The 110454-nt window shown below is 56.2% G+C and carries 123 protein-coding genes, 1 tRNA gene and 3 rRNA genes (1 of these 127 only partly in view); 31 read left to right on the top strand and 96 right to left on the bottom strand.

All coding sequences use genetic code 11. The features are described 5' to 3' along the window. Window positions 1-987 carry the 3' portion of an EF-P beta-lysylation protein EpmB gene (gene epmB / locus ACN28Q_RS13645; RefSeq protein WP_095846825.1) on the top strand. It extends 45 nt beyond the left edge of the window, so only the last 987 of its 1032 coding nucleotides appear in the window; its start codon lies off the left edge, out of view; it ends in the stop codon at window positions 985-987. Between the two features lie 152 nt (window positions 988-1139). On the opposite strand, the gene rrf is transcribed toward epmB, so the two are convergent. The 4 genes from rrf to ACN28Q_RS13625 all read right to left on the bottom strand — a co-directional run bounded on the left by rrf (window position 1140) and on the right by ACN28Q_RS13625 (window position 6261). Further along, window positions 1140-1255, bottom strand: a 5S ribosomal RNA gene (gene rrf / locus ACN28Q_RS13640). Window positions 1256-1363: 108 nt separating this feature from the next. Then, window positions 1364-4273, bottom strand: a 23S ribosomal RNA gene (locus tag ACN28Q_RS13635). 184 nt (window positions 4274-4457) lie between these two features. Next, window positions 4458-4533: transfer RNA gene (locus tag ACN28Q_RS13630), tRNA-Glu, on the bottom strand. Window positions 4534-4719: 186 nt separating this feature from the next. Then, window positions 4720-6261 (bottom strand): 16S ribosomal RNA (locus ACN28Q_RS13625). The 16S, 23S and 5S rRNA genes sit together here with 1 tRNA gene alongside, the layout of an rRNA operon. A gap of 496 nt (window positions 6262-6757) precedes the next feature. On the opposite strand from ACN28Q_RS13625, the gene ACN28Q_RS13620 reads away from it, so the two are divergent. Continuing rightward, complete coding sequence (locus ACN28Q_RS13620; RefSeq protein ID WP_095846823.1) at window positions 6758-7300, top strand: gamma carbonic anhydrase family protein; 543 nt, start codon at window positions 6758-6760, stop codon at window positions 7298-7300. A gap of 35 nt (window positions 7301-7335) precedes the next feature. Here ACN28Q_RS13620 and aroE read toward each other — a convergent pair whose 3' ends face one another. Genes aroE through dprA form a run of 5 tightly spaced genes read right to left on the bottom strand, consistent with a single transcriptional unit; the run spans window position 7336 to window position 10873 of the window. Then, complete coding sequence (aroE, locus tag ACN28Q_RS13615) at window positions 7336-8154, bottom strand: shikimate dehydrogenase (RefSeq protein WP_095849030.1); 819 nt, start codon at window positions 8152-8154, stop codon at window positions 7336-7338. Between the two features lie 15 nt (window positions 8155-8169). Further along, window positions 8170-8727, bottom strand: a complete 558-nt coding sequence (tsaC, locus tag ACN28Q_RS13610) for an L-threonylcarbamoyladenylate synthase type 1 TsaC (RefSeq protein WP_095846822.1) — start codon at window positions 8725-8727, stop codon at window positions 8170-8172. A gap of 8 nt (window positions 8728-8735) precedes the next feature. Continuing rightward, entirely contained in the window at window positions 8736-9281 is a 546-nt protein-coding gene (locus ACN28Q_RS13605; RefSeq protein WP_095846821.1) for a DNA topoisomerase family protein, read from the bottom strand. Window positions 9282-9306: 25 nt separating this feature from the next. Beyond that, window positions 9307-9780 (bottom strand): DUF494 family protein Smg, encoded by a 474-nt coding sequence (smg, locus tag ACN28Q_RS13600; RefSeq protein ID WP_095846820.1) that lies wholly within the window; start codon window positions 9778-9780, stop codon window positions 9307-9309. Next, window positions 9752-10873, bottom strand: a complete 1122-nt coding sequence (dprA, locus tag ACN28Q_RS13595) for a DNA-protecting protein DprA (protein WP_095846819.1) — start codon at window positions 10871-10873, stop codon at window positions 9752-9754. The genes smg and dprA overlap by 29 nt, the downstream gene beginning before the upstream one ends. A 133-nt stretch (window positions 10874-11006) precedes the next feature. Between dprA and def the strand changes: the two genes are divergently transcribed. From def to mscL, 5 genes are all read left to right on the top strand, one after another. Continuing rightward, window positions 11007-11516 carry a peptide deformylase gene (gene def, locus ACN28Q_RS13590; RefSeq protein WP_095846818.1) on the top strand — a complete coding sequence of 170 codons (510 nt, stop codon included), beginning with the start codon at window positions 11007-11009 and terminating at the stop codon, window positions 11514-11516. A 16-nt stretch (window positions 11517-11532) separates the two neighbouring features. Next, the gene (gene fmt, locus ACN28Q_RS13585; protein ID WP_095846817.1) at window positions 11533-12477 is read left to right on the top strand and encodes a methionyl-tRNA formyltransferase; all 945 of its coding nucleotides are present in this window, start codon (window positions 11533-11535) and stop codon (window positions 12475-12477) included. Window positions 12478-12551: 74 nt separating this feature from the next. After that, the gene (gene rsmB / locus ACN28Q_RS13580; RefSeq protein ID WP_095846816.1) at window positions 12552-13838 is read left to right on the top strand and encodes a 16S rRNA (cytosine(967)-C(5))-methyltransferase RsmB; all 1287 of its coding nucleotides are present in this window, start codon (window positions 12552-12554) and stop codon (window positions 13836-13838) included. A gap of 57 nt (window positions 13839-13895) precedes the next feature. Beyond that, window positions 13896-15272: a Trk system potassium transporter TrkA gene (gene trkA / locus ACN28Q_RS13575; protein ID WP_095846815.1), complete on the top strand. Its 1377-nt coding sequence runs from the start codon at window positions 13896-13898 to the stop codon at window positions 15270-15272. A 138-nt stretch (window positions 15273-15410) separates the two neighbouring features. Then, window positions 15411-15827 carry a large-conductance mechanosensitive channel protein MscL gene (mscL, locus tag ACN28Q_RS13570; RefSeq protein WP_095846814.1) on the top strand — a complete coding sequence of 139 codons (417 nt, stop codon included), beginning with the start codon at window positions 15411-15413 and terminating at the stop codon, window positions 15825-15827. A 52-nt stretch (window positions 15828-15879) separates the two neighbouring features. On the opposite strand, the gene ACN28Q_RS13565 is transcribed toward mscL, so the two are convergent. The 43 genes from ACN28Q_RS13565 to ACN28Q_RS13355 form a co-directional block, all read right to left on the bottom strand. After that, entirely contained in the window at window positions 15880-16086 is a 207-nt protein-coding gene (locus tag ACN28Q_RS13565; RefSeq protein WP_095846813.1) for an alternative ribosome-rescue factor A, read from the bottom strand. An 89-nt stretch (window positions 16087-16175) separates the two neighbouring features. Continuing rightward, window positions 16176-16598: a Zn(2+)-responsive transcriptional regulator gene (gene zntR, locus ACN28Q_RS13560; protein WP_095846812.1), complete on the bottom strand. Its 423-nt coding sequence runs from the start codon at window positions 16596-16598 to the stop codon at window positions 16176-16178. Continuing rightward, on the bottom strand, window positions 16598-16972 hold the full coding sequence (locus tag ACN28Q_RS13555) for a DnaJ family domain-containing protein (RefSeq protein ID WP_095846811.1): 375 nt from the start codon (window positions 16970-16972) through the stop codon (window positions 16598-16600). Before ACN28Q_RS13555 ends, zntR begins: the two co-directional genes overlap by 1 nt. Window positions 16973-17120: 148 nt before the next feature. Continuing rightward, entirely contained in the window at window positions 17121-17510 is a 390-nt protein-coding gene (gene rplQ, locus ACN28Q_RS13550) for a 50S ribosomal protein L17 (protein WP_004929726.1), read from the bottom strand. Window positions 17511-17550: 40 nt separating this feature from the next. Further along, a complete protein-coding gene (locus ACN28Q_RS13545; RefSeq protein WP_002919219.1) occupies window positions 17551-18540 on the bottom strand; it encodes a DNA-directed RNA polymerase subunit alpha in 990 nt (329 codons plus the stop codon). A 25-nt stretch (window positions 18541-18565) separates the two neighbouring features. Continuing rightward, window positions 18566-19186, bottom strand: a complete 621-nt coding sequence (rpsD, locus tag ACN28Q_RS13540) for a 30S ribosomal protein S4 (protein WP_095846810.1) — start codon at window positions 19184-19186, stop codon at window positions 18566-18568. 30 nt (window positions 19187-19216) lie between these two features. Then, a complete protein-coding gene (gene rpsK, locus ACN28Q_RS13535) occupies window positions 19217-19606 on the bottom strand; it encodes a 30S ribosomal protein S11 (RefSeq protein WP_004929731.1) in 390 nt (129 codons plus the stop codon). Window positions 19607-19622: 16 nt separating this feature from the next. Continuing rightward, window positions 19623-19979: a 30S ribosomal protein S13 gene (gene rpsM / locus ACN28Q_RS13530; RefSeq protein ID WP_095846809.1), complete on the bottom strand. Its 357-nt coding sequence runs from the start codon at window positions 19977-19979 to the stop codon at window positions 19623-19625. A gap of 147 nt (window positions 19980-20126) precedes the next feature. Then, complete coding sequence (gene rpmJ / locus ACN28Q_RS13525; RefSeq protein ID WP_095846808.1) at window positions 20127-20243, bottom strand: 50S ribosomal protein L36; 117 nt, start codon at window positions 20241-20243, stop codon at window positions 20127-20129. A gap of 34 nt (window positions 20244-20277) precedes the next feature. After that, window positions 20278-21609, bottom strand: coding sequence for a preprotein translocase subunit SecY (secY, locus tag ACN28Q_RS13520; RefSeq protein ID WP_095846807.1), 1332 nt, complete (start codon window positions 21607-21609; stop codon window positions 20278-20280). A 7-nt stretch (window positions 21610-21616) separates the two neighbouring features. Further along, complete coding sequence (gene rplO, locus ACN28Q_RS13515) at window positions 21617-22051, bottom strand: 50S ribosomal protein L15 (protein ID WP_039991315.1); 435 nt, start codon at window positions 22049-22051, stop codon at window positions 21617-21619. 3 nt (window positions 22052-22054) lie between these two features. Then, window positions 22055-22234, bottom strand: coding sequence for a 50S ribosomal protein L30 (gene rpmD / locus ACN28Q_RS13510; protein ID WP_013573701.1), 180 nt, complete (start codon window positions 22232-22234; stop codon window positions 22055-22057). A 6-nt stretch (window positions 22235-22240) separates the two neighbouring features. Next, complete coding sequence (gene rpsE / locus ACN28Q_RS13505) at window positions 22241-22741, bottom strand: 30S ribosomal protein S5 (RefSeq protein ID WP_004956164.1); 501 nt, start codon at window positions 22739-22741, stop codon at window positions 22241-22243. Window positions 22742-22755: 14 nt separating this feature from the next. Next, window positions 22756-23109, bottom strand: a complete 354-nt coding sequence (gene rplR / locus ACN28Q_RS13500) for a 50S ribosomal protein L18 (protein ID WP_095846806.1) — start codon at window positions 23107-23109, stop codon at window positions 22756-22758. 9 nt (window positions 23110-23118) lie between these two features. Continuing rightward, window positions 23119-23652, bottom strand: a complete 534-nt coding sequence (gene rplF / locus ACN28Q_RS13495) for a 50S ribosomal protein L6 (protein WP_095846805.1) — start codon at window positions 23650-23652, stop codon at window positions 23119-23121. A gap of 14 nt (window positions 23653-23666) precedes the next feature. Continuing rightward, window positions 23667-24059, bottom strand: a complete 393-nt coding sequence (gene rpsH / locus ACN28Q_RS13490) for a 30S ribosomal protein S8 (protein ID WP_004846579.1) — start codon at window positions 24057-24059, stop codon at window positions 23667-23669. Window positions 24060-24092: 33 nt separating this feature from the next. Next, window positions 24093-24398, bottom strand: a complete 306-nt coding sequence (gene rpsN / locus ACN28Q_RS13485; RefSeq protein ID WP_026741350.1) for a 30S ribosomal protein S14 — start codon at window positions 24396-24398, stop codon at window positions 24093-24095. Window positions 24399-24411: 13 nt separating this feature from the next. Further along, on the bottom strand, window positions 24412-24951 hold the full coding sequence (gene rplE / locus ACN28Q_RS13480) for a 50S ribosomal protein L5 (RefSeq protein WP_095846804.1): 540 nt from the start codon (window positions 24949-24951) through the stop codon (window positions 24412-24414). A gap of 14 nt (window positions 24952-24965) precedes the next feature. Then, entirely contained in the window at window positions 24966-25280 is a 315-nt protein-coding gene (gene rplX, locus ACN28Q_RS13475) for a 50S ribosomal protein L24 (protein WP_095846803.1), read from the bottom strand. 10 nt (window positions 25281-25290) lie between these two features. Next, complete coding sequence (rplN, locus tag ACN28Q_RS13470) at window positions 25291-25662, bottom strand: 50S ribosomal protein L14 (protein WP_000613954.1); 372 nt, start codon at window positions 25660-25662, stop codon at window positions 25291-25293. Between the two features lie 171 nt (window positions 25663-25833). Beyond that, window positions 25834-26088: a 30S ribosomal protein S17 gene (gene rpsQ, locus ACN28Q_RS13465; RefSeq protein ID WP_095846802.1), complete on the bottom strand. Its 255-nt coding sequence runs from the start codon at window positions 26086-26088 to the stop codon at window positions 25834-25836. After that, window positions 26089-26280: a 50S ribosomal protein L29 gene (rpmC, locus tag ACN28Q_RS13460; protein ID WP_015962144.1), complete on the bottom strand. Its 192-nt coding sequence runs from the start codon at window positions 26278-26280 to the stop codon at window positions 26089-26091. Continuing rightward, on the bottom strand, window positions 26280-26690 hold the full coding sequence (gene rplP, locus ACN28Q_RS13455) for a 50S ribosomal protein L16 (RefSeq protein WP_004956184.1): 411 nt from the start codon (window positions 26688-26690) through the stop codon (window positions 26280-26282). The genes rpmC and rplP overlap by 1 nt, the downstream gene beginning before the upstream one ends. A gap of 12 nt (window positions 26691-26702) precedes the next feature. Continuing rightward, window positions 26703-27401 carry a 30S ribosomal protein S3 gene (gene rpsC, locus ACN28Q_RS13450; protein WP_002919766.1) on the bottom strand — a complete coding sequence of 233 codons (699 nt, stop codon included), beginning with the start codon at window positions 27399-27401 and terminating at the stop codon, window positions 26703-26705. 17 nt (window positions 27402-27418) lie between these two features. Next, window positions 27419-27751 (bottom strand): 50S ribosomal protein L22, encoded by a 333-nt coding sequence (gene rplV, locus ACN28Q_RS13445; protein WP_024912204.1) that lies wholly within the window; start codon window positions 27749-27751, stop codon window positions 27419-27421. 14 nt (window positions 27752-27765) lie between these two features. Next, window positions 27766-28044: a 30S ribosomal protein S19 gene (gene rpsS, locus ACN28Q_RS13440; protein WP_004929772.1), complete on the bottom strand. Its 279-nt coding sequence runs from the start codon at window positions 28042-28044 to the stop codon at window positions 27766-27768. 14 nt (window positions 28045-28058) lie between these two features. After that, complete coding sequence (gene rplB / locus ACN28Q_RS13435; protein WP_095846801.1) at window positions 28059-28883, bottom strand: 50S ribosomal protein L2; 825 nt, start codon at window positions 28881-28883, stop codon at window positions 28059-28061. A gap of 18 nt (window positions 28884-28901) precedes the next feature. Beyond that, window positions 28902-29204, bottom strand: coding sequence for a 50S ribosomal protein L23 (rplW, locus tag ACN28Q_RS13430; RefSeq protein WP_024912206.1), 303 nt, complete (start codon window positions 29202-29204; stop codon window positions 28902-28904). Beyond that, window positions 29201-29806, bottom strand: coding sequence for a 50S ribosomal protein L4 (rplD, locus tag ACN28Q_RS13425; protein ID WP_095846800.1), 606 nt, complete (start codon window positions 29804-29806; stop codon window positions 29201-29203). Before rplD ends, rplW begins: the two co-directional genes overlap by 4 nt. Window positions 29807-29816: 10 nt before the next feature. Next, window positions 29817-30446, bottom strand: coding sequence for a 50S ribosomal protein L3 (gene rplC, locus ACN28Q_RS13420; RefSeq protein WP_095846799.1), 630 nt, complete (start codon window positions 30444-30446; stop codon window positions 29817-29819). A gap of 32 nt (window positions 30447-30478) precedes the next feature. Beyond that, entirely contained in the window at window positions 30479-30790 is a 312-nt protein-coding gene (rpsJ, locus tag ACN28Q_RS13415; RefSeq protein ID WP_001181005.1) for a 30S ribosomal protein S10, read from the bottom strand. Between the two features lie 391 nt (window positions 30791-31181). Then, on the bottom strand, window positions 31182-31661 hold the full coding sequence (gene bfr, locus ACN28Q_RS13410; RefSeq protein ID WP_095846798.1) for a bacterioferritin: 480 nt from the start codon (window positions 31659-31661) through the stop codon (window positions 31182-31184). Between the two features lie 74 nt (window positions 31662-31735). Then, the gene (bfd, locus tag ACN28Q_RS13405) at window positions 31736-31930 is read right to left on the bottom strand and encodes a bacterioferritin-associated ferredoxin (RefSeq protein WP_095846797.1); all 195 of its coding nucleotides are present in this window, start codon (window positions 31928-31930) and stop codon (window positions 31736-31738) included. A gap of 130 nt (window positions 31931-32060) precedes the next feature. After that, window positions 32061-33245, bottom strand: coding sequence for an elongation factor Tu (gene tuf / locus ACN28Q_RS13400; RefSeq protein WP_095846273.1), 1185 nt, complete (start codon window positions 33243-33245; stop codon window positions 32061-32063). Window positions 33246-33324: 79 nt separating this feature from the next. Continuing rightward, window positions 33325-35433 carry an elongation factor G gene (gene fusA / locus ACN28Q_RS13395; protein ID WP_095846796.1) on the bottom strand — a complete coding sequence of 703 codons (2109 nt, stop codon included), beginning with the start codon at window positions 35431-35433 and terminating at the stop codon, window positions 33325-33327. 96 nt (window positions 35434-35529) lie between these two features. Then, the gene (gene rpsG, locus ACN28Q_RS13390) at window positions 35530-36000 is read right to left on the bottom strand and encodes a 30S ribosomal protein S7 (protein WP_095846795.1); all 471 of its coding nucleotides are present in this window, start codon (window positions 35998-36000) and stop codon (window positions 35530-35532) included. 97 nt (window positions 36001-36097) lie between these two features. Then, entirely contained in the window at window positions 36098-36472 is a 375-nt protein-coding gene (gene rpsL, locus ACN28Q_RS13385) for a 30S ribosomal protein S12 (RefSeq protein WP_004930426.1), read from the bottom strand. Between the two features lie 143 nt (window positions 36473-36615). Beyond that, window positions 36616-36903 (bottom strand): sulfurtransferase complex subunit TusB, encoded by a 288-nt coding sequence (gene tusB, locus ACN28Q_RS13380; RefSeq protein WP_095846794.1) that lies wholly within the window; start codon window positions 36901-36903, stop codon window positions 36616-36618. Window positions 36904-36911: 8 nt separating this feature from the next. Further along, window positions 36912-37271 (bottom strand): sulfurtransferase complex subunit TusC, encoded by a 360-nt coding sequence (gene tusC / locus ACN28Q_RS13375; RefSeq protein ID WP_165907088.1) that lies wholly within the window; start codon window positions 37269-37271, stop codon window positions 36912-36914. Window positions 37272-37279: 8 nt separating this feature from the next. Beyond that, window positions 37280-37651, bottom strand: a complete 372-nt coding sequence (gene tusD, locus ACN28Q_RS13370) for a sulfurtransferase complex subunit TusD (RefSeq protein WP_095849029.1) — start codon at window positions 37649-37651, stop codon at window positions 37280-37282. Between the two features lie 29 nt (window positions 37652-37680). Continuing rightward, on the bottom strand, window positions 37681-38394 hold the full coding sequence (locus ACN28Q_RS13365) for a helix-turn-helix transcriptional regulator (RefSeq protein ID WP_165907087.1): 714 nt from the start codon (window positions 38392-38394) through the stop codon (window positions 37681-37683). 412 nt (window positions 38395-38806) lie between these two features. Next, the gene (gene fkpA / locus ACN28Q_RS13360) at window positions 38807-39628 is read right to left on the bottom strand and encodes an FKBP-type peptidyl-prolyl cis-trans isomerase (RefSeq protein ID WP_095846792.1); all 822 of its coding nucleotides are present in this window, start codon (window positions 39626-39628) and stop codon (window positions 38807-38809) included. Between the two features lie 204 nt (window positions 39629-39832). After that, window positions 39833-39979 (bottom strand): hypothetical protein, encoded by a 147-nt coding sequence (locus ACN28Q_RS13355; RefSeq protein WP_165907086.1) that lies wholly within the window; start codon window positions 39977-39979, stop codon window positions 39833-39835. A 38-nt stretch (window positions 39980-40017) separates the two neighbouring features. Between ACN28Q_RS13355 and ACN28Q_RS13350 the strand changes: the two genes are divergently transcribed. After that, window positions 40018-40245: a protein SlyX gene (locus ACN28Q_RS13350; protein ID WP_095846791.1), complete on the top strand. Its 228-nt coding sequence runs from the start codon at window positions 40018-40020 to the stop codon at window positions 40243-40245. Between the two features lie 54 nt (window positions 40246-40299). Here the strand turns inward: ACN28Q_RS13350 and slyD are convergent, their stop codons facing one another. The 4 genes from slyD to kefG form a co-directional block, all read right to left on the bottom strand. Then, entirely contained in the window at window positions 40300-40869 is a 570-nt protein-coding gene (gene slyD, locus ACN28Q_RS13345; protein WP_095846790.1) for a peptidylprolyl isomerase, read from the bottom strand. Between the two features lie 93 nt (window positions 40870-40962). Then, window positions 40963-41166: a YheV family putative zinc ribbon protein gene (locus tag ACN28Q_RS13340; protein ID WP_095846789.1), complete on the bottom strand. Its 204-nt coding sequence runs from the start codon at window positions 41164-41166 to the stop codon at window positions 40963-40965. Window positions 41167-41180: 14 nt separating this feature from the next. Continuing rightward, window positions 41181-42986, bottom strand: coding sequence for a glutathione-regulated potassium-efflux system protein KefB (kefB, locus tag ACN28Q_RS13335; protein WP_095846788.1), 1806 nt, complete (start codon window positions 42984-42986; stop codon window positions 41181-41183). Further along, window positions 42986-43540, bottom strand: coding sequence for a glutathione-regulated potassium-efflux system ancillary protein KefG (gene kefG / locus ACN28Q_RS13330; RefSeq protein ID WP_165907091.1), 555 nt, complete (start codon window positions 43538-43540; stop codon window positions 42986-42988). The genes kefB and kefG overlap by 1 nt, the downstream gene beginning before the upstream one ends. A gap of 135 nt (window positions 43541-43675) precedes the next feature. Here kefG and ACN28Q_RS13325 point away from each other — a divergent pair, with 135 nt between their 5' ends. Further along, a complete protein-coding gene (locus ACN28Q_RS13325; protein ID WP_095846786.1) occupies window positions 43676-45595 on the top strand; it encodes an ABC transporter ATP-binding protein in 1920 nt (639 codons plus the stop codon). A 31-nt stretch (window positions 45596-45626) separates the two neighbouring features. Here the strand turns inward: ACN28Q_RS13325 and ACN28Q_RS13320 are convergent, their stop codons facing one another. Next, window positions 45627-47117, bottom strand: a complete 1491-nt coding sequence (locus ACN28Q_RS13320; RefSeq protein WP_095846785.1) for a nicotinate phosphoribosyltransferase — start codon at window positions 47115-47117, stop codon at window positions 45627-45629. Between the two features lie 10 nt (window positions 47118-47127). Then, complete coding sequence (prs, locus tag ACN28Q_RS13315) at window positions 47128-47988, bottom strand: ribose-phosphate diphosphokinase (protein WP_095846784.1); 861 nt, start codon at window positions 47986-47988, stop codon at window positions 47128-47130. A gap of 207 nt (window positions 47989-48195) precedes the next feature. On the opposite strand from prs, the gene ACN28Q_RS13310 reads away from it, so the two are divergent. Further along, window positions 48196-48915, top strand: coding sequence for an NUDIX hydrolase (locus tag ACN28Q_RS13310; protein WP_095846783.1), 720 nt, complete (start codon window positions 48196-48198; stop codon window positions 48913-48915). 3 nt (window positions 48916-48918) lie between these two features. Here the strand turns inward: ACN28Q_RS13310 and tauD are convergent, their stop codons facing one another. The 6 genes from tauD to ACN28Q_RS13280 all read right to left on the bottom strand — a co-directional run bounded on the left by tauD (window position 48919) and on the right by ACN28Q_RS13280 (window position 53914). Next, the gene (gene tauD, locus ACN28Q_RS13305; protein WP_095846782.1) at window positions 48919-49767 is read right to left on the bottom strand and encodes a taurine dioxygenase; all 849 of its coding nucleotides are present in this window, start codon (window positions 49765-49767) and stop codon (window positions 48919-48921) included. Next, window positions 49764-50600 (bottom strand): taurine ABC transporter permease TauC, encoded by an 837-nt coding sequence (gene tauC / locus ACN28Q_RS13300; RefSeq protein WP_165907085.1) that lies wholly within the window; start codon window positions 50598-50600, stop codon window positions 49764-49766. The genes tauD and tauC overlap by 4 nt, the downstream gene beginning before the upstream one ends. Beyond that, window positions 50597-51364: a taurine ABC transporter ATP-binding subunit gene (gene tauB / locus ACN28Q_RS13295; RefSeq protein ID WP_095846781.1), complete on the bottom strand. Its 768-nt coding sequence runs from the start codon at window positions 51362-51364 to the stop codon at window positions 50597-50599. Before tauB ends, tauC begins: the two co-directional genes overlap by 4 nt. 8 nt (window positions 51365-51372) lie before the next feature. Further along, on the bottom strand, window positions 51373-52368 hold the full coding sequence (tauA, locus tag ACN28Q_RS13290; RefSeq protein ID WP_165907084.1) for a taurine ABC transporter substrate-binding protein: 996 nt from the start codon (window positions 52366-52368) through the stop codon (window positions 51373-51375). A 149-nt stretch (window positions 52369-52517) separates the two neighbouring features. Further along, on the bottom strand, window positions 52518-53300 hold the full coding sequence (locus tag ACN28Q_RS13285; RefSeq protein ID WP_095846780.1) for a PhzF family phenazine biosynthesis protein: 783 nt from the start codon (window positions 53298-53300) through the stop codon (window positions 52518-52520). Window positions 53301-53311: 11 nt separating this feature from the next. Then, entirely contained in the window at window positions 53312-53914 is a 603-nt protein-coding gene (locus ACN28Q_RS13280) for a LysE family translocator (RefSeq protein WP_095846779.1), read from the bottom strand. Window positions 53915-54146: 232 nt separating this feature from the next. On the opposite strand from ACN28Q_RS13280, the gene ACN28Q_RS13275 reads away from it, so the two are divergent. Beyond that, the gene (locus ACN28Q_RS13275) at window positions 54147-55127 is read left to right on the top strand and encodes a hydrolase (protein WP_095846778.1); all 981 of its coding nucleotides are present in this window, start codon (window positions 54147-54149) and stop codon (window positions 55125-55127) included. Further along, window positions 55124-55342 carry a YheU family protein gene (locus ACN28Q_RS13270; RefSeq protein ID WP_095846777.1) on the top strand — a complete coding sequence of 73 codons (219 nt, stop codon included), beginning with the start codon at window positions 55124-55126 and terminating at the stop codon, window positions 55340-55342. Before ACN28Q_RS13275 ends, ACN28Q_RS13270 begins: the two co-directional genes overlap by 4 nt. Here the strand turns inward: ACN28Q_RS13270 and ACN28Q_RS13265 are convergent. From ACN28Q_RS13265 to ACN28Q_RS13235, 7 genes are read right to left on the bottom strand one after another with little or no spacing between them, the layout of a single operon-like run. Next, window positions 55339-56724: an amidohydrolase family protein gene (locus ACN28Q_RS13265; protein WP_095846776.1), complete on the bottom strand. Its 1386-nt coding sequence runs from the start codon at window positions 56722-56724 to the stop codon at window positions 55339-55341. The genes ACN28Q_RS13270 and ACN28Q_RS13265 overlap by 4 nt on opposite strands. A gap of 9 nt (window positions 56725-56733) precedes the next feature. Beyond that, the gene (locus ACN28Q_RS13260) at window positions 56734-57495 is read right to left on the bottom strand and encodes a cysteine hydrolase family protein (RefSeq protein ID WP_095846775.1); all 762 of its coding nucleotides are present in this window, start codon (window positions 57493-57495) and stop codon (window positions 56734-56736) included. Between the two features lies 1 nt (window position 57496). After that, complete coding sequence (locus ACN28Q_RS13255; protein ID WP_095846774.1) at window positions 57497-57919, bottom strand: cupin domain-containing protein; 423 nt, start codon at window positions 57917-57919, stop codon at window positions 57497-57499. 3 nt (window positions 57920-57922) lie between these two features. Continuing rightward, on the bottom strand, window positions 57923-58861 hold the full coding sequence (locus tag ACN28Q_RS13250) for an ABC transporter permease (protein ID WP_095846773.1): 939 nt from the start codon (window positions 58859-58861) through the stop codon (window positions 57923-57925). Further along, window positions 58858-59973 (bottom strand): ABC transporter permease, encoded by a 1116-nt coding sequence (locus ACN28Q_RS13245; protein WP_095846772.1) that lies wholly within the window; start codon window positions 59971-59973, stop codon window positions 58858-58860. The genes ACN28Q_RS13250 and ACN28Q_RS13245 overlap by 4 nt, the downstream gene beginning before the upstream one ends. Then, window positions 59957-61504 carry an ABC transporter ATP-binding protein gene (locus tag ACN28Q_RS13240; RefSeq protein ID WP_095849025.1) on the bottom strand — a complete coding sequence of 516 codons (1548 nt, stop codon included), beginning with the start codon at window positions 61502-61504 and terminating at the stop codon, window positions 59957-59959. The genes ACN28Q_RS13245 and ACN28Q_RS13240 overlap by 17 nt, the downstream gene beginning before the upstream one ends. A 22-nt stretch (window positions 61505-61526) precedes the next feature. Further along, window positions 61527-62534, bottom strand: coding sequence for a BMP family protein (locus ACN28Q_RS13235; RefSeq protein WP_095846771.1), 1008 nt, complete (start codon window positions 62532-62534; stop codon window positions 61527-61529). A 110-nt stretch (window positions 62535-62644) separates the two neighbouring features. Here ACN28Q_RS13235 and ACN28Q_RS13230 point away from each other — a divergent pair, with 110 nt between their 5' ends. Then, on the top strand, window positions 62645-63544 hold the full coding sequence (locus ACN28Q_RS13230) for a LysR family transcriptional regulator (protein WP_095846770.1): 900 nt from the start codon (window positions 62645-62647) through the stop codon (window positions 63542-63544). A gap of 37 nt (window positions 63545-63581) precedes the next feature. On the opposite strand, the gene ACN28Q_RS13225 is transcribed toward ACN28Q_RS13230, so the two are convergent. Next, entirely contained in the window at window positions 63582-64379 is a 798-nt protein-coding gene (locus ACN28Q_RS13225; protein ID WP_095846769.1) for a creatininase family protein, read from the bottom strand. A 205-nt stretch (window positions 64380-64584) separates the two neighbouring features. Here ACN28Q_RS13225 and ACN28Q_RS13220 point away from each other — a divergent pair, with 205 nt between their 5' ends. Beyond that, window positions 64585-65454 (top strand): phosphoribulokinase, encoded by an 870-nt coding sequence (locus ACN28Q_RS13220; RefSeq protein ID WP_095846768.1) that lies wholly within the window; start codon window positions 64585-64587, stop codon window positions 65452-65454. An 11-nt stretch (window positions 65455-65465) separates the two neighbouring features. Here ACN28Q_RS13220 and ACN28Q_RS13215 read toward each other — a convergent pair whose 3' ends face one another. Beyond that, window positions 65466-65873 carry an OsmC family protein gene (locus tag ACN28Q_RS13215; RefSeq protein WP_095846767.1) on the bottom strand — a complete coding sequence of 136 codons (408 nt, stop codon included), beginning with the start codon at window positions 65871-65873 and terminating at the stop codon, window positions 65466-65468. A gap of 480 nt (window positions 65874-66353) precedes the next feature. Here ACN28Q_RS13215 and crp point away from each other — a divergent pair, with 480 nt between their 5' ends. Continuing rightward, the gene (gene crp, locus ACN28Q_RS13210; protein WP_004090925.1) at window positions 66354-66986 is read left to right on the top strand and encodes a cAMP-activated global transcriptional regulator CRP; all 633 of its coding nucleotides are present in this window, start codon (window positions 66354-66356) and stop codon (window positions 66984-66986) included. 94 nt (window positions 66987-67080) lie between these two features. Here the strand turns inward: crp and argD are convergent, their stop codons facing one another. The 6 genes from argD to ppiA all read right to left on the bottom strand — a co-directional run bounded on the left by argD (window position 67081) and on the right by ppiA (window position 73909). Further along, window positions 67081-68298 (bottom strand): bifunctional acetylornithine/succinyldiaminopimelate transaminase, encoded by a 1218-nt coding sequence (gene argD / locus ACN28Q_RS13205; RefSeq protein ID WP_095846766.1) that lies wholly within the window; start codon window positions 68296-68298, stop codon window positions 67081-67083. Between the two features lie 133 nt (window positions 68299-68431). After that, window positions 68432-69007 carry an aminodeoxychorismate synthase component II gene (locus ACN28Q_RS13200; RefSeq protein ID WP_095846765.1) on the bottom strand — a complete coding sequence of 192 codons (576 nt, stop codon included), beginning with the start codon at window positions 69005-69007 and terminating at the stop codon, window positions 68432-68434. 58 nt (window positions 69008-69065) lie between these two features. Then, window positions 69066-70589 carry a helicase HerA-like C-terminal domain-containing protein gene (locus tag ACN28Q_RS13195; RefSeq protein ID WP_095846764.1) on the bottom strand — a complete coding sequence of 508 codons (1524 nt, stop codon included), beginning with the start codon at window positions 70587-70589 and terminating at the stop codon, window positions 69066-69068. A 111-nt stretch (window positions 70590-70700) separates the two neighbouring features. Continuing rightward, window positions 70701-71429 (bottom strand): two-component system response regulator BtsR, encoded by a 729-nt coding sequence (btsR, locus tag ACN28Q_RS13190; RefSeq protein WP_095846763.1) that lies wholly within the window; start codon window positions 71427-71429, stop codon window positions 70701-70703. Then, window positions 71426-73123, bottom strand: a complete 1698-nt coding sequence (locus ACN28Q_RS13185) for a sensor histidine kinase (protein ID WP_095846762.1) — start codon at window positions 73121-73123, stop codon at window positions 71426-71428. The genes btsR and ACN28Q_RS13185 overlap by 4 nt, the downstream gene beginning before the upstream one ends. 216 nt (window positions 73124-73339) lie before the next feature. Continuing rightward, window positions 73340-73909, bottom strand: a complete 570-nt coding sequence (ppiA, locus tag ACN28Q_RS13180) for a peptidylprolyl isomerase A (RefSeq protein ID WP_095846761.1) — start codon at window positions 73907-73909, stop codon at window positions 73340-73342. Between the two features lie 517 nt (window positions 73910-74426). Between ppiA and tsgA the strand changes: the two genes are divergently transcribed. Next, complete coding sequence (gene tsgA, locus ACN28Q_RS13175) at window positions 74427-75611, top strand: MFS transporter TsgA (RefSeq protein WP_095846760.1); 1185 nt, start codon at window positions 74427-74429, stop codon at window positions 75609-75611. Between the two features lie 86 nt (window positions 75612-75697). Here tsgA and ACN28Q_RS13170 read toward each other — a convergent pair whose 3' ends face one another. Next, window positions 75698-76966 carry a cytosine deaminase gene (locus ACN28Q_RS13170; RefSeq protein WP_269467123.1) on the bottom strand — a complete coding sequence of 423 codons (1269 nt, stop codon included), beginning with the start codon at window positions 76964-76966 and terminating at the stop codon, window positions 75698-75700. Between the two features lie 302 nt (window positions 76967-77268). On the opposite strand from ACN28Q_RS13170, the gene nirB reads away from it, so the two are divergent. The 4 genes from nirB to cysG are packed head-to-tail and all read left to right on the top strand — an operon-like array spanning window position 77269 to window position 82434. Then, window positions 77269-79818, top strand: coding sequence for a nitrite reductase large subunit NirB (gene nirB / locus ACN28Q_RS13165; protein WP_095849024.1), 2550 nt, complete (start codon window positions 77269-77271; stop codon window positions 79816-79818). Continuing rightward, window positions 79815-80141 (top strand): nitrite reductase small subunit NirD, encoded by a 327-nt coding sequence (gene nirD, locus ACN28Q_RS13160; protein ID WP_095846758.1) that lies wholly within the window; start codon window positions 79815-79817, stop codon window positions 80139-80141. Before nirB ends, nirD begins: the two co-directional genes overlap by 4 nt. Window positions 80142-80171: 30 nt before the next feature. Further along, entirely contained in the window at window positions 80172-80972 is an 801-nt protein-coding gene (gene nirC / locus ACN28Q_RS13155; RefSeq protein ID WP_095846757.1) for a nitrite transporter NirC, read from the top strand. A gap of 31 nt (window positions 80973-81003) precedes the next feature. Further along, window positions 81004-82434, top strand: a complete 1431-nt coding sequence (gene cysG, locus ACN28Q_RS13150) for a siroheme synthase CysG (RefSeq protein ID WP_095846756.1) — start codon at window positions 81004-81006, stop codon at window positions 82432-82434. 69 nt (window positions 82435-82503) lie between these two features. On the opposite strand, the gene trpS is transcribed toward cysG, so the two are convergent. The 12 genes from trpS to pilM all read right to left on the bottom strand — a co-directional run bounded on the left by trpS (window position 82504) and on the right by pilM (window position 92561). Beyond that, window positions 82504-83508: a tryptophan--tRNA ligase gene (gene trpS / locus ACN28Q_RS13145; protein WP_095846755.1), complete on the bottom strand. Its 1005-nt coding sequence runs from the start codon at window positions 83506-83508 to the stop codon at window positions 82504-82506. A 2-nt stretch (window positions 83509-83510) separates the two neighbouring features. Then, entirely contained in the window at window positions 83511-84209 is a 699-nt protein-coding gene (locus ACN28Q_RS13140) for a phosphoglycolate phosphatase (protein ID WP_095846754.1), read from the bottom strand. Next, the gene (gene rpe, locus ACN28Q_RS13135; protein WP_095846753.1) at window positions 84202-84879 is read right to left on the bottom strand and encodes a ribulose-phosphate 3-epimerase; all 678 of its coding nucleotides are present in this window, start codon (window positions 84877-84879) and stop codon (window positions 84202-84204) included. The genes ACN28Q_RS13140 and rpe overlap by 8 nt, the downstream gene beginning before the upstream one ends. 80 nt (window positions 84880-84959) lie before the next feature. Then, window positions 84960-85772 carry an adenine-specific DNA-methyltransferase gene (gene dam / locus ACN28Q_RS13130; protein ID WP_095846752.1) on the bottom strand — a complete coding sequence of 271 codons (813 nt, stop codon included), beginning with the start codon at window positions 85770-85772 and terminating at the stop codon, window positions 84960-84962. 83 nt (window positions 85773-85855) lie between these two features. Beyond that, window positions 85856-86851: an SPOR domain-containing protein gene (locus ACN28Q_RS13125; RefSeq protein WP_095846751.1), complete on the bottom strand. Its 996-nt coding sequence runs from the start codon at window positions 86849-86851 to the stop codon at window positions 85856-85858. 165 nt (window positions 86852-87016) lie between these two features. Beyond that, window positions 87017-88105 carry a 3-dehydroquinate synthase gene (gene aroB, locus ACN28Q_RS13120; RefSeq protein ID WP_095846750.1) on the bottom strand — a complete coding sequence of 363 codons (1089 nt, stop codon included), beginning with the start codon at window positions 88103-88105 and terminating at the stop codon, window positions 87017-87019. A gap of 90 nt (window positions 88106-88195) precedes the next feature. After that, window positions 88196-88717, bottom strand: a complete 522-nt coding sequence (aroK, locus tag ACN28Q_RS13115; protein WP_095846749.1) for a shikimate kinase AroK — start codon at window positions 88715-88717, stop codon at window positions 88196-88198. Between the two features lie 325 nt (window positions 88718-89042). Next, a complete protein-coding gene (gene hofQ, locus ACN28Q_RS13110) occupies window positions 89043-90290 on the bottom strand; it encodes a DNA uptake porin HofQ (RefSeq protein ID WP_095846748.1) in 1248 nt (415 codons plus the stop codon). 17 nt (window positions 90291-90307) lie between these two features. After that, a complete protein-coding gene (locus ACN28Q_RS13105; RefSeq protein WP_095846747.1) occupies window positions 90308-90658 on the bottom strand; it encodes a DNA utilization family protein in 351 nt (116 codons plus the stop codon). After that, the gene (locus tag ACN28Q_RS13100) at window positions 90651-91148 is read right to left on the bottom strand and encodes a hypothetical protein (protein ID WP_095846746.1); all 498 of its coding nucleotides are present in this window, start codon (window positions 91146-91148) and stop codon (window positions 90651-90653) included. The genes ACN28Q_RS13105 and ACN28Q_RS13100 overlap by 8 nt, the downstream gene beginning before the upstream one ends. Next, window positions 91141-91677, bottom strand: coding sequence for a PilN domain-containing protein (locus ACN28Q_RS13095; protein WP_095846745.1), 537 nt, complete (start codon window positions 91675-91677; stop codon window positions 91141-91143). The genes ACN28Q_RS13100 and ACN28Q_RS13095 overlap by 8 nt, the downstream gene beginning before the upstream one ends. Next, window positions 91677-92561 carry a type IV pilus biogenesis protein PilM gene (gene pilM / locus ACN28Q_RS13090; protein WP_230469479.1) on the bottom strand — a complete coding sequence of 295 codons (885 nt, stop codon included), beginning with the start codon at window positions 92559-92561 and terminating at the stop codon, window positions 91677-91679. Before pilM ends, ACN28Q_RS13095 begins: the two co-directional genes overlap by 1 nt. An 80-nt stretch (window positions 92562-92641) precedes the next feature. On the opposite strand from pilM, the gene mrcA reads away from it, so the two are divergent. Beyond that, the gene (mrcA, locus tag ACN28Q_RS13085; RefSeq protein ID WP_095846743.1) at window positions 92642-95197 is read left to right on the top strand and encodes a peptidoglycan glycosyltransferase/peptidoglycan DD-transpeptidase MrcA; all 2556 of its coding nucleotides are present in this window, start codon (window positions 92642-92644) and stop codon (window positions 95195-95197) included. A gap of 67 nt (window positions 95198-95264) precedes the next feature. Here mrcA and nudE read toward each other — a convergent pair whose 3' ends face one another. Then, window positions 95265-95819, bottom strand: a complete 555-nt coding sequence (gene nudE, locus ACN28Q_RS13080; protein ID WP_095846742.1) for an ADP compounds hydrolase NudE — start codon at window positions 95817-95819, stop codon at window positions 95265-95267. A 464-nt stretch (window positions 95820-96283) separates the two neighbouring features. Here nudE and ACN28Q_RS13075 point away from each other — a divergent pair, with 464 nt between their 5' ends. The 7 genes from ACN28Q_RS13075 to ACN28Q_RS13045 all read left to right on the top strand — a co-directional run bounded on the left by ACN28Q_RS13075 (window position 96284) and on the right by ACN28Q_RS13045 (window position 103258). Beyond that, the gene (locus ACN28Q_RS13075; RefSeq protein ID WP_095846741.1) at window positions 96284-98413 is read left to right on the top strand and encodes an intracellular growth attenuator family protein; all 2130 of its coding nucleotides are present in this window, start codon (window positions 96284-96286) and stop codon (window positions 98411-98413) included. Between the two features lie 89 nt (window positions 98414-98502). Next, window positions 98503-99183 carry a GMP/IMP nucleotidase gene (yrfG, locus tag ACN28Q_RS13070; protein ID WP_095846740.1) on the top strand — a complete coding sequence of 227 codons (681 nt, stop codon included), beginning with the start codon at window positions 98503-98505 and terminating at the stop codon, window positions 99181-99183. Continuing rightward, window positions 99180-99587, top strand: coding sequence for a ribosome-associated heat shock protein Hsp15 (gene hslR, locus ACN28Q_RS13065; RefSeq protein ID WP_095846739.1), 408 nt, complete (start codon window positions 99180-99182; stop codon window positions 99585-99587). The genes yrfG and hslR overlap by 4 nt, the downstream gene beginning before the upstream one ends. Before the next feature lie 25 nt (window positions 99588-99612). Next, a complete protein-coding gene (gene hslO / locus ACN28Q_RS13060; RefSeq protein WP_095846738.1) occupies window positions 99613-100494 on the top strand; it encodes an Hsp33 family molecular chaperone HslO in 882 nt (293 codons plus the stop codon). A gap of 317 nt (window positions 100495-100811) precedes the next feature. Beyond that, a complete protein-coding gene (pckA, locus tag ACN28Q_RS13055; protein ID WP_095846737.1) occupies window positions 100812-102431 on the top strand; it encodes a phosphoenolpyruvate carboxykinase (ATP) in 1620 nt (539 codons plus the stop codon). Window positions 102432-102554: 123 nt separating this feature from the next. After that, window positions 102555-102782 carry a FitA-like ribbon-helix-helix domain-containing protein gene (locus ACN28Q_RS13050; protein WP_095846736.1) on the top strand — a complete coding sequence of 76 codons (228 nt, stop codon included), beginning with the start codon at window positions 102555-102557 and terminating at the stop codon, window positions 102780-102782. Further along, window positions 102779-103258, top strand: a complete 480-nt coding sequence (locus ACN28Q_RS13045) for a type II toxin-antitoxin system VapC family toxin (RefSeq protein WP_095846735.1) — start codon at window positions 102779-102781, stop codon at window positions 103256-103258. Before ACN28Q_RS13050 ends, ACN28Q_RS13045 begins: the two co-directional genes overlap by 4 nt. A gap of 27 nt (window positions 103259-103285) precedes the next feature. On the opposite strand, the gene envZ is transcribed toward ACN28Q_RS13045, so the two are convergent. Then, window positions 103286-104653, bottom strand: coding sequence for a two-component system sensor histidine kinase EnvZ (gene envZ, locus ACN28Q_RS13040; protein ID WP_095846734.1), 1368 nt, complete (start codon window positions 104651-104653; stop codon window positions 103286-103288). Continuing rightward, the gene (ompR, locus tag ACN28Q_RS13035; RefSeq protein ID WP_004709363.1) at window positions 104650-105369 is read right to left on the bottom strand and encodes an osmolarity response regulator transcription factor OmpR; all 720 of its coding nucleotides are present in this window, start codon (window positions 105367-105369) and stop codon (window positions 104650-104652) included. The genes envZ and ompR overlap by 4 nt, the downstream gene beginning before the upstream one ends. A 509-nt stretch (window positions 105370-105878) precedes the next feature. On the opposite strand from ompR, the gene greB reads away from it, so the two are divergent. Both greB and ACN28Q_RS13025 read left to right on the top strand, forming a co-directional pair. After that, window positions 105879-106352, top strand: coding sequence for a transcription elongation factor GreB (gene greB / locus ACN28Q_RS13030; RefSeq protein ID WP_095846733.1), 474 nt, complete (start codon window positions 105879-105881; stop codon window positions 106350-106352). A gap of 179 nt (window positions 106353-106531) precedes the next feature. Next, window positions 106532-108862 carry a Tex family protein gene (locus ACN28Q_RS13025; protein WP_095846732.1) on the top strand — a complete coding sequence of 777 codons (2331 nt, stop codon included), beginning with the start codon at window positions 106532-106534 and terminating at the stop codon, window positions 108860-108862. Window positions 108863-108941: 79 nt separating this feature from the next. Here ACN28Q_RS13025 and bioH read toward each other — a convergent pair whose 3' ends face one another. Continuing rightward, window positions 108942-109712: a pimeloyl-ACP methyl ester esterase BioH gene (gene bioH, locus ACN28Q_RS13020; RefSeq protein ID WP_095846731.1), complete on the bottom strand. Its 771-nt coding sequence runs from the start codon at window positions 109710-109712 to the stop codon at window positions 108942-108944. 38 nt (window positions 109713-109750) lie between these two features. Between bioH and gntX the strand changes: the two genes are divergently transcribed. After that, entirely contained in the window at window positions 109751-110431 is a 681-nt protein-coding gene (gene gntX / locus ACN28Q_RS13015) for a DNA utilization protein GntX (protein WP_095846730.1), read from the top strand. The last annotated feature ends 23 nt before the right edge of the window (window positions 110432-110454 follow it).

Genomic DNA, 110454 nt, shown 5'->3' with positions numbered 1-110454 from the left:
TTGCAGCAACTCGCCGATGTTATTACCGATCCCGACGAACTGCTACAACTGCTGTCTCTGGAAAACCATCCGGAGCTGCCGTTAGGGCGCGATGCCCGTCGCCTGTTCCCACTGCGTGTGCCGAGAGCGTTTGCCGCCAGAATACAACCGGGCAATGCCAACGATCCTTTGCTGCGCCAGGTGCTCACCGCCAGAGAGGAGTTTATCAGCGCCCCCGGGTTCAGTAACGATCCGCTAGATGAACAACGCAGCGCAGTGCCGGGCCTGCTGCATAAATATGGTAACCGCGCGCTGCTGTTGGTCAAGGGCGGCTGTGCGATTAACTGCCGCTACTGCTTCCGCCGTCATTTCCCTTACCAGGATAACCAGGGCAATAAAAACAACTGGCGCCAGGCACTGGCCTATATTCGCCAGCACACCGAGCTGGATGAGATCATTTTCTCCGGTGGCGATCCGCTGATGGCCAAGGATCATGAAATTAGCTGGCTGATTAGCGAATTGGAAAGCATCAGTCACCTGAAACGGCTGCGCATCCATAGCCGCCTGCCGATAGTGATCCCGGCACGGATCACCGCCGATTTATGCCAGCGCCTGGCGAGCACCCACCTGCAGGTGGTGATGGTCACGCATATCAACCACGCCAACGAAATCGATCGCGCGGTGCGCAGCAGCATGGCGCGGCTGCGGCAGGCCCGGGTAACGTTGCTGAATCAGAGCGTTCTGCTGCGGGGCATCAACGATAATGCCGATACGCTGGCGGCATTAAGCAATGCCCTGTTCGATGCCGGCATTCTGCCTTATTACCTTCACGTATTGGATAAAGTGCAAGGCGCGGCACACTTTATGGTGAGCGATGATGAAGCCAGGGCGATTATGCATGCGCTACTGCGCAAGGTTTCTGGTTATCTGGTGCCCCGCCTGACGCGCGAGATTGGCGGTGAACCCAGCAAAACGCCGCTGGACTTACGCCTGGCGCAGGATAAGTAGCCGTACTCTCTACCCATACCCCCTCAACGTCCTACTCTGTCCTTCTCTGCTTTGGTAGAGAAGATCTCGGGAATTCTATAGGCCGCGCCGAAGCGTGGCCCACAACGCAAAAAGCCCCGCGCTGATGCACGGGGCTTTCTACTGGATTTGATGCCTGGCAGTGTCCTACTCTCGCATGGGGAGACCCCACACTACCATCGGCGCTACGGCGTTTCACTTCTGAGTTCGGCATGGGGTCAGGTGGGACCACCGCGCTATTGCCGCCAGGCAAATTCTGTTTCATTTCAGCCGTTGTGCACTTTCACACAACCACCAAAACCAATCTGCAAACAAGCTAAAAATCTCTGTCAAGTCTCTAAAACACCTTCGGTGTTGTAAGGTTAAGCCTCACGGTTCATTAGTACTGGTTAGCTCAATGCATCGCTGCACTTACACACCCAGCCTATCAACGTCTTAGTCTTAAACGTTCCTTTAGTGGACTCAAGGTCCAAGGGAAGACTCATCTCGAGGCAAGTTTCGCGCTTAGATGCTTTCAGCGCTTATCTCTTCCGCACTTAGCTACCGGGCAATGCCATTGGCATGACAACCCGAACACCAGCGGTGCGTTCACTCCGGTCCTCTCGTACTAGGAGCAACCCCTCTCAATCTTCCAACGCCCACGGCAGATAGGGACCGAACTGTCTCACGACGTTCTAAACCCAGCTCGCGTACCACTTTAAATGGCGAACAGCCATACCCTTGGGACCTACTTCAGCCCCAGGATGTGATGAGCCGACATCGAGGTGCCAAACACCGCCGTCGATATGAACTCTTGGGCGGTATCAGCCTGTTATCCCCGGAGTACCTTTTATCCGTTGAGCGATGGCCCTTCCATTCAGAACCACCGGATCACTAAGACCTGCTTTCGCACCTGCTCGAGCCGTCACTCTCGCAGTCAAGCTAGCTTATGCCTTTGCACTAACCTCCTGATGTCCGACCAGGATTAGCTAACCTTCGTGCTCCTCCGTTACTCTTTGGGAGGAGACCGCCCCAGTCAAACTACCCACCAGACACTGTCCTCACCCCCGCTCAGGGGGCCGAGTTAGAACATCAAACATTAAAGGGTGGTATTTCAAGGTTGGCTCCATGCAGACTGGCGTCCACACTTCTAAGCCTCCCACCTATCCTACACATCAAGGCTCAATGTTCAGTGTCAAGCTATAGTAAAGGTTCACGGGGTCTTTCCGTCTTGCCGCGGGTACACTGCATCTTCACAGCGAGTTCAATTTCACTGAGTCTCGGGTGGAGACAGCCTGGCCATCATTACGCCATTCGTGCAGGTCGGAACTTACCCGACAAGGAATTTCGCTACCTTAGGACCGTTATAGTTACGGCCGCCGTTTACCGGGGCTTCGATCAAGAGCTTCGCCTTGCGGCTGACCCCATCAATTAACCTTCCGGCACCGGGCAGGCGTCACACCGTATACGTCCACTTTCGTGTTTGCACAGTGCTGTGTTTTTATTAAACAGTTGCAGCCAGCTGGTATCTGCGACTGGCTTCAGCTCCATCCGCAAGGGACTTCACCTACATGCCAGCGTGCCTTCTCCCGAAGTTACGGCACCATTTTGCCTAGTTCCTTCACCCGAGTTCTCTCAAGCGCCTGAGTATTCTCTACCTGACCACCTGTGTCGGTTTGGGGTACGATTTGATGTTACCTGATGCTTAGAGGCTTTTCCTGGAAGCTGGGCATCAACTGCTTCGCCACCGTAGTGACTCGTCATCACGCCTCAGGGTTAAAGCAGTCCGGATTTACCAGGACTACCCCCCTACACGCTTAAACCGGGACAACCGTCGCCCGGCCAGCCTAGCCTTCTCCGTCCCCCCTTCGCAGTAACACCAAGTACAGGAATATTAACCTGTTTCCCATCGACTACGCTTTTCAGCCTCGCCTTAGGAGTCGACTCACCCTGCCCCGATTAACGTTGGACAGGAACCCTTGGTCTTCCGGCGTGCGGGTTTTTCACCCGCATTATCGTTACTTATGTCAGCATTCGCACTTCTGATACCTCCAGCAACCCTCACAGGCCACCTTCAACGGCTTACAGAACGCTCCCCTACCCAACAACGCCTAAGCGTCGCTGCCGCAGCTTCGGTGCATGGTTTAGCCCCGTTACATCTTCCGCGCAGGCCGACTCGACCAGTGAGCTATTACGCTTTCTTTAAATGATGGCTGCTTCTAAGCCAACATCCTGGCTGTCTATGCCTTCCCACATCGTTTCCCACTTAACCATGACTTTGGGACCTTAGCTGGCGGTCTGGGTTGTTTCCCTCTTCACGACGGACGTTAGCACCCGCCGTGTGTCTCCCGTGATAACATTCTTCGGTATTCGCAGTTTGCATCGGTTTGGTAAGCCGGGGTGGCCCCCTAGCCGAAACAGTGCTCTACCCCCGAAGATGAGTTCACGAGGCGCTACCTAAATAGCTTTCGGGGAGAACCAGCTATCTCCCGGTTTGATTGGCCTTTCACCCCCAGCCACAAGTCATCCGCTAATTTTTCAACATTAGTCGGTTCGGTCCTCCAGTTAGTGTTACCCAACCTTCAACCTGCCCATGGCTAGATCACCGGGTTTCGGGTCTATACCTTGCAACTTGACGCCCAGTTAAGACTCGGTTTCCCTACGGCTCCCCTATGCGGTTAACCTTGCTACAAAATATAAGTCGCTGACCCATTATACAAAAGGTACGCAGTCACCCTGATAAATCAAGGCTCCCACTGCTTGTACGTACACGGTTTCAGGTTCTATTTCACTCCCCTCGCCGGGGTTCTTTTCGCCTTTCCCTCACGGTACTGGTTCACTATCGGTCAGTCAGGAGTATTTAGCCTTGGAGGATGGTCCCCCCATATTCAGACAGGATAACACGTGTCCCGCCCTACTCATCGAACTCACAATCCATGCCTTTTGGTGTACGGGGCTATCACCCTTTGCTGCGCGACTTTCCAGACGCTTCCACTAAGACACAAACTGATTCAGGTTCTGGGCTCTTCCCCGTTCGCTCGCCGCTACTGGGGGAATCTCGGTTGATTTCTTTTCCTCGGGGTACTTAGATGTTTCAGTTCCCCCGGTTCGCCTTGCATGGCTATGGATTCACCATGCAATAGTGTGTCGAAACACACTGGGTTTCCCCATTCGGGTATCGCCGGTTGTTACGCTTCATATCAGCTTACCGACGCTTATCGCAGATTAGCACGCCCTTCATCGCCTCTGACTGCCTAGGCATCCACCGTGTACGCTTAGTCACTTAACCTCACAACCCGAAGATGTTTCCATCATCGGCTGTGCGCTTTTGAGAGACTCGTGAATAATCTTCCGATTATTCATCATTTCAATTTTCAGCTTGTTCCAGATTGTTAAAGAGCAATATCTTAAACACGACTCGTTAAAGTCATCTTTAAGATATTCGTGATAATGTCTTTCACGCATTATCGGAATGGCGTCCCCAAGGGGATTCGAACCCCTGTTACAGCCGTGAAAGGGCAGTGTCCTAGGCCTCTAGACGATGGGGACACGGAAATTGCTTAGCAAATCACTGATTTGCTATTTCCGTGTAAAGGCGCGAATTTGCTGGCAAATTCAAGCGGCCGATGTGTTAACGACTCATCAGCCCGTCCGCCTTTCAACGAAAGGGTTTTCTTGCTCATTATTTTTCATCAGACAATCTGTGTGGACACTGCACATTTCAATATCGTTCGGTAAGGAGGTGATCCAACCGCAGGTTCCCCTACGGTTACCTTGTTACGACTTCACCCCAGTCATGAATCACAAAGTGGTAAGCGCCCTCCCGAAGGTTAAGCTACCTACTTCTTTTGCAACCCACTCCCATGGTGTGACGGGCGGTGTGTACAAGGCCCGGGAACGTATTCACCGTAGCATTCTGATCTACGATTACTAGCGATTCCGACTTCATGGAGTCGAGTTGCAGACTCCAATCCGGACTACGACATACTTTATGAGGTCCGCTTGCTCTCGCGAGATCGCTTCTCTTTGTATATGCCATTGTAGCACGTGTGTAGCCCTACTCGTAAGGGCCATGATGACTTGACGTCATCCCCACCTTCCTCCAGTTTATCACTGGCAGTCTCCTTTGAGTTCCCGGCCGAACCGCTGGCAACAAAGGATAAGGGTTGCGCTCGTTGCGGGACTTAACCCAACATTTCACAACACGAGCTGACGACAGCCATGCAGCACCTGTCTCACGGTTCCCGAAGGCACCAAGCCATCTCTGGCTAGTTCCGTGGATGTCAAGAGTAGGTAAGGTTCTTCGCGTTGCATCGAATTAAACCACATGCTCCACCGCTTGTGCGGGCCCCCGTCAATTCATTTGAGTTTTAACCTTGCGGCCGTACTCCCCAGGCGGTCGATTTAACGCGTTAGCTCCGGAAGCCACGGCTCAAGGCCACAACCTCCAAATCGACATCGTTTACAGCGTGGACTACCAGGGTATCTAATCCTGTTTGCTCCCCACGCTTTCGCACCTGAGCGTCAGTCTTCGTCCAGGGGGCCGCCTTCGCCACCGGTATTCCTCCAGATCTCTACGCATTTCACCGCTACACCTGGAATTCTACCCCCCTCTACGAGACTCTAGCCTGCCAGTTTCAAATGCAGTTCCCAGGTTAAGCCCGGGGATTTCACATCTGACTTAACAGACCGCCTGCGTGCGCTTTACGCCCAGTAATTCCGATTAACGCTTGCACCCTCCGTATTACCGCGGCTGCTGGCACGGAGTTAGCCGGTGCTTCTTCTGCGAGTAACGTCAATCGCTGCAGTTATTAACTACAACGCCTTCCTCCTCGCTGAAAGTGCTTTACAACCCGAAGGCCTTCTTCACACACGCGGCATGGCTGCATCAGGCTTGCGCCCATTGTGCAATATTCCCCACTGCTGCCTCCCGTAGGAGTCTGGACCGTGTCTCAGTTCCAGTGTGGCTGGTCATCCTCTCAGACCAGCTAGGGATCGTCGCCTAGGTGAGCCATTACCCCACCTACTAGCTAATCCCATCTGGGCACATCCGATGGTGTGAGGCCCGAAGGTCCCCCACTTTGGTCTTGCGACGTTATGCGGTATTAGCTACCGTTTCCAGTAGTTATCCCCCTCCATCGGGCAGTTTCCCAGACATTACTCACCCGTCCGCCGCTCGCCGGCGAGGAAGCAAGCTTCCTCCCGCTGCCGCTCGACTTGCATGTGTTAGGCCTGCCGCCAGCGTTCAATCTGAGCCATGATCAAACTCTTCAATTAAAAGCTTGATTTGCTAAGTTAATAGCGTGCTCGAAGATTTACTGCATGAATTTTACTTCAGTTAGTCACTCTTCAAGACTTGATATTTTTTTGCACCCAAAGGTGCTGGATATCGTCTTGTGAGTGCCCACACAGATTGTCTGATAAATTGTTAAAGAGCAATGAGTTACGAGACTTGGCTCGTTCACTCGAGGTGGCGTATATTACGCTTTCCTCTTTCAGAGTCAACCCCAAATTTCAGGATTTTCTCTTTTCTTCCCGGCCGCTTCGTGAAGTGAATCACTTGCGCCGTGTCGATGGAGGCGCATTATAGGGATCCGAATTTTTTGCACAACCCTTTTTTGATCTTTTCTTTCTGTTTGAACATTTCTGCACCTCTTCGGATGGATCTTATGCGATCCGTCCCGCACAGCGGTGGATCCGCCCGCACTATTGGTTGTAATTCCAACAGTAGTGGCTAGTATTTGCCGATAGCATATTTCTTTTGGGGCTGACCATGTCTGAAGCAATACGTCCTTATCTTCATTATTTGCCCAAGATCGGGCAACGCGTCATGATCGATCCTTCCAGCGTTGTGATCGGTAATGTCGAATTGGCGGATGACGTCAGTGTCTGGCCGCTGGTTGCGATCCGCGGCGACGTTAACGCCGTTAGGATTGGCGCCCGCAGTAATATTCAGGACGGCAGCATACTCCATGTCACCCATCAATCTGCTCACAACCCGGATGGGTTTCCGTTACTGATTGGCGAGAACGTCACCATCGGGCACAAAGCAATGCTGCATGGCTGCACCATCGGCAACCGCGTATTAGTGGGAATGGGTTCTATTCTGCTGGACGGCGCCATTATAGAAGACGATGTCATGATTGGCGCCGGTAGCCTGGTAACTCCGGGCAAGCGGCTGGCTTCAGGCTATCTGTATCTCGGCAGCCCAGCCCGGCAGGTGCGGCCGTTAACCCCGGAAGAGCTTGAAGGGTTGATTTACTCCGCCAATAACTATGTGCGTTGGAAAGACGACTATCTATCGCAGGATATCTAAGCGCTACCCGTTCCTGGGGGGAACGGGCAACAATGTTATACAGCCAATTCGTTGTGCAACTGCTGTAATACCGGTTCAATCTGCGGCATAACGCCATGCCAAATATGGAAAGAATGCGCCGCCTGGCCCACCAGCATACCCAGGCCATCCGCAAAATGCATGACCCCCTGCTGCTGCACCCATGCCAGAAAGGGCGTTAGCCCCGGCTGATAGAACATGTCATAACAGCGGCTTTGTGCGTTAACCACGTTGGTCGGTAATTCCGGCACCTCACCATGAATGCCGGAAGCCGTTGCATTGATCACCAGATCAAAATCCCGCTGCGCCAGTTGGCTCATTGGCACCGCGCTGATTTCCCCTACGTGCAGGAAAACCTGCGCCAATTCCTGGGCACGGCTAAAGGTACGGTTGGTAATAGTAATGACACAGCCAAAGGATAACAGCGGGAGTATCACGCCGCGGGCGGCACCGCCGGCGCCAATCAACAGGATACGATCGCCAGGCTGAATCAACCGCTGGTTTTGCAGATCGGTGAGCAGGCCCACGCCATCCGTATTGTCTCCCAGTAAACGCCCATCAGCCAAAACCTTGATAGTATTTACCGCACCGGCCAACGCTGCACGTTCACTCAATTCATCCGCCATGGCATAAGCACGTTCTTTAAAGGGAACGGTGATATTCGCCCCTTTTCCGCCCGCACCGACAAATGCCCGCAGTGACGCTTCAAAGTTGTCTAATGGCGCCAACACCGTGCCGTAATGATGTTCAATCCCGGTTTGCGCAGCAAACAGCGCATGAATACGCGGCGATTTACTGTGGCCGACAGGATTACCGAATACTGCAAACGTCGCCATACTCATTGATTACCCCTACCCCTGTCGGATTTGCTGCCCCGTTAGGGCATCGCGTATTTCTGAAGGATTCAGCCGGCCTCCCACGCTACCGGCCAATACCGGAAACGCTTGACCAAACTGCAGCAAGACGTCTTCAGACGTGCGGCAAGGATCCTGACCACTGAGATTGGCACTGGTTGAAACCAGTGGCTTGTCATACTGGCGGCAAAGTTGCCGGACCAAAGGATGATCGCTAACGCGCACGGCCAGTGAATTAAAACGCCCGGTAAGGAAACGTGGCGTTTCTGGCCGGGCTGGAATCACCCAAGTCACCGGCCCAGGCCAGGTGGCAAAAATCCGGGCCCGTTGCTGGTCATTCAGCGCACTGTCGTCAATATAAGGCAACAGCTGCGCATAATCTGCAGCGATCAGGATCAGCCCCTTTTCCCAAGGGCGCTGCTTCAGCGCCAACAAGGCATTAACCGCTTTTTCACTGTCAGGATCGCAACCCAGCCCGAATACGGCTTCTGTCGGGTAAGCAATAACCTGCTGATTACGCAGCATATCAATAATAGTGGTGAAGTCTGGGCTCATGGGGTCTTTTATTCTTGGGTCGCGACGGGTTTACCACACAGTTTACTGGCGCAATAGAGCACCATCCCCTTTGCAGTCCGCTTTTCCATCAGCAGTGGATAATGGCAATAAGCACATTCACCGGCAACCGGTTTAAAATTAAGCGCAAACTGGCACTCGGGGTAGCGATCGCAGGAATGAAAAACTTTCCCGTAACGCGATTTGCGCTGTAACAATTTCCCCTGGCCGCATTGCGGGCAGGTGATGCTGGTTTCGTCAGGTTTGTCTATCACTTCGGTATGATCGCACTGCGGGTAATTACTGCATCCAATAAACATACCATAACGCCCCTGGCGCAACAGCAACGTGGCTTGGCACTTCGGACATTGCTGGCCATCCAGCACTTTCACAATATGGCCATCCGCCTGCGCCTTCAGCGGACGAATATATTGACATGCTGGGTATTGAGAACAACCGAGAAAAGGGCCGTGGCGACCACTGCGGATCACCAGTTCGGCCCCGCATTCCGGACATGGTTCATTTTGCCTGGCGGCAAAAATCGCTGTTTTTGTCATAACATCTTCTATGCGCGCTATCCGCTCAGTGCAGATAACCTTCGTTTACTTCAAACAACAGTTCTTCCATTTGCTGATATGCGCTTTCATATCCGGGGATATTAAACAACACCATCAACACAACCCATTTCAGATCTTCGAGATCGAATTCCGTATTATCCAAGGCCATAACACGGTCAATGACCATTTCACGGGTCTCAAGGTTCAATACCTGAATCTGTTCAAGGAACAGGAGGAAACCACGGCAGCTGGCATCCAGACGCACGCTTTCTTCTTCCGTGTAGATCCGCATTGCCAACGGATCGGCACCCATAAAATACGGTGCATTTTCGCCTTCCTGCAGATCTGCAAGTTTCTCAAGCCAATTCAACGCGTTGTAGATATCATCCCGATGAAACCCCGCCTCGGCGAGATCATCGGTCAGTTTATCCTGATCGACGCGCATCTCTGGTTCATTGTGGATATAAGTTTCAAATAAGTACATGAGTACGTCGAACATGGCTTGCCCTCCTTATCCGGACATAGCCGCCGGGTACAGCTGCGATCCATCCTGCTAACTCCAGATCGAGTAATTTGATTACCACCTCTGGCACAGGTTGGCCGGCACGTTCAGCGACGACGTCAACAGGTGTCACCTCATCTCCTACGTTAGCCAACACATCGGCAAATGGCAATTCAACTTCGGCTTCTGGCGAAGAAATAGTTGTTTTTTCGCTGACTGACAGCCAATTCAGCCCACTCCCCAGTTGTTCGGCGATATCTTTCGGCTCGGTAATCAAGCTGGCGCCCTGTTGGATTAACCAATGCGTTCCCCCGCTCATCGGGTTGCCAAGCGGCCCCGGCAGCGCGAAAACCTCCCGCCCCTGCTCCAACGCGCAGCGGGCGGTAATCAGCGAGCCGCTGCGTAGCGAGGCTTCCACCACCAGCACGCCCAGACTTAAGCCGCTGATAATACGATTACGCCGCGGAAAATGATCCGCCAGCGGCAGATCGCTGACCAGGTGCTCAGAGATAACCGCCCCGCCTTGCGCCACAATGTGTTCAGCAAGGCGGCGATGACGGCGTGGATAGACATTCTCAAGACCGCTGCCCAGCACGGCGATGGTCTGCCCTTCCGCTTCCAACACGGCACGATGGCAGATACCGTCGATCCCCAAAGCAAGGCCACTGGTCACGGTAAAACCGCAATGCACCAACCCCGCGGCGAAGTAGCGCCCCCACTGTTCACCGTAATGGCTGTGATGACGGCTCCCGACCATAGCCACCTGCGGCTGTTGTAGCACCTGGCGATCGCCATTGACCAACAGCAGTAACGGGGCATCATCGATTGCAGATAAACACTCGGGGTAAGCCGCATCCCCATAGATCAGCAGGTGGTGGCCAGGGGATTCAAGCCAGCGCAGCGTGGCGGAAAGATAAGCCGGCGGGATCTGGCGAAACTGGGCACACTGCTGCGCATTCATCCCCAGCGCCGGCAGCAAACGGTAGGGATCGCCGCCATCCGCAAGCAGCTGGTTTAATATGCGGTATGACTGCACAACATCCATACCCCTTACGCAGTGCATTCTCAGGCTGATTTCTTCCGGCAGCATCGGCAATCCCTCGCTGATATTGTTGGTATTATCAATTCGTACAATTGGCTAACGATGCTGTCAATCAAGGCGGGAAATGTCTAGAATAGTGACTAAACTCTACTCTATCACTTGGATATAGATCTAAAGATATATGTCAGTATTGCAGGTATTACATTTCCCAGACGAGCGGCTGCGCAAAGTTGCGGCTCCGGTAAAAGAAGTTAATGCAGATATCCAGCGCATCGTGGACGATATGTTCGAAACCATGTACGCAGAGGAAGGCATTGGCCTGGCAGCAACGCAGGTGGATATTCATCAGCGGATTATCGTCATTGATGTTTCTGAAAACCGCGATACTCCCCTGGTTCTGATTAACCCTGAACTGCTGGAAAAAAGCGGCGAAACCGGGATTGAAGAAGGCTGCCTGTCTATTCCTGAGCAGCGAGCTTTAGTGCCGCGTGCCGAAACCGTGAAAATCCGCGCGCTGGATCGCGAAGGCAAACAGTATGAGTTGGAAACCGACGGTCTGCTGGCCATCTGTATTCAGCATGAAATGGATCACCTGTTGGGGAAACTGTTTATTGACTACCTGTCGCCGCTAAAACGCCAGCGGATCCGCCAGAAACTGGAGAAGATGGCCAGGTTGCAAGCACGCGCTTAACGAACAGGGAATCAACGTGTCTGACTCATTACGGATTATTTTCGCCGGCACCCCAGACTTTGCAGCGCGTCATCTTGACGCGCTGTTGTCGTCTGGACATCAGGTTGTCGGTATCTTCACCCAGCCCGATCGCCCTGCGGGTCGTGGCAACAAATTAACGCCCAGCCCGGTTAAAGTCCTGGCGGAACAGCACCAACTTCCGGTGTTCCAGCCGAAATCGCTGCGCCCGGAAGAAAACCAACAGTTGGTGGCCAATCTTCATGCGGATGTCATGGTCGTGGTGGCCTATGGCCTAATCCTGCCCAAGGCGGTGCTGGATATGCCTCGCCTGGGTTGCATCAACGTCCATGGTTCGTTGCTCCCCCGTTGGCGTGGCGCAGCCCCTATCCAACGTTCCCTATGGGCCGGTGACAGTGAAACCGGGGTGACCATCATGCACATGGACGTCGGGCTTGATACCGGCGATATGATGCATAAGATCCCTTGCCCAATCGAAGCCACGGATACCAGTGCCACGCTATATGTCAAACTGGCCGAGCTGGGCCCGCAAGGCTTGCTGACAACGCTGCAGCAATTGGCGGCGGGTACCGCGCAGCGTGAAGCGCAGGATGAAGCGCTGGCCACCTATGCAGAAAAGTTGAGCAAAGAAGAGGCCCACCTGGACTGGAGCCTCTCCGCCGCGCAGTTGGAACGCTGCATCCGCGCGTTCAACCCGTGGCCGGTGAGCTACTTCACTATTGATGAGCAACCGGTAAAAGTGTGGAAAGCGGCCGTCATTGCCGGGCACAGCGATGCTGAGCCCGGCACGATAGTGCATGTAGATAAACACGGCATCCAGGTGGCGACCGCAGACGGTATCCTTAACCTGTTGCAACTCCAGCCCGCGGGTAAAAAACCCATGTCGGCGCAAGATCTACTGAATTCACGCCGCGAGTGGTTCACGCCCGGTAACCGGTTGTAGCCAACCAACTCTTCTCGCCCGGCCCTTTTTGCCGGGCGGTTTGTTTCTTCAATGCCGACGATCAGCTTTAGCCTATGAAAAACAATTACAACCTCCGCAGCATAGCGGCCAAAGCCATCGGCCAGGTGCTGGATCAGGGGCAGTCCCTGAGTGCGATCCTGCCCACATTGCAAAAAAACATTGCCGACAAAGACCGCGCATTGCTGCAGGAATTATGCTTTGGCACCCTGCGGGTGCTGCCGCAGTTGGAATGGTGCATTCAGCAACTGATGGCCAAACCCATGACCGGCAAGCAGCGCCCGCTGCACTATCTATTGATGGTCGGCATGTATCAATTGCTGTATACCCGGATACCCGCGCATGCGGTACTGGCAGAAACGGTCGAAGGCGCGGTAGCGTTAAAGCGCCCTCAGCTCAAAGGCCTGATTAACGGCGTCTTGCGCCAGTTCCAGCGCCAGCAGGAAGCGTTACTGGCGCGTGCGGCCAACAGCGATAGCCGCTACCTGCACCCAAGCTGGCTGCTTAAGCGCATCCAACAGGCCTATCCGGAACAATGGCAGCAGATCATCGATGCCAATAACCAAAAACCGCCTATGTGGCTGCGCGTAAACCGCCTGCACCATACCCGTGATGCTTATCTGGCGCTGCTGGAACAGAACGGCATTGCCGCACTGCCGCATCCGCAATACCCAGATGCAATGCGTTTAGTCGCACCTTGTGCCGTGAACGATCTGCCAGGCTTCGCCGACGGCTGGATCACCGTGCAGGATGCCTCCGCACAGCACTGCGTCGATCTGCTGGATCCGCAAGACGGCGAGCAGATCCTCGATCTTTGCGCCGCCCCCGGCGGCAAAACTACCCATATTCTGGAAGCGGCCAAGGCCCACGTCATGGCCGTTGATATTGATAAACAGCGCCTGAGCCGGGTAAAAGAAAATCTACAGCGGTTACGCCTTAACGCTGAGGTGAAACAGGGCGATGGCTGCACGCCTGGCGCCTGGTGCGGTGAAAAACAATTTGACCGCATCCTGCTGGACGCGCCTTGCTCGGCCACCGGCGTCATCCGGCGCCATCCGGATATAAAATGGCTACGGCGTGACGGCGATATCGCCGAACTAGCCAGCCTGCAGGCGAAAATACTGGATGCCATTTGGCCGCACCTGAAGCGCCAAGGCGTGATGGTATATGCCACCTGTTCGATCCTGCCGCAGGAAAACAGTGAGCAAATTGCTGCTTTCCTGCAGCGCCATAGCGATGCCAAACTGATTGAAACTGGCGACAACACCCGGCCAGGGCGACAGAATTTGCCACACCCGGAGCATGGGGATGGCTTCTTTTACGCTAAGCTCATTAAAATATAACCCTTCCGGGTGCAGAGCCATGCATGCTTACCGTTGCAGTGTGAAACAGAGAACACGATGAAAATAATTATTCTTGGCGCGGGTCAGGTCGGTGGAACACTAGCAGAAAACCTGGTTGGCGAAAATAACGATATCACCGTGGTAGATACCGATTCCGACCGTTTGCGCCAGCTACAAGACAAATTCGATCTGCGCGTGGTGCCAGGGCATGGCTCCCACCCCAGGGTGCTGCGGGAAGCCGGCGCAGAAGACGCAGATATGCTGGTCGCGGTGACCAATTCGGACGAAACCAATATGGTGGCCTGCCAGATTGCCTATTCGTTGTTTAATACGCCGAATCGTATCGCCCGTATTCGCGCATCCGAATATATTCGCGAAGCAGATAAGCTGTTCCAGCCGGAGGCCGTGCCGATTGACCACCTCATTTCGCCGGAACAGCTGGTTATCGATTATATTTATAAGCTGATCGAATACCCAGGGACGCTGCAGGTGGTTAACTTCGCCGAAGGCAAAGTCAGCATCGCAGCGGTAAAAGCTTATTACGGCGGCCCGCTGGTAGGCAATGCGCTTTCATCTCTGCGTGAACATATGCCGCACATCGATACCCGCGTGGCGGCTATTTTCCGCCAGGATCGGCCTATCCGCCCGCAGGGCTCGACCATTATTGAAGCCGGTGATGAAGTGTTCTTTGTCGCCGCATCCCAGCATATTCGGGCGGTAATGAGTGAACTGCAACGCCTGGAGAAACCCTACAAACGCATCATGATTGTCGGCGGCGGCAACGTGGGGGCAGGCCTGGCCGCCAGGCTGGAGAAAGCCTATAACGTGAAGCTGATTGAGCGTAATCAGCAACGGGCCGCAGAACTGGCGGAACAGTTGCACGACACTACTGTGTTTTATGGCGATGCTTCAGATCAGGAGTTGCTGGCAGAAGAGCATGTCGAACAGGTTGATGTGTTTATCGCCATTACCAACGATGACGAAGCCAATATCATGTCGGCGATGCTGGCCAAACGCATGGGGGCCAAAAAGGTAATGGTGTTGATCCAACGCCGCGCCTACGTCGACCTGGTGCAAGGCAGCGTGATTGATATCGCAATCTCGCCGCAGCAGGCGACCATCTCCGCATTATTAGGCCATGTGCGCAAAGCCGATATTGTCAGCGTCTCCTCGTTGCGTCGGGGTGTTGCTGAAGCCATCGAAGCCATCGCGCACGGTGACGAAACCACCTCAAAAGTGGTTGGCCGCATCGTTGAAGAGATCAAGCTGCCGCCGGGCACCACCATTGGCGCCATAGTTCGCGGTGACGATGTCATCATCGCCAACGGGAATAGCCGCATAGAACAAGGCGACCATGTCATTATGTTTATTACCGATAAAAAATTTGTGCCGGATGTTGAACGCTTATTCCAGCCAAGTCCGTTTTTTCTTTAACAGCGGAAAAAGGACAGATATGTTTTTGCCGGCAACCTGTCTGCCATAGGAAAAGATAATAACTTTTCTGGCATGACGTATGGCAAAGGGACATTGCTTTGTTAAACTTGTGTTGTTAATTTTGCAAGGAGAGTGTTTATGAGTATGTTGAAAGAGTTCCGCGAATTTGCCATGCGTGGCAACGTAGTTGATTTGGCTGTCGGTGTGATTATCGGCGCCGCGTTCGGTAAAATCGTTTCCTCGCTTGTTGCTGATATCATCATGCCACCGTTAGGTTTACTGATTGGCGGCGTTGATTTTAAACAGTTCCATTTGGTATTGCGCGAAGCACAAGGCAGCGTACCCGCTGTCGTCATGAACTATGGCGTATTTATCCAAACCATTTTCGATTTTGTTATCGTCGCCTTTGCCATCTTTATGGCGATTAAATTAATGAATAAACTGCGCCGTAAGCAGGAAGATGAGCCAGCGCCAGCAGCACCACCTAAACCTTCCGCGGAAGAGAAACTGCTGACGGAAATCCGTGATTTGCTGAGCCAACAACAGTCCAAATAATCAGTAAAATCATTATGTAGAGGCCATCTTCGCGGGATGGCTTTTTTTATGCTTAAAACCAGAAAGGCAGTGGCAAATCATCGCCTGATCGTTTGCCACTGCCCTCCCAGTTCCCCCGTTTGCTGTGCTTCTCTTTACGGCGGTAGCTGCCTTTCCCTTTCGCGTTTGTTTCTACCCGCTGATGAAATAAAGGATCGTGCAACAGAGCCTGAATGGCGTTATCCCGTATTTGGCCCCGGGTATGGCGATATTTTGTCATAGTAATACTCCAGTAAATAATCAGATGATATACCCCAGCGATTGTCCCGCTAATACAATAAAGCATCGGTGAGTGAGGCTTAAACATAATTAGCGGTTTATTTTATCACTGGCGCCCTGTTCCAGAGCCTCCAGGATTGAACAATACTTGCTGGTATGTGCGCTGCCACAGCAGGCATCGCTCAAACGCTTGAGTGATTCACGCATGCGCGCCAGCTCGGATAGCTTCGTTTCAACCTCCTGCAAACGGGCATCAACAATCGACTTTGATTCCTGGCAGGTATGGTGCTCTGGATCCACGCGGATCGACAACAGCTCTGCGATGGTTTCCAGAGTAAACCCCAATTGCTTAGCATAGCGTATAAAACGCAGGCGTTGTAAATCCTGTTCGCTGTACAGCCGGTATCCACCTTCAGAGCGGCTGCCATGCAGCATCATACCCTGCTTTTCATAATAGCGAACCGTATCCGGCGTGACGTCAGCAAGCTTTGCCAATTGGCCTATCTTAAACATTACCTGTCCTCCGGGGTGAATTTCCCACTCAACGCCTGCTGATAGTCGCCATGCAGAAAATCGGTGCTCATGCCGGCTTGCCGCAGGCGCAGTTCTAACAGCGACATGCGTTTACTCAGCGCGGCATAGTCTGGGTGGGTGCTGTCTATTGTCTGCAGCAGATCGGCAACGGTTAATGCCTCTCTGCGATCTTCTAACTCCGGGGGTAAATAGCCAGCGTTTTTCAGCAGCCGATAGCCGGCGCGCAATTCTTCGGGCACCGCACTGTCGTCATCAAGCTCAAGAGGTTTCCCCACGCCCGGCAAGTTATCAAACTCGCCTTTGGCCTGAGCGTCACGAATATGGCGCTCTGCCCATTCGTCTAGCAATCCCACAATATCATTCCTCAGCAGGCTGGATAGATAACGTTAGCATAGTAGATAGCAACAGGGATCTTAATCCGCTCAATAGGAAGAATGAATATTTACCAGACGATAGACGTAAAAAAACCGGGCAAGCCCGGTTTTTTTACGCGACTACAAATTACTCTGCAGTTGCTACTTCTGCTTGAGACTCAGCACGATCAACCAGCTCGATGTATGCCATCGGCGCGTTGTCGCCTGCGCGGAAGCCACACTTCAGAATGCGAGTGTAACCACCGGCACGGCTCGCGAAACGCGGGCCCAGCTCGTTAAACAGTTTTGCCACGATCTCGTTATCACGAGTACGTGCGAATGCCAGACGACGATTAGCTACGCTGTCGGTCTTGGCAAGAGTAATCAGCGGCTCAACAACGCGACGCAGCTCTTTCGCTTTTGGCAGGGTCGTCTTGATGATTTCATGACGAACCAAAGAGCCGGCCATGTTACGGAACATAGCCTGGCGGTGGCTGCTGTTACGGTTCAGTTGACGACCACTCTTACGATGGCGCATGACCTTATCCTTCTCAGTAAAACCTTAACCTGTGATCCGGTTACTCGTCAGCAATGCTTGCCGGCGGCCAGTTTTCCAGGCGCATGCCCAGAGACAGACCACGGGAGGCCAGCACGTCTTTAATCTCGGTAAGAGATTTTTTACCCAGGTTAGGCGTTTTAAGCAGCTCAACCTCGGTACGCTGTACCAGATCACCGATGTAGTGGATAGCTTCTGCCTTAAGGCAGTTAGCAGAGCGGACAGTCAATTCCAGATCGTCAACAGGGCGCAGCAGGATCGGATCGAATTCTGGTTTCTCTTCTTTTACTTCCGGCTGACGAACATCACGTAAGTCAACGAAAGCTTCCAGTTGTTCGGCCAGAATGGTTGCCGCACGGCGGATCGCCTCTTCAGGATCGATCGTGCCATTGGTTTCCATTTCGATTACCAGCTTGTCCAGGTCGGTACGCTGTTCTACACGCGCTGCTTCAACATTGTAGGCAATACGCTCTACAGGGCTGTAACAGGCGTCAACCAACAGACGACCGATTGGGCGCTCATCTTCTTCCGAATGAATTCGGGCAGAAGCCGGCACATAGCCACGACCGCGCTGAACTTTGATACGCATGCTAATAGCAGCGTTCTCATCGGTCAGGTGGCAGATGACGTGTTGCGGCTTGACGATTTCGACATCACCATCATGGGTGATGTCGGCAGCGGTCACAGGGCCAATGCCAGATTTATTCAGGGTAAGAATAACTTCATCTTTGCCTTGAACTCTCACCGCCAGCCCTTTCAGGTTGAGCAGGATCTCCAGGATATCTTCCTGTACGCCTTCTTTGGTGCTGTACTCATGCAGTACACCATCAATCTCAACCTCGGTCACCGCGCAACCCGGCATAGATGAAAGCAGAATACGGCGCAGTGCGTTGCCAAGAGTATGGCCAAAGCCACGCTCTAAAGGCTCAAGGGTCACCTTGGCGTGCGTCGAACTGACTTGCTCGATATCTACCAGGCGCGGTTTTAGAAACTCTGTCACAGAACCCTGCATTGTGTCCTCTCTTTGGTACTAAGCTTTACTTGGAGTAAAGCTCGACGATCAGGTGTTCGTTAATGTCCGCAGACAGATCGGTACGTTCAGGAATACGTTTGAACACACCTTCCATCTTAGCAGCATCAACTTCCAGCCAAGTCGGCTTTTCACGCTGCTCAGCCAGCTCCAGAGAAGCCTTAACACGAGACTGCTTTTTAGCTTTCTCGCGGATGCTGACTACGTCATTCGGAGATACCTGATAAGAAGCGATGTTAACAACGCGACCATTTACCATGATAGCTTTGTGGCTAACCAGCTGACGTGCTTCTGCACGCGTGGCGCCGAAGCCCATACGGTAAACAACGTTGTCCAGACGGCCTTCCAGCAGTTGCAACAGGTTTGCACCGGTGTTGCCTTTCAGGCGGGCTGCTTCTTTGTAATAGTTACGGAACTGGCGCTCCAGAACACCGTACATACGGCGAACTTTTTGCTTTTCACGCAACTGGACACCGTAATCAGACAGACGCGGTTTACGCGCACCGTGCTGACCAGGTGCTTGTTCAATCTTACACTTGGAATCGATCGCGCGAACGCCAGACTTAAGGAACAGGTCTGTGCCCTCACGACGGCTCAGCTTGAGCTTAGGACCCAAATATCTTGCCATTTTCTTTCTCCAACAATCCTAAAAGCAGCGTTATACGCGGCGCTTTTTCGGCGGACGACAACCGTTATGAGGGATCGGAGTCACATCAGTAATGTTAGTGATGCGGAAACCAGCCGCGTTCAGAGCGCGGATAGTAGACTCACGACCAGGACCAGGTCCTTTAACCATAACTTCCAGGTTCTTGATACCGTATTCTTTTACAGCGTCAGCACAACGTTCAGCGGCAACCTGTGCTGCAAACGGAGTAGACTTACGAGAACCACGGAAACCGGAACCACCGGCAGTTGCCCAACCCAATGCATTACCCTGACGATCAGTGATGGTAACGATGGTGTTGTTAAAAGAAGCATGGATATGAGCCACGCCGTCAGAGACTTGCTTTCTTACACGCTTACGTGTACGAACAGGTGCCTTTGCCATTATTCAATCACCCCGATTATTTCTTGATCGGCTTGCGCGGACCCTTACGGGTACGAGCGTTGGTCTTAGTACGCTGACCGCGAACTGGAAGACCACGACGATGACGCAAACCACGGTAGCAACCAAGATCCATCAGACGCTTGATGCTCAGGGTAACTTCACGACGCAAATCACCTTCAACGGTGAATTTAGCAACTTCGTCACGCAGCTTTTCGATTTGCTCTTCAGACAGCTCACTGATCTTAACATTTTCAGCAATACCCGCTGCAGCGCAAATGGCCTGAGAACGAGTTTTACCGATGCCGAAGATCGCTGTTAATGCGATTACGGTATGTTTTTGATCAGGAATGTTAATGCCTGCTATACGGGCCACTATGCACTCCTACTATTTTATACGGCAACACCATTCTGAAAAGCCCGTTTTCAGGATACTCAAACAGCGTTGCAGTGACATAACAAAAGATTGGCTGGCTAATCTAGCCAGCTCAACCCAACTTTGCAAGAAAAATATGCGAGATAATCAGCCTTGACGCTGTTTATGCTTCGGTTCGACGCTGCAAATGACACGAACAACACCGTTACGACGAACGATTTTGCAGCCACGACATAATTTCTTGACGGAAGCACGAACTTTCATTTTTACTCTCCGTAACTTCTCAAACAAAACCCTGCTAGCGGTTATAGCCTTTCAGGTTTGCTTTCTTCAATGCAGACTCGTACTGACTTGACATCATCAGAGTTTGCACTTGAGCCATAAAGTCCATGATGACGACAACCACGATCAGTAGCGAGGTACCACCAAAGTAGAATGGTACTTTCATTGCATCACGCATGAACTCCGGGATCAGGCAGATGAAAGTAATGTACATCGCGCCCACCAGGGTTAAACGCGTCATTACTTTATCGATGTACTTCGCCGTTTGTTCTCCCGGACGAATTCCTGGTACGAAGGCACCGGACTTCTTCAGGTTATCTGCCGTTTCACGCGGGTTGAAAACCAACGCCGTGTAGAAGAAACAGAAGAAGATGATTGCAGACGCATAGAGTAACACATAAAGCGGTTGCCCTGGCTGCAAATACAGCGAAATCGTTGTCAGCCAGTTCCAACCGGTACCGCCCCCAAACCAGGATGCAATCGTGGCCGGGAACAGAATAATGCTGGAAGCAAAGATCGCAGGAATTACGCCTGCCATGTTCACTTTCAACGGTAAGTGCGTGCTCTGTGCAGCATAAACGCGACGACCTTGTTGACGTTTCGCATAGTTAACGACGATACGACGTTGACCACGTTCGATGAAAACAACGAAGAAGGTTACTGCAAACACCAATACTGCAACCAACAGCAACAGAAGGAAGTGCAGGTCGCCTTGCCGGGCTTGCTCAATAGTATGGCCAATTGCCGGCGGTAGCCCCGCCACAATACCTGCGAAGATAATGATCGAGATACCGTTGCCGATACCGCGTTCAGTAATCTGTTCACCCAACCACATCAGGAACATTGTCCCGGTAACCAGGCTCACAACCGCAGTAAAGTAGAATGCAAAGCCTGGGTTTAACACCAGGCCCTGCATACCAGGCATATTCGGTAAACCGGTAGCAATACCGATCGACTGGAATATGGCCAATACCAGCGTACCGTAGCGGGTATACTGGCTAATCTTGCGACGGCCAGCCTCCCCTTCTTTCTTTATTTCCGCCAACGCAGGATGAACCACCGTTAGCAGCTGGATGATTATCGATGCCGAAATATACGGCATGATCCCCAACGCAAAGATAGAAGCACGGCTAAGGGCACCACCAGAGAACATGTTAAACATTTCAATGATAGTGCCTCTTTGCTGATCGAGCAATTTGGCAAGCACAGTGGCATCGATACCAGGAATCGGAATAAAAGAGCCGATACGGAAGACAATCAACGCGCCAATAACAAACAACAGTCTGCGCTTCAGCTCGCCGAGTCCGCCTTTAGCACTTTGAAAATCTAATCCTGGTTGCTTAGCCATCTGCTACTTATTCCTCAATTTTACCGCCAGCAGCTTCGATAGCAGCACGAGCGCCTTTGGTGACACGCAGACCACGCAGGGTAACCGGACGAGTGATTTCGCCAGAAAGCATAACTTTCGCGAATTCAATCTGGGTACCAACAACGTTAGCGGCTTTCAGCGTGTTCAGGTCGATTACGTCGCCTTCAATCAGAGCCAGTTCAGACAGACGAACTTCTGCCGTGATCATAGCTTTGCGAGAGGTGAAGCCGAATTTCGGCAAACGACGGTATAAAGGCATCTGACCACCTTCAAACCCGCGACGTACGCCACCGCCAGAACGAGACTTCTGACCTTTGTGACCACGGCCGCCGGTTTTACCCAGGCCAGAACCAATACCACGACCTACACGCTTCGGCGCATGCTTGGCACCTTCAGCCGGAGACAGAGTATTTAAACGCATCTGTTACTCCTCAACTTTAACCATGTAGGAAACCAGGTTGATCATACCGCGTACAGCAGGAGTATCCTCACGCTCTACGGTGTGACCAATGCGACGCAGACCCAGGCCGAGCAGAGTAGCTTTATGCTTCGGCAGACGGCCAATGGAACTGCGAGTTTGTGTTACTTTAATAGTCTTAGCCATGGTCAATTACCCCAGAATGTCTGCAACGGATTTACCACGCTTGGCAGCGACCATTTCAGGGGACTTCATATTTGCCAAAGCATCAATAGTTGCACGAACCACGTTGATCGGGTTGGTGGAACCATAAGCCTTAGCCAATACGTTATGAACCCCAGCGACTTCCAAAACGGCGCGCATTGCACCACCGGCGATGATACCGGTACCTTCGGAAGCCGGCTGCATGAACACACGAGAACCCGTGTGAGCACCTTTAACCGGGTGCTGCAGGGTGCCGCTGTTCAGCGCGACATTCATCATGTTGCGACGGGCTTTTTCCATCGCTTTCTGGATCGCTGCCGGAACTTCGCGTGCTTTGCCGTAGCCAAAACCAACGCGACCGTTACCATCACCAACAACAGTCAGTGCGGTAAAGCTGAAAATACGGCCACCTTTTACAGTTTTAGATACGCGGTTTACCGCGATCAGCTTTTCCTGCAGTTCGCCAGCTTGTTTTTCGATGTGAGCCATCTTAAACCTCTTCCTTAGAACTGAAGGCCAGCTTCACGGGCAGCATCTGCCAGTGCCTGGACTCGACCATGATATTGGAAACCGGAACGGTCAAAGGAAACATCTTTGATGCCCTTTTCCAACGCGCGTTCAGCGATAGCTTTACCTACTGCTGCTGCTGCGTCTTTGTTGCCGGAGTACTTCAATTGCTCAGTGATAGCTTTTTCTACAGTAGAAGCGGCTACCAGTACTTCAGAACCGTTGGAAGCAATAACCTGTGCGTAAATATGACGCGGGGTACGATGTACCACCAGGCGGGTTGCACCCAGTTCTTTGAGCTTGCGGCGTGCGCGGGTCGCACGACGGATACGAGCAGATTTCTTATCCATAGTGTTACCTTACTTCTTCTTAGCCTCTTTGGTACGCACGACTTCGTCGGCGTAACGGACACCTTTGCCTTTGTAAGGCTCAGGACGACGGTAGGCACGTATTTCCGCAGCAACCTGACCAACAGCCTGTTTATCAGCGCCTTTCAGCACGATTTCAGTCTGGCTTGGGCATTCAGCAGTAATACCTGCTGGCAGTTGGTGATCGATTGGATGAGAGAAGCCCAGGGCTAAATTCACCACGTTGCCTTTAACGGCAGCACGATAACCAACACCTACCAGTTGAAGCTTCCTGGAGAAGCCTTCGGTAACACCAACAACCATTGCGTTCAGCAGAGCGCGCGTGGTGCCCGCGAGGGCCCAAGCGTTTGCAAAACCTTCGCGCGGTGCGAAAGTCAGTGCATTAGCTTCTTGCTTCACTTCAACGGCATCATGGACAGTACGAGTCAACTCGCCGTTTTTACCCTTAATCGAAATAACCTGACCGTTGAGTTTTACCTCTACGCCGGCAGGAATGACGACGGGTGCTTTTGCAACACGAGACATTCTTTCCTCCCGAATTAAGCTACGTAGCAGATAATCTCGCCACCAAGACCAGCCTGGCGAGCTGCACGATCGGTCATAACACCTTTAGAGGTAGAAACGACAGCGATACCCAAACCGGCCATAACTTTTGGCAGCTCATCTTTTTTCTTATAGATGCGCAGACCTGGGCGGCTGATACGCTGAATGCTTTCTACCACAGCTTTGCCCTGGAAGTACTTCAGTACCAGTTCCAGCACAGGCTTGGTGTCGCCTTCGATTTTGAAATCTTCAATGAAACCTTCTTCCTTCAGCACGTTGGCAATTGCCACTTTCAGCTTGGAGGAAGGCATGGTGACCGCAACTTTGTTCGCGGCCTGACCGTTACGGATACGGGTCAGCATATCCGCGATCGGATCTTGCATGCTCATCTGTCTTTACTCCCGTGATTCAATTGGTGACAATTACCAGCTAGCCTTTTTCAAGCCCGGAATTTCACCGCGCATAGCGGCTTCACGGACCTTGATACGGCTCAACCCGAACTTACGCAGGAAAGCGTGCGGACGGCCAGTTTGGCGGCAGCGATTACGCTGACGGGACGGGCTGGAATCACGCGGCAGAGTCTGCAGCTTGAGAACAGCATTCCAACGATCTTCATCGGAAGCGTTCACATCAGAGATAATAGCTTTCAGTTCAACGCGTTTTGCAAAGAACTTATCAGCTAACTTCACGCGTTTAACTTCGCGTGCTTTCATTGATTGCTTAGCCATCAGTAACCCTGCCTTACTTGCGGAACGGGAAGTTAAAAGCAGCCAACAATGCGCGGCCTTCATCATCAGATTTCGCAGTAGTGGTAATGGTAATATCCAAACCACGGACGCGATCGACTTTATCGTAGTCGATTTCTGGGAAGATGATTTGCTCACGCACACCCATGCTGTAGTTACCACGACCGTCGAAAGACTTGGTGGACAGGCCACGGAAGTCACGGATACGTGGAACAGCAATGGAAATCAGACGCTCAAAGAACTCCCACATGCGTTCGCCACGCAGAGTTACTTTACAGCCGATCGGATAGCCCTGGCGGATTTTGAAGCCTGCAACAGATTTGCGTGCTTTGGTGATCAGCGGTTTTTGACCGGAGATTGCTGCCAAATCAGCTGCTGCGTTATCCAGCAGTTTTTTGTCAGCGATTGCTTCACCAACACCCATATTCAGGGTGATCTTCTCGACCCGAGGGACTTGCATGACAGAATTGTAGTTAAACTGAGACATCAGTTGTTTAACTACCTCGTCTTTGTAGTAATCATGCAGTTTCGCCATCGTATTACTCCAAATTACTTGATAGTTTCGCTGTTAGACTTGAAGAAACGGACTTTTTTGCCGTCTTCGAATCTAAAGCCTACACGGTCAGCCTTACCGGTTGCCGTGTTGAAGATAGCAACGTTAGAAACCTGAATTGCAGTTTCTTTTTCAACGATGCCGCCTGGTTGGTTCAGGGCCGGAACAGGCTTCTGATGTTTTTTAACCAGGTTGATACCTTCAACAATGACCTTACCAGAAGACAGGACATTTTTTACTTTACCGCGTTTACCTTTATCTTTCCCGGTAAGCACGATAACTTCGTCATCACGACGGATTTTCGCTGCCATGGTTCGCTCCTTAGAGTACTTCTGGTGCCAGAGAGATAATTTTCATGAACTTCTCATTACGCAGTTCACGAGTTACCGGCCCAAAAATACGCGTACCGATGGGTTGCTCACTGTTATTGTTCAAAATAACGCATGCATTACCATCGAAGCGAATGACAGAACCGTCCGGGCGACGTACACCCTTCTTGGTGCGCACCACTACCGCCTTCAGCACATCGCCTTTCTTCACCTTACCGCGAGGAATTGCTTCCTTGATGGTAATTTTGATGATGTCGCCGACGCCTGCGTAGCGACGGTGCGAGCCACCTAGAACCTTGATACACATTACGCGACGTGCACCGGAGTTGTCGGCGACGTTCAGCATAGTCTGTTCTTGGATCATTTTAGTGCTCCGCTAATGTCAACTACTACTTTAAAGACCCAAGTAATTTAGGCCGTTGAAAAGCCCCATAACCAAGGGCGCAGCATTATAACACCACATCCCCGGCATGGGTAGAAAAAATAAACGGCTCATGGGTTGAGCCGTTTATTAAGTTAGAGAGAGCTCACTCTATTACAGAATTGCTTTCTCTACAACGCGAACCAACGTCCAGGATTTGCTCTTGGACAGTGGGCGGCATTCGCGGATTTCCACCACGTCGCCGATACCACATTCGTTGTTCTCGTCATGTACGTGCAATTTAGTCGTACGTTTGATGAATTTCCCGTAGATCGGGTGCTTCACCGTACGTTCGATAGCAACAACAATGGATTTCTCCATTTTGTCGCTAACAACACGACCTTGCAGAGTACGGATAATATCAGTCATTTACGCACCCGCCTTTTCAGTCAGTAAAGTCTTAACGCGTGCGACATCACGACGCACTTGTTTCAACAGGTGAGTTTGTTGCAGCTGGCCACTCGCCGCCTGCATGCGCAAGTTGAATTGCTCACGCAGCAGGTTGAGCAGCTCAGTGTTCAGCTCTTCAACGCTTTTTTCACGCAGCTCTTGTGCTTTCATTACATCACCGTCTTAGTTACAAAGGTGGTTTTGATCGGCAGTTTCGCTGCTGCCAGCTTGAATGCCTCACGGGCCAGCTCTTCCGGCACACCGTCCATTTCGTACAGGACTTTACCAGGCTGGATCAGGGCAACCCAATACTCTACGTTACCCTTACCTTTACCCATACGCACTTCGAGCGGCTTCTCGGTGATCGGTTTGTCCGGGAATACACGGATCCAGATCTTACCTTGACGCTTAACTGCACGAGTCATTGCACGACGAGCTGCTTCGATTTGACGAGCAGTCAGACGGCCACGGCCAACAGCTTTCAGACCGAAAGTGCCGAAGCTAACATCCGTACCCTGCGCCAGACCACGGTTGCGGCCTTTATGCATCTTACGGAATTTTGTACGCTTTGGTTGTAACATCAGCGACTCTCCTTACTTGCGGCCTTTACGCTGCTGCTTTTTAGGTTGAGCAGCCGGTTCCGGTTGTTCAACTGCAGCCATACCACCCAGGATCTCACCTTTGAAGATCCATACCTTAACGCCGATTACACCATAAGTGGTGTGTGCTTCAGACGTGTTGTAATCGATATCCGCACGCAGAGTATGCAACGGAACACGACCTTCACGGTACCATTCGGTACGCGCGATTTCAGCACCGCCAAGACGGCCGCTTACTTCAACTTTGATGCCTTTAGCGCCAAGACGCATGGCGTTCTGTACAGCACGTTTCATAGCACGACGGAACATAACGCGACGTTCCAGCTGTGAAGTGATGCTGTCAGCAACCAATTTTGCGTCCAGTTCCGGTTTACGGACTTCGGCGATGTTGATCTGTGCAGGAACGCCAGCGATATCCGCTACGACCTTACGCAGTTTTTCGACGTCTTCACCTTTCTTGCCGATAACGATGCCTGGACGAGCGGTGTGAATGGTCACACGGATGCTCTTCGCAGGACGTTCGATAACGATGCGAGAAACGGAAGCCTTCGCCAGTTCCTTAGTCAGGAATTGACGAACTTTAAAGTCGCTGTCCAGGTTGTCAGCGAATTCTTTGGTATTCGCGAACCAGGTAGAGTTCCAAGGTTTGACAATACCCAGGCGAATACCATTAGGATGTACTTTCTGACCCATTGCTAGTCTCCAGAGTCTCAGCGATCGGACACAACCACAGTGATGTGGCTGGTGCGCTTCAGAATGCGATCTGCACGACCTTTTGCACGCGGCATAATGCGCTTCATGCTAGGGCCTTCGTCTACGAAGATTTTCGCGACTTTCAGATCATCGATGTCAGCGCCATCGTTGTGTTCTGCGTTAGCAATGGCAGACTCCAGCACTTTCTTAACCAGACCAGCAGCTTTCTTGTTGGTGTAGGTCAGAGTTTCCAGAGCTTGCGACACTTTCTTACCGCGGATCAGGTCAGCAACAAGGCGAACCTTCTGAGCAGAAGAACGAGCGTGGCGATGTTTAGCGATAGTTTCCATCTCTTCCTCCTACCTTAGCGCTTTTTAGCTTTTTTATCAGCCGCATGGCCGCGATAAGTACGAGTCGGCGCGAATTCACCCAGTTTGTGACCGACCATTTCATCGGAAACAAAGACTGGTACGTGCTGACGACCATTATGGACAGCGATGGTCAAACCGATCATGTTAGGAAAGATCGTTGAACGACGGGACCAAGTGCGCAAAGGCTTCTTGTCACCGCTTTCCACCGCTTTCTCTACCTTCTTCAGCAAGTGCAGGTCAATAAAAGGACCTTTCTTGAGAGAACGTGGCATGGCTTATCCTCTAATTATTTTTTACTACGGCGACGTACGATGAACTTGTCAGTACGCTTGTTGCTACGGGTCTTCTTACCTTTGGTCTGAACGCCCCACGGAGAAACCGGGTGCTTACCAAAGTTACGACCTTCACCACCACCGTGCGGGTGATCGACTGGGTTCATCGCCGTACCGCGAACGGTAGGACGAACACCACGCCAACGTGCAGCACCTGCTTTACCCAGGACGCGCAGCATGTGCTCAGCATTACCGACTTCACCCAAGGTGGCGCGGCAATCAGCTTGCACTTTACGCATTTCGCCGGAGCGCAGACGCAGAGTTACGTAGGAACCATCACGAGCAACGATCTGAACGTATGCACCGGCAGAACGCGCCAACTGGCCGCCTTTACCTGGTTTCATTTCTACGTTATGAACCGTTGAACCTACTGGGATGTTGCGCATTGGCAGGGTGTTACCTGCTTTAATAGCAGCATCAACGCCAGATTGAATCTGGTCACCAGCTTTCAGGCCTTTCGGCGCCAGGATGTAACGGCGTTCGCCGTCTTTGTACAGAACCAGCGCGATGTTCGCGGAACGGTTCGGATCGTACTCCAGGCGTTCAACCACAGCCGGGATACCGTCTTTGTTGCGTTTAAAGTCAACAATACGATAAGCCTGCTTGTGACCACCACCGATATGACGGGTAGTGATACGGCCATTGTTGTTACGACCACCGCTTTTGCTCAGTTTTTCCAGCAGCGGGGCATAAGGTTTACCCTTGTGCAGCTCAGGGTTAACCACTTTAACAACGTGGCGACGACCCGGAGATGTAGGTTTACATTTAACAATTGCCATTGTTCTTACTCCTCCGACTTACTCTGCGCCGCCGATGAAGTCCAGATTCTGGCCTTCTTTCAGGGTGACGTAAGCTTTTTTCCAGTCGCTACGACGACCAACACGCTGACCGTGACGTTTCACTTTCCCTTTAACTACCAGGGTGTTCACGTCTTCGACTTCGACTTCAAACAGTTTCTGCACTGCAGCTTTAATTTCTGCTTTGGTCGCGTCTTTGGCAACTTTGAGAACGATGGTGTTGCTTTTTTCCATCGCAGTGGATGCTTTTTCAGATACGTGCGGTGCACGCAGCACTTTCAGCAAACGTTCTTCACGAATCATGCCAGCATCTCCTCAACTTGCTTCACAGCATCAGCAGTCATAACCACTTTGTCGAAGGCGATCAGGCTAACTGGATCGATACCTGCTACATCGCGCACATCAACCTTGTACAGGTTACGCGCGGCCAGGAACAGATTCTCGTCGACTTCGCCGGTTACAATCAGCACGTCTTCCAGGGCCATATCTTTCAGTTTCTGTGCCAGCAGCTTGGTTTTAGGTGCTTCAACAGAGAACTTCTCGACAACGATCAGACGATCTTGACGTACCAGTTCGGACAGGATGCTTTTCAGCGCGCCGCGGTACATCTTTTTGTTTACTTTCTGACTGTGGTCCTGTGGCTTAGCAGCGAAGGTTACGCCACCGGAACGCCAGATCGGGCTCTTGATAGAACCTGAACGCGCACGGCCGGTACCTTTCTGACGCCATGGTTTCTTACCGGAACCAGTCACTTCAGCACGGGTCTTCTGAGCACGAGTACCTTGACGGGCACCTGCTGCGTAAGCAACAACAACCTGATGTACCAGCGCTTCGTTGAAATCACGACCGAAGGTAGTTTCGGAAACAGTCAGCGCGCTCTGCGCGTCTTTCAATACTAATTCCATTGCTATCCCCTTACGCCTTCACAGCTGGTTTAACGATCAGGTTGCTACCGGTTGCACCCGGGACAGCACCTTTAACCAGCAGCAGGTTGCGCTCAGCGTCAACACGTACTACGTCCAGGCTCTGAACGGTTACACGTTCGTTACCCAGCTGACCTGCCATTTTCTTGCCTTTGAACACTTTGCCCGGAGTCTGGTTCTGACCGATAGAACCCGGAACGCGGTGAGACAAGGAGTTACCGTGGGTAGCGTCCTGGGTACGGAAGTTCCAGCGCTTAACGGTACCTGCGAAACCTTTACCTTTAGAGGTGCCAGTTACGTCAACTTTTTTAACTTCAGCAAACAGTTCAACGCTAATGTCTTGACCTACGGTGAACTCTTCGCCTTCTGCAAGACGGAATTCCCACAGACCACGGCCAGCTTCAACGCCAGCTTTAGCGAAGTGACCCGCTTCAGGCTTGGTTACACGGTTAGCTTTTTTAGCACCAGTGGTAACCTGAACTGCACGGTAGCCATCGTTAGCCAGATCTTTAACCTGAGTAACGCGGTTTGCTTCAACTTCGATTACGGTTACTGGGATAGAAACGCCATCTTCAGTGAAGATACGGGTCATACCCACTTTTTTACCGACTAAACCAATCATTGTTTCAACCTCTCAATCGCTCAATGACCTGATTAACCCAGGCTGATCTGCACGTCTACACCGGCAGCCAGATCCAGACGCATCAGAGCATCAACGGTTTTCTCGGTTGGCTCAACGATGTCAACCAGACGCTTGTGAGTGCGGATTTCGTACTGATCGCGCGCATCTTTGTTGACGTGCGGAGAGATCAGAACGGTAAAGCGCTCTTTGCGGGTCGGCAGCGGGATCGGACCACGGACTTGCGCACCAGTGCGCTTAGCAGTCTCGACGATTTCCGCAGTTGATTGATCGATCAGACGATGATCAAACGCTTTCAGGCGGATACGGATTCTTTGGTTCTGCATGAGACCAGAGCTCCAATTATTTTATAAACGTAAATAATTACTCCTCACACCCATTTCGATTGATGGGGGAGTGTAATCGTCAACATATAACCCCCATATCGGGAGTATTGTTCGAAAAGCAGAAAGTGCCTGCCAATCGACTGATTCGCTAAAATCAGGCTTACCAAGATTAGGTAAGCCCGCGCATTATACGCAAAATGAGCGTGGAAGCAAGCCGCAGTTGAAAATATGCGCAAAATATCGCTAAGTTAACGGTTATCCCCTCTTCTCCCTGGCCGGCACGGCCTGGCAGAAAGCAGAGAGGGAATTGAAGGCGGCGAGTTGGCGTAGTGCGGAGATAGGCATAGCCCCCTTCCTGATAAAAGCGGCGGGGGCTCAAAGCGGGTGAAAACTAATCTTTGCGTTCCAGTACTTGGGCTTGTGCATAGTTTTGGATACCCAAGCGCTGGATCAAATCCAACTCGGTTTCCAGCCAGTCGATGTGCTCTTCTTCATCGGCCAGAATATCCAGCATCAAATCGCGGCTAACGTAGTCATGAATGGAATCAGCATAGGCGATACCTTCGCGCAGAGCCTTCGCACCATCCAATTCCAGCAACAGATCAGACTTCAGCATTTCCTCGACATCTTCACCAATATTTAACTTGCCAAGATCCTGCAGGTTCGGCAGCCCTTCCAGAAACAGAATGCGTTCAATATAGCGATCGGCGTGCTTCATCTCGTCGATGGACTCGTGATATTCCTTATCGTTTAAGCGCAAAAGCCCCCAGTTTTTAAACATTCGGGCATGCAGGAAATATTGATTGATGGCAACCAGCTCGTTACCGAGCAGTTTATTGAGGTGTGCAATGAGTTTTTTATCGCCTTTCATAGGTTATCCCTCCTGACACAGTTCTAAAAGTGTAGAAGCTGTAAGCCAAGAGTCAAAAAATAACCTTACTTTTGTTAGGCAACTTTATGCATATGAATAACGGTGGCGTTTTCCTCCATCATAATCTGTCTTGCCTGGCGAATGCATTTCCCACAATCGGTGCCAATCGGCACAAGGTCACGCAACTGTTTCATGGTGTGGGGATTGTGCTGACGAACGGCCTTACGGATGGCATTATCAGTCACGGCATTGCACAAACATACGTACATAGATAACTCACTTTTTAACCAATTAGCTAATTCTAAATAAGAATGCTTTTTATTTCAATTAAGATTTAACGGATTTCCCATAAAAAAAGGGCACCGAAGTGCCCTTTTTATGAAGCTGTATTATTCGCGATTAAGCGATAACTTTAGCAACAACGCCCGCGCCTACGGTACGGCCGCCTTCACGGATGGCGAAACGCAAACCGTCGTCCATCGCGATTGGGTGGATCAGGGTAACAACCATTTTGATGTTGTCGCCTGGCATTACCATTTCCACGCCTTCTGGCAGTTCGATGGTACCGGTCACGTCAGTCGTACGGAAGTAGAACTGTGGACGGTAGCCTTTGAAGAACGGAGTATGACGGCCGCCTTCATCTTTGCTCAGAATGTACACTTCAGATTCGAACTGGGTGTGTGGTTTGATTGAGCCTGGTTTCGCCAGTACCTGACCACGTTCGATTTCTTCACGTTTGATACCACGCAGCAGAACACCAACGTTCTCACCAGCACGGCCTTCGTCCAGCAGTTTGCGGAACATTTCAACGCCGGTACAAGTTGATTTCTGGGTGTCTTTGATACCCACGATTTCAACTTCTTCACCCACTTTGATCACGCCGCGTTCTACACGACCGGTAACCACGGTACCACGGCCGGAGATGGAGAATACGTCTTCGATTGGCAGCAGGAACGGCTTGTCAATCGCACGCTCTGGTTCTGGGATGTAGCTGTCCAGCGCTTCTGCCAGTTCGATAACCTTCGCTTCCCACTCTGCTTCGCCTTCCAGCGCTTTCAGTGCGGAACCACGGATTACCGGGGTGTCGTCGCCAGGGAAATCGTATTGAGACAGCAGCTCGCGCACTTCCATCTCTACCAGTTCCAGCAGCTCTTCGTCATCAACCATGTCGCATTTGTTCAGGAACACGATGATGTAAGGAACGCCAACCTGGCGACCCAGCAGGATGTGCTCACGGGTCTGCGGCATTGGGCCGTCAGTCGCAGCAACTACCAGGATCGCGCCGTCCATCTGTGCAGCACCGGTGATCATGTTTTTCACGTAGTCGGCGTGCCCTGGGCAGTCAACGTGCGCGTAGTGGCGAGTTGGGGTATCGTATTCAACGTGAGAGGTGTTGATGGTGATACCACGCGCTTTTTCTTCTGGTGCGTTATCGATCTGATCGAAAGCACGAGCAGCACCGCCGTAGGTTTTAGCCAGTACGGAGGTGATAGCAGCGGTCAGCGTGGTTTTACCGTGGTCAACGTGACCGATAGTACCAACGTTAACGTGGGGTTTTGTACGTTCAAATTTTTCTTTAGACACGGCTTTATTCCTTACTTTTGTGCTCCCTCCTGCTGGGGGGAGCACTGGATCATTGTGTTAAACCCGAAAGCTTGAAAGCTTATTTACCACGGGCTTCGATAACGGCCTGAGCGACGTTGTTCGGCGCTTCAGCATACTTCAGGAACTCCATGGAGTATGAAGCACGGCCCTGGGTCTGAGAACGCAGGTCAGTTGCATAACCAAACATTTCAGACAAAGGTACCTGAGCGCGAACGGTTTTACCGGTGGCGGTATCATCCATACCTTCGATAATGCCGCGGCGGCGGTTCAGGTCACCAATTACGTCACCCATATAGTCTTCTGGGGTTTCAACTTCAACCTTCATGACCGGCTCGAGCAGCACTGGTTTCGCTTTCTTAAAGCCATCTTTGAAGGCGATAGATGCGGCCAGTTTAAACGCCAGCTCAGAGGAGTCAACATCATGGTATGAACCAAAGTGCAGACGAACACCAAGGTCAACAACTGGGTAGCCAGCCAGAGGGCCGGACTTCAGCTGTTCCTGAATGCCTTTGTCAACCGCAGGGATGTATTCACCAGGGATTACACCGCCTTTGATGTCGTTGGTGAAGGTATAGCCTGGGCCACCTGGTTCCAGCGGGAACATGTCGATCACAACGTGACCGTACTGACCGCGACCACCAGACTGCTTGGCGTGTTTACCTTCGATATCTTTAACGGTGTCGCGGATGGTTTCGCGATAAGCAACCTGTGGTTTACCCACGTTTGCTTCAACGTTAAATTCACGACGCATACGGTCAACCAGGATTTCCAGGTGAAGTTCACCCATACCTGCGATGATGGTCTGGCCAGATTCTTCGTCGGTCCATACGCGGAATGACGGGTCTTCTTTTGCCAGACGCCCCAGAGCCAGACCCATTTTTTCTTGGTCAGCTTTGGTTTTCGGTTCAACCGCAACAGAGATTACCGGCTCAGGGAACTCCATACGCTCCAGGATGATCGGCGAGCTCTGATCGCACAGGGTATCACCCGTGGTCACGTCTTTCAGGCCGATAGCCGCAGCGATGTCGCCTGCGCGAACTTCTTTGATCTCTTCACGTTTGTTGGCGTGCATCTGAACGATACGGCCGAAACGCTCGCGCTGAGATTTCACAGAGTTCAGTACGGTGTCGCCGGAGTTAACAACGCCGGAGTACACGCGGAAGAACGTCAGGTTACCCACAAACGGGTCGGTAGCGATTTTGAACGCCAGAGCAGCAAACGGCTCTTTGTCATCAGAGTGACGCACAGCCGGCGTGTCTTTACCGTCGTCCAGGATACCGTTGATTGCAGGAACGTCAGTTGGCGCCGGCAGGTATTCGATAACCGCATCCAGCATCGCCTGTACGCCCTTGTTCTTAAATGCAGAACCACAGGTAACCAGGATGATTTCGTTGTTCAGCACACGCTGACGCAACGCTTTCTTGATTTCTTCTTCGGTCAGCTCTTCGCCGCCCAGGTATTTATCCATCAGCTCTTCAGAAGCTTCTGCTGCGGACTCAACCAGGTTCTGGTGCCATTCGTCAGCCAGATCTTGCAGTTCAGCAGGAATTTCTTCATAAGTGAAGGTAACGCCAGCGTCAGCTTCACTCCAGTTGATGGCTTTCATTTTCACCAGGTCGACAACACCGGTGAAATGCTCTTCTGCGCCGATAGCCAACTGCAGAGGAACAGGGTTAGCACCCAGGCGAGATTTGATCTGGCCTACAACTTTCAGGAAGTTCGCACCCATACGGTCCATTTTGTTAACGAACGCAATACGTGGAACTTTATATTTGTTAGCCTGACGCCATACGGTTTCAGACTGTGGCTGAACACCACCGACTGCACAGTAAACCATTACCGCGCCATCAAGAACACGCATGGAACGTTCTACTTCGATAGTGAAGTCAACGTGCCCCGGGGTGTCGATGATGTTGATGCGATGCGGCTCAAACTGCTTAGCCATACCAGACCAGAAAGCAGTCGTTGCTGCAGAAGTGATGGTAATACCACGCTCCTGCTCCTGTTCCATCCAGTCCATGGTAGCTGCGCCGTCATGAACTTCACCGATTTTATGGTTTACACCGGTGTAGAACAGGATACGTTCGGTAGTCGTGGTCTTACCGGCGTCGATGTGCGCACTGATACCGATATTACGGTAGCGTGCAATGGGTGTTGTACGAGCCATTTGATTCCTCTATTCCTAGGGCGTTCAAGTTCAGTTAACCCAAGCGGGCTGGCTTCTTGAAGCGCCCGCTTGGTTAGCATAACTACTGCGTGGTTATTACCAGCGGTAGTGGGCGAACGCCTTGTTGGCTTCTGCCATACGGTGAACGTCTTCACGCTTCTTAACAGCAGAACCTTTGTTCTCTGCTGCGTCAGACAGCTCGTTCGCCAGGCGCAGAGCCATGGATTTATCACCGCGTTTACGAGCAGCATCAACGATCCAACGCATTGCCAGGGCATTACGACGAACCGGACGGACTTCAACTGGTACCTGATAAGTAGAACCACCAACGCGGCGAGACTTGACTTCGACAGTCGGGCGCACGTTGTCCAGGGCTACTTCGAAAGCTTCCAGTTCGGCTTTACCAGAACGCTGAGCCAGGGTCTCCAGCGCGGTATAGACGATTGCTTCAGCAGTAGATTTTTTACCATCTACCATCAGGATATTTACAAATTTGGCCAGCAGCTCAGATCCGAACTTAGGATCCGGCAGAATTTTACGTTGACCAATGACGCGACGACGTGGCATGGAAATACTCCGTTGTTAATTCAGGATTGTCCAAAACTCTACGAGTTTATTTTGACATTAAAGTTAAAAATGTTTGGCCTTACTTAACGGAGAACCATTAAGCCTTTGGCTTCTTCACACCGTACTTGGAACGTGCTTGCTTACGGTCTTTAACACCGGAGCAGTCAAGTGCGCCGCGAACGGTGTGGTAACGCACACCTGGCAGGTCTTTTACACGACCGCCACGGATCAGGATCACGGAGTGCTCCTGCAGGTTGTGACCTTCACCACCAATGTAGGAAGTCACTTCGAAACCGTTAGTCAAACGCACACGGCAAACTTTACGCAGTGCGGAGTTTGGTTTTTTCGGGGTGGTGGTATATACGCGGGTACATACACCACGTTTTTGCGGGCAGGCTTCCAGCGCTGGAACGTTGCTTTTAGCAGCCTTCACAGAGCGTGGTTTGCGAACCAGCTGGTTAATCGTTGCCATTCAAAAAGCTCCTGGTTTTTGCTTCGTATCTTGCTTCGTAAACATGTGATAAATCCCCTCGTATGCACGACTGGCAAAGTACGAGGACGCAGAATTTTATGGCTGACCAGGAAAGGTGTCAAGAAATATACAACATCATGCGCCTACCAGGCCGTTTGAGCCGGGTGTTTTTCGGTCAGCTCAACGAACTCAGTATAACCGATGACCGTCACGCTGTGTGAAATATAACCAGACAAACCGCGTGCTTCCACATCAGCCTGCAGGGCAAACAGCACAACGGGAGCCTGCTGAAACTGCGCCAGATGAACGCTGCCGGCCAGGCCGGCCAACACCCCGTCCTGCAATAGCAGCAGCGCATCGCCCGGCTGCGCCAGGCGCAGCAACGCGGGCAGATCGCATTCGGTAGGGGAATGGCTTAGGGTAAACAGCATCGGGGCTCCTAAAAGGTCATAACCACATCGTAGCCAGCGAGCCGTTGGCGCAATGCCTGCGGCGCCAACACAGTGGCATCCAGCACCCAAGGGGTTTCCTGCGCCAATCCGCGCTCTTGTAAAGAGGCCTCACACAGATAACACTGCTCCACGTCATACAGCGGCAGGACGCCAAAAGTGGCGATGTAATCGCGCGCCAACACCTTTGCCGGTTGCTGACCTGGCAGCAGTTGCAATACGCCATCGCCAATAAAAAATACGCCGATATCTTCGCTTAACGCCGAGGTGGCAAGCAATGCATCCAGCCCTTCCCTGCCGCCGCTGCAACCATGCGGGCCGTGGGTAAACACAAAGGCTACGCGTTTCATCCGGCTCATTAAAACTGCACCATGCGATCGCAGCTGAGCGCGGCTTCCGCCAGCGCCCCCAGCCCGCTAAGGGTAAAGCCCGGCTGCATATTGCACGCCGGCAGCTCCTGGCGCGCGGCTTCTTCGGCATCGACCACGCCGCGGCGCAGCGCCGCCGCCACACAAACGTTCAGCGCGATGCCGTGCTGCTGCGCCAGTTGCTGCCAAGCCCGCACCAGATCAAACTCATCGCTGGCGGGTGATGTCAGTTGGTTGGCATTCAACACCCCTTCCCGATAAAAAAACACGCTGCCAAGGCGATGGCCTTTCGCCAGCAACGCCTGAGCGAACTGGTAGGCGCTGCTGGCCTGCTGCGTGCCGTATGCCGGACCGGTCACCATCAGGCAATAGTCCAGCACGGGGGATGAGCTCACAGCAGATCCCCATTTTTAAACTGGCGGATGTACAGGTACACGGTATGTTTGGAGATATTGAGGCGATCGGCCACCTGGTTGATCGCATCCTTGATATCAAAAATGCCTTTTTCGTACAGGTTGAGCACCACCTGGCGATTTTTAACGTTGTTGGAAACGTTGCGATCGGCATTCACTTCTTCAATGGTGAACTCCAGCGTTTGCGCCACCAGTTCGTCGACCGAAGAGGCAAAGTTAACCGGGGAAGGCACTTCCTCCTGGGTTTGCGGCGGCATGAAGGTTTGCATCACTTGGGAAAACGGTACGTCCAGGTTCATGTTGATACACAACAAACCAATCACGCGCTGCTCGCGGTTGCGGATAGCAATCGTCACCGATTTCATCAGGGCGCCACTCTTGGCGCGCGTGAAATAGGTTTTGGATACGCTGCTGTCATCCCCGGCCATATCGTGCAGCATACGCAGTGCCAAATCGGTAATCGGCGAGCCAATCTTGCGCCCGGTATGTTCGCCATTGGCAATGCGCACCGCAGAACATTTCAAATCCTCAAGCGAGTGCAGCACGATTTCACAGTAGCTGCCGATGAGCATCGCCAAACCATCAACCACGGATTCATACGACTTAAGAATTTCGTGATCCGTTTGGCTAAACGGACGTTCGTCCAGCAAATCCATTTCGCTGGCCTCGCTGGATAAAAGCGAATTAGACATTAAAGATTCCACCCTCATAAATCTAGATCGCCTGTGCCAGGGGGCGCAGCTAAAACTGCTCGTTCAGGCCCCGTTTACACGGCGAATACCGGCTGCGGCATCCCTTTGCGGTAAACAGGCTGACATCAGTATGAAACAGCACGACGAGCGTCCACAGGCCATATCGGCCGGGAACAGTTTTAGATACACGCCCTAAGGGGCAGGCGCCTGGCATGTAATTCCGGACAGCTAGTTTAGCAAAACTGCCGGCATAAATTCCTTGCATTTGCGCATGGTTCTGACGTTAAGCCCACAGGGCCCAGGGCGTCAAGCGATCCGTCAGCATCATGGCTAACGTTGCAGGGGGATACTAGAGCAGCAGAACGCAAACTGCCCCAGGCATTAACCCGGGGCAGCGTTCAGAGGGGCGGGCTTATTGTGCGCTGCTTTCAGCGGCTTCGCCTGCCGGTTTTTCCGCTTTGGCATCGGCTTTCGGCGCGGCCTTCACGTCCAGCAGTTCAACGTCGAACACCAGCGTGGAGTTGGCAGGGATGCCAGGAACGCCAGTTTTACCGTAGGCCAGCGCTGGTGGGATAACCAGTTTGAGCTTGCCGCCTTTCTTGATGTGTTTCAGGCCTTCGGTCCAGCCTGGGATAACACCGTCCAGACGGAAGGAAAGCGGTTCACCGCGGGTGTAGGAGTTATCAAATTCCGTACCGTCGGTCAGCGTACCCTTGTAGTTAACCACCACGGTATCGCTGTCTTTCGGCGCTTCGCCGGCACCCGGTTTTTCTACCTGATACAGCAGGCCAGAGGCGGTTTTCTTCACGCCTTTTTCCTTGGCGAACGCTTCGCGGTATTTCGCACCCTTCGCTTCGTTATCTTTCGCGTCCTGCTCCATCTTCGCCTGGGCAGAAGCCTTCACGCGCGCTTCAAAACCTTGCAGGGTTTTTTCGATATCGGCATCGTTCAGTTTGCTCTTATTGGCGAACGCGTCCTGAACACCGGCAATCAACTGATCCTTATCCAGCTTGATACCCAGTTTTTCCTGTTCTTTCAGGGAATTGTCCATGTAACGGCCCAGGGAAGCGCCCAGTGCGTACGCGGCTTGTTCGTCATCGTTCTTGAAATTACCGGTACTTGGTGAAGCTGAAGTGTCCGCCGGTTTCGCCGCATCGGCCGCCATTGCCTGGGTTGCGTTCAACACAAATGCCATGGTGGTTGCCAGAAGCGTAACTTTAAACAAAGATTTCATCCATTTCTCCCGTATTTGAAGCAAAGCCCCAAAACGTCATTTAGTAAGATAACCAGGCTACTATAGCCGCCCACAAGACAACAAAACAGCCGTACAGGTAACCAATCGAGTCAAAATGTGACCACGCATCCATGAAGAAGTTTCGTCTGATTTTCTACCTATATGATAAATCAGATATTTCTTGATTATTACGCGCAGAAATAATCACCCCCATGGCCATTTATCATGGCGATGGCGGGCGCCGCTGCGGTTTTCCCCGGCGCAACGGCCACCACTGCGCCAGGCCTGACCACGGCGTTGAAACGACAACGTGAAATAGCGCAACGCAAAGCCCGCGCCAGCTGCTAACATAGCGCCTGTTTTCCGCTTTACGACCCAGAGGCCGCATCATGCACAATGCCGACAACCAAAGCCTGCTACAGCGGCTTGAAGAACTGGAGAGCCGCCAGGCCTTTCAGGAAGTCACCATCGAAGAACTGAACAAAACCGTGGTGCAGCAGCAGCTTGAAATATTAAAGCTGCGCGATCATTTGCGCCTGCTGACGGATAAGCTGCGCGCGACGCAACCTTCGATGATTGCACCGCAATCAGAAGAGACGCCGCCGCCGCATTACTAAGCGCGATAAAAAAGGCCGCTTTAAGCGACCTTTTGAAACAACCTGCGTGCCGGATTAATGGCAACCGCACCCGCCGTTGCCGCAACCGCCCTTACCGTGATCATGATCGTGGTCATGACCGCCACAGCAGCCGTCGCCGTGTTCGTGGTGGTGATCATGTTCACCGTGCACATGGCCGTGCTCCAGCTCTTCTTCAGTGGCGGCGCGGATTGCCACGACTTCCACGTTGAAGTTCAGGTTCTGGCCTGCCAGCATATGGTTGCCGTCAACCACCACGTGGTCGCCGTCCAGCTCGGTGATTTCAACCGGAACCGGGCCCTGATCGGTATCAGCCAGGAAGCGCATGCCAACCTGCAGTTCATCAACGCCCATGAAAACGTCTTTCGGTACGCGCTGCACCAGGTTTTCATCGTAGTTGCCGTAGGCTTCGTTAGCGCCGACATGCACGTCAAAGCGATCGCCAACATCGTGGCCTTCAAGCGCTTTTTCCAGACCTGCGATCAGAGAACCATGCCCGTGCAGATAGTCCAACGGTGCACTCACCGGAGACTCATCAACCAAAACACCGTCTTCTGTACGTACTTGGTAAGCCAGGCTGACCACCAAGTCTTTTGCTACTTTCATGATATCTCCTACCGTTGGAATCTAAACCGGACAGATTGTAACGGAAATCTGGACCGCTGTACCCTTCAGCATAAGAAATCACGGCAAATAACGCTACTCTGGATGGAAAATCCCTATCACCTGTTCCTGCGGCCGCACGTGTTTTTCCACCTGCGCTTCAGGCTGGCGCTGATGGTGGCCACACTTAACGCATTCGACAACTTCCACCTGATCCTCGCGCCAGACCGCCAGGGTATCCATCGCGTTACAGGCCGGGCACACGGCACCGGCGATAAACCGCTTACGCGTTGCAGACATTGTTGCGCTCCTGATTATTCATATTCATCCCAACCATTAAATTGCCGCTTTTCCTGCTGCATTTCACGGTAGAACAGCTCATCAAGCTCCCTTCGGGCCTCTTTGACCCGGGAAATCTGCGCGACGTCCCCCTGATGCGGCGGCATCAGCTCACGCAGCATGCGCATATCCAGCCGCCGAAAGTGCTGCTGTGCGCGGTATGCCTGGTGCGGATGCATGCCCAGCGTCATTAGCGCCTTGCGCCCCAGATCCAACGCACTGGAGAAGGTTTCACGGCTGAATAGCTCCACGCCGGCCTGCAACAGCTCATGCGCCTCTACGCGGCCACGCGCGCGCGCCAGGATGGACAAATGGGGAAAGTGCTGCTGGCACAGGTGGACGATTTCCATCGTGTCTTCCGGGCCGTTACTGGTTATCACGATCGATTTGGCCTTTTCCGCACCCGCGGCGCGCAGCAGTTCCAATTCGGTCGCATCGCCGTAATAGACCTTATAACCATAGCGCCGCAGCACGCTAACCGCGCTGACATCACGTTCGAGCACGGTGACGCGCATTTTATTCGCCATCAGCAGGCGCCCGATCACCTGGCCGAAGCGGCCGAAGCCGACGATAATCACCTGCGGATCGTCATCTTCCACATAGGGGATCTCTTCATCTTCACTGGCGGCGTTGTAACGGCGGGCAAGGATACGGTCGATAATCTGCATCAACAGCGGCGTAGTAATCATCGACAGCGTAACCACCACCAGCAGCAATGCCAACTGGTCCGCGTCCAGCAAATGCTGGGTCGCCGCGGCCGAGAACAGCACGAACGCAAACTCCCCGCCCTGGCTCAGCACGCCGGCGAACTGCAGGCGCACCGAGGTACGCAGCCCAAACACCCGCGCCAGCCCGTACAGCACGCAGGATTTAATCGCGATCAGCACCACCACGCCAATCAATACCTCGGCCAGATGGGTATAAAGCACGCCCATGTTGAGCGCCATCCCCACCGAGATAAAAAACAGCCCCAGCAGCAGCCCTTTGAAAGGTTCGATGGCGATTTCCAGCTCGTGGCGGTATTCACTTTCCGCCAGCAGCACGCCGGCGATAAAGGTGCCCAGCGCCATCGAAAGGCCCAGTGCGTCCATAAACAGCGCCGCGCCCAATACCACCAGCAGCGCCCCCGCGGTAAAGATTTCACGCACGCCGGAAGCGGCGATATAACGGAACAGCGGGCGTAGCAGGTAACGGCCGCCGATCAGCATGCCGGCGAAGGCCGCCACTTTTAGCGCGATCTTCTGCCAGTCATCGCTGGTGCCGCCGCCAACCAGGATCGGGATCAGCGCCAGCGCCGGGATCACCGCCATATCCTGGAACAACAGGACGGAAAAGCCGAGCTGGCCGCCTTCATTACGGTTCATCCCCTTTTCGCGCATCAATTGCAGCGCCATGGCGGTTGAGGACATCGCCAGGCCGATGCCGCCGATCACCGCCGCCTGCCAGGAAAAACGGGAAAGGCAAAGCAGCGCAGCCAGCAACGCTGCGGTAATCAACACCTGGCCGGCCCCCACCCCAAAGATAGAACGGCGCAGCGCCCACAGCTTGGCGGGGTTCAGTTCCAGCCCAATAATGAACATCAGGAACACCACGCCCAGCTCGGAGAAATGTAGGATCTCCGCCACGTCGCGAATGAACCCCAGCCCCCACGGACCAATGGCCACCCCGGCGATCAGGTAGCCGAGCACCGCCCCAATGCCCAGCCGCCGCGCTATCGGCACCGTCACGACGGCCGCGAACAGAAACAGCAGGATGGCAGTCAGTAAGGTATTTCCTTCCATTATTGCATTCCTTGCTGCGGTAATGGATTACGCAGCCAGTCGCCATAGGCCTTGGCGTGGCTGGCCAACACGTCCGGCTTCAGCCGGCGCGCCCAGTAAACGATGATTGGCGTCAGCCAATGCATATGGCACATGGCCGCCGTCAGTTCGAACGGGCGCAGAACATCCTCCATGGGATAACGATTATAGCCGCCGCTACGGTACGCCCCTTCCGGCTCACCGGTGGTGATCACCGAGCGCCAGTATTTCCCGGCCAGCGCATCGCCGCCCACGCCGCTGGCAAAGCCGCGGGACAACACGCGATCCAGCCATTCTTTCAGCAGGGCCGGGCAACTGTAGGTATACAAAGGATGTTGGAAAACAATAACCTGATGGTCGCGCAGTAATTGTTGTTCAAAATGGATATCAATAAAAAAATCTGGGTAGTGCGCGTACAAATCGTGCACGGTGACATGCTCTAACTGCTGTGCCGGTTGCAGCAAAACCCGGTTGGCTACCGAGTCCTGGGATTCCGGATGGGCGTACAGCAGCAAAACCTTGGGCGGCTGCGACATCATTCCCCCTCCAAAGCGTCGTCATGATAGCGGTTTTCCGTTACCATGCTGCGCAAAGACTAAAAATAGGGCAGCATCTGCCCTGTCAATGTTTACACCATCTCAATTTAACATACTCTCAACTTACGGCGCTTTATGATTGTTTTCTCCTCGCTACAAATCCGACGCGGCACCCGCGTCTTGCTGGATAACGCCACCGCTACGGTTAATCCGGGCCAGAAAGTTGGGCTGGTGGGCAAAAACGGTTGCGGCAAGTCGACCTTGCTGGCGCTGCTGAAAGGTGAAATCGCCGCGGACGGCGGTAGCTACACCTTTCCCAGCAACTGGGCGCTGGCCTGGGTTAACCAGGAAACGCCCGCGCTCGACGTGCCGGCGCTTGAGTATGTTATCGACGGCGATCGCGAATATCGCCAGCTCGAGGCCGAATTGCAGTTGGCGAATGAGAAAAACGATGGCAACGCCATCGCCACGCTGCACGGCAAACTGGACGCCATTGGCGCCTGGACCATTCAGGCGCGCGCGGCCAGCCTGCTGCACGGCCTCGGTTTTTCCAACGAACAGCTGCAAAGCCCGGTCCGGGCGTTTTCCGGCGGTTGGCGTATGCGCCTCAACCTGGCACAGGCGTTGATCTGCCGTTCCGATCTGCTGCTGCTCGACGAACCGACCAACCACCTGGATCTGGACGCGGTCATCTGGCTTGAGCGCTGGCTGAAAAGCTATTCCGGCACGCTGGTTTTGATCTCGCACGACCGCGATTTTCTTGATCCGATCGTGGATAAAATCCTGCATATCGAGCAGCAAACGCTGAACGAATACACCGGCAACTACTCCTCGTTCGAGCGCCAGCGTGCCACCAAGCTGGCGCAGCAGCAGTCGCTGTATCAGCACCAACAGGAAAAAGTGGCCCACCTGCAACACTACATTGACCGTTTCCGCGCCAAGGCGACCAAGGCCAAGCAGGCCCAGAGCCGCATCAAGATGCTGGAGCGCATGGAGCTGATTGCCCCGGCGCTCATCGATAACCCGTTCAGTTTCAGCTTCCGCGAGCCGGAAAGCCTGCCCAACCCGCTGCTGCGGATGGATAAGGTCAGCGCCGGCTACGGCGACAAGGTCATTCTGCAGTCCATCAAGCTGAACCTGGTGCCGGGTTCGCGCATCGGCCTGCTGGGCCGCAACGGCGCCGGTAAATCGACGCTGATCAAAATGTTGGCCGGCACGCTGGCGCCATTGAGCGGCGAAATTGGCCTGGCGAAAGGCATCAAGCTTGGTTATTTCGCCCAGCATCAGCTGGAGTTTTTGCGTGCGGATGAGTCGCCGCTGCAGCATCTGAGCCGCCTGGCGCCACGCGTGCTGGAGCAGCAACTGCGCGATTATCTCGGCGGCTTCGGCTTCCAGGGCGATAAAGTCACCGAAGCGACGCAGCGTTTTTCCGGCGGCGAGAAAGCCCGCTTGGTGCTGGCGCTGATCGTCTGGCAGCGCCCGAACCTGCTGCTGCTTGATGAACCGACCAACCACCTGGATCTGGACATGCGCCAGGCGCTGACCGAAGCGTTGATCGATTTCGAAGGCGCGCTGGTGGTGGTTTCGCACGATCGTCACCTGATCCGCTCCACCACCGACGATCTCTATTTGGTGCACGACGGCCAGGTCGAGCCTTTTAGCGGCGATCTGGAAGACTACCAGCAATGGCTAAGCGATCTGCAAAAACAGCAGGCGCAGCAGGACGCCGCCCCGAAACAGGATAACGGCAACAGCGCTCAGGCGCGTAAAGACCAGAAACGGCGCGAAGCGGAATTCCGTAGCCAAACCCAGCCGCTGCGCAAACAGATCGCCAGGCTGGAACAGCAGATGGAAAAACTGGGCGCCGATCTGGCAGCGATTGAAGAGAAACTGGCGGATTCCGCGCTGTACGACAACAGCCGTAAGGCCGAGTTGACCGACTGCCTGCAACAACAAAGCCAGGCCAAATCCGCGCTGGAAGAAACGGAGATGACCTGGCTCGACGCGCAGGAACAGTTGGAACAGTTAACCCAGGCGTTTGAGGCAGAAAATTAACGCCGCGCCCTGGGTAGGCGGCGGCGGGTTATCAGCACGGGCGGCCAAGGCGCTGGCGGATCTGCGCCAGCGAATCCTGATGGTAGAGTTTGCCATCGAGGAAACGGGTTTTCAGCTCGCCCTGCTGCTCCTGCTGCCAGTTTTGGTTATCCCGCAGTTGGTATTCGCCTTGCTCGTCACGTATCACCCGCAACAAGCCACGCGCCGATTGTTTTAAACCGCTATCGGTTTTTGGCTGTTTGAAGATGGCGCGCCCCACCCCATTCACTTCACCGTAGGTCGCCTTCATCGCGAAGCCAAACGTATCGCGGGTATTATACTGATAAGTAAAGGAACCTACGCCAAACACCACGTTTGCGCTGGCAAAGCCCTTCGCCGCCAGGCGGCTAAGAATCTCCTGCGCCCGCTCCAGCGTGATCGAATCGCCGTAAATCAACCCCACGTGCGGATCCAACACCTTGTAGCCTTTGCTGTTTACCGTACCGCCAAAGATTTCCCATAACACTTCTACAGACCCTTTTTCCTGCGCGCTGCGCGTCGGGCTACGATCGCGGTCATCACCAGTGCCGCATATAATATCGCAAGGATCGCCGCTGTCTGGGCGGAATACCACGCGGCCATCGCGCGCCATGATCTTGCCGTGTAGCTCCCGGGTAAACTCCGTCAAAACCCGCCAGTAATCCCAGGTATCCGATACGATCGACACCAGGCCGTTCGGGTATAAATCTTCAATCAGCCGGCGAAAAGTCTCGATCTCCGTCGCCTGCTCGCCCATACACATCACGCTGTGTTCCGTCGCGGGAATGCTCCCCGCCACAAAGTAATCGCCTGCGGTGGGGTAATACTGCTGCGCGTACAAAATGGCGGGGATATTGTCGGTGCCTTTAAAGCTCAACAGGTGCCCCACGCCCGACTGCGCCACATCATGCAGGCCCGACATACCGCGGAAGGAAAAATCGTGGCATTGAAAATCAAGGTGCGCCATATCATCACAGGTGAGATCCGCCCACGTCTGGCAAATTTTGCGGTAGTGATGGGCGATGGTGGCATTGGTCGATGCCTTCCACAATTCGGCAGAGATCACCGTTTCCAGATAGTTAACCAGCCAAAAGAACTCATCCCGCGTGTTGGTGATGGTAAGCACCGGCACTTTCATCCTGACCTTGCTGCCTTCATCCAGCGCTTTGATATGCAGCGGCAGATAGCCCAGCCGGTGCAAGGCGCGAATATGCTCGACGGAGACCCGATCCTGGCCAATATAGCTGTCCATCAGCGCCTTATACTCACCCACCACTTTCTCTTCCGGCTGCGCAAAAAACTGTTGGTTGAATAAGTCCACCATGAACCATTGCAGGAAACCCTGCAGGCCGAAGAAGACCAGTTTTCCATCGGCCTGCGGCGAGGCAAAGAACCGATCGCTGCGTGGCGTAAAGTTGGAGTACACCCGCGTGGTGCCCTGCGGATACTGTTCACGGTGGGAAACCTTATAGCCGTCAATCGCCAAAATTGGATTGGTTAACATCATCAACTCCTTAGTGGGCGTAAATACGTTCAATATCAATCAGTTCAACGCGTTCCCCGGCGATATCCGCCGCCGCATAAGAGGTGGTGGTATAGATATGATCAATACCCTGCGCCAGCAGGCGCGCCGTGCCCTGGGAAAACACGCCGTGCGTGACATACAGGCTGACGGCGCGGGCGCCGGCCTGCCGCAATACCTGGGCCGCGCCGATAAACGTGCCGCCGGCATCGCACAGGTCATCAACAATGAGCACGTCTTTTCCTTGCACATCCCCCGTCAGCAGTTCAAAACCGGTGAGTTCACCCGTTAACACATCGCGATGCTTGGTCATGGTGCCGTATTCCGCCAGGCTAAAATGCGCCGCCACCGCGTGGATTTTTTTCATCGCGCCGGCGTCCGGCGCGATGAGCATCAAACGTTGTTGCGCCAATAAACCTGCCAGCCTGGCACTGTGCTGCATGCACTGCTGTTGCGTAATGGCATGCAGCCGGTTGACCGCCGCGGCCGCCACGTCGCTGTGCGGATCCAGCACCGTCACACGATCAAAAGCCAGCGTATTCAACAGTTGGCCGAACACCTTCAGGGCAAAGCTGTCGCCATCGCCCATATGGCGATCCTGGCGGGCATACGGCAGATAAGGCAGTTCAAGCAGGCTTTCTTTAATCAGGAACCGGTGGCGCACGGCGTCCGCCAACTGCGCTAGCAGCATAAAATCATCCATGCTGCGCATTGCCGTGGCGCGAATACGCATCTGCGTGGCCGTGGTTATCGCCGGCTGGTGGAAACGGGCATACACCGCCCCATCGGGAAACCGGCCGGTGATGACCTCCACCGGAACCGAATCCAAAAATAGCTGTAGTTGTGCGCTCATTTGCCGTTCCTCATCTTGCCAACAATTAATGTCCTTAAGACATTTATATAATTGTCCAACGGACATTAATTGGCAAGTAAAAAATAGCCTAATTACGCACAATCAAGATAACCATTTGTTTATACTTGACTTTAACTCTAATCATCGGCTTGCTGCCTTGGCCGGGAATTGTTATCTTGTCTCAAAGACTCTTTTTGCGAATCCCTCATGCCAACAGAAGCCGAATACCTGGAAAACTACGATCCTCGCCGTTTCCCTTCCCCCATCGTCACGGTAGACAGCGTGTTGTTTACAGTGCACGGCGGGCAGCTATGCGTTCTGTTGGCCAAACGGGCCAACCACCCTTTTTTGGGCCGTTGGGGGTTGCCGGGCGGGTTTATCGATCTGCAGCGTGATGATTCCACGCAGGCAACGGCGAAGCGTAAGCTGATGGAAAAAACCGGCGTGGAACCGCCTTATCTGGCGCAGTTGGAGAGTTTTTCCGGCCCGGATCGGGATCCGCGGGGCTGGAGCCTGACGACGGTCTATTTTGCCCTGATTGCCCATGCCGATTGCCAGCCGCACATTGCCGCCGTGGACGATGTGGCCTGGCTGCCGCTTGGCGCACTGCAGGCCGAGCAGTTGGCGTTCGATCATCAACGCATCATCGCGGCGGCGCTGCAACGGCTGCGGCAAAAAACCACCTATTCCATGCTGCCGATCTATTGCCTGCCGGCGGCCTTCACGCTGGCCCAGCTACAGGAAGTGATTGAGATCATTCTGGCGCACCCGGTGCAGCGCAAAAGCCTGATGCGGCGTTTTGAAGCCTCGGAGATGTTTGAAGAAACCGGTGAGATGGCGGCGACAGGCGCCCGCAAGGCACGCCTGTACCGCAAAAAGGCAGGGGTGGATATGATTAACTTCTCCCGTAACCTGATGGTGGACTAACCCTCAGGCGCGGTAGAAAGGCTTATCCCCCAAGATGGTCGCCCGGTGCATAATGCGCCGCTGCGGCAGGTAGTCCGCATTGGCGTAGTGCTGGGTAACCCGGTTATCCCAAATCGCCACGTCATTTTCCTGCCAGCGCCAGCGCACCTGGAACTCCGGTTTGCTGATGTGGGCAAACAAGAAGTTCAGCAACGCATCGCTTTCTTTTGGCGCCAAATCGACAATCCGCGTGGTAAACCCTTCATTGACGAACAACGCTTGCCGGCCGCTCACCGGATGAGTGCGCACCACCGGGTGCAACAGCGGTGGGTTCTTCTCTACCGCCAATCGCCAGCGCTGGTGTTCTTCTGCGCTGCCACGGTGCTTATGTTCCGGGAACGACTTGGTGAAGTCATGCTCCGCCTGCAGCCCGGCCAGCAAGGTTTTGAACGGCGCCGACAGCGCCTCATAGGCGGCGATGCCGCTGGCCCACAGCGTATCGCCGCCGGTGGCCGGTAGCGTTTTAGCGGCCAGAATCGCCCCCTGCGGCGGGGTTTCAATAAAAGTGACGTCGGTATGCCAGTTATCATTGTCCGGCGGGTTATCGTTGTGGGTATCCAGCACGATGATCTCTTCCACCTCGCCGGCATGCGGGTACACCGGGTGGATGTGCAGATCGCCAAAACGCCCAGCCAGATCGCGCTGCTGCAACGGGGTGATCGGCTGGTTGCGGAAAAACAGCACCTGATGTTTGAGCAACGCATGGTAAAGCTGTTCAAACTGGCCGTCGCCCAACGGCCGCGCCAGCGTAATATTCTCTACCAGCGCACCGATGTATGGCCCCAGCGGGGTGATTTTCAAGCGTTCGTTCATTGTTGTACTCCATGCCACGGGGTCAATCGCCGCTGAACGGCGCGCAGCCCCAGTTCCAAACCAAATGCAATAATCGCAATCACACTGATACCCGCGATCACCACGTCAGTCGCCAGGAACTCACCGGCGGATTGCACCATAAAACCCAGGCCGCGCGTGGCGGCGATCAGCTCGGCCGCCACCAGCGTCGACCAACCGACGCCAAGCCCGATACGAATGCCGGTCAGGATTTCCGGCAGAGCGCTGGGCAACACCACAAAGCGCAGCACCTGCCAGCGGCTGGCGCCCAGAGCCAGCGCAGCGCGCACCCGAACCTGCGCGACGCTGCGTACCCCAGCCACGGCGGAAAGCGCTACCGGCGCGAAAATCGCCAGATAAATCAGCAAAATCTTCGATGTTTCACCAATGCCAAACCAGATAACCATCAGCGGTAAATAGGCCAGCGGCGGCACCGGGCGGTAAATCTCAATCAAGGGATCGAGAATGCCGCGCACCGTGTCGTTCAGCCCCATCGCGATGCCTACCGGTATGCCGATAAGCACCGCCGCCAATAGGGCGACCAGAATACGCCCCAGGCTGGCGGCCAGGTGCTGCCACAGGGTGGCGTCCATAAATCCCTGCGGGCTGGCGATGACCATCAGCTGGTGCAACACCTGCTGCGGCGCCGGCAGAAACAGTGGGCTAATCAGCCCCAGCGCGGTCACGCCCCACCATCCCGCCAGCAGCGCCAACAGCGTGGCACCACTTAGCCACAGCGTGCGCGGCAGGTGAAAACGGCGCGCGGCCAGGGCCTTGGGCCGGGCCGCCGCCTTCAGGGGAAAATCCAGGCTCATAGCAACGCCTCACGCTGTTGGAAGACTTTGCCCAGCACATATTCGCGCTGGGCGATAAATTCAGGATCGGATTTGATGGCGCGGCACGCCTCACCGCCGGCATAGCGTTGGCCAAAGTTCAGCGACAAGCGCTCCACGACCTGCCCCGGGCCGGGCGACAGCAGCAACAGCTCACTGGCGAGAAACACCGCCTCTTCAATATCATGGGTGATCAGCAGCACCTGTTTGCCGGTGTCGCGCCAGATGGTCAGCAGCAGTTCCTGCATCTGCTCGCGGGTAAAAGCGTCCAGCGCGCCGAACGGCTCATCCAGCAACAGCAATCGCGGGTCGGCGGCCAGAGCGCGGGCAATCCCTACGCGCTGGCGCATACCGCCGGAAAGCTGCCAGATGAAATGCTGCTCATAGCCACTCAGGCCAACGCGCGCCAACATCTTGCGCGCCACGCGTTGCCGTGCCGGCTTGTCGATGCCCGCCAGTTGCAGGCCAAACTCGACGTTATCCACCACGTTGCGCCACGGCAGTAAACCTTCATGTTGAAACACCACGCCCCGTTCAGCGCCGGGGCCGGTAACCGGGTTGCCATCTAACGTAATGCTGCCGGCAGAAGGCGCGTTAAACCCGGCGATCAGGTTCAGCAACGTGGTTTTGCCGCAGCCCGAAGGCCCCAAAACCACCACCAGTTGCCCTGGGGCAATCTGGAACGACACATCGCGCAGCGCCTGGCGCCCCTGATACTCTGCCGAAAGATGATTAACCTGTAACATTCCGTCCCCTAAGACTGCGGCGCAGCCTGCACCTGTTTCACAAAACGGTCGGTCACATAGGCGCTGTAATCGCTGTCAACCTGTGGGATCTTGCCTTGTTCTTTAAGGAATTCGGCGGTATCCCGAATGGCGTTATCCACTGGTTTAGCAAGCTGCGTGATTTGATCGGCCACCGGCAAATAGCGGTTGCCTTTGACCAGCCCCGGCACCTGCGCTTCCGGCACGCCGCTCAGGCGCGCCAGCGTGCTCAGATGGGTTTTGTCCTGCAACCATTGATCCGGCGCGGCCAAATACGCTTTTTGCGCCGCCAGCGCACTGGCGGCAAAGGCCGTCACCACGTCCGGGTGCTGCTCGGCGAAGTCTTTCCGCACCACCCACACATCCAGCGTCGGCGCGCCCCATTGCCCCACTTGCTCAGAGTCGGTCAGTACCCGCCCCTTTTGCGCCAGTTCGTTGACGGCAGGCGCCCACACATAGGCGCCGTCAATATCACCGCGCTGCCAGGCGGCGACAATCGCCGGGGGCTGCAGGTTGAGAATTTGCACTTGTTCAGGTTTGATGCCCCAGTGCTTCAGCGAAGCCAACAGGCTGTAGTGCGTGGTGGAAATAAACGGCACCGCGATGCGTTTGCCGATCAGGTCTTGTGGAGTTTTAATCTCCGGCTTGACCACCAGCGCTTCGGAACTGCCAAGCTGCGAGGCGATAAGGAACACTTCAATGGGGAGTTTCTGACTGGCGGCCACCGCCAACGGGCTGGAGCCGATATTGCCGATCTGTACGTCGCCGGAAGCCATCGCCCGCAGCACGCTGGAGCCACTGTCAAATTTGCGCCAGTCAACCGACGCGCCTGACGCCTTGGCAAAGCTGTTTTCCGCCTGGGCGACTTTGGCAGGCTCGGCCGACGTTTGATACGCAACGGTCACATCCACAGCCTGTGCGCCGGCGGCCATCAGCGACGCCAACAACAGCGTTACGCCGCGTAATAAAGGGTATTTGCCTGCCATGATCTGCTCCATTGATAGCAACTGTTGAGTGATTCACAGTGTTATCCAAGCAAGACCAATGCATAAAAGAATAAAAAAATATCTTTTATTCTATAAAGAAATATAACGTCCGTGTCTATCCCAGCAAGCGTTATTGCCGCGGCCGGCGATCAGAGGGTAATTTCACCACGCAGGAAAATGTGAGCATATCCGCCAATCAGTGTGCGATCGCCGTGCAGTTCGCAAAACAACTCCCCGCCACGCGCTGAAAGCTGCTGGGCATGCAGCACATGGCGGCCAAGGCGGGCGGCCCAGTAAGGCATCAGCGTACAATGAGCGGAGCCCGTCACCGGGTCTTCGCTGCGATCCAAAGAGAAATAGCGCGAGACAAAATCAACCGTGGCGCCGGGTGCCGTGACGATCACGCCACAGCCCAACTCGTCGATCAGCGCCGGGATATTGGGCTGCAGCACGCGCACCTGCGCCTCGCTTTCCAGTACCACCAGCATCGCCCTGGCTTGCCAAACTTCGGCCGGCACCGCCCCCAGCAAAGCCGGCAGGGGTTTCGGCACGGCGATTTTTTGCGGTGGGCGGGAGGGAAAATCAAGAATCAAACGCTCACCGTCTTCTGCGGCGCGCTTTACATACAGCTCACCGCTGGCCGAGCGAAAACGCATATCGCTCAGCCCAGGGTTCACTTCGCTAAATAGCACGCGCGCCGCAGCCAGCGTCGCGTGTCCACAGAGATCCACTTCCCGCGTTGGCGTGAACCAACGGATGGCATACATATCGCCGTCATCCCAGACAAAGCTGGTTTCCGGCAGGTTCAGTTCATTGGCGATGGCCTGCATCTGTGCACCCGGCAGCGGTTGCTTCAGCAGGCAAACCCCCGCCGGGTTGCCGCGCAGCCCGTCGCCGATAAAAGCATCAACGTGGAAATAGTTCTCTGTCATCGCTCCCCCCTTTAATGCCAAATCAGCAGGACGCAGGCCGCCGTTAATACGCCCATCGAGACGTTAAAGATCACCCAGGCTTTTTTACTGCGCAGCAGGCGACCAATCACGGTGCCAAAGCCCAGCCAAATGACGCCGGCTACTATATTCACCGCAAAAATACCACAGGCTATCGCCACGATAGAGTGATTATAGCGCGCGCCCTCCAGGCTGAAGCTCGCCACGGCGCCCAACGCCATCAGCCAGGCTTTGGGGTTGAGGAACTGCAGCAACCAGCCCTGGTACAGGCGAATCGGTTTGGGCGGCGCGACGTCGGTTTCCAGCTTTTCATACGCCGCCGTCGCCACTTTCCACGCCAACCACAGCAAATACAGGCTGCCGAGGATCTTCAGGATCAGGTGCAGAGACGGATAAACCAGGATCAGGCTGCCAACGCCGAAGGCCACCAGCAGCAAAATGCTCTGCATGCCGAGCATAATGCCGATCATCAGCCATAGCGAACGCATAAAGCCGAAGTTGGCGCCGGAGGTGGTCAGTAGCATATTGTTGGGGCCAGGCGTGATGGCGGCCACCCACAGGAAGCCTAACATTGAAAGAAATAAACTTAATTCCATGAATCGGGTGCTCCTCACCCTAAAGTTTTCTTGCTTGCCGTATTTATAATTCGCTCAAACCCTTGAAGTTATCAGTACGCGATTGATCACACAATAAGTCCTTTATCAATCACGTTAACGCGGTAGGGTTTTCTACCACAGCGGTTTACCAGCACCAAAGGCAGGCTCCGGTTGCCGCCCGCGCGCCGCTTGCATATAGTGGCTCCGATTCCCCAAAAGATATTGATTCGTTATGCATGAAACATTTCACCCGTTGCCCGGCGCCAAAAACCCGCACCTGCAAACCCTGCTGCCAAGACTGGTGCGCCGCCGGGTACTACTGGAACCGTACTGGCAGCGGCTGGAATTACCCGACGGCGATTTTCTCGATCTGGCCTGGAGCGAAGACCCACTACAGGCGCGCGCTAAACCCCGCGTGGTACTGTTTCATGGCCTGGAAGGCAGTTTTTATAGCCCGTATGGTCACGGCCTGCTGAACGCCTGGCGTGAACAAGGCTGGCTTGGGGTGGTGATGCATTTTCGCGGCTGTAGCGGCGTGCCCAACCGCGGAGCGCGTATTTACCATTCCGGCGAAACGGAAGACGCCCGCGTCTTCCTGCGCTGGCTGCGCACCACCTATGGCGATGTGCCAACTGCCGCGGTCGGCATTTCACTCGGCGGCAATATGCTGGCCTGTTATTTGGCTCAACAGGGCCAGAACAGCCTGTTGCACGCCGCGGCGATCGTCTCTGCGCCGCTGATGCTGGAGCCTTGCTCCGCGCGCATGGAGCAAGGGTTTTCCCGCGTTTATCAACGCTATCTGCTGGGGCAACTGAAGCAGAACGCCATGCGTAAGCTGCTGCGCTACCCCAATACTCTGCCGCTGGATTTGCCGCAGTTGCAAAGCCTGCGGCGTATCCGCGACTTCGATGATGCGATCACCGCACGCATCCATGGCTTCAGCGGCGCCGACGATTATTATCGGCGTTGCAGCGCCCTGCCGCTGCTGCCGCAGATCCGTACGCCGCTGTTGATCATTCACGCCAAGGACGATCCGTTCATGACCGATGCAGTGATCCCGGATCTCAACCGCCTGCCGGCCAACGTCGAGTATCAGCTGACGGCGTTTGGCGGCCACGTCGGCTTTGTCGGCGGCACGCTGAAAAAACCGCAAATGTGGCTGGAATCGCGCATTCCCGCCTGGCTTACCCCTTATCTGGAACCCAAACAGTGATTATCCCCTGGCAAGAATTAGCAACGGAAACCCTGAACAATCTGATTGAATCCTTTGTGCTGCGTGAAGGCACCGACTACGGCGAACAGGAACGCACGCTGGAGCAAAAAGTGGAAGACGTGCGCCGCCAACTGAAAAGCGGCGAGGTGCTGCTGGTGTGGTCCGAGCTGCATGAGACAATCAACATTATGCCGCGCACCTCGTTCCACGGCTAACCGGCAAAAGATCGCCATGGCCGCGGGCGGTCATTACCGGTGCGTGCCGCCAGCGCCTGCGCGGCGCGTTGCGAACGCGCCAACACCTCACGCTGGTTAACGGTGGTGATTACGCCGTTACGCATTACCGGCCGGCCATCAATGAAAACGTCGGTCACCTCATGCCCCAGGGCAGAGTAAACCAGCGAAGAAACCGGGTGATGGATTGGCGTCATCGCCGGGTGATCGGTCCCCACCACTACCACATCGGCACATTTCCCGACCTCCAGCGATCCCACCGCGTGTTCCAGGCCAATCGCCCGGGCTCCGTCAATGGTGGCCATTTCCAGCACTTTTTCCGCCGTGATGATGGTGGGATCGCGATGCACGCCTTTTTGCAACAGCGCCGCGGTTTTCATTGCCTGGAACAGGCTATGGTTGTTGCTGCTGGCCGGGCCGTCAGATCCCAGGCCCACGGTGATCCCCGCCGCCAGCATCGCCGGAATAGGCGGCACGCCCGAAGCAAGATAAAGGTTGCTGCACGGATTGTGGGAAACACGCACATCGTGGCGTTGCAGAATGTTAATGTCACCGGCATGGCATTGCACGCAATGCACGGCCAACACATCCGGGCCAAGAAAACCGATATCGCCCAAAAACTCGGTATCGGTACATTGAAAACGCGATTGCGATTGCTGGATCTCAAAATCGGTTTCCGCCACGTGGGTGGTGATGAGCACGCCGGTTTCATCCGCCAGTTGGCGCGTGCCACGCAGTGCCTTTTCATCCAGCGCCCAGATCATGCTGGGCGCCAACCCCACTTTTACCCGCCCTTCCGGCTGGTGGTAACGCGCAATCAGCGCACGGGCATCTGCCAGCGCTTTCTCCGGTGTTTCGATCAGCGCCGGAGGAATGCCGTGCTCTGCACCCGCAGTGAGAAACCCACGGCACACATGGCCGCGTATGCCGCTACACTGGAATGCTTCAATCACCTGGGCCGTTAACCCCAGGCGCGGGTGGGCATACATAAAATCCACTAGCGAGGTGACCCCAGAGCGAATTGACTCAACGCAGCCATGCATAGCCGCGGCAAATACATCCTCTTCCGTTAAGGCCACTGCGCTGGGGCCCGTCATGCAGGTGAACCACTCCTTCAATACCCGATCGTCCCCCAGCCCTTTTAACAGCGTCTGGAACAGATGGGTATGGGTGTTCACCATGCCGGGCATGATAATATTACCGCGGCAATCGATCACTTCTGCCTGCGGATAGGCCGCGCTCAACGTCAGCCGTGTGCCAATCGCCTGAATCCGGTTGCCGTCAATGACCAGGCTGGCCCGTTCCAGAATTTCGCGCCGGGCGTTCATGGTGATCACCCAACCATCGGTAAGCAGATACGCCACATTCTCTCCTTACAGCCGTTGCCGCAACTCCGCGGAGTTCACCACAAAGCCGAAACATTGTTGTACGTTATACAACGTGGCATCCAGGCAGTAAGCCGGGGAGGTCGTGGCGCTGCAGTCTTCCAGCAACAGGCAATCGTAGCCACGGAAATTTGCCTCCTGCAGAGTACAGAGCACGCATTGATCCACGTTTACGCCGGCAAACAGCAGCGTCGTCACGCCGAGATTACGCAATACGCTATCCAGCACCGTATCCTGGAACCCCGACATGCGGTATTTATCGATGTGAATATCGCGTTCATCCGGCACCAACTCATCAACAACGGCCGCGGCCCAACTGCCGGCCTGTAATACCGGCGCGCCGGAAACCGGTAGCGCATCGCCAAGCCCTACCCCATCACCCTGTGGGTTATACACATGCAGCAGCGCCGGGCTAAGATTTAGCCGGTCCGGACGATTGCCCCAGTTTAGCCAAATCACCGGCACGCCAACGGCCCGCAGCGCCGGCAATAGCCTTTGCAACGGCGCAATCGGCGCACGCGCCGGGCTGACGTCTACCCCAATATGGCCAAGCCAGCCATCCCGGTGGCAAAAATCATTCTGCATATCGATAATAATCAGCGCGCTACGCTGGCGATCAAACGTCACTTCACGGCCACGGCTACCGATCGTCAACGGGTGCGGCGTTACCGGCGTTCGCACCATATCCACCTGCGTGGCCGTAACGTGCCATTGATTATGCTGGGCGCTTCCCAGCGGATTCCCGCCCATATCACCCTCCAATCAATACCCGTAAGTCTTCTTCATCAAGCTGCATTGGCTCGCCGCTGCGAATCAGTTCAGCAAAACCTTCGTTCGGCGTCATCACGGTTAAGGTATACAGTTTGCCGCTGCCGGTGTTACGGATCAGGTGTTCATTGCCCGGGTGCAGTAACAGCGCATCCCCCTGGCGAATCGCCACCTCATCACCGTTGCAGCTCGCCACGCCTTCGCCATGCAAAACATAGAAAAACTCGTGCGCATGCGGGTGTTCATTGGGCGGCGTCGCACCGCCAACCGTGAAAATTTCCACCACAAAAATGTTATCAATACCGTCCTGCTGCCGATCGAACAGGACGGCGAAATAGTTGGTGTCGTTCGGGCTGATACGGAATACCTGCGCATCGGCCGCGTTGGTCAGACGGAAGCTATTCATCCATTACTCCTTGCGATAAGGTTGAGTCAATGCGCCCGGTTGCACCGTGCGCCCCACCACGCCGGACATCGCCAGAATGGTGAGCAGATAGGGCAACGCCAGCAGTAACTGTGGCGGTAGCGTGCTTTCAAACAGTTGTAGGGAAAGCTGGAGCGCATCGGCGGCACCAAAGACAAAGGCGGCAATCAGCGCTTTTACCGGGCTCCAGCGGCCAAAAATGACGATTGCGAGTGCGATGAACCCTTGGCCGCTGACAATATTGTCGCGGAACAGGCCAATCTGCGCGGTCACCAGGTAACTCCCCGCCAGCCCGGCGCCCACACATGAGAGCAACACGCCCCAGGTGCGGATCCGCAACACATTGAGCCCCGCCGCATGGGCAGCGCGGGGGTTCTCCCCCACGGCGCGCAGCGATAAACCAAAACGGGTATGAAACAGGCCATAATGGGCGACAGCCACCAGCAACAGCGTGATATACAGCGGCAAAGGCTGGGAAAACAGCACCGGCCCAATTGCTGGAATGGCGGATAACAGTGGAATTTGCAGCGGCTCAAGCATGCTGATGGTGGGTGAAGAGGCGTTGCCCATCACCAGCGAATAGGTCCAGGTCGCGATGCCAGCGGCCAGAATATTAAAAACGATGCCAACGACGATTTGGCTGGCGTGCGCACGCAGATAGAGCATGGCCAGCAACACCCCAACCACCAGGCCGGCTACACCACCGGCGATAAACCCCAGGGCCGTTGAACCGCTGAAGACGGCGACCATATAACTTCCCAGGGCACCCATTAAGATCGTGCCTTCAATGCCGATATTCAGCACCCCGGCGCGCTCGGCATAAATTTCCCCCAGCGCGGCCAACAGCACCGGGCCAGCCAGCCTGACCGCCGCCGCCAGCCAGGTGATTAAAAACGCGGCATCAATATGCGCCAGCTCACTCATGGCCTATCCCCCGATAACTGCGTTGCTGACGGGCGTTGGCCCGGCCACCGCAAGCGGTAATAACGCAACACATCGCCGGCTAGGATCAGCAGCACCACCAGGCTTTGCAGGATCAGCACCACCGAAGTCGGCAGCCCGCTTTGGCGCTGCATGGCGCTGCCGCCAACTTCAAGGCCGCCGTAAAGGATCGCGGTGGGGATGACCAGCACAGGGTTGAGCCGGGCCAATAACGCCACGACCACGCCAATAAAGCCAACGCCGCCGGAAAGCCCCTCCATCAGGCGGTGCTGTACGCCCAATACCGCACACAGCCCCGCCAGCGCGGCCAGGCCGCCCCCCAAAAACACCGCGCTCATCTGCCGTTGGCCAACCTGAATGCCGCCGTAGCGCGCCGCTTTGGGGTTCAATCCGCTGACAATAATTTCATAACCGGCGGGCGTCGCGCGTATCAACCACCACACAAACAGGGTGGCGACTAACGCAATGGCGATGCCCCAATGCGCCCGCATACCTGGCATCAGATAGGCTAGCCAACTATCCACCGGCAAACGCGGCGTTTGCGGCAGATCGCCCGGCGCACGCATCGGCCCGGAAACCAGATACTGCACCAGGAAAATCGCCACATAATTGGCCATCAGTGAAATCAGCACATCGTTGCCGCCAAAGCGCACCCGCAGCGCGCCAACCCACCCGGCCCATAATGCGCCGGCAAGAAAAGCCGAGATCAGTACCAATGGCCAATAGGCCCAAACGGGCAACGCCCAGGGGAGCCCCTGCGGCGTGCCTGCCAACGCCATCCAACTGGCGACCGCCGCCCCCACAAGAAAGCACCCTTCAAAGCCGATGTAACCAAGCCCGGCACGCCAAATAACAATGGTGGCCAGCGCGATCAGGATCAGCGGCGTACTTTGCACCAGCGTCAGGCCAAAGCCGCGCAGCGTGCCGAAGGCTTCACTGAACAAAAAGCCATAGGCGGTTATCGGATTGCCGCCGAAGGGAATAAACAGTAAACCGGCCAGGAAAAATGCCGCCAGAATGGCGCCCAGGCTGGTTGAGGTAATCGCCAGGGCGGAATCGGCTGGGGCAAGGCGTTTTTCAAGCAGCGTTTTCATCTACGGCCTCCTCGCTGAACTTGCCGCCGGCCATCAGCTCACCCAATTTTTCCGCCGTGGCTTCGCGAGCATCCAGTACGCCGGCGATCTGGCCGCCATACATCACCGCAATGCGATCGGAAAGGTTCAGGATCTCTTCCAACTCCGCCGAAATCATCAGAATGGCACAGCCGCTGTCGCGCGCTGCCAATAACCCCTGCCATACAGCCTGTACAGCGCCAACGTCCAGGCCGCGAGTGGGTTGCTCCACCACTAACAAACGTGGGGTTCGCGCCACTTCACGCCCCAGGATCAGTTTCTGCAGATTGCCGCCGGAAAGTTTTCCGGCTTCAAACTCCGCATCGGGCGTGTGCACCTGAAAATGCGCAATAATCGACTGTGCATGCTGCGCCATTTTTTTGCGGTCCAGCAACCAGCCGCGCGCCCGGGTAAAGCTGCGCTGTGCGCCCAACATGGCGTTATCAATGATCGACAACGCAGTCACAGAGCCCACACCACGCCGATCGGCAGGAATAAAGCCAATACCTTTGGCCCGTCGCTGCGCCGGCGACGCCTGGGTAATATCTTCCCCACCCAACCAAATCCGCCCCGCCTCTATGGCGCGCAGATTAAGTAAGGCATCCGCCAATTCCGACTGGCCATTACCATCCACACCGGCGATACCAAGAATTTCCCCGGCGGCGACTTTCAGCGACACCCGCCATATTTTCTGCCGCCCACTCTCATCGCGCAGCGCGATGTTATCGACATGCAAAACGTTCGCCCCGGTTTTACAGGGCGCCTTATCCACCCGTAGCACCACATCGCGCCCAACCATACGCCGCGCCAGATCGGTTTCCGAAGTGGCGCTCACCGCAACCGTCTCTACCATTTTTCCGGCACGCATCACCGATACCCGATCGGCTATCGCCATGATTTCGTAAAGCTTATGCGTAACAATGATCACCGAACGCCCTTCGGCGCGCAGCGAGCGCAGCGTGGCAAACAGCCCGGCTTTTTCCTGCGGGGTCAGCACTGCGGTCGGTTCATCCAGGATCAACACCTGGGCATCGCGGTAGAGCAGCTTGAGTATTTCAACGCGCTGCTGTACCCCAATCGGCAGGTGATGAACTTTCGCCCAGGGATCGACCGCCAAACCGTGCCGCGCAGACAGAGCCTGTAAACGTGCGGCGGCCGCAGACAAATCGAGCCGGCCCCAGGCGCTTTCTTTCAGGCCCAGCACCACATTCTCGACAACGCTCATCGGCTGAACCAGCATGAATTCCTGATGTACCATGCCGATGCCACAGGCTATCGCGTCGCTGGGATCGCGTAATTGCACCGGCTGCCCATCCACAATGATTTCACCGGCATCCGGATGGTATAAGCCGTAGAGAATCTGCATCAGCGTGCTTTTACCCGCGCCGTTCTCGCCCAACAGGGCATGAATCTCGCCAGCCCTGACGGCCATTGACACACCGTCATTGGCCGTCACGCGCGCAAAGCGTTTGGTAATATTGTTCAGCGCGACGCGCACCGCCGCCGTAGCCACCGTCAAGCTGCGCCTCCTCAAGTCAAACTTTTGGCACCAACGTACCTTTGTCCAACTGTTGCCATATCGTCTGGAACTGCTGCCAGGCGCTCGCACTCACTAACCGGCTATCAAACGGCTCGCTGCCGTGCACCACTGACCAGGCCTGGGCGACGCTGGGGCCCCACTCTTTTCCGCCGAGAAAGGCCTTGTTCGCCACCGATTCGCCAACCTGTTCCACCATCCAGTCCAGGTTCTGCTTGAAGCTGCAGGCGATAAAACCGGGGGCAACGTCTTTCTGATCGGCATAACAGCCGATCGCTTTCACTTTTGCCGCCGCCGCGCCCTGCAGCGCGCCCAGGCCGGTAACATCCGCCGCATGCCAGATCACGTCGGCGCCGTTACCGATCATGGTCGTGGCCGCTTCTCGCCCTTTCGCCGCATTGTCGTAATCGCCGGTGACGACCCCCAGCCCTTTAATACCCGGGCGGGTTTTCTCCGCGCCCTGAATAAACGCGCGCATCATGGCCTGCTGCGTCGGGTTATCACCGCCGCCGACAAAACCCACGGCTTTGCCCTTTTCAGAGATCAACGCGGCCAGCGCCCCTGCGCCCCAGGCCGCCTGCAGATAGGCCAGATTGACGTATTCCACGTTGTCTGGCGTGTTTTCCGCCGGCTTAAACGTAGAGGCAAAAAAGTAAGTGTCGGGATAGTCCGGTGCAATCTCGGCAAACGCAGAACCGTATTCAAAACTGTGACCGATAATCAGCGTGTAGCCATCATCGGCATAGCCGCGGATCACTTGATCCATCTGCGCCTGGGAGACGCTTTCGCTGTACGCCACGCCATAGCCGGCTTGTTTCAGCGCCTGCAGCCCCTGATAAGCCAGCATGCTCCAGCCACCGTCGGCAATCGAGCCCGGTAGCAGCAACGCCACCTTGATGTCCTTTTCCGCCGCCTGCGCTCTGGCCGACAGCAGCGGCGCCAGTGTTGGAAGCAACACCGCGCCCGCCAGCATTTTTGCGAATCCCCTGCGACTTAAATCTGCCATTTTGATGCCCCTCCGCGTAAATTTTGTTCAGTTATGACGCGATTTTCGTTACCTTAAAAGCACATATTTTCGTACTTAGCGATGCCTTAAAGGCAACGCATGGAGAAGACATGCTTCAACACCGCCTGCTGGTTTATCTGGATGAGGTTGCGCGTAGTGGTTCGATCCGCAAAGCGGCAGCGCGCCTGCATATTTCCGCTTCGGCGATTAATCGCCAGATACTGGCGCTGGAAGATGAGCTGGGTACGCCGCTATTTCAGCGCTTGCCGCGCAAAATGTTGCTTACGGCGGCCGGGGAGACGTTGATTCACCATGTTCGCCAGAGTTTCAAAGAGCTGGAATGGGCGCAGATTAAAATTGAGGAATTGAAAGGGCTGCGGCGCGGGGAAGTCACCGTAGCCATGATGAGCGGGCTGGCTGCCAATCTGGTGCCGCGCACCGCGGCCGAGTTTCGCCGCGCCAACCCGCGCGTAAAACTGGTGCTGCGGCAAATGACCACCGGTGAAGACATCACCAATGCCGTCGCCTCCGGCGAAGCCGATTTGGGCGTCGGATTTGATTTCGAGCTGCCGCCAACTCTGCGCATCATCGCCAGCGTGGTCAGCCGATTAGGTGCCGTAGTGGCGCCAGGCCACCCGCTGGCGGATAAAAGCAGCCTGCGCTTAAGCGACTGCGTACCGCATCCGCTGGTGATTGCGGATAAAAGTATGGTGATCCGCCCGTATCTCAATGAAGTTTTCGCCCGTGCGATGATCAACGCGCAGCCGGTGATTGAAACCAACTCGATTGAGGTAATGCGCCAGGCCGCGATGGTGGATCAGGCGCTGACCTTCCTCACCCCGTTCGATATTGACGTGGATCTGCGTAGTGGGCGTCTGATTTATATTCCGGTACGGGAATTGGCGCAACAGACACAAACGCTGATGCTGATTGGTCACAACCGCGGCACCAGCGCCATTGGCAGCGTACTGGCAGAAACCATGAAAGGCCTGATGCTGCAAATGGCCTAGCGCCGCCGGCAGCAAGCGGGCGTGGTGGCCTGAATGTTCAGCCAAGGTGGCTGATGTCAAAATCCCGCACTTCCTCGATCAGCTTCACCAACGCCTGGGCGGCCCGTTCGGTTTCCGTTTTGCCGCGCCCGGCATCCGCCGCAGCCGCGTTGCCGGTGGTACCCGCCGGGTGCAAATCTTCAGCCATCCAACCAAAACCCACGCCGCCTTCGGGCGTCAGAATGCCCCCTTTCGCGGCCAACGCGACCGATGCCGAGACAAAGTTTTCCGCATAGGCCATCTGGACCAGATCCGGGTGCAGATGCAACATCACGCTGGTTTCAGACTCCCCACCGTGAATACCATGCTGTAACTCTTCAGCGGCGTAGAGATCGCGGGTATCAATGGTGCGAAACCAACTGGCCCCCACGGCAAACATATTCAGTTCAATACGCAGTTGGCGGCAGACAATCTCCATCAACTGCGGCTGGCCGCCATGTGAATTCCAGAAAATCAGTTTACGGATCCCCGCTCGCCAGGCGCTTTTCGCCACTTCAAACCACACTTTGCCCAAAATCTCGTAAGGCAACGTCAGGGTGCCGGGATAGTGCAAATGCTCATCGGATTTGCCAATCGGCAACATGGGCAAAATCAACGCCGGTAAATCAGCGGGCATCAGTTCCACCGCACGCTGCACTATCCCGGCATTGATCGCCGCATCCACCCGAACGGGCAAATGCGGGCCGTGCTGCTCGACGGCGCCGATCGGCAACACCGCCACCATCTTATCCATTTCCAGTTCACTGAATTCCCGTGTAGATAAATCCCACCACCAGCGCGACGACGGCATGTTCATGGCTTTCCTCCCGTTTTTTTACAGTCTCGCCAATTTCGTGCTGCGGTTGAAGCAGCAAAATTGCGCCGATGCGTTGCTTTTTTCGCATCCCTCTGCCGCAAAGATGACACCGGTGCGCGAAACGTGATAACAATGCTAGGCTGTGGCGCCAGCCTGAATACGGGGCACGGCCACATCGCCAGATTTCTCACGGGGAACGGTATTTATGTCAGCTAAACATCCTGTCATTGCGGTGACCGGCTCCAGCGGCGCCGGCACCACAACCACCAGCGTGGCGTTTCGCAAAATATTCCAGCAGTTGAATATCCGCGCCGCCGAACTGGAAGGCGACAGCTTCCACCGCTATACCCGGCCGGAGATGGACGCCGCGATCCGCAAAGCACGCGATCTTGGCCGCCACATCAGCTATTTCGGCCCGGAAGCCAACGACTTTGGCCTGCTGGAACAAAGCTTTATTGAATACGGCAAACACGGCACCGGCCGTTCGCGCAAATACCTGCACACTTACGACGAAGCGGTGCCCTACAACCAGGTGCCAGGCACCTTCACCCCCTGGGAGCCCCTGCCGGAACCCACCGACGTGCTGTTTTATGAAGGGCTGCACGGTGGCGTTGTCGCCGACCATCATGACGTCGCCAGGTATGTCGACTTGCTGGTGGGGGTGGTGCCGATCGTCAACCTGGAGTGGATCCAGAAACTGATCCGCGATACCGGCGAGCGCGGCCATTCACGCGAAGCGGTGATGGATTCCGTGGTTCGCTCGATGGAAGATTACATTAACTACATCACGCCCCAGTTTTCACGCACCCATATCAACTTCCAGCGGGTGCCGACGGTGGATACTTCCAACCCGTTCGCCGCCAAAGCGATCCCGTCGCTGGATGAAAGCTTTGTGGTGATCCACTTCCGCGGCCTGGAGCAGATCGACTACCCTTATCTGCTGGCGATGCTGCAGGGTTCATTTATTTCGCATATCAATACATTGGTGGTGCCGGGCGGAAAAATGGGGCTAGCAATGGAGTTGATCATGGCGCCGCTGGTGCAGCGCCTGTTGGAAGGGAAAAAAATCAAGTAATACGTTGGGCGTCACTCCACCGCGCGGATTTCAAAGCTGTGGGTGACGCTGGCGGCCTTACCGAGCATCAGCGATACCGAGCAATATTTCTCCGCCGACAGATTCACCGCACGCTCAACAACGTTATCGGTAAGCCCTTTACCGGTAACAATAAAATGCAGGTTGATATGGGTAAATATGCGCGGCGCCTCCGTGCGGCGCTCTGAGGTCAGTTTTACCTCACAATCACGCACATCGTTACGGCCTTTTTGCAGAATCGAGACCACGTCAATCGCGCTGCACCCGCCAACAGACATCAACACCATTTCCATTGGGCTTGGCGCTTTTTCCCCGGCGTTGCCGTCCAGCAACACCTGATGGCCGGAGGCGGATTCGCCCAGGAACGTCAAACCTTCCACCCACTTGATTCTTGCCTGCATACTCGTTACTCCGCTTGGTTTATGCAGCCCAGACTACGCTTTCGCGCTAAAACTGGCAACGGAACCTGACGTGAATCATGCTGAAGCGAGACAACACAAGACACTGGCCTCACTCTGTGCTAAAACCACACTAGACTGTGTCCTGTCATTGCGCGTGAATGCGGCGGCAATCGCGGGCTTTGCGGCAGTATGTTGTCTTTTTGCCGGCTCCACGATTAATGGCAGGGCTCAGTCTGAAAATCCCCTTTCCAATGAGCAGGCTCCAGGGAAACGTTCGAGGAAAGGTGCCTGACGTGGTATGTTAACAGAATGTAGCTTGCAGCATTTCCGGCAAGTCAATATGCTAAAGCAGTAGCATATTTTATGGCACGCCTCAAAACCTGTTGATAGCCACCACGCGCACGTGGGCTAAAACATGTTTTACAGGGAACTCTGATCCCTGTGACACAAGGCAGCGATTACAACAGAGGATAACAGCGAATGGTTCTCGGCAAACCGCAAACAGACCCGACTCTCGAATGGTTCCTGTCTCATTGCCATATCCACAAATATCCATCCAAAAGTACGCTGATTCACCAAGGTGAAAAAGCCGAAACGCTTTACTACATCGTTAAAGGCTCCGTCGCGGTGCTGATTAAAGACGAAGAAGGTAAAGAGATGATCCTGTCCTACCTCAACCAGGGGGACTTTATCGGGGAACTCGGGTTATTTGAAGAAGGCCAGGAGCGCAGCGCCTGGGTAAGGGCGAAAACCGCCTGTGAAGTGGCTGAAATTTCCTATAAGAAATTCCGTCAGTTGATCCAGGTGAACCCGGATATCCTGATGCGCCTGTCTGCGCAGATGGCAAGCCGGCTGCAGGTTACTTCAGAGAAAGTGGGCAACCTTGCTTTCCTTGACGTTACCGGGCGTATCGCACAAACCCTGCTAAACCTGGCAAAACAACCGGATGCCATGACTCACCCGGACGGCATGCAAATCAAAATTACCCGCCAGGAGATCGGCCAGATTGTCGGTTGCTCACGCGAAACCGTCGGCCGTATTCTGAAAATGCTGGAAGATCAAAACCTCATTTCTGCCCACGGCAAAACCATCGTGGTTTACGGCACGCGTTAATCACACGCTGGGCGCCAGGAAATAGCAAACGCCCCGTGGCCAACCGGCCACGGGGCGTTTATTTTGCACGGCGCTAGCTCGCTGTGCCCGCCGCTTAGGCGTTTATCACGTCCTGCACCGCCAGTTCAAACAGCGCCATCCCCGCGTCGATATCTTCCAGTTCCACCACCAGCGAAGGCGCAAAGCGGATCACATCTGGCCCGGCGTTAAGGATCATCAGCCCACGCGCCGCCGCCGCAGTCAGAAACTCACGCGCCTTGCCGTGATAGCCCGGCACCAGTTCCGCGCCGATCAGCAGCCCCATCCCCCGCACTTCGGAGAAAATCGCGTACTTCTCGCCAATCCGTTGCAGCGCCTGCACAAACAGGCCGTGGCGCTGTTCAATGCCGCTCAGCACCTCTGGCGTGTTGATGACGTCCAGCGCCGCTTCAGCGACCGCACAGGCAAGCGGGTTGCCGCCGTAGGTAGTGCCGTGGGTGCCCACGTGCATCACCGAAGCGATTTCCTCGGTGGTCAGCATGGCGCTGACCGGGAAACCGCCGCCCAACGCTTTAGCGGTGGTCAGGATATCCGGCGTTACGCCATAGTGCATATAGGCGAACAGCTTGCCGCTGCGCCCCATGCCGCTTTGCACTTCATCAAACACCAGCAGCGCCTGATGGCGATCGCACAGCTCGCGCACCCCTTTCAGGAACGCGGCGTCCACCGGCATAATGCCGCCCTCGCCCTGGATGGGTTCCATCACCACCGCGCAGGTGTGGTCGTCCATCACCGCCTTCACGGCGGCCAGATCGTTGAACGGCACGTGCACAATGTCGGCAGGCTTCGGCCCGAAGCCGTCGGAGTATTTCGCCTGGCCGCCGACCGAAACGGTAAACAGCGTGCGACCGTGGAAAGCATTATAGAACGCGATGATTTTGGTCTTGTACGGGCTGTGGCGGGTAATTGCGTAATGCCGGGCCAGTTTAAACGCCGCTTCGTTGGCTTCCGCCCCGGAGTTGGCGAAAAATACCCGATCGGCAAACGTCGCCGCAATCAGCTTACTGGCCAGGCGCAGCGCCGGCTCATTGGTAAACACATTGCTGGTATGCCACAGGGTTTCCCCCTGCTCTTTCAACGCCGCGACCAGCGCCGGGTGGCAGTGGCCAAGCGCCGTCACCGCAATACCGCCAGAGAAATCAATATACTCTTTCCCTTGCTGATCCCACACGCGGCTGCCCTGGCCTTTCACCGGCACAAACTGTGCGGGTGCATAAACGGGCAAAATTACCTGATCAAATGTACTACGGCTGACTGTGGATTTTTCGGTCATTCTTGGGCCCCACCCTGTACGCAATAAGAATTTATCGTTGCCATTAAGTGAAAATATAATCACAAAATATGCATAAAAAACCACTCAAGGGCAAACCTAAATCATCAAAAGCAGGTAAAAAAAACCTAACCGATTAACTCTTAAGGAAATTGCCCAAAAGCTGATGCCCCTGCTCGCTAAGAATGCTTTCCGGATGGAATTGTACCCCTTCCAGCGGCAGCGTGCGGTGGCGGATCCCCATTACCTCATCACGTACCCCTGCACGCTCGCTCCAGGCCGTCACCTCAAAGCAATCCGGCAACGTAGCGGCCTCCAGCACCAGTGAGTGATAACGGGTTACGGTCAACGGATTATTCAAGCCGGCAAACACGCCGCGGCCGTCGTGGCGAATGGCGGAGGTTTTGCCATGCATCACATTGCGGGCGCGCACGACGCTGGCGCCAAACGCCTGCCCCAAAGCCTGATGGCCCAGGCAAACGCCGAGGATCGGCAAACGACCGGCAAAATGGCGGATCGCCGCCAGGGAAATGCCGGCCTCATTCGGCGTGCACGGGCCGGGGGATATCACCAGTTGCCGCGGAGCCAGGCGTTCGATGTCGGCCAGTTGCAGTTCGTCGTTGCGTTTGACCAGCACCTCGGCGCCCAGCTCGCAGAAATACTGATAAAGATTATAGGTAAAGGAGTCGTAGTTATCGATCAGCAGCAACATACTCAAATCAACTTATTATAAAAATAACGGTGTTTTCTTGCGTTGACGGGGCTGGCGCTTATTTTTTGCGGCCGCCCATGATTGAACCTAACACACCGCGCAGAATTTGGCGGCCCAGATCGCGCGCCATACTTTTCGCGGCGGTCTGCACGATGCCGTCACGCTTGCCGCCACGCGGGCCGGTTGAACCGAACAAGATCTCGTTCAGCCCCCCCATCAATCCCCCACCGGCCGGTTCCTGCGCCGGTTTGCTCGCCGGCTGGCCGGGCTGCGGTTTACCCACGGTAGTAAAGCCTTCAGCAGAGAGTTTCTCGTAGGCCGACTCACGATCCACCATATCCTCATAGCGGCCGTACAGCGGTGATTTATTGATGGCGCTATTCAACCCCTCGGCGCCCAGCATCCCCATTTTCGATTCCGGCGCGATAACCATGGCGCGCTCCACCACGTTAGGCCGGCCTTTTTCATCCAGGAAAGACACCAGCGCTTCGCCCACGCCCAGCTCGGTAATCGCGGTTTCCGCATCAAACGCCGGGTTGGCGCGCAGGGTTTGCGCCGCCGCCTTCACGGCTTTTTGATCGCGTGGGGTAAAGGCACGCAGCGCGTGCTGCACGCGGTTGCCCAGTTGGCCAAGCACGCTGTCTGGAATATCCAATGGGTTTTGGGTGACGAAGTAAACACCCACGCCTTTGGAGCGGATCAGGCGCACGACCTGTTCAATTTTGCTCAGCAGCGCCTCTGGCGCATCGTTGAATAACAGGTGCGCTTCGTCGAAGAAGAACACCAGCTTCGGCTGTTCCGGATCGCCGACTTCCGGCAGTTGTTCAAACAGCTCCGCCAGCAGCCACAGCAGGAAGATGGCATACAGTTTCGGCTGATTAATCAGCTTATCAGCCGCAAGCAGGTTGATCACGCCGTGGCCGTTGCTGTCGGTACGCATCAGATCGTTGATATCCAGCATCGGCTCGCCGAAGAACTGGTTGGCGCCCTGATCTTCCAGCGCCAGCAGCCCACGCTGGATGGCGCCGATGGAGGCGGTAGAAATATTGCCGTACTGGGTTTGGTACTGTTTGGCGTTATCGCCGACGTACTGCACCATGGCGCGCAAATCTTTCATGTCCAGCAGCAGCAGGCCGTTGTCATCGGCAATGCGGAACACAAGTTGCAATACGCCTTGCTGAATGTCGTTCAAATCCAGCAGCCGCCCCAGCAGTAGAGGGCCAAGATCGGATACCGTGGCGCGGATCGGGTGGCCCTTTTCGCCAAAAATATCCCATGGGATGATGTTGCACGCCTGCGGCTGCCAGTCGGTTACGCCGATCGCCGCAAGCCGCGCCTGCAGCTTTTCCGAAGGCTCGCCCGCGGCGCCGATGCCGGACAGATCGCCCTTCACGTCCGCCAGGAACACCGGGACGCCAATGCGGGAAAACTGCTCGGCCATTCTTTGCAGCGTGACCGTTTTACCGGTGCCGGTGGCGCCGGTGATCAAGCCGTGGCGGTTCGCCAACGCGGGTAAAATAGCCAAGTCCTGCGCCGGCTTCCCGGCGTGCAGCGCTTTGGCGATAATCCGTGCTTCACTCATTTCATGTTCCTTAACGCAGACGGGGCGCAAACGCGCCGGTGAATGCGATAAAGCTATAAGCGCAGCGTAAGCCCGTCAAGCATGGCATACTCGGCAGCGGAAATGGGGCGGCTAACCGCGCAACCCGAGCTCTTCCTTCAACGATTTCAGGTAGCGGCGGCTGACCGGCACCGGTTCCCCCACCGACATGATCATTTCCGCCGCGCCGCTTTCCTCGAAGCGAATCTCCCGCACCTGTTCCAGATTGACCAGGTATTGCCGGTGGCAACGCACCAAAGGCGTGCGGCTTTCCAGGGTGCGCAGCGTCAGTTCGGTGAAACACTCCATGCCGTCGTCGCGCACCACGTAAACGCCGCTTAGGCGCGAGCGAATGGCGATCACTTCATCGAAGCGCAGCAGGTAAATCCGGCTATGACCGGTGCAAGGGATATATTTCAGGTAGCCGGCGCTCTCTTCCAGCGCGGCGATATCCTGCGGGGCACGGCTTTGCTGCAGCCGCTGCAGCGTTTTGTTCAACCGCTGCGGCTCGGCAGGCTTGAGCAGGTAATCAAACGCATGTTCCTCAAAAGCCTGCACCGCGTATTCATCGTACGCGGTGAGGAACACGATATACGGCATACGGTTAGGATCGAGCATGCCGACCATCTCCAGCCCGCTGATGCGCGGCATCTGGATATCGAGAAACACCACGTCCGGCTGCTGGCGGTGGATCACGCTGATCGCCTCAATGGCATTGGCGCATTCTCCAATCACCGTAATGCCCTCATGCTCTTCCAGCAGGTGGCGCAGGTTATCACGGGCGGAAGGTTCGTCATCAACAATCAGGACGTTCAACGTCATGCGGCCCCCATCAACGGCTCGCCGAGCGGCACATTGAGCGTAATACGGGTAAATGCTTCCGGTTCACACACCACCTGCACACCGTAGCCCTCGCCGTAGCGCACGCGGATGCGCTTATCCACCAGGTTCATGCCCAATCCCTGGCTGTGCGGCTGCGGCTGGAACAGCCCAGCGTTATCGGTCACCTGCAGCAACAGGTGCCCCGCTTCGCAGCGCGCGCCGATGTCGATCCGGCCAACCCCCAGCATGTGCGAAGTGCCGTGCTTGATCGCATTCTCGACGATCGGCTGCAGGGAGAATGCCGGCAGACGCACCGCCATCAGCTCTGGCGGCAGCGAAACGGCGATCTCCAGCCGATCGGCAAAGCGCGCCTTTTCAATTTGCAAATAGGCGTTTACATGCTCCAGCTCATCCGCCAGGCTCACCTCATCGTCGGAGCGTTTGAGATTCTTGCGGAAAAACGTGGAAAGGTACTGCACCAGCTCGCAGGCGCGATCGCCGTCGCGCCGAATGACCGCCACCAGCGTATTCAGCGCGTTAAACAGAAAGTGTGGATTGACCTGCGCATGCAGCAATTTGATTTCCGACTGCGCCAGCAGCTGTTTGTGGCGCTCATATTGCCCAGCCATGATCTGCGCCGAAAGCAGGCTGGCGATCCCTTCACCCAGCGTGCGGTTGATAGTGCTGAACAGTTTGCTTTTTGGTTCGTACAGCTTGATGGTGCCGATCACCCGTTGGTTTTCGCCGCGCAGCGGGATCACCAGCGTTGAGCCGAGTTTGCAGTTGGGGTTGATCGAACAGCAGTAGGCCACTTCATTCCCGTCGGCATAGACCACCTGGTTGTGATCGATAGCGTGATGAGAATGCGCCGAAGCGATCGGCGTGCCCGGCAGATGATGATCGTCACCGATGCCAATGAACGCCAACAGCTTTTCGCGATCCGTAATCGCTACCGCGCCGATGCCCAGTTCCTGGTAGATCACCCGCGCCACCTTCATGCTGTTTTCCTGATCGAAGCCCTGGCGCAGGATGCCCTCCGTCAGTTCGGCAATCTTCAACGCCTTGGAAGAAAACGCGCTGGTGTATTTTTCAAACATCGCACGGCGATCGAGCAGAATTTGCATAAACATCGCCGCGCCCAGCGTGTTGGCGATCATCATCGGCAACGCAATGTATTCCACCAGCCGCAGAGCCTCGCCGAATGGGCGGGCGATGGCGAGGATAATCGCCATCTGCAGCATTTCAGCCACCAGCGCCACCCCGGCAACGAAAAGCGGATTGAATAACAGATCGATACGGCGGCGGCGCATGGCGATGCTGTGCACAATGCCGCCCACCAGGCCTTCGGTGATGGTCGAAACCGCACAGGCGACGTCGGTCATCCCGCCGAGCGTATAGCGGTGCAGCCCACCGGTCAGCCCCACCAAAAAGCCAACGGATGGCCCGCCAAGCAAGCCGCCCAATACGGCGCCGATGGCGCGGGTATTGGCGATAGAATCCTGGATATGCAGGCCGAAATAGGTGCCCATAATGCAGAACACCGAAAAGATCACATAGCACAGCAGCTTATGCGGCAGGCGGATAGTGACCTGGGTCAGCGGAATAAACAGGGGTGTTTTACTTAACAAGTAGGCGATAACGAGATACACGCACATCTGCTGCAATAACAGCAACACCTGATTAAATTCATACATCTTTGCAGCTTATCCTGAACGAAGGCCAATGAACGCCGGGTTGCCAGCCACAATGGCCTGCCGCCATAAAGATAATAGCAGCGCCATCAGCAACCTGATTACCCATAGCGCATTAAACCATGCCGTGCAGAAGAAAAAAGTGATGTACGCAATGCTTCGGGAAGGAGGGGAACAACAGGCCGGCCCCCCAGGCGGGGCGCCGGCGCGCGGTAAAACTTATGGCAGCACTTTCGCCGACAGAATGACGACCGGCTTGCTGGGCACATTCTGGTAAGGGCCGACATTGGCGGTCGGCACCTGGGAGATTTTATCCACCACATCCATGCCTTTCACCACTTTACCAAACACCGCATAGCCGAAGTCACGCTGGCCGTGATCCAAAAAGGCGTTATCCGCCACGTTCAGAAAGAACTGGCTGGTAGCGCTGTCTTTATCCGCGGTACGCGCCATTGAGATGGTACCGCGCAGGTTGCGCAGCCCATTGTCCGCCTCGTTTTTAATCGGCGCATTGGGGCTTTTCTGTTGCATGTCCGCGGTAAAACCGCCGCCCTGGATCATAAAGCCGGGGATAACGCGGTGGAACGTGGTGTTGTTATAAAAACCGCTGTTCACGTAGTCGATGAAATTCTTGGTCGACACCGGCGCCTTCTGGCCATCAAGCGCCAGTTCGATATTCCCGGCCGAGGTGGTCAACATCACGTGGGTTTCACCGGCGGCAAGCGCAGCAGGCGCCACGGCAACCAGGGAACACAAGGCGACAAGGGTCACTAAAGTACGTTTGAACATGCACAGATCCTTCTTCTAAGAGACAAACAACGTGAAAGCGCATTGATTCTAAAGTGCCCTTTCCGGGAGTACCAGCCATTTACCTATATTTACGCAGCCATCCAATGCTGATGTACTCACTTTGGCCGGGCTACCGCCGCTGGCGGCATTTTAAGGCCGCATTCGCCGGCGGCCGGCAGCATTGCAATCAAATCAAGATCACAAAAACATTTACCAATTACTGACTTATTGCATCAAAAATAGATAGTAATCACAAAAAAGACGGTTAGCTATGTTAGGATTCCTAGCCTGGGGGCCGTGTGGAGATTTTCCGCCTGTAGGGGAAAATCTGCGGCCTTAATGCCAGTTTGTAAGAGCCTTCCAATAGCCTTGTTTGCTGCGGCAATTTTATTGCGGGCCCCCGTCGGGGCTTTGTGTATGCGCTGTGCATACAGGCGCTAATATTTCCGAGCTGTGGTAATAAAAGGTCTGTTGGGCAGCGCTCTGAACCTCAACAGACATATCGGGCTCATATTCAATGAATAACAGCAACCGCATCCGGCTAACCTGGATCAGTTTTTTTTCTTACGCGCTGACCGGTGCCTTAGTTATCGTCACAGGGATGGTGATGGGAAATATTGCAGAATACTTTAATCTGCCGATTTCCAGCATGAGTAATACCTTTACTTTCCTTAACGCCGGCATCTTGATTGCTATCTTCCTGAACGCCTGGCTGATGGAAATCATCCCGTTGAAACGCCAGCTCATCTTCGGCTTTATTCTGATGGTGTTGGCCGTTGCCGGGCTGATGGTCGGTAAAAGTCTGGCCGTGTTCTCCCTGTGCATGTTTGTGCTCGGCGTGGTCAGCGGTATCACTATGTCGATCGGCACCTTCCTGATTACCCATATGTATGCCGGCCGCCAGCGTGGTTCCCGCCTGCTGTTCACCGACTCCTTCTTCAGTATGGCCGGGATGATTTTCCCGATTGTCGCCGCCATGCTGTTGGCGCGCCATATCGGCTGGTATTGGGTCTACGCCTGTATCGGTCTGCTGTACGTGGCGATCTTTATCCTGACGCTGTATTCTGAATTCCCGGTGTTGGGCAACAAAAGCCCAGCCAGCGGTGAGCCGGTAGTCAAAGAAAAATGGGGTGTTGGCGTGCTGTTCCTGGCGATCGCCGCGCTGTGCTACATTCTGGGCCAACTGGGCTTTATCCAGTGGGTGCCGGAATACGCCACCAAATCTTTCGGTATGGATATTGGCCAGGCCGGCAAGCTGGTCAGCGATTTCTGGACTTCTTACATGGTGGGCATGTGGGTGTTCAGCTTTATCCTGCGCTTTTTCGATCTGCAGCGCATTGTTACCGTGCTGGCAGCCCTGGCGACGGGGGCCATGTACCTGTTTGTCAGCACTGATAACCCGGAACACCTGGGCTACTTCATCATGGGCCTGGGCTTTATCTCCAGCGCGATCTACACCACGCTGATTACCCTGGGTTCGCTGCAAACCAAAGTTTCCTCACCGAAGCTGGTGAACTTTATCCTGACCTGCGGCACCGTCGGCACCATGCTGACCTTTATCGTGACTGGGCCGATCGTGGCACAAGGCGGAGCCCATGCCGCGCTGGTGACCGCCAACGGGCTGTATCTGGCGGTATTCGTGATGTGCCTGCTGCTTGGCTTTGTCACCAAACACCGCAGCCACGGCCACGTAACCCGCTGATTGCGGTTTACCGCCATATGAAACAGGGCGCCTTGGCGCCCTGTTGTTTTATCCCTACCAGCTATTTCCTTTTACACCCTACCGGCTTAGCGGCGGAAATCCACCTGCTCATCCTGCGCCAAGTGCAGCGTGGTTTGCGCCGGCCGGGTTTCGGCAATCACGGCCCCGCGGCGAATCGAATAGCGCACCGGCGTTTGGCGGCGCACCGCATCAAAGCCGCTCTCTGCCGGCAGGATCACCAGGTTGGCGCTGTTGCCCGCCGCCAGCCCGTAATCATCAAGATGCAGCGTACGCGCACTGTGGGTGGTGATAAGCTTCAGGCCATCGTCAATCTGGCCGTAGCCCATCAGTTGGCAAATATGCAGGCCCATGTGCAGCACCTGCAGCATGTTGGCGGTGCCGAGCGGGTACCAGGGATCGAACACATCGTCATGGCCAAAGCAGACGTTAATGCCGGCGTCCAGCATCTCTTTCACCCGGGTAACGCCGCGCCGCTTCGGATAGCTGTCAAAGCGCCCCTGCAGATGAATGTTCACCAGCGGGTTGGCAACAAAGTTGATGCCGGACATTTTCAACAGCCGGAACAGCCGCGAGGTATAGGCGCCGTTATAGGAATGCATCGCGGTGGTATGGCTGGCCGTCACCTTATCGCCCATGCCCAGCTTCAGGGCCAGCGCCGCGACGGTTTCGACAAAACGTGATTGCTCATCGTCGATCTCGTCGCAGTGCACATCCACCAGCCGCTGGTATTTATCGGCCAGCGCAAACGCCTTATGCAGCGACTCCACACCATATTCACGCGTAAATTCAAAGTGCGGGATAGCGCCAACCACATCGGCCCCCAGCCGCAGCGCCTCTTCCAGGAGCGCCTCGCCGTCGGGGTATGACAGTATCCCCTCCTGCGGGAAGGCGACAATCTGCATCGTGACCCAAGGCGCCACCTCCTGTTTCACCTCCAGCATGGCGCGCAGCGCGGTCAACGTGGGATCGGAGACGTCAACGTGGGTGCGTACGTACTGCACGCCGTTGGCAATCTGCCATTTCAGCGTTTGCCAGGCGCGCTGCTTAACGTCTTCATGGGTTAACTGCGCCTTGCGCTCCGCCCAGCGTTCAATGCCTTCAAACAGCGTGCCGGACTGGTTCCACGCCGGCTGCCCGGCGGTCTGGGTGGTATCCAGGTGGATGTGCGGCTCGATAAACGCCGGCAACGCCAGGCCCCCTTCGGCGTCCAGCACGTCGCTGCGCCACTCCTGCCCTTCCGGCTGCGGGATAATGTGGGCAATGCGCCCCTGATCAATCGCCAGTTGCCACAGCCCCTCATGCCCGCTCAGGCGCAGGTTATCGATAAACTTCACGGGATTGTTCGCCACCTTTCACCTCTGATCTGCCACACCGTTTTCTCCATCATACGGGGGCGATAGGCTACTGACAAAGTGGCTTACGCCACACTGGCCTCACTTTTCCGCCAAATGCGTGTTTTTCTCATTAACTGCAACGTTTCAGCTAAAGTTGAATAAAAACCACAACTTATAAAATATCTTTTAAAATCATCCATATAACACCTTGGAGGTATATGGAAGCGTGCTTGATTTGTATCAATAAACCGCTATCGGGGAAGAATAAGGTAAGGCAAGAAAATGAAAAAATTGAGGCAAAAATGAGCAAAGTCAAGCTTGCCGTCATCGGCAATGGCATGGTCGGCCACCGGTTTATCGAAGATCTGTTAGAGAAAGCAGACAAAGACCAGTTTGCGATCACCGTGTTCTGTGAAGAACCGCGCGTCGCTTACGATCGCGTGCACCTTTCTTCCTATTTCTCCCACCATACCGCCGAAGAGCTTTCGCTGGTGCGCGAAGGCTTTTATGAAAAACACGGGGTAACGGTGCTGGTGGGCGAACGCGCCATCACCATTAACCGCACCGAAAAGGTCATACACTCAAACACCGGGCGCACGGTGTTCTACGACAAGCTGATCGTCGCCACCGGCTCTTACCCATGGGTGCCACCGATTAAGGGCTCAGAGGGCCAGGACTGCTTTGTGTACCGCACCATTGAAGATCTGAACGCCATTGAAGCCTGCGCCCGCCGTAGCCAACGCGGCGCGGTGGTCGGCGGCGGCCTGTTGGGGCTGGAAGCCGCCGGCGCGCTAAAAAGCCTGGGGGTGGAAACCCATGTGATTGAATTTGCGCCGGTGTTGATGGCCGAACAGCTCGATCCGATGGGTGGCGATCAGCTGCGCCGCAAGATTGAGCGCATGGGGGTGAAAGTACACACCGGCAAAAATACCCAGGAAATCATCCACCACGGGCAGAACGCGCGCAAAACCATGCAGTTTGCCGACGGCACGGCGCTGGAAGTCGATTTCATCGTCTTCTCCACCGGCATCCGCGCGCAGGACAAGCTGGCGCACCAGTGTGGGCTGGCCACCGCGCGCCGCGGCGGCATCGTGATCGACGATCGGTGCCAAACCTCGGATCCGGACGTCTATGCCATCGGCGAATGCGCCTCGTGGAACGAACGCACCTTCGGCCTGGTGGCGCCGGGCTACAAGATGGCGCAGGTGGTGGCCGATCATCTGCTGGGGCGTGAAAACGCCTTCGAAGGCGCCGACATGAGCGCAAAACTGAAGCTACTGGGCGTAGACGTCGGCGGCATCGGCGACGCCCACGGCCGCACTGAAGGCGCGCGCAGCTATGTCTACCTCGACGAAAGCCAGGAAGTCTACAAGCGGCTGGTGGTCAGCGCCGACAATAAAACCCTGCTCGGCGCGGTGCTGGTCGGCGACACCAGCGACTACGGCAACCTGTTGCAACTGGCGCTGAATGCTATCGAACTGCCGGAACACCCGGACAGCCTGATCCTGCCGGCGCACGCCGGCAGCAAGCCGGCCATCGGCGTGGATTCCCTGCCGGAAACCGCCCAAATCTGTTCCTGCTTTGACGTCAGCAAGGGCGATATCATTAACGCGGTGAACATGGGCTGCCATACCGTGGCCGCCATCAAGGCGCAAACCAAAGCCGGCACCGGCTGCGGCGGCTGCATCCCGCTGATTACCCAAGTGCTGAATGCCGAACTCAGCAAACAGGGCATTGAAGTCAACAACCACCTGTGCGAACACTTCGCCTATTCGCGCCAGGAGTTGTACCACCTGATCCGTGTGGAAGGCATCAAGTCGTTCGAAGAATTGCTGGCCAAATACGGCAGCGGCTACGGCTGCGAAGTGTGCAAACCCACCGTCGGCTCGCTGCTGGCATCCTGCTGGAATGAGTATGTGCTCAACCCGCAGCTCACGCCGTTGCAGGATACCAACGACAATTTCCTCGGCAACATCCAGAAAGACGGTACTTATTCGGTGATCCCACGTTCCGCCGGCGGGGAGATAACCCCGGAAGGGCTGCTGGCTATCGGGCAGATCGCCAAGGAATACGGCCTGTACACCAAGATCACCGGCTCACAGCGTATCGCCATGTTTGGCGCGCAAAAGGACGATCTGCCGGCCATCTGGGAAAAACTGATCGCCGCCGGCTTTGAAACCGGCCATGCCTACGCCAAAGCGTTGCGCATGGCGAAAACCTGCGTCGGCAGCACCTGGTGCCGCTATGGCGTTGGCGACAGCGTTGGCTTTGGCGTGACGCTGGAACACCGTTACAAAGGCATCCGCACGCCGCACAAAATGAAGTTTGGCGTCTCCGGCTGCACCCGCGAATGCGCCGAAGCGCAGGGCAAAGACGTTGGCGTGATCGCGACCGAAAACGGCTGGAACCTCTACGTATGCGGCAACGGCGGCATGAAGCCACGCCATGCCGATCTGCTGGCGGCCGATCTGGATCGCGAAACCCTGGTACGCTATCTGGACCGCTTCATGATGTTTTATATCCGCACCGCCGATAAGCTGCAACGCACCTCCGTCTGGCTGGACAACCTGGAGGGCGGCATCGACTACCTACGCAGCGTCGTCATCGACGATAAGCTGGGTATCAACGCGCAGCTGGAAGCCGATATCACCACCCTGCGCGCCGCCTTCCGCTGCGAGTGGAAAGAAACCGTCGAGCACCCACAGGCGCAGTTGCGTTTCGCCCACTTTATCAACAGCGGCCGACGCGATCCCAACGTGCAGATGGTCGCGGAGCGCGAACAGCACCGCCCGGCGCGCCCGGATGAGCGCATCCCCGTGAAGTGGCTTGCAACCGAGGAGAACAACGCATGAGCCAGTGGATTACCGTTTGCCCGCTCGCCGATATCCTGCCCGGCACCGGCGTCTGCGCCCTGATTGGCAGCCAACAGGTGGCGATATTCCGCCCCACGGCGGAGGAACAAGTGTTCGCCATCAGCAATATCGATCCCTTCGCCCAGGCCAGCGTGCTTTCCCGCGGCCTGATCGCCGAACACCAGGGCGAACTGTGGGTCGCCAGCCCACTGAAAAAACAGCATTTCCGTCTGAATGACGGTTTTTGTCTCGAGGATGAAAGCCGTTCGGTGCCCAGCTTTGCCAGCCGGGTGGCCAACGGCATGGTGCAGATCGCCGCATAACCTTTGTATTATTAACCTTTGGGATCACGTATGTTCACCGACACCATCAATAAATGCGCCGCCAATGCAGCGCGCATCGTTAAGCTGGCCAAAGAAAACCCGTTGGGCTTTTGGATCAGTTCGGCCATGGCCGGGGCCTATGTCGGCCTGGCTATCATCCTGATATTCACCCTCGGCAATCTGCTGGATCCGGCCCTGCGGCCGCTGGTGATGGGAGCCACCTTCGGCATCGCGCTGACGCTGGTGGTGATCGCCGGCTCCGAACTGTTCACCGGCCACACCATGTTCCTGACCTTTGGGGTCAAGACCGGCGCCATCCGCCCCGGCCAGATGTGGGCCGTACTGCCGCAAACCTGGCTCGGCAATCTGATCGGCTCGGTGTTCGTGGCGCTGCTGTATAACTACGGCGGCGGCAGCCTGCTGCCCGTCGATACCAGCCTGCTGCACACTGCGGCGCTGGCGAAAACCACCGCGCCGGCCAGCGTGCTGTTTTTCAAGGGCGCACTGTGCAACTGGCTGGTGTGCCTGGCGCTCTGGATGGCGCTGCGCGTAGAAGGCGCGGCCAAATTCCTGGCCATCTGGTGGTGCCTGTTGGCGTTTATCGCCTCGGGCTACGAGCACTCCGTCGCCAACATGACGCTGTTTGCCCTCTCCTGGTTCGGCCACCACAGCGATGCCTACACGCTCGGCGGCATCGGGCATAACCTGCTCTGGGTAACGCTGGGCAATACGCTGGCCGGCGCCGTGTTTATGGGATTGGGCTACTGGTACGCCACGCCGCGCGCCCAACGCCCACGGGCAGACAAGGCCCCCGCACGCCAAACCGCGTAATAGGGCGGCCGACTAACCCCGAGGATGATCGATGGACTACCTGCCTATTTTCTGCCAACTGCAACACAAGCCCTGCCTGCTGGTGGGCGGCGGTGAGGTTGCCGAACGCAAAGCGCGCCTGTTGCTGGATGCCGGTGCGGCGCTGACGGTCAACGCCTGCGCCTTTAGCCCGCAGTTTCACACATGGGCGGCACAGGGCCGGTTAACGCTGGTCAGCGGCCCCTTCCATGCCGATCTGCTGGCGGATAAGTGGCTGGCGATCGCCGCCACCGATCGGGTTGAAGTCAACGCGCTGGTCTATCAGTGCGCCAACCAACAGCGGATCTTCTGCAACGTGGTGGACGATCCGAAACGCGCCAGCTTTATCATGCCGTCGATTATCGATCGCTCCCCGCTGATGGTGGCCGTTTCTTCCGGCGGCAAAGCGCCGGTGCTGGCGCGCCTGCTGCGCGAAAAACTGGAAGCCATGCTGCCGCAGCATCTGGGCAAGCTGGCTGCACTCGGCGGCGCGCTGCGCCAACGGGTGAAAAGGCATTTTGCCGAACCTGGCGCCCGCCGCCGCTTTTGGGAAAAGTTGTTCGCCCACCACCGGCTGGCACAGGCGCTCGCCAATCAGGACACTGACCAAGTAGAGCAACAGGTTGAGGCGCTGTTCAGCCAGCCGCTGGCGGCCCGTGGGGAAGTTACCTTGGTCGGCGCCGGACCCGGTGATGCGGGGCTGTTGACGCTCAAGGGGTTGCAAGAACTGCAGCAGGCCGACGTGGTGGTCTACGATCGGCTGGTATCAGAAGGCGTCATGGCGCTGATGCGCCGTGACGCCGAGCGTATTTTCGTCGGCAAGCGCGCCGGCCACCACTGCGTGCCGCAGCAGCAAATTAACCAGATCCTGCTCACGCAGGCGCAGGCGGGCAAGCGCGTGGTGCGCCTGAAAGGCGGCGATCCGTTTATCTTCGGCCGCGGCGGGGAGGAGCTGGAAGCGCTGGCGGCGGCCAACATCCCCTTCTCCGTGGTGCCGGGCATTACCGCCGCCTCAGGCTGCTCGGCTTACAGCGGCATCCCGCTGACCCACCGCGATCATGCCCAGAGCGTGCGCCTGATCACCGGGCATGCCAAAACGGGCGGCAGCCTGCCCTGGGGCACGCTCGCCAAAGAGCAGCAGACGCTGGTGTTTTATATGGGGCTGACGCAGGCGGAGGAAATTCAATGCCAGTTGTTGGCGCACGGTATGAGCACCACCATGCCGGTAGCGCTGGTAGAAAACGGCACGTCCTGCCGCCAGCGGGTGATTGAGGGGCAACTTGGCCAATTGGCCATCCTGGCACGCCAGGCGGCCAGCCCCAGCCTGATCGTTGTCGGCAGCGTGGTCAGCCTGCGCAGCAAGCTGAACTGGTTTACTACCCAGGCGCAGCTGCAGCAAACGGTTAACATGGATGCGCTATCGCAACGGCAGGGCGTGCAGTAAACGGGCAAGGCGCCGGGGAAAGAACGGTACGCCGGCAAGCCAATGCCTGCCGGCGCTTACAACGATGAATCAGGGGTGCGCTACAAAGCCCACGGCCTGATAGACCTGCGCCAGCGTTTCCTGCGCGCGGGCGCGGGCTTTAGCGGCGCCGTCGCGCATCACCTGCTGCAGGAAGGCTTCATCGTTGCGGAAGCGGTGATAGCGCTCCTGCAGCTCAGACAGCATGCCGGAAACCGCCTCGGCAACCGCGCCTTTCAGGTGGCCATACATTTGGCCTTCAAACTCGGCTTCCAGTTCAACGATACTTTTGCCGGTTACGCCGGAGAGAATATCCAACAGGTTAGAGACACCCGCTTTGTTCGCCAAATCGTAGCGGATGACCGGCGGCTCGTCGGAGTCGGTCATCGCACGCTTAATTTTCTTGGTCACCGCTTTCGGATCTTCCAGTAGGCCGATCACGTTGTTGCGGTTATCGTCCGACTTGGACATCTTCTTGGTCGGATCCTGCAGCGACATCACGCGCGCGCCGGATTTCGGAATAAACGGCTCTGGCACCCGGAAGATGTCGCCATAAATGGCGTTAAAGCGGCCAGCCACATCACGGCTCAGCTCCAGATGCTGTTTCTGGTCTTCGCCTACCGGCACCTGGTTGGTTTGATACAGCAGAATATCCGCCGCCATCAGCACCGGATAGTCAAACAGGCCGGCGTTGATATTTTCCGCGTAACGGGCGGATTTATCCTTGAACTGGGTCATGCGGCTCAGCTCGCCGAAATAGGTGTAGCAGTTCAGCACCCAGCTCAGTTGGGTGTGTTCCGGCACGTGCGACTGCACAAAGATCGTGCTTTTCTGCGGATCGATACCGCAAGCCAGATACAACGCCAGCGTATCCAGCGTGGCCTTGCGCAGCTTTTCTGCGTCCTGACGCACGGTGATCGCGTGCAAATCGACGATACAGTAGATGCAGTCATATTCATCCTGCATCTGGACCCACTGACGCAGCGCACCCATGTAGTTGCCAATGGTCAGTTCGCCAGACGGCTGCGCGCCGCTAAATACGATGGGCTTACTCATGTTTAAATTTCCTGATTCTCTAAAGATGACAGCCCAAGAGCGGGCAACAAATCGGCAAAGCGTTCCAACACCAGATCAGGCTGGCTTAAGGCAATCGCTTCACCGTAGTTATAACCGTATGTCAAACCGACGCAGGGGCAACCCGCCGCCTGCGCTGCCTGAATATCATTACGTGAATCACCGACAAACAGCAACTCGTGGGTCCGCAGGCCCAACTTGCCGAGCACCAGATACAGCGGCGCCGGGTGTGGCTTTTTCGCCACCACATCGTCAGCGCCGATCACCAGGATGAAATCGGCGGCAATCCCCAGGGCAGCCAGCAGCGGCGCCACGAACGGCGTCGGCTTGTTGGTCACCAGCGCCAATGGGTAACCGTGCGCGACAAGCTGCTTCAGCGTTTCGCGCACCTGCGGGAACAGCCGGCTGCCGCTATCAACGGTTTGCGCATAGAAATGGTCGAACCGCCCGCGCGTTTGCTGGCACAAGGCCGGGGTCGCTTCCGCCCCGGCCCAGTGCAACGCACGCTGCACCAGCATATCGGCACCGTTGCCGATCCAGGTGCTCACGTGCGCTTCCCCAGCCGCCGGCAGGCCCATTTCCACTAAAGCCCGATCGAGCGCCGCCGCCAGCCCCGGCACGCTATCAACCAGCGTGCCATCAAGATCAAAAGCCAGAGCGCGAACAGCGCTGAAATCAGCCATGGGTCACCTTCGCCAGTTCGCTGCGCATTTGGTCGATAACGGCGCGATAGTCCGGCTTGCCGAAAATCGCCGAGCCGGCAACGAACATATCCGCGCCCGCCGCCGCAATTGCGCCGATATTCTCCACTTTTACCCCGCCATCCACTTCCAGGCGAATATCACGGCCGCTGGCGTCGATCAGTTTGCGCACCTGGCGCAGCTTATCCAGCGTGGCCGGGATAAATGACTGGCCGCCAAAGCCGGGGTTAACGGACATCAGCAGGATCACATCGACCTTATCCATCACGTAATCCAGATAGCTCAGCGGGGTGGCCGGGTTGAACACCAGCCCGGCTTTGCAGCCCTGTTCTTTAATCAGTTGCAGGGTACGATCGACATGCTCAGAGGCTTCGGGATGAAAGGAGATATAGCTGGCACCGGCCTTGGCGAAATCCGGCACGATACGGTCAACCGGCTTCACCATCAGGTGCACGTCGATCGGTGCGGTGATGCCGTAATCACGCAGCGCCTGGCACACCATCGGGCCAATGGTTAGATTTGGCACGTAGTGATTGTCCATCACGTCAAAGTGCACCACATCGCCGCCGGCGGCCAAAACCTTGGCGGTGTCCTCACCTAAACGGGCGAAGTCCGCTGACAGGATGGATGGGGCAATCAAAAACTGTTTCATCCGCTTCTCCAAACATAGGGTTTGAGGTTGTCTATGCCGGGGCTTTACGGGCGGTGCCCCGCCATGGATCGTGATCCAGATTATCGATACAACGCCAAAAGTTCGTTCACTTTGCTGCGGCCAAGTATATTGCGGCTAATGGTGCGGCGCGCCTTCACCACAAACAACGAGGCATGCTGATACCAGTCGCGCGTCAGTTCGGTATCATGGTTGGATATCAGCACCGGCACTTGGCTTTCCACCGCCAGCTGGTGCGCAATTTGCGCCAAGCCTTGCTGATCGGCAATGCTGAAACTGTTGGTGTGATAAGCCGTAAAGTTGGCCGTCGCCGAAAGCGGCGCATAGGGCGGATCGCAATACACCACGGCGCCCGATGCCGCTTTCAACATGGTATCGCGGTAATGCTCACAGACAAAAGTGGCGTTGCTTGATTTCTCCGCGAACCAGTACAGCTCTTCCTCTGGGAAGTAGGGCTTTTTATAACGCCCGAACGGCACGTTAAATTCGCCGCTAAGATTATACCGGCAGAGGCCGTTGTAACAATGACGGTTCAGGTACAGAAACAACAGAGCGCGCTGGTAAGGCTCACGGCTCGCATTAAACTCCTGGCGCAGCAGATAAAATTGATCGGCGTTGTTGAATTCGTCGGTGAACAGGATGCGGGCATCGCGCACAAAATCATCGGTGCGCTGCTTAACGATGTTATACAGGTTGATAAGATCGCTGTTGATGTCGGCGAGAATGTAGGACTCGTAATCCGTATTGAGGAATACTGAACCCGCACCCACGAAAGGCTCGATTAAGCAGTCCCCCGCTGGCAGGTGACGACGTATCTCGTCCACCAGCGGGTATTTACCACCAGCCCATTTTAAAAAAGCGCGGTTTTTCTTCATGCCGTCGTTAGCTACTTATTGAATTCAGAGCGGCGGATTGTACTCTGTTTCAGACAGCACATCAGCGCACAAAGTTAAATGATTTATTTTTTAATGTCTTGCTGCACCTGACGTATTGGCCGCGCCCAGGGTTTTTGGGCCTGAACATCCGCCGGCAGCGCCGCAACAGCGCGCTTCGCATCCGCAGAAGAAGCATAGACACCGTTCACCAACACATACCACGGTTTACCATTACGCTGGGTTTCATACACCAGATAGTTTTTCAGCTTCTGCTGGCGAGCAAAAGCGTTCAGCGTATCAGAGCGTGATGCACTGCTCAGTTGCAGGGTAAAGTGGCTGCCTGGGGCGGACTGGATCGTACCATTACCGCCAGTGCTGGCAGCCGTAGGCACCGGCTTACGGACTGGCGCTGGAGCATTCGCCACCGTTGCCGGTGCCCGATGCAGCGCAGCGGCCTGCGCTGGCTTGCCGGCAGGCTTCGCCGGCGCCTTGTGCGGCTGTGGCGGCACATTGCTATGAACAGGGCGCGTGGCTTCACGCGCGGCGGCACCGCTCATCACCGTCGCCGGTGCGGTCGGCAGCGTGGAAACGGCACCTTGCGCCGCGCTATCAACCGCCCCTTGCTGCTGGGACAGAGCATCGGTCATGTTGCCCGGCAGTTCGACGCGCTGCTGCGCACCGCCCTGTGGGGGAAGAGGCTGAGCTTCCGTCGGGGTGCTGGCGATCGGCGGCACGCTGATATTCTGCGGCTGGGAGGACGTGCTGACGCCATTCGCGTCATGGGTATCCGTTGTGCCGCCGGGAACCCCCTCATTCGCGGTGGTCAGCGAAGATGATCCCGCCAGGTTAATGTCGCGGGATGCGCCAGGCTGCGCCTGATTTGCCTCATGCTTGGTGGGGGCCTTCAGCGCGGCGCCGATACCAATCACAATCAACAACAGCACCAGAATGCCTATGCCGATCATCAGATGCTGGCGTGAAACAGCGAAACGCGGCCCTGATGGCGCCGGCTTGCGCGAACGCGTGGGGCGATCGCTGCTGTCTGGTCTTAAATCGTCTTCCGGTTTAAATTCATCCATCTGAAACCCTCCAACTAGAGGTAAAAGCCCGCCACGCCGATATGATGCGCCAAGAGCTCATTAACCTGAAATAGTAACAATGGGCAAAACCCCTCCGCACCTTAATTAATATAGATGCAAATCAGCTCTAAGCCACTGTTAATTAGCTAAATTTTTTCATTTATTCTACTGCGGCAGGCAATCAGCGATCGAAGCCAGCACAAGGTCATGCGCCACACCGCCGCGGACTTCCGCTTCACCAATGGCTTTCGGCAACACCAGCCGCAGCTCACCCGCCAGCACTTTCTTATCACGCATCATATGCGGCAGATAAGCTTGCGGCGCCATTTCCTGCGGCCCGGTAACTGGCAGCCCAGCACGCACCAACAATGCCTTAATACGCTCCACGTTTTGAGCGGAAAATTGGCCAAGGCGCCGGGCGGCTTGCGCGGCCATCACCATGCCGGCAGCCACACCCTCGCCGTGCAACCATACACCATAGCCCATTTCCGCTTCGATAGCATGGCCGTAGGTATGGCCCAGGTTTAGCAACGCGCGCTGCCCGCTTTCGCGTTCATCAGCGGCCACCACCTCGGCTTTCAGTTCGCAGCAGCGGCGGATACAGTACCCTAGGGCATCCATATCCAGCGCTCTTAGCGCATCAATGTTATTTTCCAGCCAGACGAAGAAATCCGCATCAAGAATAATCCCGTATTTGATCACTTCAGCCAGACCGGAGGATAATTCGCGCGCGGGCAGGGTTTGCAGGCAATCCAGATCCACCACCACCGAGGCTGGCTGATAGAACGCGCCAATCATGTTTTTACCCAAGGGGTGGTTGACGGCCGTTTTGCCACCAACGGAGGAATCAACCTGCGCGAGCAGTGAGGTGGGCACCTGAATAAAACGCACGCCGCGCTGGTAGCTCGCCGCGGCAAACCCCGCCAGATCGCCAATCACGCCGCCGCCAAGGGCAACCAGCGTGGTATCACGACCGTGGGGTTTTTCCAGCAACGCCGAGAACACCTGTTCGAGCACGGCAAGAGATTTGTACTGCTCACCATCAGGTAAAATCACCTGATCCACTATTACCCCTGCCTGCTCCAGCACGCGCCGAACGCGTGCCAGATACAGCGGCGCCAAGGTTTCGTTGGTGACTAGCATCGCTTGTTCACCCGCCTTCAGCGGCATAAAAGAAGCCGGATCGTTAAACAACCCGGCATCAATGGTAATCGGGTAGCTGCGCTCCCCAAGCGTTACGGTAATTCTCTCCATGCCCGCCCAGTGCCCTCTTTTTTTCCCTGCCCTGACAAGGAATACAATCAGTCTTACCGCATTAGCCAGGAGCTAATGCGGAAACCGCAATCAGTTGCTTTCCAGCAGATTAATGATCTGGTTGGCAACCACTTTAGCGCTTTGATCGTCGGTGCGGATAGTCACATCCGCAATTTCTTCGTACAACGGATTACGCTCTTTCGCCAACGCTTCCAGTACTTCACGCGGAGGAGCATCCACCTGCAACAGCGGGCGTTTTTTATCGCGCTGGGTGCGCGCCAACTGCTTCTCTATAGTGGTTTCTAAATAGACCACGACGCCCCGAGCCGACAGGCGGTTACGCGTTTCACGCGACTTTACCGAGCCCCCGCCGGTCGCCAACACAATCCCTTGTTTTTCCGTCAGTTCATTAATGACTTTTTCTTCACGATCGCGGAAGCCATCTTCGCCTTCTACGTCGAATACCCAGCCCACGTCAGCTCCGGTACGTCGCTCAATTTCTTGATCGGAGTCGAAGAACTCCATATTGAGTTGCTGAGCTAACTGACGGCCAATAGTGCTTTTGCCAGCACCCATAGGCCCAACCAGAAAGATATTGCGTTTCTCTGCCATGTTTTTCGGTATTACTAAGACAATTCGTTAATGATAACCCGCCCCGCCAATCAAATTAGCGGCGGGACCTAAACTGAAACCTCATGAGCGATAGTGCGAGATCAGACGGAAAATTATCTCAACACTCTTGGTAGTTTGGCAACCGAATAAATTGCTGCCCACGCCGCGGGAGGGAAACCATATGTTTTTAACGGCGTCTTGGCATTAATAAAAAAAACCCCGGAGCCTAATTCGGTAACCCTTGTAAGCTAAATCGGCCGCAGCGTCAAACGCAGATGCCCCTCTGGCGAGAAAAAAGTGTATCTCTGTATCAACTTTTAGCGCTTCATGTCTTGATCAGCGTCGGCGTAATGAAGATCACCAGTTCACGCTTTTTATGCTGCCGAGTGCTCTGCCGGAACAAACCGCCCAATAAGGGCACATCCCCAAGAAGCGGTACCTTTTCGGCGGTTTTGGCGTTCTCCCGCTGGAATATTCCCCCCAGCACGATGGTTTCGCCATTTTTTACCGTGACCTGGGTTTTGATCTCCTGTTTGTCGATCGTCAATATTTCACCCTCGGCCTGCGCGATAGAACGGCCAGGCATGTTTTGGCTGATTTGTAACGTGAGAGTGATACGGCCATTTGGCAAGATTTTGGGCGTGACCTCCATCCCCAACACCGCTTCCCTAAACTCGATCGACGTTGCGCCACTGGCGCCGCTGGACACCGCATAGGGGATCTCAGTGCCCTGCTTGATGCTCGCCGTTTGCTGGTTGGCCGTCAACAACCGGGGGCTGGCGATGATCTCCACCTCATTTTCCTGCTCAAGCGCGGTGAGCTCCAGGTCCAGCAAACGCCCGCTGATACGGGCCAGGTGAAACCCGACGTTGGCGGCGCTGTAATCCAACGGCAGCCCAACGTTGAAGCTGTCGATACGCAGGGTTTTCGCCGGGCGCTCATCGGCGGCCAGGCCCCAGCGCACGCCCAACGCCCGCAGGCTATCACTGCTGATAGTCACAATATGCGCGGCCAGTTGAACCTGTTCAAGCGGCGCGTCCATCGCAACAACCCAGTGTTTTAATACCGCCAGCCTTGGCGGCGTATCGCGGATCATCAGCGTATTGGTGCGTTTATCCACCAGCACGCTGCCCCGCTCGCTCAGTAACGTGCCACGCTGGGCATTAAGGCTTTGGGCGATGTGTTCCGCATCGGCATGGTTCAGCGCCAACGCTACGCTTTGCAACGGTTGCTGCAGCACCGCGGCCTGTGCCCGGCGTAGTTTTTCCTGCTCATCCGGCTCGGGAAGCACCATCATGACATTGCCATCCATCGTCATGCTCAACTTGCCCATCCGTAAAATGACGGCCAGCGCCTGCTGCCAGGGCACGTTGTCCAGCCGCAACGTCAAATTTCCGGCCACACCCTGCGCCGTCACCAGATTCAACTGCTGGAAATCGGCCAACGCCTGCAACACCACACTAACCGGAGCATCCTGGAACGCCATGGAGATGGGCATATCTTCCCGCACCACCGCCATGGCCGGCGCGCACAGGCTCCATAGCAGCATGGCTGCCCAAGCGAATCCTTTCATCGATGTTTCTTTCCTTATTATTTGCCCAGCGCCAAAACCACGCCGGCAGGTGCAGGCGCGCAGGCGGCCTCTACCGTAGCAGGGCCCAGCGCGATCTGGCGCCGTTCGATCGCCTGCACCTGCCAGCGACCGGCTAACAGCATTTGTGCCGGCACCAGGCGGATCCAGCCCATATCGGGCGCCACGAGCCAGGCATGGCGCGCGGCATCATTGCCGATAATCCCTTTTAATTGCCAACCTTGCAGGGCGCTACCGGTTTGCTCACACACTGCCACCGGCGGCGGTTGGAACGGGTTGCGCACATTTGCGGCAACCGCAGGCCATGCCCAGAGCGCCATCAGCAACCCTAACCCAAGGCGATTAATCATGCGGCTCCCCGAGGTTTTCCTGCAGCAGCATCTGTACCGCCAGTTCATCGCCATGCGCCTGTATGGTTAATTGGCCAATCCCCCACTGCACCGGGATGTTTTCCAGCAGTTGCAACAAGCCGGAATAATCGATCAACAAATGCAGACGTTGCCGGCCCGGCTCCCCCCGCTGCCAGCGTTGCAGGGTGCCGCCTGCGTCTTGCAACAACTCGCCCACATCGGCAGGCGCGCCCTGTTCCGCCGATGATTGCAAGCGGGCTTCCAGCTCGGCCAACGTGGGCAACGGCGCCAATTGCTGGCGCAATTCGCTAAGCTGCGTAGCCAGTTGCCGCTGCTGCGCCTGCTGTTCGCGGCACGCCAGCCATTCATTGCGCAGCATCAATGCGCCCGGCAACAGGCAGAGGCCAAGCAGCCCCCATTGCACAATCAGCCACTGCCACCCAGACCGCGCCAACCAGGAATGCAGCCAAAGGGGTAAAGGCTTATCCATTCCCGCTCCATTGCGCCTTCAGCGTAAATGACAGCGGCCCATCGTCACGTTGCACCACCTCTTCCAGGCGTTGCTGTTGCAGCAAGGATAGAGCGGCTAATTTGTGGCCAAACTGTGCAATGGCTAAATAGCGGTGGCTCATGCCACGCAGCACCAGCCCCTGGGGGCTCCCTTCCAGCGCCACCAGCCATAACGGTGTGGGCGCCAGCGTGGAACAATGCTGCAGCAGTTGCAGATAGCGCCGGTTTTGTTCGCCATTGCGCGCCAACTGCGCCGCGCGAGCAGCCTGCTGCGCTAAGCGCGACATAGCCTGTTGAACCTGTTGATAGCGCTGCACCAGTTCGCTTTTATGCTGCGCCAACAGTGCCAGCGCCTTGCCCTGCTGCACCTGTTGCTGGTGCAAAAAGGCAAATAATGCGATGCCGGCCACCAGCGCCGAAACCCCTTGGCCAGCAAAAACCGCGCGCCAGAAACGATAACGCTGCCATTGCGCCCGCGCACGCCACGGCAGAAAGTTCACCCGAAACATCAGCTATCCTCCTCGCGCAGCGCCAGCCCGGCGGCCAACACAAATGCGCCGGTAAGGGCCGGCAGCGGCGGCGACAGCTGCGCAAAGGCGGTAAAAGGCGACCAGGACACCGCCCCTTCGGGCAGACCTTCCGCCAACATACTGCTGTAATACACCTCTTTTTCCCCAAGCGCGGGGCAGTGCTCACGCACCACCGCCAACGCCTGCTCCGCGTGATGGCACTCGCTGGCCCGCAGCACGCCATAGGTAAAAGGTGCACTGCGCGGCCCCACCCATAACCACGCCTGTTCCAGGTGATGCAGCAGACCTGCCTCCGGGGCCAGCCCGCAGGCGGCCGCCACGCTGGCGAGCGCACAGGGCGTAATATCCACCACATCAGGGTGCAGCCCCGCCGCCTGCAGGCAATGCAACCACTGCTGCAACTCCTGCTGGCGTGCCGCCGTCAGCAGGAGTGACGTTGCCTGGGCCGCCGCCGGGCGATAATCCAGGGCGAGCATTTCGCGATCGAGCGGAAAACGCTTGCCCCCTTGCGCGGTAATATAGTCATGGCGCATTGGCTCACGCAGACGCGCATCCGGCACCGGCATGGCTTGCTGCAAAATGCGCTGGGCAGGCAAAGCAATGCGTAACGAAATATGTTTTGGCAACCGCACCCGCCATTGCCGAAGCGCCGCGATAAGCACCTGCGGATGGTCGAGATAACCATCGCGCAACACCGGCTGCGGTAACGGTTGCTGCCACCAGTGGCGCAGTTGCCAACCACCGCGCCGCCGCAAAGCCGCCAGGGCGCACACGCTGTTTTGCTGTATATCCAGCCCCACCTGCCATACTTGAGACAACCGCATTTCGCCGCCCTCCATGTAGCCAAGATGATAAAAGAACATATCCATGTCGCAGGCTTGCCTTTATACTACTGCGCGGTTGTTTATAAACTGCCCAAATGACATGAAATGGGAAATTTAAGGTGAAGTTCGTAAAGTATTTTTTAATCCTTGCAGTGTGTTGCATCGTGCTGGGAGCAGCCTCGATTTTTGGCTTGTACAAATATGTCGAGCCACAGCTGCCCGACGTCGCAACGCTGAAAGATGTGCGGCTGCAAATCCCGATGCAGGTTTACAGCGCCGATGGCGAACTGATCGCCCAATATGGTGAAAAACGCCGTATTCCTCTACAGTTAGCGCAAGTTCCGCCGGTGATGGTGCACGCATTCATCGCCACCGAAGACAGCCGTTTCTATGAACACCACGGTGTCGATCCGGTGGGTATTTTCCGTGCGGCTTCGATCGCGTTGGTCTCTGGCCACGCATCGCAAGGGGCGAGCACCATAACCCAACAGTTGGCGAGAAACTTCTTCCTCAGCCCGGAACGCACGCTGATGCGTAAAATCAAGGAAGCCTTCCTGGCTGTGCGCATCGAACAGATGCTGTCCAAAGATGAAATTCTGGAACTGTATCTCAACAAGATTTATCTCGGTTACCGCGCCTATGGCGTTGGCGCTGCGGCACAGGTCTACTTCGGCAAAGACGTCAGCCAGTTAACGCTGAGCGAAATGGCGACCATTGCCGGCCTGCCAAAAGCCCCGTCGCTGTATAACCCGCTCTACTCCCACGATCGCGCCGTGGCCCGGCGTAATGTGGTGCTCTCGCGCATGCTGGACGAGCACTACATCACTCAGGCGCAGTTCGATCAGGCGCGCAGCGAGCCGCTGGTCGCCAACTACCACGCCCCGGAAATCAGCTTCTCTGCGCCATATCTTGCCGAAATGGTGCGCCAGGAGATGATCAAGCGCTATGGTGAAAACGCCTATACCGATGGGTACAAGGTTCACACCACCATCACCAAAAAGTTGCAGTTGGCGGCGCAAGAATCGGTGCGCAATAACGTATTGAACTACGATATGCGCCACGGCTACCGCGGCCCGTCCAACGTGCTGTGGAAGGTGGGTGAAGCGGCCTGGAACCAGAAGCAGATTGTTGATTCATTAAAGAATCTGCCTAACTATGGCCCACTGGCGCCCGCGGTGATCACCGATGCCAATGCCGAACAGGCCACCGCCATGCTGGCCGACGGCAGCAGCGTCGCCTTGCCGATGGCCGGTATGCGCTGGGCACGGCCGTACAAATCCGACAATCTGCAAGGCCCGACGCCAAAACGGGTGACCGATGTGGTACAGGCCGGCCAGCAAGTGTGGGTGCGCAAAGTGAACGAAGACTGGTGGCTGGCACAAGTGCCGGACGTCAACTCAGCGCTGGTGTCTATCAACCCGAACGACGGCGCCATTAAAGCGCTGGTGGGCGGTTTTGATTTCAACCAGAGCAAGTTCAACCGCGTGACCCAGGCGCTGCGCCAGGTGGGCTCCAATATCAAGCCGTTCCTGTACACCGCGGCAATGGATAAAGGGCTGACCCTGGCCTCTATCCTGAACGATCTGCCGATCACCCGTTGGGATGCCGGCGCCGGCACCGACTGGCGGCCGAAAAACTCACCGCCGACCTACGACGGCCCGCTGCGCCTGCGCCAGGGCCTGGGGCAATCCAAAAACGTGATGATGGTCCGCGCCATGCGCGCCATGGGCATCGATTATGCGGCGGAATACCTGCAGCGCTTTGGTTTCCCGGCGCAGAATATCGTGCACTCCGAATCGCTGGCGTTGGGCTCGGCCTCCTTCACCCCGCTACAAGTGGTGCGCGGTTATGCCGTGTTCGCCAACGGCGGCTACCTGGTTGATCCTTACTTTATCACCCGGATTGAAGACGAAAGCGGCAATGCGGTGTTTGAAGCCAAGCCCAAAATTGTCTGTGAAAGTTGCAACCTGCCGGTGATTTACGGCGATACCCACCGCTCTGCGGTGCTGTCCGACGACAACGTGGAAAACGTGGCGGTCTCGCAAGAGAGCAACAACAGCGTGCCCATGCCGCAGCTTGAACAGGTTACCCCGGCGCAACTGCAGCAGGATGGCGATCAGCAGTACGCGCCGCACGTGATCAGCACCCCGCTGGCATTCCTGATGCACGATGCGCTGAACAGCAACGTCTTCGGCGAGCCGGGTTGGATGGGGACGGGCTGGCGTGCTGGGCGCGATCTGAAGCGCCATGATATCGGCGGCAAGACCGGCACCACCAACAGTTCCAAAGACGCCTGGTTCTCTGGCTATGGCCCCGAAACGGCCACTTCTGTATGGATTGGTTTTGACGATCACCGGCGTAACCTGGGCCGTTCGTCATCGTCCGGCGCGATTGAAGATCAGATCGCCGGCGGTGAAGGCGGGGCGAAAAGCGCCCAGCCGGCATGGGATGACTTTATGAAAGTCGCGCTGGAAGGCATTCCGGAGCAGAAAGTTACGCCGCCGCCAGGCATTATCAGCGTCACCATCGACAAGAGCAGCGGCAAACTCTCTAACGGCGGCGGCGGCAGCCGTTCCGAGTACTTTATCGAAGGCACCCAGCCAACGGAGTACCCGACGCACGATGCCGGCACCACGCTGACCGATCCCGGCGGCGAAAGCCATGAGCTGTTCTAACAGGCAATAATGTGCAAAAGGGCCAGCAAGCTGGCCCTTTTTTATTGGCGGTACGCCATGCGGACGATCAGCGCGCGCCGCGCAGGAAGGCTTCCGTCAGGAACAGCGCGCTGACGTTACGCGCCTCGCGGAAATCCGGCTCAGCCAGCAGCGCCATCATGTTGGCGATCGGCCAGCGCACTTGCGGCAACGGTTCCGGCTCATCGCCTTCCAGGCTTTGCGGATAGAGATCGTGCGCCAGCACGATATTCATCTTGCTCGAGAAATATGACGGCGCCATGGTCAGTTTACTCAGGAAGTCAAAGCGCTTCGCGCCAAAACCCACCTCCTCCATCAACTCACGGTTGGCAGCTTCCAGCACCCCTTCACCGGGATCGATCAGCCCCTTGGGGAACCCCAGCTCATAAGACTCGGTGCCGACCGCATATTCCCAGATCAGCAGCAAATCGTCGCCGATAACCGGCACAATCATCACGGCCTCGCGTTCTGAAGGCCGCATGCGCTCATACACCCGGCGAACACCATTGCTGAACTCCAGATCGACCGACTCAACGTTGAATAAACGCGAACGCGCAACCGTTTCTACCTTTAGGATTTTTGGTTTTTGCAGGTGTTTGTCCATGATTGCCTCAAAGAGATCACCCACCTACTACGGCACAAACCGCCGCAATAACATGGATAACCAGAGTTATGATTGGCGTAATGCAGGGTTGCCAACATACTAAAACGCCAGCCAAATTCGATCTTGATCACATTGTGCGTTAATGAGAACCTTAACTGCAACGAGCACAGCCAGTAATTTACTTTTTTTTAACAGGCGGAGCCAGTGCCTGCGGCTTTTCCGGCCACAATCAGCAAATATCATCGGTGAGAATAGGATTATACCGATATCAGCCAAGATGGCCGATTATTATCATCACTGAGTACGGTGCCTAAGAACAGAGGATGTTTCCGACTAAAACTGAGACTCAGTTAATGTTTTCCTCCTTCTGTTATTCTTCTGGATGCCTGCTGGCAGTTTAGTCCGTATAATATGTGACCTTTCATATAAGGTTAGTGGGGTTCACGGCGCAAGATGGGGATAGCATGAGCACAATAGTGTTGATATTGGCCGTAGTGCTTGTCTGCCTAATTGCCACCGGGCTGTACTACTGGTACAAGGCCCGCAGCCAGCCGCTTCTTGCGCACGCCTTGCCGTTTATCAAACCCACTCACCGCAAAATGACCGCCGACGAGCGGGCCGCCGTTGAGCATTACCTTAATCTGCAGAACCGCTTGGGCGGCAATAATCTGTTGCCCGGCGCCCTGGGGTTACCCGCCGCTAAGCTGGCGCTAACGCCGCAGAGTGAAAACGTCTATCCCGTTACGCATGCCATCACCCGCTATGGGCTGGCCAGCGACGAGCCCAATAAGTGGCGTTATTACCTTGATACGGAAGAGGTGCACCTGCCGCCGTTCTGGGAACCCTACATCAGCGCAGACAACCATGTCGAAGTGATCAAAACCCAGACGCTGCCGCTGGTGATCTCGCTCAACGGCCACTCGCTGCTTGACCATATTCACGATCGCCCGCCGGCGCCGGTGTTGGCCGCCAAGCCTGCCCGTAACGCGTCGATCCGTAAAGAAGAAAGCGAACACGTCGAGCTGGTGAACATCCGCAAGGAAACACCGGAAGAACACCAGCTCAACCGCCCGAACGGCATCAAGGAAGCGGGTATTATCTCTGCCGCTTTGCTGCTGCTGTTTTTCAGCCTGATAAGCCCAGTGCTGGTGATCCCGTGGATGATTTTCGTCGCGGTGTTGATGATCATCTGGGGAGGCTGGAACCTGTTCCGGCGGCCAACGGAAAATGAGCTGAAAGAGATCCACAGCCTGCGCGGCACGCCAAAACGCTGGGGGCTGTTTGGCGAACCGAATCAGGGGCAGCTCAGCAATATCTCGCTCGGCATTATCGATCTGATCTATCCGCCGCACTGGCAACAGTATGTGAACCGCGATCTGGGCCATACCACCGACGTGGATATTTACCTTAACCGCCAAGTTGTGCGCCAGGGGCGTTATCTTTCCCTGCACGACGAGGTGAAAAACTTCCCTCTGCAACAATGGGGGCGCAACGCGGTGCTGACGGCCAGCTCGGCGCTGATCCTGCTGCTGCTGCTGACTTATATCCCGCTCAGCCTGCCACTGAAGCTCAGCATGGCCTGGCTGCAGGGCGCGCAAAAGGTGGAGGCTTCCACCGTACAGATGCTGGAAGCCACGCCGCTGCACATCGGCGATACGCTGAAGATTCAGGGCAGCGGCATGTGCTATGTGCCGCCGCAGGCGGGCAGAGAAGGCAACGCCAACTTTATGCCCTTCGACTGTTCGGGCATTTACTGGAATAACGCCGATCCACTGCCGCAGCCGGAATCTGAGGTGATCGACAAAGCCGCCGCACTGTTGGCGACGGTCAATACCCAGTTGCACCCTTCAGGGGCAGAACAAAAGCTCAACCCGCAGTTGGCCAGCGCCATTGAAAAATCCGGTATGTTCCTGCTGGATGATTTCTCCGATATCGTGCTGAAAACGCAGGATCTGTGCAGCGGAGAAAACGACTGCATCCGGCTTAAAAACGCGCTGATCAATTTGGGCAATGCCAAAAACTGGGACAGCCTGGTAAAACGCGCCAACTCCGGCAGCCTGCAAGGGGTTAACGTGCTGCTGCGCCCGGTCAGCGCGGAATCGCTGGAAAGCCTGGCCAAGGCGGCGGCGGCCTCGTTTATTTACCATGAAACCCGCCAGGCTGCCGCCGCGCTCAACAGCCCGCCGCCGGGCGGCTTCCTGATCACCAGCGACGAAGGCAAGCAGTTGGTGAATCACCCCACGCCGCCCGTGCCGTTGAACGAATATAACGCGCTCGACCAGTGGAACGAATTGCAGCGCCTGGCGAGCATGTTGCTGCATACCCCTTTCCAAGCGCAGGGGGTGATCACCAATATCAGCGTCGATGCCAATGGCACGCGCCATATTGCACTGCACAGCGAGCCCGACATGATTACGCTGTGGCGCTATCTCGGCACCAGCCTGCTGCTGCTGTCGGTAGTGGTGATCGCCGGTTACAACGCCTGGCGCTTGCTGCAGCGCCGGCGTATGAACCGCCACCGCATCGCCGATATCCAGCGTTATTACGATAACTGCTTCAACCAGCCGCTGGTGCCCACGACGCCAGCCCGGTAAGCGGCCCGCCTCCCCTGCGGCGGGCGCTTATGCTAGGCTATATCTCATCCCTAAGAATCTACCTCGCCTATTGGCCCTGCGGAGTTGCCATGTCCCCTGAATTTGACTGGAGCACCATTGACACAGTCCTGCTGGATATGGACGGCACCCTGCTCGATCTGGCCTTCGACAGCCACTTCTGGCTGCAGCAGGTACCGCAGGCGCTGAGCCAACAACGGGCGATCCCGTTCGAGAAGGCCTGCAAAATCATCCATGACGAGTATCTGGCGGTGCAGCACACCATGAACTGGTACTGTTTCGATTACTGGAGCGAGCGGCTGGGGTTGGATATCTACCGCATGACCAGTGAAGCCGGCAGCCTTGCGCGGTTGCGCGAAGACACCCGCCCGTTCCTACAGGCGCTGCGCCGCAGCGGCCGGCGCACTATCCTGCTGACCAATGCCCACCCGCATAGCCTGCAGGTGAAAATTACGCACACCGGGTTGGATCAGCACCTTGATTTATTGCTTTCTACCCACACATTTGGTTATCCGAAAGAAGATCAGCGTCTGTGGCGGGCAGTGCAGCAACACACCGGTTTTGACCCTCAGCGCACGCTGTTTGTTGACGATGGGGAGCCTATTCTCGACGCCGCACGGGCTTTTGGCATCCGCTACTGCCTGGGCGTGCAAAACCCAGACTCCAGTACGGGGGAGAAAACCTTTCAGCGCTACCCGGCAATGCGTGATTACCGCACGCTGATACCGGCGCTGGAAACGGAGGGCCGATGAAAACAAAAACTACCGCGGATGACGCAGTCCGGTTGGACAAATGGCTGTGGGCAGCCCGTTTTTATAAAACCCGCGCGCTGGCGCGCGACATGATCGACGGCGGCAAAGTGCATTACAACGGGCAGCGCGGCAAGCCGAGCAAAACCGTTGAGCCCAATGCCGAGATCAAACTGCGCCAGGGCAATGAAGAACGCACGGTGATCGTGCTGGCCGTCAGTGGCCAGCGGCGCGGTGCCAACGAAGCACAGCAGATGTACCAGGAAACGGCAGCCAGCATCGCCAACCGTGAAAAAATGGCGCTCGCGCGCAAAATGAATGCGCTAACCATGCCGCACCCCGACCGGCGGCCGGATAAAAAAGAGCGCCGCGATCTGATTAAGTTTAAATTCGGCGAGTCGGATTAACGGCTTGCTCTACTGAGAGAAAACTATGTCTAACCATGACCAATTGCACCGCTACCTGTTTGAAAACTATGCGGTGCGTGGCGAGCTGGTGACTATCAGCGAAACCTATCAACATATTCTGGCCGGCCATGACTACCCGGCCCCGGTGCAAAAGCTGCTGGGCGAGATGCTGGTTGCCACCAGCCTGCTGACTGCCACCCTGAAGTTCGACGGTGACATCACCGTGCAGTTGCAGGGTGACGGCCCGTTAAAGCTGGCGGTGATCAACGGCAACAACCAGCAGCAGATGCGCGGTGTAGCGCGCATGCAGGCAGAGATCGCGCCGGACAGCACGCTGCACCAAATGGTTGGCAACGGTGTGATGGTGATTACCATTACCCCATCCGAAGGCGAGCGCTATCAGGGCATCGTCGGCCTGGAAGGCGAAACCCTGGCTGAATGTCTGGAAAGCTATTTCCGCCAATCGGAACAGCTGCCGACCCGCTTGTTCATCCGTACCGGCGAAGCGGCAGGCACCCCAGCGGCGGCGGGTATGTTGTTGCAGGTGTTGCCGGCGCAGGATGGCAACAATACCGATGATTTCGATCATTTGGCGCAGTTGACCACCACCATCAAGAACGAAGAGCTGTTCGGCCTGCCGGCCAACGAAGTGCTGTATCGCCTGTACCACCAGGAAGAGGTTACTCTGTATGAACCGCAGGCGATCACCTTCCACTGTTCCTGCTCGCGCCAGCGCTGCGAGGATGCGCTGCTGACGCTGCCGCCCGAAGAGGTAGCCTCGATGCTCGAGCAGGACGGCAACATTGATATGCATTGCGATTACTGCGGCAACCACTATGTGTTCGATGCCGTTGACGTCGCTGCGCTGCATAACAACGGCAGCAGCGCCGATAGCCATTTGCACTGATCAACGCCCTTCACCGGCGGGCGCCTCGCCCGCCGGATTTTCACCCCCCCAGATGAAACAACACGATACGGCCGTTCCTGGTGTCTATACTTGGTAGGCGCCGTTCGCACGCAACATCGCCCGCCGCAGGCTAAAATCGCCAAAAACAGGCAATCTACAGAGTGATCTGATTTACATGTTTACTTTTTTCCGTGTACTACTTCTCATAACGTAATTAAAAATGGTATCTAACGTTAATTATTTGATACCTATCGCGGCGATATGTCGCTGAATCCCTACAATTGCTGGCAGAAATTATGTAACCAAGGAGTAGTAATATGCGTGCTAAAGGTATAACCCACCAGGATCTTGCTGTTTACGGGATCCATAACGCCGGCGAGATTATCTACAATCCGGGTTATGAATTGCTGTTTACGGAAGAAACCGATCCTTCGCTGGAAGGGCTGGAACGTGGCATAGAAACCAAGCTGGGCGCAATCGCCGTTGATACCGGGCGTTTCACCGGCCGAACGCCCAAAGACAAATACATCGTGCGTGACGATACCACCCGCGATACCGTCTGGTGGGCCGATCAGGGCAAAGGTAAAAACGACAACAAACCGCTTAGCCAGGAAACCTGGACGGATCTGAAACAGCTGGTAGGCGAACAGCTCTCCGGCAAACGCCTGTTCGTGGTTGATGCATTTTGCGGCGCCAACCCTGATTCGCGCCTGAAAGTGCGCTTTATTACCGAAGTGGCCTGGCAGGCGCACTTTGTGAAAAACATGTTTATCCGCCCTGCCGAAGAAGAGCTGCTGGATTTTGAGCCGGATTTCGTGGTGATGAACGGCGCCAAATGCACCAACCCGAACTGGCAGCAGCAGGGGTTGAACTCCGAGAACTTTATCGCCTTTAACCTGACCGAGCGCATGCAGCTGATCGGCGGCACCTGGTACGGCGGCGAAATGAAAAAAGGCATGTTCTCGATCATGAACTACCTGCTGCCGCTGAAAGGCATCGCCTCTATGCACTGCTCGGCCAACGTTGGCGAAAAGGGTGACGTGGCGGTGTTCTTCGGCCTGTCCGGCACCGGCAAAACCACGCTGTCGACCGATCCCAAGCGCAAGCTGATTGGCGATGACGAACACGGCTGGGACGACGACGGCGTGTTCAACTTTGAAGGCGGCTGCTACGCGAAGACCATCAACCTGTCGGAAGAGGCCGAGCCGGATATCTTCCATGCCATTAAACGCGATGCGCTGCTGGAAAACGTCACCGTGCTGGCCGATGGCTCCGTCGATTTCAACGACGGTTCAAAAACCGAAAACACCCGCGTGTCCTACCCGATTTACCATATCCACAACATCGTCAAGCCGGTATCCAAGGCGGGCCATGCCACCAAAGTGATTTTCCTGACGGCCGATGCCTTCGGCGTGCTGCCGCCGGTTTCACGCCTGACGCCGGATCAGACCCAGTACCACTTCCTCTCTGGGTTTACCGCCAAGCTGGCCGGCACGGAACAAGGCGTTACCGAACCCACGCCAACCTTCTCCGCCTGTTTTGGCGCCGCCTTCCTGTCGTTGCACCCCACACGCTATGCCGAAGTGCTGGTGAAGCGTATGCAGGCCGCCGGCGCCCAGGCTTACCTGGTGAATACCGGCTGGAACGGAACCGGCAAACGGATCTCCATCAAGAATACCCGCGCCATTATCGATGCCATTCTCAGCGGCGAAATCGATGAGGCCGGCACCCAAACGCTGCCGATCTTCAACCTGACCATCCCGACCGCGCTACCGGGCGTGAACACGGAGATTCTGGATCCGCGCGCCACTTACGCCAGCGCCGCGCAATGGGAAGAAAAGGCCAAAGACCTGGCACAGCGCTTCACCACCAACTTTGACAAGTACACCGATACGCCAGCGGGCGAAGCGCTGCTCAGCGCAGGGCCGAAGCTCTAGCTCCGGCCATCGCCGTCGGTCTCTCCAGGCGCAGTTTCTGCGCCTTTTTCTTTTCGGCAATTGTGCCGCAACGCATCGCCGGATGATAATGCCGTGCCAGCATTGAAAGCATAGGGGGTTTTCGTGGCGACTATCACCATCAGGAATCTTGACGACGACATCAAAGAGTTGCTGCGCATCGCCGCCGCCAGAAACGGCCACTCGATGGAAGAGGAAGCCCGGGTGATATTGAAACAGGCCCTGGTGCAAAGGCCGCCGCGCTATGGCCTGGCGAGCCGGATTCAGCAACACGTTGCGCCGCTGGGCGGCGTGGAACTGGCGCAGGACGCCGCCGGTAACCCCAAGAAATGATTATTCTAGACACCCCGGTGCTGCAAGAGCTACTGCGCCCCACGCCGCATTACAACGTCGTGAAATGGCTCAATGAGCAAGATACCTACGCATTTTACCTGTGCGCCCCGGTGGTCGCCGAGTTGTTCACAGAGGTGGCCGCGATGCCGGCCGGGGAGAAGCAGGCCGCCGTTAGCGCCAGCCTGCTGGGGATGCTGCAGGAAGAGTTTGGCGAGCGCATCCTGCCGTTTGATGCCGAGTGCGCCCTGCGGCAAGCGCAGCTAAACGCCGCAAACCGGCAAAGCGAACGGCCGATGAGCTATCCTGATGCCCAGATCGCCGCCATCTGCCTGCAGCACGGCGCCACGCTGGCGACACGCAACACCCCATCGTTCCTGCACTGCGGCATCAACCTGATCGATCCCTGGCGGGTGCCGACCGGCCACCGCCTGCATCAAGACGCGGCGGAATACTACGTGATGAGCCGCAAATCCTGACCGCTGAACGGCGGCGGCGATCGCCACTCAGCTTTCCTTCACCGCCGGGTGCGCGTTGGCCGGTTCTTTCCCTTCCAACGGCAACGGCAGATAGGCGCGGATACGCAGGCCGCCGCGCTCGCTGGTGCCAATATCCAGCACGCCGTCATGGCCGTCGATAATCCGCTGCACAATCGCCAGCCCCAGACCGGTGCCGCTGGTGCTGCGTGCGCTGTCGCCGCGCACGAACGGCTGGAACAGGTGCTTGAGCTCTTCAGGCTTGATGCCTGGGCCGTCGTCTTCCACCTGGAACCAGCCGCGTTGCAATTCACGCCCGCTGCTGACCTTGATCCAGCCATTGCCGTAACGTGCCGCATTCACCACCATATTAACCGCCGCCCGCTTAATTGAGAGCGGGTGCAAATGCATTAGCAGTTCGCCCGGCGCCAGATCGGTCTCAATCACCCGTTCGTAGCCGCTTTCGGCCGCCACCACCTCGCCCAGAATGGCATTCAGATCGCCCAGTTCCATCTGCATCTCCTGCCCGGTGCGCAGGTAGTCGATGAACTGCTCGATAATATCATTACACTCTTCAATATCCTTGTTGATCGATTCCGCCAGGTAGCCGTCTTCGGTGCTCATCATTTCCGTGGCCAGGCGAATACGCGTCAGCGGCGTGCGCAAGTCGTGGCTGACCCCGGCCATCAGCAGCGTGCGGTCGTCAGCCAATTGCTTCACGCCCGACGCCATCTGGTTAAAGGCGCGCGTGACGGAGCGCACCTCAGACGCGCCGTACTCGCGCAGCGGCGGCGGGATAATGCCTTTCCCCACCTGCAGCGCCGCGTGCTCCAGCTCCACCAGCGGCCGGTTCTGAATGCGGATAAACAGCCAGGCGCCACCGATAGCCAGCAGCATGATCGCCAAGGTATAGCGGAACAGCGGCGAGAAATCGCCCTGATGAATTTCGGTGAGCGGCACGCGCACCCAGATATCCGGCGAGAGCCAGGTTTTCAGCCACACTACCGGCGAGTTCTTGTTCACCTCCACCCGCACTTCCGTCGGCCCGCCCAACTGCTGCGCCATCTGCTGGCTCAGGAACTCATAGTGCTGCGCCCAGCGCAGGCCGCTTTCTTCAGCGGCGGCGTTGGTATAGAGGGAAATACCCAGCTCACGGTAGATTTCGCGGCGAAACGCCGGCGGCACCTCAAGCAGGGTGCCATCCTCCAGCTGCAGTTGGTCGGTCATCAGCATACGCACTTCGTAAGCCAAGACCTTATTAAACTGTTGCAGGCTGGGCAGGATGGCGAAGTTCAGCACTACCAGGTAGGTCGTCACCAGGCTGACGAACAGCAAGGTGACGATCAACAGCAGGGTTCGGGCAAATGAGCTACGCGGTGAAAAGCGCAATCGCCTCATGCCTTACTGCCGTCCGGTACGAAGACGTAGCCCAGGCCCCAGACGGTCTGGATGTAACGTGGATGTGCGGGATCTTCTTCAACCATGCGGCGCAGGCGGGAAATCTGCACGTCAATCGAACGCTCCATCGCGCTGTATTCACGACCGCGCGCCAGGTTCATCAACTTATCACGCGAAAGCGGCTCGCGCGGGTGGCTCACCAGCGCTTTCAGCACGGCGAACTCACCGCTGGTCAGCGGCATGGGTTCATCTTCGCGGAACATCTCGCGCGTCCCCAGGTTCAGCTTGAACTTGCCGAAGGCGATCACCGCTTCTTCCTGCGAAGGTGCGCCCGGCAGCTCATTGGCCTGGCGGCGCAGCACCGCGCGGATACGCGCCAGCAGTTCGCGCGGGTTGAACGGTTTTGGAATGTAGTCATCGGCGCCGATTTCCAGGCCAACGATGCGGTCAACCTCTTCACCCTTAGCCGTGACCATAATGATCGGCATCGGGTTGCTCTGGCTGCGCAGACGGCGGCAGATCGACAGGCCGTCTTCGCCAGGCAGCATCAGATCCAACACCATCAGGTGGAAAGACTCACGCGTCAGCAGGCGATCCATTTGCTCAGCATTAGCTACGCTGCGAACCTGGAAGCCCTGTTCGGTTAAATAGCGTTCCAAAAGCGCACGCAGGCGCATGTCATCATCGACGACCAGAATCTTATGATTCTCTTGCATTGTATGACTCCCAAAGGCTGTATTGCCCGATTCAAGGCTGTGGGTTCATGCCTAAACTGCGCCGGCAATTTGGCACGGCACGAATTGCCGGCCCGGCAGGCCCAAATAAACGGCAAATAACGCAGCATATGGCCAAAAGGCCACAGCCCCACATTGTTAAAAAACCCTGCCATCACGGACAGCGTTTAATGGTATACATTCTAGCCGAAATTGTTACAAAGCTTATTGTTCTGCCCAAATATCAACAATTTTCGTCTGATTGGCGGCCGAAATGCAGCGGCCCGGCGCGGGCAGAAGAGCCTACGGCAGTTTAGCGCAGCGGCGGTAATAAAAAATGCCGCAGGCTGGCAATTTTGCGCACCGGCGCAGTATCCGGCCGCTATCGGTTGATTTTCAGTCTCTTTGGCTGTGCCTCACCGGGTGAGGCACTAGAATCGCACCGCATGATATGGCACTTTACGCCATCCCCGGATAACTTTCCCGTAGACCTTCCCTGAAAGTGGATACCGATGAGAACACAGCTAATCACCCGCGAGGGGTATGACAAACTCAAACAGGAACTGGATTATCTCTGGCGTGAAGAACGCCCCGAAGTCACCAAGAAGGTGACCTGGGCCGCCAGCCTGGGCGATCGCAGCGAAAACGCCGACTATCAATATAACAAGAAGCGGCTGCGCGAAATCGATCGCCGCGTGCGCTATCTTACCAAGTGCCTGGAGCAGTTACGGATCGTCGATTACTCGCCGCAGCAGGAAGGGAAGGTGTTCTTCGGCGCCTGGGTCGAGATCGAAAACGATGACGGCGAGGTGAAACGCTTTCGCATCGTCGGTTATGACGAGATTTTCGGCCGCAAAGACTACATCTCCATCGACGCGCCGATGGCGCGCGCGCTGTTGAAAAAAGCGGTTGGCGATGTGGCGCTCGTCAATACGCCGGTGGGCGAAGCGCAATGGTATATTAATGCCATCAGCTACTCGGCCTGACTTTCAGTTTTTTCTGAACCGCCGCCGGGAGCAGCCACCGTGCCAGCTACCCTGCCGCCTTCCCCCGCTGCTCCCGGCGGCAGCGCTGCGCGCCGGCGAGCGGCAAGGCTGGCATTTTCCTGGGGCAATACGTATAACTGTCCCCTGTTTATTCACCGCGCCTAACAGATATCAGAATTATGAATGAACCACTGAGCCGCATTATCGCGACAGAACTGCAGGCCCGCCCGGAACAAGTTGATTCGGCCATTCGCCTGCTGGATGAAGGAAATACCGTCCCGTTTATCGCCCGCTATCGTAAGGAAGTGACCGGCGGCCTGGACGACACACAGCTGCGCCAGTTGGAAACCCGCCTGGGCTATCTGCGCGAACTGGAAGACCGCCGCCAGACCATCCTCAAATCGATCGAGGAACAAGGCAAGCTGACCGAACAACTGGCAGGGGCGATTAACGCGACGCTCAGCAAAACTGAGCTGGAAGACCTCTACCTGCCGTACAAACCCAAGCGCCGCACCCGTGGGCAGATTGCCATTGAAGCCGGCCTGGAGCCACTGGCGGACACCCTGTGGCAAGATCCGCAGCAGCAGCCGGAAACCCTGGCGGCGCAGTACGTCAGCGAAGAAAAAGGCGTGGCGGATGTGAAAGCCGCCCTCGACGGCGCGCGCTACATCCTGATGGAACGCTTCGCCGAAGATGCCACCCTGCTGGCGAAAGTGCGCGACTATTTGTGGAAAAACGCCCACCTGGTAGCCAAAGTGGTTGAGGGCAAAGAAGAGGAAGGCGCTAAATTCCGCGACTACTTCGATCATCACGAACCGATTTCACAAGTGCCTTCACACCGCGCGCTGGCGATGTTCCGCGGCCGCAACGAAGGCATCCTGCAGCTGTCGTTGAATGCCGATCCGCAGTTTGAAGAAGCGCCGCGCGAAAGCCATGCGGAACAGATCATCATCAATCACCTCAACCTGCGCCTGAACAACGCCCCGGCGGACGGCTGGCGCCGGGCGGTGGTCAACTGGACCTGGCGCATCAAAGTGCTGCTGCACCTGGAAACCGAGCTGATGGGCACGGTGCGCGAGCGTGCGGAAGACGAAGCCATTAACGTTTTCGCCCGCAACCTGCACGATCTGCTGATGGCGGCGCCCGCCGGCATGCGCGCCACTATGGGGCTCGATCCGGGCCTGCGTACCGGGGTGAAAGTGGCGGTGGTCGACGCCACCGGCAAGCTGGTCGCCACCGATACCATTTACCCCCACACCGGCCAGGCCGCCAAGGCCGCCGCCGTGGTTGCCGCGCTGTGCATCAAACACAAGGTTGATCTGGTCGCCATCGGCAACGGCACCGCCTCACGCGAGACCGAACGCTTCTTCGCCGCGGTGCAAAAACAGTTCCCGGAAGTGCAGGGGCAGAAAGTGATCGTCAGTGAAGCCGGTGCCTCGGTGTACTCCGCCTCTGAATTGGCGGCGCTGGAGTTCCCGAACCTCGACGTTTCCCTGCGCGGTGCGGTGTCCATCGCCCGCCGCCTGCAGGATCCGCTGGCGGAGCTGGTGAAGATCGAACCTAAATCCATCGGCGTCGGCCAATACCAGCACGACGTCAGCCAAAGCCAACTGGCGAAGAAGCTGGATTCGGTGGTGGAAGATTGCGTAAACGCCGTCGGTGTGGATCTGAACACCGCATCCGTGCCGCTGCTGGCGCGCGTTGCCGGGTTAACGCGCATTATGGCGCAAAACATCGTCGCCTGGCGCGATGACAACGGCCGCTTCAGCAACCGCGACCAGTTGCTGAAGGTCAGCCGTCTGGGGCCGAAAGCCTTCGAGCAATGCGCCGGCTTCCTGCGCATCAACCACGGCGACAACCCGCTGGACGCTTCCACCGTGCACCCGGAAACCTACCCGGTGGTGGAACGCATCCTGGCGACTACCCAGCAAAGCCTGCAGGATCTGATGGGTAACCCAAGCGCCGTGCGCAGCCTGAAGGCCAGCGATTTCACCGATGCGCAGTTCGGCGTGCCAACGGTGACCGACATCCTGAAAGAGCTGGAAAAACCCGGCCGCGATCCGCGCCCGGAATTCAAAACCGCCACCTTTGCCGACGGCGTGGAAACCCTCAACGATCTGCAACCGGGGATGATCCTGGAAGGCACCGTCACCAACGTCACCAACTTTGGCGCGTTCGTTGATATCGGCGTACATCAGGATGGGCTGGTGCACATCTCTTCGCTGGCGGATAAGTTCGTCGAGGATCCGCACACCGTGGTGAAAGCCGGCGACATCGTCAAAGTCAAAGTGATGGATGTGGATCTGCAGCGCAAGCGTATTGCACTGAGCATGCGCCTGGATGAACAGCCGGGTGAAGGCACTGTGCGCCGCGGCAGCAATGCTCCGGCGCGTGATAACGGCAGCCGCCCGGCGGCCAATAAGCACAAGCCCCGCAGCGTTGCCGGCGCCCCGGCAGGCAATAGCGCGATGGGCGATGCCCTGGCCGCCGCCTTCGGTAAAAAGCGCTAACCGCGCAACCACGCAGAGCGGTGATGAGCCGCTCTGCGTATTACTCTCCGCTCTCCATCGCCCCGGCCAATGCTAGATGCTAGCGTTCGGCAACAAACCGGGTTATCACCTCAGCAAACTCTTCCGGGTGGGAAATAAACGGCGCGTGCGCGGCCTTGGGGATAATGACCGAGCGCGACTGCGGCCATTGAGCATCCAGCAGAGCGGCGACCTTGCGCGGCACCAAACCATCAAGATAACCATAAATCCGCAGCAACGGCAGCGTGAGTGCCGCCATCGGCCGGCGCAAATCACTGGTGCGCAGTATTTCCAGGCCGCCGTTCAGCACATCAACGCCCGGCATCGGTTGGCTCAACACCACCGATTTCAGCAAACGGGCATCCTGGCGGGCGCTGGCCGTTCCCAAGGTCTGCAACGCCAAAAACCGCTCCACGGTGCGCTGGAAATCATGGCTCAGCTGGTGCTGAAAGCCGCTCAATACGTCAGGGCGGATCCCCGGCCAGTCATCATGGGCGGAGAAGCACGGCGACGACGCCACGGTAATCAGCCCCTGCACGCGCTGCGGTTGCGTTAAGGCTATCTGGCTGACGACCAGCCCGCCCAACGACCAACCCAGCCACCAGGCCTGCGGCGGTGCCGCCGCCAGCACCACCTCCGCCATCTGCGCCAGGGATAGCGCGCCAAAACCCTGGCTGCGACCATAGCCGGGTAAATCCACCAGGTGCAGGCGAAAATGCGGCGCCAATCGCTCCAGCGTGCAACCCCACACTTCCGCATTCAAGCCCCACCCGTGCAGCAGCACAAGATCGCGTTCGCCTTCGCCTATCGTTTGCCAATACAGCGCCGTCATCGTTATTGTCCTTGTTATCAACCGTCACGGAGGCGCCTATGCTATCAATCTGCGGCCGCTGTTGGCTATGCCGGCAGCCATTACGCCTGGCCGCACAAGGCATTTGCAGCTATTGCCTGCCGCCGCTGCTCGCCACGCAGCCCTGTTGCCCCCGCTGCGGCCTGCCGGCGGATCCACGTTATATCTGCGGGCGTTGCCTGCAACGGCCGCCGCCGTGGCAGCGCATGGTATTTGTGGCGGATTATCGCCCGCCGCTCAGCCAATTAATCCAGAAGTTCAAATACCATCATGCGCCGGAATTGGCGCCCACGCTGGCGCGTCTGTTACTGTTGCGCTGGTTGCAAACCCGGCGAGAGCAATATCTGAACAACCCCGAGATCATTGTCGCGGTACCTTTACAGAGAAAACGCGCCTGGCGGCGGGGCTATAACCAAACGGATTTGCTCGCCCGCCCGCTGGCGCGCTGGCTGGGGTGCGAATATCGCCCCGCGGCGCTGCGCCGAGTGCGGGCGGCCACGCCGCAACGGCAATTGACGGCCCGCCAGCGGCGGCGCAACCTGCGCGGCGCATTCCGCTGTGAGGATGATCTTGCCGGGCGGCACGTGGCGCTGCTGGACGACGTAGTCACCACTGGCAGTACCGTGGCGGAAATCGCTAAACTATTACGGCAGCAAGGCGTCGCGTCATTGCAGATATGGTGCATTTGCCGCACGTTGTAGTGCCCTGGCAATGGGCGTATTAT

The organism is Gibbsiella quercinecans, from assembly GCF_002291425.1.
In the GTDB taxonomy this organism is placed as follows: domain Bacteria; phylum Pseudomonadota; class Gammaproteobacteria; order Enterobacterales; family Enterobacteriaceae; genus Gibbsiella; species Gibbsiella quercinecans.
The sequence above is the reverse complement of the archived record's forward strand: the minus strand, read 5'-3'. Positions and strand labels throughout refer to the sequence as shown.

Bases quoted from the DNA above. Each gene is read 5' to 3' on its own strand.
- ACN28Q_RS13620 (WP_095846823.1), top strand. From the start codon at position 6,758: ATGTCTGAAGCAATACGTCCTTATCTTCATTATTTGCCCAAGATCGGG.
- aroE (WP_095849030.1), bottom strand. From the start codon at position 8,154: ATGGCGACGTTTGCAGTATTCGGTAATCCTGTCGGCCACAGTAAATCG.
- tsaC (WP_095846822.1), bottom strand. From the start codon at position 8,727: ATGAGCCCAGACTTCACCACTATTATTGATATGCTGCGTAATCAGCAG.
- ACN28Q_RS13605 (WP_095846821.1), bottom strand. From the start codon at position 9,281: ATGACAAAAACAGCGATTTTTGCCGCCAGGCAAAATGAACCATGTCCG.
- smg (WP_095846820.1), bottom strand. From the start codon at position 9,780: ATGTTCGACGTACTCATGTACTTATTTGAAACTTATATCCACAATGAA.
- dprA (WP_095846819.1), bottom strand. From the start codon at position 10,873: ATGCTGCCGGAAGAAATCAGCCTGAGAATGCACTGCGTAAGGGGTATG.
- def (WP_095846818.1), top strand. From the start codon at position 11,007: ATGTCAGTATTGCAGGTATTACATTTCCCAGACGAGCGGCTGCGCAAA.
- rsmB (WP_095846816.1), top strand. From the start codon at position 12,552: ATGAAAAACAATTACAACCTCCGCAGCATAGCGGCCAAAGCCATCGGC.
- trkA (WP_095846815.1), top strand. From the start codon at position 13,896: ATGAAAATAATTATTCTTGGCGCGGGTCAGGTCGGTGGAACACTAGCA.
- mscL (WP_095846814.1), top strand. From the start codon at position 15,411: ATGAGTATGTTGAAAGAGTTCCGCGAATTTGCCATGCGTGGCAACGTA.
- ACN28Q_RS13565 (WP_095846813.1), bottom strand. From the start codon at position 16,086: ATGACAAAATATCGCCATACCCGGGGCCAAATACGGGATAACGCCATT.
- zntR (WP_095846812.1), bottom strand. From the start codon at position 16,598: ATGTTTAAGATAGGCCAATTGGCAAAGCTTGCTGACGTCACGCCGGAT.
- rplQ (WP_004929726.1), bottom strand. From the start codon at position 17,510: ATGCGCCATCGTAAGAGTGGTCGTCAACTGAACCGTAACAGCAGCCAC.
- ACN28Q_RS13545 (WP_002919219.1), bottom strand. From the start codon at position 18,540: ATGCAGGGTTCTGTGACAGAGTTTCTAAAACCGCGCCTGGTAGATATC.
- rpsD (WP_095846810.1), bottom strand. From the start codon at position 19,186: ATGGCAAGATATTTGGGTCCTAAGCTCAAGCTGAGCCGTCGTGAGGGC.
- rpsK (WP_004929731.1), bottom strand. From the start codon at position 19,606: ATGGCAAAGGCACCTGTTCGTACACGTAAGCGTGTAAGAAAGCAAGTC.
- rpmJ (WP_095846808.1), bottom strand. From the start codon at position 20,243: ATGAAAGTTCGTGCTTCCGTCAAGAAATTATGTCGTGGCTGCAAAATC.
- secY (WP_095846807.1), bottom strand. From the start codon at position 21,609: ATGGCTAAGCAACCAGGATTAGATTTTCAAAGTGCTAAAGGCGGACTC.
- rplO (WP_039991315.1), bottom strand. From the start codon at position 22,051: ATGCGTTTAAATACTCTGTCTCCGGCTGAAGGTGCCAAGCATGCGCCG.
- rpmD (WP_013573701.1), bottom strand. From the start codon at position 22,234: ATGGCTAAGACTATTAAAGTAACACAAACTCGCAGTTCCATTGGCCGT.
- rpsE (WP_004956164.1), bottom strand. From the start codon at position 22,741: ATGGCTCACATCGAAAAACAAGCTGGCGAACTGCAGGAAAAGCTGATC.
- rplR (WP_095846806.1), bottom strand. From the start codon at position 23,109: ATGGATAAGAAATCTGCTCGTATCCGTCGTGCGACCCGCGCACGCCGC.
- rplF (WP_095846805.1), bottom strand. From the start codon at position 23,652: ATGTCTCGTGTTGCAAAAGCACCCGTCGTCATTCCTGCCGGCGTAGAG.
- rpsH (WP_004846579.1), bottom strand. From the start codon at position 24,059: ATGAGCATGCAAGATCCGATCGCGGATATGCTGACCCGTATCCGTAAC.
- rpsN (WP_026741350.1), bottom strand. From the start codon at position 24,398: ATGGCTAAGCAATCAATGAAAGCACGCGAAGTTAAACGCGTGAAGTTA.
- rplE (WP_095846804.1), bottom strand. From the start codon at position 24,951: ATGGCGAAACTGCATGATTACTACAAAGACGAGGTAGTTAAACAACTG.
- rplX (WP_095846803.1), bottom strand. From the start codon at position 25,280: ATGGCAGCGAAAATCCGTCGTGATGACGAAGTTATCGTGCTTACCGGG.
- rplN (WP_000613954.1), bottom strand. From the start codon at position 25,662: ATGATCCAAGAACAGACTATGCTGAACGTCGCCGACAACTCCGGTGCA.
- rpsQ (WP_095846802.1), bottom strand. From the start codon at position 26,088: ATGACTGATATTATCCGTACTCTGCAAGGTCGTGTTGTTAGCGACAAA.
- rpmC (WP_015962144.1), bottom strand. From the start codon at position 26,280: ATGAAAGCACAAGAGCTGCGTGAAAAAAGCGTTGAAGAGCTGAACACT.
- rplP (WP_004956184.1), bottom strand. From the start codon at position 26,690: ATGTTACAACCAAAGCGTACAAAATTCCGTAAGATGCATAAAGGCCGC.
- rpsC (WP_002919766.1), bottom strand. From the start codon at position 27,401: ATGGGTCAGAAAGTACATCCTAATGGTATTCGCCTGGGTATTGTCAAA.
- rplV (WP_024912204.1), bottom strand. From the start codon at position 27,751: ATGGAAACTATCGCTAAACATCGCCACGCTCGTTCTTCTGCTCAGAAG.
- rpsS (WP_004929772.1), bottom strand. From the start codon at position 28,044: ATGCCACGTTCTCTCAAGAAAGGTCCTTTTATTGACCTGCACTTGCTG.
- rplB (WP_095846801.1), bottom strand. From the start codon at position 28,883: ATGGCAATTGTTAAATGTAAACCTACATCTCCGGGTCGTCGCCACGTT.
- rplW (WP_024912206.1), bottom strand. From the start codon at position 29,204: ATGATTCGTGAAGAACGTTTGCTGAAAGTGCTGCGTGCACCGCACGTA.
- rplD (WP_095846800.1), bottom strand. From the start codon at position 29,806: ATGGAATTAGTATTGAAAGACGCGCAGAGCGCGCTGACTGTTTCCGAA.
- rplC (WP_095846799.1), bottom strand. From the start codon at position 30,446: ATGATTGGTTTAGTCGGTAAAAAAGTGGGTATGACCCGTATCTTCACT.
- rpsJ (WP_001181005.1), bottom strand. From the start codon at position 30,790: ATGCAGAACCAAAGAATCCGTATCCGCCTGAAAGCGTTTGATCATCGT.
- bfr (WP_095846798.1), bottom strand. From the start codon at position 31,661: ATGAAAGGCGATAAAAAACTCATTGCACACCTCAATAAACTGCTCGGT.
- bfd (WP_095846797.1), bottom strand. From the start codon at position 31,930: ATGTACGTATGTTTGTGCAATGCCGTGACTGATAATGCCATCCGTAAG.
- fusA (WP_095846796.1), bottom strand. From the start codon at position 35,433: ATGGCTCGTACAACACCCATTGCACGCTACCGTAATATCGGTATCAGT.
- rpsG (WP_095846795.1), bottom strand. From the start codon at position 36,000: ATGCCACGTCGTCGCGTCATTGGTCAACGTAAAATTCTGCCGGATCCT.
- rpsL (WP_004930426.1), bottom strand. From the start codon at position 36,472: ATGGCAACGATTAACCAGCTGGTTCGCAAACCACGCTCTGTGAAGGCT.
- tusB (WP_095846794.1), bottom strand. From the start codon at position 36,903: ATGCTGTTTACCCTAAGCCATTCCCCTACCGAATGCGATCTGCCCGCG.
- tusC (WP_165907088.1), bottom strand. From the start codon at position 37,271: ATGAAACGCGTAGCCTTTGTGTTTACCCACGGCCCGCATGGTTGCAGC.
- tusD (WP_095849029.1), bottom strand. From the start codon at position 37,651: ATGGTGACCGGTCCGGCATACGGCACGCAGCAGGCCAGCAGCGCCTAC.
- ACN28Q_RS13365 (WP_165907087.1), bottom strand. From the start codon at position 38,394: ATGTCTAATTCGCTTTTATCCAGCGAGGCCAGCGAAATGGATTTGCTG.
- fkpA (WP_095846792.1), bottom strand. From the start codon at position 39,628: ATGAAATCTTTGTTTAAAGTTACGCTTCTGGCAACCACCATGGCATTT.
- ACN28Q_RS13355 (WP_165907086.1), bottom strand. From the start codon at position 39,979: ATGTTAGCAGCTGGCGCGGGCTTTGCGTTGCGCTATTTCACGTTGTCG.
- ACN28Q_RS13350 (WP_095846791.1), top strand. From the start codon at position 40,018: ATGCACAATGCCGACAACCAAAGCCTGCTACAGCGGCTTGAAGAACTG.
- slyD (WP_095846790.1), bottom strand. From the start codon at position 40,869: ATGAAAGTAGCAAAAGACTTGGTGGTCAGCCTGGCTTACCAAGTACGT.
- ACN28Q_RS13340 (WP_095846789.1), bottom strand. From the start codon at position 41,166: ATGTCTGCAACGCGTAAGCGGTTTATCGCCGGTGCCGTGTGCCCGGCC.
- kefB (WP_095846788.1), bottom strand. From the start codon at position 42,986: ATGGAAGGAAATACCTTACTGACTGCCATCCTGCTGTTTCTGTTCGCG.
- kefG (WP_165907091.1), bottom strand. From the start codon at position 43,540: ATGTCGCAGCCGCCCAAGGTTTTGCTGCTGTACGCCCATCCGGAATCC.
- ACN28Q_RS13325 (WP_095846786.1), top strand. From the start codon at position 43,676: ATGATTGTTTTCTCCTCGCTACAAATCCGACGCGGCACCCGCGTCTTG.
- ACN28Q_RS13320 (WP_095846785.1), bottom strand. From the start codon at position 47,117: ATGTTAACCAATCCAATTTTGGCGATTGACGGCTATAAGGTTTCCCAC.
- prs (WP_095846784.1), bottom strand. From the start codon at position 47,988: ATGAGCGCACAACTACAGCTATTTTTGGATTCGGTTCCGGTGGAGGTC.
- ACN28Q_RS13310 (WP_095846783.1), top strand. From the start codon at position 48,196: ATGCCAACAGAAGCCGAATACCTGGAAAACTACGATCCTCGCCGTTTC.
- tauD (WP_095846782.1), bottom strand. From the start codon at position 49,767: ATGAACGAACGCTTGAAAATCACCCCGCTGGGGCCATACATCGGTGCG.
- tauC (WP_165907085.1), bottom strand. From the start codon at position 50,600: ATGAGCCTGGATTTTCCCCTGAAGGCGGCGGCCCGGCCCAAGGCCCTG.
- tauB (WP_095846781.1), bottom strand. From the start codon at position 51,364: ATGTTACAGGTTAATCATCTTTCGGCAGAGTATCAGGGGCGCCAGGCG.
- tauA (WP_165907084.1), bottom strand. From the start codon at position 52,368: ATGGCAGGCAAATACCCTTTATTACGCGGCGTAACGCTGTTGTTGGCG.
- ACN28Q_RS13285 (WP_095846780.1), bottom strand. From the start codon at position 53,300: ATGACAGAGAACTATTTCCACGTTGATGCTTTTATCGGCGACGGGCTG.
- ACN28Q_RS13280 (WP_095846779.1), bottom strand. From the start codon at position 53,914: ATGGAATTAAGTTTATTTCTTTCAATGTTAGGCTTCCTGTGGGTGGCC.
- ACN28Q_RS13275 (WP_095846778.1), top strand. From the start codon at position 54,147: ATGCATGAAACATTTCACCCGTTGCCCGGCGCCAAAAACCCGCACCTG.
- ACN28Q_RS13260 (WP_095846775.1), bottom strand. From the start codon at position 57,495: ATGGGCGGGAATCCGCTGGGAAGCGCCCAGCATAATCAATGGCACGTT.
- ACN28Q_RS13255 (WP_095846774.1), bottom strand. From the start codon at position 57,919: ATGAATAGCTTCCGTCTGACCAACGCGGCCGATGCGCAGGTATTCCGT.
- ACN28Q_RS13250 (WP_095846773.1), bottom strand. From the start codon at position 58,861: ATGAGTGAGCTGGCGCATATTGATGCCGCGTTTTTAATCACCTGGCTG.
- ACN28Q_RS13245 (WP_095846772.1), bottom strand. From the start codon at position 59,973: ATGAAAACGCTGCTTGAAAAACGCCTTGCCCCAGCCGATTCCGCCCTG.
- ACN28Q_RS13235 (WP_095846771.1), bottom strand. From the start codon at position 62,534: ATGGCAGATTTAAGTCGCAGGGGATTCGCAAAAATGCTGGCGGGCGCG.
- ACN28Q_RS13230 (WP_095846770.1), top strand. From the start codon at position 62,645: ATGCTTCAACACCGCCTGCTGGTTTATCTGGATGAGGTTGCGCGTAGT.
- ACN28Q_RS13225 (WP_095846769.1), bottom strand. From the start codon at position 64,379: ATGAACATGCCGTCGTCGCGCTGGTGGTGGGATTTATCTACACGGGAA.
- ACN28Q_RS13220 (WP_095846768.1), top strand. From the start codon at position 64,585: ATGTCAGCTAAACATCCTGTCATTGCGGTGACCGGCTCCAGCGGCGCC.
- ACN28Q_RS13215 (WP_095846767.1), bottom strand. From the start codon at position 65,873: ATGCAGGCAAGAATCAAGTGGGTGGAAGGTTTGACGTTCCTGGGCGAA.
- crp (WP_004090925.1), top strand. From the start codon at position 66,354: ATGGTTCTCGGCAAACCGCAAACAGACCCGACTCTCGAATGGTTCCTG.
- argD (WP_095846766.1), bottom strand. From the start codon at position 68,298: ATGACCGAAAAATCCACAGTCAGCCGTAGTACATTTGATCAGGTAATT.
- ACN28Q_RS13200 (WP_095846765.1), bottom strand. From the start codon at position 69,007: ATGTTGCTGCTGATCGATAACTACGACTCCTTTACCTATAATCTTTAT.
- ACN28Q_RS13195 (WP_095846764.1), bottom strand. From the start codon at position 70,589: ATGAGTGAAGCACGGATTATCGCCAAAGCGCTGCACGCCGGGAAGCCG.
- btsR (WP_095846763.1), bottom strand. From the start codon at position 71,429: ATGACGTTGAACGTCCTGATTGTTGATGACGAACCTTCCGCCCGTGAT.
- ACN28Q_RS13185 (WP_095846762.1), bottom strand. From the start codon at position 73,123: ATGTATGAATTTAATCAGGTGTTGCTGTTATTGCAGCAGATGTGCGTG.
- ppiA (WP_095846761.1), bottom strand. From the start codon at position 73,909: ATGTTCAAACGTACTTTAGTGACCCTTGTCGCCTTGTGTTCCCTGGTT.
- tsgA (WP_095846760.1), top strand. From the start codon at position 74,427: ATGAATAACAGCAACCGCATCCGGCTAACCTGGATCAGTTTTTTTTCT.
- nirB (WP_095849024.1), top strand. From the start codon at position 77,269: ATGAGCAAAGTCAAGCTTGCCGTCATCGGCAATGGCATGGTCGGCCAC.
- nirD (WP_095846758.1), top strand. From the start codon at position 79,815: ATGAGCCAGTGGATTACCGTTTGCCCGCTCGCCGATATCCTGCCCGGC.
- nirC (WP_095846757.1), top strand. From the start codon at position 80,172: ATGTTCACCGACACCATCAATAAATGCGCCGCCAATGCAGCGCGCATC.
- cysG (WP_095846756.1), top strand. From the start codon at position 81,004: ATGGACTACCTGCCTATTTTCTGCCAACTGCAACACAAGCCCTGCCTG.
- trpS (WP_095846755.1), bottom strand. From the start codon at position 83,508: ATGAGTAAGCCCATCGTATTTAGCGGCGCGCAGCCGTCTGGCGAACTG.
- ACN28Q_RS13140 (WP_095846754.1), bottom strand. From the start codon at position 84,209: ATGGCTGATTTCAGCGCTGTTCGCGCTCTGGCTTTTGATCTTGATGGC.
- rpe (WP_095846753.1), bottom strand. From the start codon at position 84,879: ATGAAACAGTTTTTGATTGCCCCATCCATCCTGTCAGCGGACTTCGCC.
- dam (WP_095846752.1), bottom strand. From the start codon at position 85,772: ATGAAGAAAAACCGCGCTTTTTTAAAATGGGCTGGTGGTAAATACCCG.
- ACN28Q_RS13125 (WP_095846751.1), bottom strand. From the start codon at position 86,851: ATGGATGAATTTAAACCGGAAGACGATTTAAGACCAGACAGCAGCGAT.
- aroB (WP_095846750.1), bottom strand. From the start codon at position 88,105: ATGGAGAGAATTACCGTAACGCTTGGGGAGCGCAGCTACCCGATTACC.
- aroK (WP_095846749.1), bottom strand. From the start codon at position 88,717: ATGGCAGAGAAACGCAATATCTTTCTGGTTGGGCCTATGGGTGCTGGC.
- hofQ (WP_095846748.1), bottom strand. From the start codon at position 90,290: ATGAAAGGATTCGCTTGGGCAGCCATGCTGCTATGGAGCCTGTGCGCG.
- ACN28Q_RS13105 (WP_095846747.1), bottom strand. From the start codon at position 90,658: ATGATTAATCGCCTTGGGTTAGGGTTGCTGATGGCGCTCTGGGCATGG.
- ACN28Q_RS13100 (WP_095846746.1), bottom strand. From the start codon at position 91,148: ATGGATAAGCCTTTACCCCTTTGGCTGCATTCCTGGTTGGCGCGGTCT.
- ACN28Q_RS13095 (WP_095846745.1), bottom strand. From the start codon at position 91,677: ATGTTTCGGGTGAACTTTCTGCCGTGGCGTGCGCGGGCGCAATGGCAG.
- pilM (WP_230469479.1), bottom strand. From the start codon at position 92,561: ATGTTCTTTTATCATCTTGGCTACATGGAGGGCGGCGAAATGCGGTTG.
- nudE (WP_095846742.1), bottom strand. From the start codon at position 95,819: ATGGACAAACACCTGCAAAAACCAAAAATCCTAAAGGTAGAAACGGTT.
- ACN28Q_RS13075 (WP_095846741.1), top strand. From the start codon at position 96,284: ATGAGCACAATAGTGTTGATATTGGCCGTAGTGCTTGTCTGCCTAATT.
- yrfG (WP_095846740.1), top strand. From the start codon at position 98,503: ATGTCCCCTGAATTTGACTGGAGCACCATTGACACAGTCCTGCTGGAT.
- hslR (WP_095846739.1), top strand. From the start codon at position 99,180: ATGAAAACAAAAACTACCGCGGATGACGCAGTCCGGTTGGACAAATGG.
- hslO (WP_095846738.1), top strand. From the start codon at position 99,613: ATGTCTAACCATGACCAATTGCACCGCTACCTGTTTGAAAACTATGCG.
- pckA (WP_095846737.1), top strand. From the start codon at position 100,812: ATGCGTGCTAAAGGTATAACCCACCAGGATCTTGCTGTTTACGGGATC.
- ACN28Q_RS13045 (WP_095846735.1), top strand. From the start codon at position 102,779: ATGATTATTCTAGACACCCCGGTGCTGCAAGAGCTACTGCGCCCCACG.
- envZ (WP_095846734.1), bottom strand. From the start codon at position 104,653: ATGAGGCGATTGCGCTTTTCACCGCGTAGCTCATTTGCCCGAACCCTG.
- ompR (WP_004709363.1), bottom strand. From the start codon at position 105,369: ATGCAAGAGAATCATAAGATTCTGGTCGTCGATGATGACATGCGCCTG.
- greB (WP_095846733.1), top strand. From the start codon at position 105,879: ATGAGAACACAGCTAATCACCCGCGAGGGGTATGACAAACTCAAACAG.
- ACN28Q_RS13025 (WP_095846732.1), top strand. From the start codon at position 106,532: ATGAATGAACCACTGAGCCGCATTATCGCGACAGAACTGCAGGCCCGC.
- bioH (WP_095846731.1), bottom strand. From the start codon at position 109,712: ATGACGGCGCTGTATTGGCAAACGATAGGCGAAGGCGAACGCGATCTT.
- gntX (WP_095846730.1), top strand. From the start codon at position 109,751: ATGCTATCAATCTGCGGCCGCTGTTGGCTATGCCGGCAGCCATTACGC.